Genomic DNA, 115,343 nt, shown 5'->3' with positions numbered 1-115,343 from the left:
CCAGCTGGAAAGGCCAGGCGGTGCCGCGGCCGACAGACACCGAAGTGCCTTCAAACAACGCCAGGGTTGGATACCAGGCGATTGACTGCCGGTTCGGTAAGTTCGGGCTGGGGGGCACCGGTAAATCGTAAGGCAGATCACGCCGGTAGTTGGCGATCGGTAAAACAGTCAGCGTTAAAGCGTTGCTGTTACTGATCCAGGCTTCGCCTTTGATCATCAACGCCAATTCGCCCAGTGTCATGCCGTGCAGCAGTGGAATGGGATGCAAGCCAACAAAAGAGCTGAATTCTGCTTGTAACAGCGGGCCATCCAGCCAGCGGCCATTGGGGTTGGGTCTGTCCAGTAACCACAGTGGTATTTTTGCGCTTGCTGCAGCCTGCATCACATAATGTAAGGTCGACAAATAGGTGTAAAAGCGGGTGCCGACATCCTGTAAATCAAACAGTATCAGATCAACCCGTGCAAGTTGAGTCGGGCTTGGGGCTTTTTGCGCACCATATAACGAATAAATCGGTACACCACTGTGCTGATCACGACTGTCGGCCACCGCAGCACCGGCGTCCGCATCGCCGCGAAAACCATGTTCAGGCGTAAATATCACCGTAACTTGCAGGCCCAGTTCATCCAGCACATCAACCAGATGACAATGACCCAGCCGCGAGCTCTGATTCACCACCAGCCCAAGACGTTTGCCCCGGAGTTCGGCTTGCCTTTGTTTAAGTTGCGATGCACCAACCCGGGCAGAGAGGTCGCTGACCATGGTGGTTGGGTCGGCAAAGCAACTTTGTGTCGTTACCCGGTTTGCTTCGCCAGCTACTGCTGCGCAGGCCAACATACCGGCCAACATCAGAACGAATGGCAAAGTGTTTATGCCGGACATGCTGTCGCCTTAACTCCTGCAATTGCCTGCGCCAGATGGCCCTGGTTTTGCTGCAGTAGCAGCCGGGCGGCCTGCACATCATCAGCCGTCATAGCGCGATGCGTCGGTACACAGTGATACAGCAAAATAGCCAGTTTGACATTTTGATCGGCCTGCTGTAGCAAACAGCTGGCATCCTCCAGACTGCATTCAGTGGCCTGACGGATGATATTCAGTGCTCTTGCTTTTAATTTGGCATTGCTGGCATGCAGGTCGACCATCAGGTCCTGATAGACCTTACCGCTTCGCACCATAGCCGCTGTGGAAATCATGTTCAGCATCAGCTTCTGTGCTGTGCCGGCTTTCAATCGGGTCGAACCGCTTAACACTTCAGGCCCGACTGGCGCACAAATCGCTATGTCTGCGCAGCTTAAAACTTCAGTGGCCGGATTGCAGCTGATACCTGCAGTTAAAGCTCCCAGCTCCCGCGCATAACGCAAACCAGCGATGACATAAGGCGTGCGGCCGCTGGCTGCGATACCTACAAGCACATCTTTGGTACAGAGATTTATCGCTGCGAGATCGGCAACCGCCAACGCGGCATCGTCTTCCGCACCTTCTTTGGCGCGAAACATCGCACTATGGCCGCCAGCGATAAGACCCATTACTTGCTCTGGTCCAATACTAAAAGTTGGCGGACATTCCACGGCGTCCAGCACACCTAAACGCCCGCTGGTGCCTGCACCGAGATAAATCAGCCTGCCGCCTTCTGCAAAAGCAGAGACGATTTTGTCGACCAGTTGTGCCAGCGGGGGAATCGCAAGTGCAACAGCTTGTGGCACGGTTTGGTCGGCCTGATTCAGTGTTTTTAGCAAAGCTTCGGTTGGTAAACCTGCTAAATCAAGCCGGGTTGCATTGCGCGATTCGGTCGGCAATTGACTCAGCTGACGCGCCAGCGCAATGGCCTGGTCGTCTTTACCAGCAAACGCCTGCGTTTTTAACGGTTGGGGAGGTTTTGTCACAGCCCCGGCCAGTTGCCGGGCGATTAAAACGGCGCCCCGTACGCTATCCGCTTTAGCGCTTTGACACCAACTGCGCACCCGCTCGGACAAATAGGGCACAGTCGCAGCGGCCAGGCCGCCGAGTACCACCACAGGTAAATCAGTATCAGCGCGTGTTGCTTTAATCAGCAGCTCCACGTCGGCAGCATGTTTATGCAACACTCCAAGCGCTGCCGGGCAACTACCGGCCAATTCAATCACTGTTGGCGCGAACGCGGCATATTGGTTGGCATTGGCTTGACGCAACCAGGTCAGCATCGTTGTTTTATCCTGGCCTATGATGGAAAAAATATACTGCGCGAGTTTTGAGTAACTTTCGGGATGGCAATCCTGCTCCCACAAGGCGGCGCGTACTGCCGCTTTTCCCATGGCGGCGCCGCCGCCTTCGTCACCAATACTAAATCCCCAGCCACCAACTTGCTGCTCTTGCTGGCTTTGGTCCAGCCGCATCGCTACAGATCCTGTGCCCAGCGCAATAGCGACTACCGGCGCGCCGCCATTGGCGCCATGTAACGAGGTTTTAGCATCGGTGGTGACATAACAGGCAGCAAATTGCTCTGGTTTTAACGCACTGATGAAATGCTGTTTTAAGCGGTCATCTCCGGCACCGGCAATGCCGACGACCAGCACGACCTGGGTTGATGTCAACTGTGTGGTTTGCAGGATGCTACTGACAAGCTTGATGACTGTCTCGCAGGCACCGGCCAAATCGTTGGTCAGATGCGCCGGACCGCTACTGGCTTGCGCCAGCTCTGCGCCTTGCGCATCACACAGCAGGGCCAGCGTTTTGCTGCCACCGCCGTCAATTCCGAGCAGATACATAGACATCAGTCACCTCATCAGAGCGCTGCATAACTAAAGCTGCCGGCGGTTCAGGCCTACTGGCAACCGGCTGTGGCTTACCGCTTAATGCCACCAGCGCCGCCAGCATAAACCCGATACAAAGTTGCCAGGTAAAAGCCAAATCAAACTGCCACGCTGCTGGTAGATACCACTTTTGCAGATAGGGCTGCTGCAATGCTGCGACGACAAAACCAGTGAGCAAAGCGAGGGCGCAGCTGCGGGTATTGCCCCGCTGGCTAAACAGCGCAACCGCAAATACTGCCAGTAAACCACTGTACGAGAACACCATTACCCCAAGGGCAAAGGCCAGTAGCGGTGTATCACTGAACTGTTGCCAGTAAAAACACAACATTGCCATAGCACCCAGCGCCAGCATCAAAACAAGCATAAAGGCGCGCGCCAGTGGCACTTCGTTGGTGGCCGATAAACGTGCACCCAAGCGGGGTTTCAGCATATCTTCCATCAACACTGACGCCATTGAATTGAGGCCAGATGTCAGTGTCGACACTGCGGCCGCTATTACACCGACTGTGACCAACCCGCGTAAACCAGTGGGTAATTCATGCAGTACATAGAACATAAACACCGTAATGGTTTCACCGGCAAAGCGGCTTGTTGGCGCAGCGCCCTGAATACTGCTAAATGCCGGGTCCCGATAAAACAAAAACAGTAATAAACCAATCCCTAACAGCACCATGACCACTGGCACGACTAACAGCACCGAGCCAACCAGTGCCCAGGTACCCTGGCGGGCGTCGCGACAGGATAAAGCACGTTGGGTTAAATCCTGATCCAGACCAAAAGAGGCGATAAACAGCAAAAAGAAGCCGGTAAAAGTAGATAGTAAATTAAAGGCGCCGGCCGGGCTCAGATCTGTGCCAAAATCCAGCAAACGTAATTTACTGGCGCTACCATCGGCCGGTGTTTGCAATGACTGCCAGATCTGACTGCTGTCGCCCGGTAATTGCCAGTATAAATAGCCAAATACCAGCACAGCAGCGCCGACATAGACCGCGCATTGAATGGCATCGCCATAAATCACTGAGCGGATACCGCCCCAGGTCGAATATGCAAAACTGACGATGCACAGCAACATGATAGCGCCGAGGACATGACCGGCGGCGATATCGCTGAACAGGATCATCGACAATGCAATTGCCGCCATGTACAGGCGGGCACCACTGGCAAATAAACGGCCAATCAGGTACATCCAGCCGGCATGGCGTTTGGTTGGCTCACCAAAACGATGTTGCAACAAGGCATAAGCGGTACTGACTTTATATTGGTAAAATTTCGGCAGTAGAAAATGGGCAACAAAAAACGCTGCTGCTAAAGCGCCAAGATTGGTGGTCAGATAGGTCAGGTCGCCGCGGTAGGCATAATCCGGCGCACCTAAAAATGTCGCGGCAGATTGGGCTGTCGCCAGCACCGATACGGCAACAACCCAGGTTGGAATTTTGCCATTCCCGGTAAAAAACTCCCGGCTGCTGCTAATGTTGCCGCGGTTAAACCACCAGCCGGTCAGCGCAAGCAAAAGAAAATAGCCGGCAAAGATACTCCAGTCTGCCGACTGAAAAGCCGAATTCATGAATGCCCCTGTGATTTTACGGCTATAGCTTATTTTCCAAGCATAGGGGGCATCAAATATTATTTCAAACTATTTTTATAAGAATAATATATTCTTGATTTTCACCAGAAGCTCCGGCATAACTAACAGTATCAAGTGATGTTTTTAAGCGAAGTAAAGATGCAAGGCCGCAAATTATCCTCTCTGAGACTGGCCGCCGGGTTCGTACTGTTAGCGCTTTGTGTTGGCGCTGGATGGCTTTGGTATCAAGAGTCACAAGTAAAACAGATCCGCTTCTGGCTTGGCCAGAAGTTGATGTTGGACCTGCGCCATTTTTGCCAGCACACAGCCACCGCAGAAGATCCATGTACGCAAGCTGTGACGCAGTTACCGGCTTTGTGGCAACAAAAGCTCGCTGAACATCATATTGGTGGTGTGGTGTTATTCGCCGTCAATTTGCAGGAGACGCGGCAAATCCTCCAGCTAACAGCCGCGCTGCAACAAACCGCTAGCGATGGCTTACCACTGCTCATCGCCACGGATCAGGAAGGCGGCCGGGTGGCCCGGTTGCCTGAAGCCATTTTACCGGCATTTCCCGGCGCTATGGCCCTCGGTGCGACCTTTCCGGCTCACCAGACGAAATTTGCTGAAGCACAGGGTGATGCACAAGCTCAAACCTTGCGCCAGCTGGGTATCAATATCAATTTTTCGCCGTCACTCGACGTCAACAGCGACCCGGCGAATCCGGTGATAGGTGTGCGAGCTTTTAGCGATGATCCGCAACAAGTTGCAGCGTTAGGGATAACGCTCGCCCGCAGTCTGCAGCGCGGCGGCGTGGCCGCGACTTTGAAACACTTTCCGGGGCATGGCGATACCGCGACTGACAGCCATACCGGACTGCCGCAGGTCGACCATGTCCGCGCTGTGGCAGAAACGATTGATTTAGAGCCCTTTCGTCAGGCAATACAAGCGGGCGCCGCGCGCCTGGTGATGACTGCGCACATTCAATATCCGGCATTGGATGATAGTCGGATCGATACGCAACATGGCGAAGGTATTGCACCTCCGGCCACTTTGTCCAAAGCCATTCTGACCGGCGTGCTGCGTGAACAGCTGGAATTTGAAGGTGTTGTGATCACTGATGCGTTAAATATGCAGGCGATCAGTGCGGCTTTTACGCCGCTGCAGGCGGTCAAGCACAGCTTTAAAGCCGGCGCTGACATCGCACTGATGCCGCTGGAGATCCAAAGTCCGGCCGATTTCATCAGGTTGGAACAGTTGTTAGACCAACTGGTCGCTGCGGTGCAAAGCGGCGAAATAGACGTGCACGCGTTGCAACAATCCGCTGAACGGATCCGGGACCTCAAACAGTGGCTGGCGCAACAACCACAGCCACAGCTGAATGAAACAGAAATAGCAGCTTTATATCAGCGCCAACAACAGCTTGATTTGGCCATTGCCAGCAGTGCATTAACCCGGCTGGATGGCGACCTCGGCGCGGTTAGCCAAGCCCAGTCACTGTATTTGCTGTTACCGGATGCAGATAAGTGCCGGCGTTTCAGACTGGCATTAACAGCCGAATTTCCGGCTGTGCCGCTGCAATGTACAGATCTTCGGAGCAATGATACTTTACCGCCATTATCGCCGGGCGCTGTGGTTATCGGCGCTTATGTCGCACCGGAGCAAAGTGCGGTAGAGGCCGGGGTGCTGGCGGATTTGCCTCAGATTGCTTCATACAGCGCGCCACTGAGCGTCGACGCCCAATTAACCAAACTACAACAGCTGCTTGCGCTGGCTCGCAGTCAACAGGCCACAACAGTTGTGGTCGCGTTGCGCTCGCCTTACCAACTGACACAATTTGCCGGTCAGGTTGATATACGTCTCGCGACTTACGGTTATCCGTTTAGTCTGAAACCCGATCAAGAACCAGGCGCGGTGTTTGTCGCGCTGGCGCGATTATTCAGCGGTAAAACTCCGGCAACCGGCGTATTACCAGTACGATTAGATTAAAGTGTTATTTGCCGGACAAAAGTCAAAAGGAACATCGATGTTACTGAACGCCCATTCAAGCCCGCAAGCAGTCAGAACCGCAGCAAGGCAGGGACTTTGGCAAGGGCCAACTGCAGGCCTGGCTAACGGCTACGTGCAGGCAAATCTGGCGATCCTGCCAAAAACGCTGGCGGATGATTTTCTGAAGTTTTGTCTGGCCAATCCTAAACCTTGTCCGCTGCTGGCTTTTGCCACGTTGCCTGGTCAGACTGACTTCGAGCTCGGCGGAAAAAAACTGGATATCCGCTGTGATGCACCGAGTTATAACGTGTTTCGCGCCGGCGTCTTCACTGAGTCCGTGACCGATTTAACGCCATATTGGCGTGACGATATGGTCAGTTTCCTGATTGGTTGCTCGTTTTCGTTTGAAGAAGCGCTGCAACAAGGCGGTATTGAATTACGCCATCAAACGGAACAGAAGAATGTGCCGATGTACAATACCAACCTCAAATTAAATGCTGTCGGCGCCTTTGCCGGCAATATGGTGGTCAGCATGCGACCCATGCGCGCAGCAGATGCTATCCGTGCTATTCAGATCTGTAGCCGCTTTCCTACTGTACATGGTGCGCCAGTGCATTTAGGCGACCCTAAGCTGATTGGCATCAGTGATTTGCAGACGCCGGACTATGGTGATGCGGTCAGCATTCATGCCGATGAGGTCCCGGTGTTCTGGGCCTGTGGTGTCACACCACAAGTTGCGATAAAACATGCCGGGGCAGATTTGGCTTTTAGCCATAGCCCGGGTTGTATGCTGGTGACGGATTTGACCAACGCCAGTCTGGCGGTGCTGTAAATGCATTTACAACTGCTCAGTGCTGAAATCCCGGTCCGGTTGCGCATTCACAGTGAGCAAGCGCTGCTACTGGATTTAACCGCGCTGGCGCCACAAGGCCCGGGGCCGAAACTGATGCAGGTGATGCACAGCTTACGAACACATTTACCGCTTTTACTCGGTGATGCGCTATTGGAGCTGGTGCCGTCTTACACCTCTGTACTGATTATTTTTGATGTGCTGAAAACCGACCACGGCGAGATTTGGCAGAAAATTATCAGTGCGCAAACACAGCTATTCCGGCCGGCATCACACACAAACGCAAACAAGATTATCGAGTTACCTTGTTATTACAGTATTAAAAGCGGGCCAGACCTGGCAACTGTGGCAGCGCTGCACCAAATGACGATTTCAGAGCTGATTAAGCTGCACAGTCAGCAGTCCTACCAGGTTTATGCCATTGGCTTTGCTCCGGGTTTTGCTTATCTGGGTTTTACTGATCCGCGCATCAATACGCCAAGGCTGGCCAATCCCAGAGCGACGGTGGCCGCCGGCAGTGTGGCGATTGCGGACCGGCAGACTGCAGTGTATCCGGCCGCCTCGCCGGGGGGCTGGCATTTGCTCGGCAATTGTCCAACGCCGCTGTTTGATTTACATGCTGATCCTATGTTGCCATTTGCGGTGGGAGATACAGTGCGTTTTGTGCCGATAGAGCTACCTGAGTATCTAAAGCTTGGTGGTCAGCTATGAGAACGCCATCTCTGGAAACATCGAAGCTGACCGGGCTTTTGGTGCTGCAAGGCCATAGTGGCTTGCAACTACAGGACGCTGGCCGTTTTGGCGCTGCCGCAGCCGGACTGACACAAGGGGGCGCAATAGATTTAACCTCAGCGCGGCTCGCCAATGCGTTGGTTGGAAATCACAACACAGTGACAGGTGCTTGCCCGGCTGTACTAGAAATCACCCTTGGCGCCGTCGCCTTTCGCGCTGAACAACCGGTGTTGCTCGCTTTAACCGGTGCTGCGATGCCACTGCTGCTGAATAGTCAGCCGGTATCGCGCTATCGCACTTTATTGCTACAGCCTGGGGATTTGCTTGAAATCGGGTATAGCAGAGCCGGTGCCCGCGCTTATCTGGCGGTAGCCGGCGGTTTTGCGGCGCCTGCCATTTGTGGCAGTGTTGCCACAGTGCTGCGGGAAAAAGTTGGCGGGCCGGATGGACAAGGGCAAGTGATTAACGCCGGGACTTTATTATCCTGTGGCGCCTGGCTACATGCAGACCCACAAATTTCCTTGCCTTATCACCAGCATTATCGCCACCACAGCATCCGGGCTTTACCGATGATTACCGGTGCGCAAATTGAAGATTTAGATCCGCAAGTTACGCAATTATTAACCCAACGCTTATTCCGCATTACCGCCCGCAGCGACCGGATGGGCATGCAGTTAGGCGGCGAGCCTTTGCCAGTCAAAGCCCAGCAGCTCTATTCAGAGGGTATTTGTCTCGGTGCCATCCAACTACCACCAAATGGGCTGCCAATTGTGATGCTCAACGACCATCAGACCATTGGCGGCTATCCAAAAACCGGCGCTTTAACCCGCGGTGGGTGCGAACTGCTGGGCCAGATGATGTCTGGTAATTTTGTCCGGTTCTATTGGCTGGAGCTGCAAGCTGCGGTGCAGCTGGAGCGGCAGCGCCTGGGCGTCTTACAACAGCAACTGGATCTGGTTGCGCAGCAATGGCTGCAAGCCGGTTTTCGCGGAGAGACAGATGTCTGACAGCTCAATTCAGCAGCATGCAGAGATTTCGCCACCTGTTGCTACCGCGCAGGTTGAAGCATTGTTAGTGGCCCGCAATCCGCGTGGCATGGCACTGGCGCGTCAGGCACTGCAACCTGGGTATACCGCTCGCGCTGCGGCCTTGTTATACCAACCGGGACAAACAGTGCTGATTGGCACTGGCTTTCCGGTTGCCGGTACTTTTGAGACCGATGGGCCGGTTGGCGCTATCGCGATTTATCGCATGCTGCAGGCACTTGGCGTTCATCCGGTGCTGGTATGCGGCGACCCGTTGTTGTCTGTATTGGCCGGGCATTTTCAGGTCGAAGTTTTTCCGCTTGGTATCGATGGGCAGCAGCGCGCAGCCCAATTATTAGCGCAGTATCGGCCAGCAGCGGTGCTTTGCATTGAAAGGCCCGGACAGGCGGCGGACGGACGTTATTACAATATGCGCCATGAAGATATCAGTAGCAAAGTCGCAGACTTGGATGCGCTGATGCGGCTTGCGACTTGTCCTACGGTCGGTATCGGCGATGGTGGCAATGAAATAGGCATGGGTAAGATTATCGACACTGTGCGCGCTTTGGATATCAGACCCGCAGTGACCGGTTGCAGTGAGCTTATTGTCGCCGACGTCTCAAACTGGGCGGCCTATGGCCTGGCTTATCACTGGTCGCTTCTGAGCGGTGTGGATTTGTTTGCCTGCTGTGACGCCTTGCCAAGCCTGCAGTTTCTGTCTGAACATGGCAGTGTCGATGGCGTTACCCGGCAAAACACACTGACCGAAGATGGTCTTGCACCAGACATTGGTGCTTTGTTATGCCAGCAGATTTATCAATTGTATCAACAACACCGGTCAGCAACGGTGTAAGGACTTAACTTGTCTGATGTTTATTTAAACGGCAGTTTTATGCCCGCCAGTGAAGCTCGCATTTCTCCGATGGATCGCGGTTTTTTGTTTGGTGATGGCATTTATGAAGTGATCCCCAGTTATCAGGGCAAACTGGTTGGCTTTACACCGCATATCGACCGGATGCAGCGCGGTCTGGCCGAAATTGGCATTCAGTTTGACTGGAGCCATGCGCAGTGGCTGGAGATGATCCGCCAGCTGCTCGACCTGAACGGCAATGGTGATTTAGGCATTTACTTGCATGTTTCGCGCGGCACTGACAGCAAACGTGGTCATGCCTTTCCGTCCGGTGTTACCCCGACCGTATTTGCCTTTACTTTTGCCATCAATCCGCCGCCGACCGGCTTACCGGGTTCAGCCAAGTCATTTCAGGTAGCTTCGGCTCAGGATTTGCGCTGGAAACGCTGTCATATCAAATCGACCGCGCTGCTGGGTAATGTGCTGCATCATCAGCAAGGCGTCGATGCCGGTTATCAGGAAACCATTTTGTTTAATGACCAGGATGAACTGACCGAGGGCAGTTCCTGTAATGCCTTTATTGTTAAAGACGGTGTGATCAGTACACCACCGCTGGATCATCAAATCTTACCCGGTATTACGCGATTGCTGCTGTTACACATCCTCAGAACACATAGTACATTGACCGTGCAGGAACGGGTGATCAGCAAAGCCGAAGTGTTGGATGCAGATGAAGTCTGGCTGACCAGCTCATCAAAAGAGTTGATGCCGGTTGTTGCAATTGACGGCAAGCCGGTTGGCTCTGGCGAAGTTGGTCCTGTCTGGCATCAGGCTCAGCAATTATTCGCCGCCCATAAATTTGATGATCCACACCAATAGGTGTTAATTAACAGCTAACGCCCCTGCATGCATGAAAGTAGGGGCGTTAAAGTATTTAAATTTCAATTAGTTGCAAATCGATAACTCGGCAATGCTCCGCATTTTGACTGCTGAAAATCCCGCCAAACCGAAGCTTAATAATTGAATATTCTTAACCCATAAATTAATTCGCATAAGCTATTTCTCATAAAATAATTTATTGCTATCTTTGCTATGGGCATGAATAAAATTTCGCCCTCATGGGCCGTCTGGTTTCAGACGGTGGCAGCGGCAGCGCTTTTGTAGTCGGGCTGGTTTGGCAGCAAATCAGCGTGAAAAGCAGGTCAGCGGTACAGACAATAATAATCCGGGACTTAGCAATGAAAATAACAACATCACCGCAGTATCCGACGACGCCGGTCCGGCGTTTTGGCATCAACCTTATTACCAGCGCTCTGCTGGCCAGCGCGTTATGCGCAGCGCCGGCGATGGCCCAGCAAGCCGGCGGCATTAAAGGCAAAATCAGTGCCGATTCTGCCCAAAGCTCAGTCGCCGGTCTCACTATTACCGCAAGCAGTAATGTGATGCCAAAACCCCGTACTGTCGTGACCAAAGCTGACGGCACTTATTCATTGCCACTGCTGCTGCCGGGTAAATATGAGCTGACCATCAGCAATGCAACCGGCGTCGTGCGTAAAATGCAGGTTGAAGTCTTGCTGGAGCAAACCTCGACCGTCGATGTTAATCTCGGAGCCGGTGGCGCTGAGGTTGAAGTGATCCAGGTGCTTGGCAGTTCGATAGCGCGTGAGGGTAACTCGGCTTTAACCAACTCTTTGGGTGCAGAAAATATCGAGTCGTTGCCGGTTGGCCAGGAATACCGAGATTTGTTAAAACTGGTACCGGGCGTGCAGTACTCAGAAAATGGCACTTTAGGCCCAGCGGCTGGTGGTTCTGGGGTAGACAACAAATATGGTTTTGATGGTGTGGATGTGTCTTTGCCGTTGTTCGGTAACCTGGCGTCAGATCCTTCCACCCACGACATCGCCAGTGTGTCAATGGACCGTGGCGGTGCCAAGGCTGTCGGGTTTAACCGCTCCGGCGGTTTTTCTATCAATACCATCTCCAAATCTGGTACCAATGAATTTGAAGGTTATGTTGAGTACAAGCTACAGAGTAAGAGCCTCACAGCGAACAGCAAAGATGCCGCCAAAGCTTTCAAATCAGAAAGCAGCTGGATCACCATGGGGCTGGCCGGCCCGTTAGTTGAAGATATGCTGTATTTCTATGGCTCTTATTACCGGCCGGAAACAGAGCGTGCCAATAAAGAAACTAACTATGGTCCGGTGAAAGATTACAGCAGTGAGCGCGATGAATATTTCGGCAAACTGACCTTCGCGCCGACCGATGATTTGTTGTTTAATCTGAGTCTGCGCGATTCCAGCCGCGAGTCAGACGGCGCTTCTGTCGGTGCTTTTGATTCTGATACAGTGTCAATAGGTGAATTGTCTGAGCAGACTATCCTGACTTTTGATGGTTCTTACCTGCTGAGCAGCAACACCAGTCTGACCTTTAACGCGGGTCGTTTTGAATTAGAAACCGCCAGCACGCCGGATAACCGCTTTACCTTTCAGCCGGTGATTGGCACTAAACTCGATTTAAATAATCTGACCGGCCTTGGCACTCTGGCGGTTCCAACCTTAATTGCCAATGCAACCACACCGGCACAACTGGCATTTAACAATTTTGCCCAGCAGCTGATTAATCAATATGGTTATACCAATGCCGCCGGCGCTAAAGCAGGTGGTGGCCGGGTTGGCGGGGCACCGCAAATCAATAACCAGAATTTTTATCGCGATAGTCTGGAATTTGCCATTGACCATGAATTAAGTCATGGCGATACCACGCATAAACTGCATGCTGGCTTTAAATATTCTGACATCGAAGAAGAATTAAGCCGTTTATCCAACGGTTGGGGCACTATTGCTTATACCGGTGGTTTACAAAAAACTGCAGCGGGTGTGCCGTACTTCTACCAGACCTCGACTGAGCAGATGAGTTTACTCGATGCCACTGGCAATACAGTGCCTCCGATTAAGTCTGCGGCGCGGTCCTATAACTTTGAAATCAACGACACTATCACGCACGGTGATTTTGACTACAACATCGGTGTGCTGATTAGCAAAGACGAGCTGTTTGGCCAGGGCTTGCGGGAAAAAGCCGGCACTGTGTCAGGCTTTGAACTGGCGCCCGGTAACAAGTACAAAATGTACACCATCGACTGGAAAGATATGATCCAGCCGCGTTTGGGGGCGACCTGGCGCTATGATGGCGAAAATACCATTTTTGCCAACTACGCATCCTACAACCCGGAAGCCAGTTCACTGGCACGGGCTGCATCCTGGGACCGCAGCACCCAACGCACTTTGTTAGTGCGTTTTGATGAAAACGGTAATTATCTGGAAACCGCCAACCGCGGCTCATCGAGCGGTAAAGTGTTTGCAGATGACCTGAAACCACGCCGCATTGACGAATTTACCCTGGGCACCACTAAAGCATTAGACGGCGGCTGGTTCCTGCGCAGCCATATCCGTCACCGCGAAGGCTCGCATTTCTGGGAAGACATCTGGAACTACGCGCGTTCGCGTGAAGGCACTTATGGCCCCAATGGCGGGGTACCAGAAGATTTACGCGCGCTTGGCGATTATGTAAAAAATCTGGAAGACATTCGCAAAGAAATCGGTGGTTCGACCTATGTCATTGCTGAAGTCGATGGTGGTTACACCAAGTACTGGGAAGCCAGTTTTGAGGCCGAATGGGTCGGCGACCGCGCTTATCTGAACGCGTCTTATGTCTGGAGCCGGTACACCGGTAACTTCGACCAGGACAACACCACTTATACCAATGACGCCAATACTTTTATCGGTTCGTCTTATTACAACGACGATAAAGGCAAATACGTCTGGGATAACAAAGACGGCAGATTGTCGGCAGACAAACCGCATTTGTTAAAAGTGTACGGTTATTACACCCTGGACTGGGAAGCCAATATTGGCGCGTATTTCCTGTTCCAGTCAGGACAAGCCTGGGAAAAGTGGTCAGGTGCATATTACGGCTTGAACCCACGTGGCGCTTATGAGGCCGTCAGCGCCTATGCGGAAAAAGCGGGCAGCAGACGCAGCAGCAGCCATTGGCAAATGGACCTGAACTATACGCAGGACTACGTGATTAATCCGGAACTGGTGGTGAAATTCCGTGCCGATCTGTTTAACGTCTTTAACCGTCAAACCGGCTATGACATTGAACCTATTGATTTTGATCCGGAATTTGGCACGCCAAGACGCTGGTATAATCCGCGCCGGGTGCAGTTGTCAGTCCGGGTAGATTTCTAAGCCAAAACGCATCGCCGCAAACAGGACTACTGCTTGCGGGCAGTGCAGAAAAGCAAAAAGCCAGTTTGATTGACTGGCTTTTTTATTGGGCTTTGCCCCTAAACGCAAAAGCTTAAAACTGACTGACTTGCTCTACCCACTGATCTAATAACAGCCGGCCTTTGGCGACGCCTTGTTCTGCATTCACCAGCCCAACGAAAATCCAGGGGCGGTTCTGACGGTCAAATACATAGCCCGCAAGGCCGGTACCATTGCGCAAAGTGCCGGTTTTTAAGCGCGCGCTGTCACGTGCTGTTGTTGTACGCATGCGATTTTGTAAAGTGCCATCCATGCCGGCGCGCGGCAGGCTGCTGGCTAAATCCAGCCCCCAGGGTTGCTGCCAGGCATATTGCAGCAAAGCCGCTAATTGACTGGCACTGATCCGGGCCAAACGCGACAGACCTGAGCCATTGTCAAGCACCAGACCTTCTGTCGGCAATTGGCGCTGCGCCAGCCATTGCAGAACAAATTGCTCAGCCGCCTGAACCGTGTCTGGTTGAGTCTGGTCTGCACTTGCCGGTGCCAGACGACCTAATTGCAGAGCCAAAGTCCGCGCCAGACCGTTGTCCGAATTTTTATTCAGTTGCTGCAGTAATTGCGGCAAAGGCCGGCTGAAATGTTGTGCTACGACCACTGCATCCGTCGGCGTTTGTCCTGATGCTATCGGTACCGGGCCAGTCAGACGGCCACCGAGCTGGCGCCATGCCTGGCTCAGAGTTAATTGCCACAACGTATCCCGGCTGAGCCAGGCTGCTTCTTCCTGATGCAGGCAATTGCGTGGAAATTCTCCATTGAGCACCAGTGCAATACCACCGTCTGGGCGTTTACGTTCCTGCAGCACCAGGAAGTCTGCATTAAACTGATCACAACGCGCATCGGTTAATTGCAATTCTGTTTGCAGCGTTAAGTCCGTCAGCACCGGCAGACTACGTAAGTGAACCGAGTTGGCATCGCTGCGAAGCTGCAACTGCAACATCTGCTGATTAAGCCCCAGTGCATCGGGAATATAGTTGTAACGGGCTCGCGGCGACTCGTCAAAAGGTGCAGCTGCCGGATCAGGTAATAACGGACTAAACCAACTGCGGTCCAGCACCATACCAGCACGCAGCTCACGAACCCCTTCATTATGAAGCTCGGACAGCATGGTAAAAACCGCCGCATAATCAAGGTCCGGATCGCCTTTGCCACGCAGATACAAAGGTTTTGTCAAAATGCCGGTTTGCCAGGCCTGGGCCAAATCGGCGGCATCGGCCAGCAATTCAGTTTCGCCGCGCCAGAGCGGTCCCAGCTGGTCCAGTGCCACTGCGCTGGTCAACAGTTTTAACGTACTGGCAGGCTGGAGCAAAAGGTCTGCATTGTGCTGAACCAGTGGCGTGTTATCAGCTGACTGACCAGCCATTGCTACCGGCAAGACCACCAGTGCAACCTGATCCGGCTGCAGACCCGCAGCAAGGATTTGCTGCTCAAGGTCATGACGTAGCTGCAAACCGGGCTGACTCGCACATCCCGTCAACATCAGCGCCAATACAAATACTGCTGGTTTAAACATCAGAAACCTCGCTGTGAATTAGCCGGAAATGGGCAGGGTGGGCAACTGCCATTGCTGTTGCAGCCGGCGATATTCGCTGACAGGCAACAGCAGATACAGTGGTTGCTCTTTCGGCTTTAACCACTGCAACAACGCAATCAGATGCTCAGGTGCTAAAGCAGTACAGCCAGCGGTTTTGCGCCCGTCCGGTGATTTCAGATGCATAAAAATACAGCTGCCGGCGCCGGTCTGGCGGGCTTCGCCATCACTGAAGTTGTGGTCGATAAACAAACCTTGTGCATAAACCCCATCTGGTTTTGTCATCAGATCACGCCGCATGGGCTCTGAACTGCCGGCGGTCCATTCTGGCCGATAGCGTCTGACATCCACAGTCTGGTTATATAAAGGCGAAGTTGGCACATCAATACAAAAATCAAAGCGGCTCATTTGCTGGTAGGGCATCTGCGTCGCTATAGATGGCAAAGCACCAAAAGCGGCGCTTAAGTGAAACAGGCCGGCCGGCGCTTTACCGTCACCTTCCTGTTTCTGCGGGCCAATATTTTGTTGCGGATGCAGTCCGAGCCCCCAGGCTGTGCCATTACGTCCAAGATCTACTGTGCCAATTTGCCCGGATTGTTGCCAGATTTGCCCGGCAGAACGTGAAAACTGATAGATTTGCCCACTGCTGGCATCCCAATTTTCGCTGACCACCACGACCAACTGTGTCGTATTGGCTGGGATCACCGGTTCCTGCGATAACTGCGCAGGACCGGGATGAAAAGACTGGCTACAACCGATAAGCAGCAGAGTACTGGCGAAACAGCCAAGCCGGCGTTTGCTGTGGTTTTGGCTATTCGGCAGCTGTGCGCGAAGAGAGCAGATGATTGATTGAACGCCTGATTTTACCAATGAGTGTGGTCTTCGCATCACGTGTCCTTCGCTTGTAATTTGATCTTGCGCCAGTATACTTGAATAAATAATTCCTGCCATATTGATAGGTTTAGAATGTTTGGAATAACCACTCGGCTTTGGGCACAGCCAGCGGCGCTGCTGCGCTGTAGTCTGTTGCTCGTCATCACAGGAGTTTGCCCGGTGATATCTACAGCAATAGCCAGCTCGCACGATATTCCTTTGCTAAACGCAGCGCAATTGGCGCCGGATTACTGGTTGGCACGGACAGAAACTCCCGATCAAATTCTACGCACGAACGCACAAATCGCCGCCACAAATGCTCAGTTGCTCAACACATTACCGGATATGCTGGACTTGTCCACTGCTCCGGAGCTATACGGCCGCCAGGATTTACTAACGTTGATCGGACTCAGTTCAGCGTTGCCCAAAGCAGCAAGGTTTTATACCGATGGCCGGCAGTTAACACCGGCGGACTTTGCGCGCTATCAACAAAATATGGCACTTGACCCCTTATCCGCCAAAGATGTAACCAAAGTTCAGGCCAGGTACGCTCTGGTCAGCAGTCGCGGCATCATCCGCGCTTTTCCAACTCTGGACCGGGTGTTTAATGAGGGAATGGATACCGATATCGACCGTTTTCAGGAAACCGCAGTATTCCCGGGGCAACCACTGCAGGTGCTGCATTATAGCCAAGATCAGCAGTGGGCATTTGTCCGGCATTATCATTACAGTGGCTGGCTGCAGGTTAAACATTTTGCCCTGACAGATAAAAAAACTGCTTTGGATTTTGCCAATAACACGGATTTTTTGCTGGTCACCGGGGCTAAGGTATTAACCAATTTCACCGCAGAACAACCGGATGTTTCGGAGGTTATGCTGGATATGGGCGTACGGTTGCCTTTGCTAAAAGAATTGCCTAACCTTGTGCATGATCAAAATCCTGCCTTCAGTCACGTGGTGCAACTACCGGTCAGAAGTCAGGACGGCACTTTACAACTGATGCCGGCGCTGATCGCGCGTAGTCAGGATGTCCGCACCGGCTATTTGCCATTAACCTACGCCAATATTATCCGACAGTCGTTTAAGTTTCTTGGCGAACGCTACGGCTGGGGCCATGACTACAACGCCCGCGATTGCTCCGGTTTTATCGGAGAGGTATTTAAAGCCTTTGGCGTGCTGTTGCCGCGTAATACCAGTAGTCTCGGCAAACAGCGCTTTGCTGCGGAAATTCAGCTCGACAGCGCCACAGATACGGAAAAAGCACAGGCGCTCAGCCAGACCAATACAGGTGATTTATTGTTGATCCCTGGCCATGTGATGTTGGTGCTGGGCCGGGCCGACGACGGGCAACTGTTTGTGATCCACTCGGTCAATGGCCTGAGTTATTTCCAGAGCAATGGCGAGTATTATCAAAGTAAACTCAATGGCGTCAGTATCACACCGCTATTGCCGTTACAGCTCAATCAGCAAACCAGTTATCTGCAAGCCCTTTACAACATCAAAAGCCTGACCCGGGAGACCTATGCGCATCCTTACCATTGAGACGTTTTTGCTCGAAGTGCCATTAAAAACGCCTTTTGTCACTGCGCTGCGCCGCGTCGATGCCGTTCAGGATTTAGTCGTACGCATCGAACTTGAAAATGGGATCTGTGGCTATGGTGAAGCTGCGCCGACGCTCGTCATCAGCGGCGATAGTCTGCAATCGATGCAGGCGGTGATCCACACGGTGTTTAAGCCGCTGCTGGTTGGACAATCGATGTTGAATTTTCAGTCGCTGCTGCATCAGGTGCAGCGACGTGTAGTTGCCAACAGCAGCGCAAAAGCCGCGCTGGAAATCGCACTTTATGATGCCCGGTCACAATTATTGCAAATCCCGCTCTGCCAGCTGCTTGGCGCCGAACCCACCACATTGACGACCGACATTACTGTCAGTATGAACCCGGTCGACGAGATGGTGACAGATGCTTTAGCCGCGGTGGCCGCCGGTTATCAGCACCTAAAAATTAAACTGGGCAGTGAGCCGGAACTTGACGTTGAAAGGGTCCTGGCTATCCATCGTGCAATGCCCAGCCATATCAAACTGCGGCTGGATGTGAATCAGGCCTGGACCGCTAAACAAAGTATTCGTGCTTTACGCCAGATTGAAGCCGCCGGCATTTTGCCCGAGCTGATAGAACAACCGGTGCCGGCGGCAGATCTTGCCGGTTTAAAAGCAGTAAAAGATGCAGTGCTGACACCGGTGATGGCCGATGAAAGTGCCTATAGTCCGGCCGACGTGGTAACCCTGTTGGCCCAGGACTGCTGCGATATAATCAACATTAAACTGATGAAAACCGGCGGCATCAGCGCCGCACTGCAGATATTGGCGCTGGCTGATGTCGCTGGTAAACCCTGTATGCTCGGTTCTATGCTGGAGTCGTCGATCAGTGTAGCTGCGGCAGCACATCTGGCGGCGGCTTTCCCGCAGACCATTCGATATCTGGATTTGGATGGTCCAACATTGTCCAGCTTTGACCCGGTCAGCGGTGGCACGCGGTTTGAAGGCCCAAGCATTGTGCTCAATCAAAGCAGCGGCTTAGGGATCCAGGCCATCCGTGGTTTAACGCCCTGGCCGTTAGCGGCATTACCCGTTTAAGGTTTGTGTGATAACGGGCGGTCCGAAACACAGGGATTCGGACCCTTACTTCTTGCATGTGCCAGCGCAAGCTCGCCGAGACGTTTTAAAAAAGGTAAACCCAGGCTTTCATATTCATATTGGTTGTCGTTCAGGACGCCATCCGCATTGACATAAACTGCCGCGGTTAACATAAACTCTGTGCCCGAGCAGTCATCTTTGACATAGGCGCTGTCCAGCAGAAAACCGTAAGCGTCACCCACTTTGTTGAAGATATGCACTGAGGGGTCGATACGCGCTGCTTTGTCTGAACCATAAATAAAAAACTTCACATAGGTCGGCCAATATTCCTTTGGATCATACTTCGGGTCGTTACTTTCACCAGGCAGCATTTGCATAAACTGCTGGATAAATTGCCGGTCCACAGCTGTTAACTTTAGGCCACCTGTGCCGGTAATCGTGTCTGGTAACATGATCAACTGCATCAAACGATGCATATGTACCACGGTCCAGCGGTTTTTCTGGCTAAAATCCAGCGGTTTGTCCTGCAGCTTGCCATCCTTCATATGAGCACTACCAACCGGCGTATAGGGGCGGGCCGCTATCGCAGGCGCTGTTCTGGCCGCCTGGCGATATAACAGCTTGCCGCTGGTGTCATAAAAAGCCACGGCATTGGTCCGGCGATTGTCTTCAGCGCTCAATGGCCGCTCCAGACGATGCAAAATCTGGGCGCCGGTAAAACCTAATTCAGCAAGACGTGCATTGATGTATTGCTGGCCCATCAATTCATACAGACGGTTATAGGCATCGTTGTCACTGACCAGCAGGATCTTTTTGATGTAATGCCGGACTGTCGGTACACCAGCTGCCGCACTGTCATCCCGGTTTACCAGACTGTCATCAGGCAACAGGGGTTCTATGTGCATCACCGAATCGGCAGTTACGCCGTATTGCGACAGCTGCTGCAGATATTCCAGAGCCAGCGCAGCGATGGCGAGTTTCACTGTCGAGGCCGGGTACAGATACTCAGCATCAACCCGATACTGATGCTGCTGCAGTGTTGGTTGACCTTTTGCATCGCGCCGAATTTCGGTCAACAAAATTTGTGTGCGGTATTGCTCAGGATGTTCAGCGATTTGAGGTGCGGCCTGCGATAACCAGCGCTGTAATAGTTCGCTTTGCCCAGGCGTTGCGTCTCTGGCTGAGGGATGTTGACAAGCGCTCAGTAACATCAAGGCGTACGTCAGCAGTGCGGCACGCATACGATTGTTGTGCATCGGGAAGCTCCTCAAAGCTCACGCAAATGAATAGAATATTCCTTAATTAATTTATATAGAGAATAGGTGAAATAAACAACCGCTTATTGTGTGACCGGCAAGAAGCCATTTGAGTCACACAGTTAAAACAGGGTTGGTATTGAGGTAGCCACCATAGCAGCAGGTACTAATAGCATGGCTTTGCACCAGTTGCGCAGCAACAACAAGAAACCTGACAACATCAACAACCAATGCCAGCTGGTCATAGCTGCGTGCGGTAGAATAAATTGCCACCAGGTACTCGCCAACAGTCCCACCACAGCGCAATTTACAGCGGAAACTGCGCCAAACACCCCAGGGTATTGGCCGAGCCGGTGCCACCAGGGCCAGATAGCGCACACTAATAGGGCGCCAGGCAAAAACACTGCAAAAGTAGCGAGGATTGCGCCTGCTATTCCCTGAGTCATAGCGCCAAGATATGCGACAAAACTAAAAATTGGGCCCGGCATCAGCTGTGCAGCGGCATAACCTGCCAGAAAATCAGTCTGTGGCATGTTGGTACCAACGCTTTGTTCCAGCAATGGCAGTACGACATGGCCTCCACCAAAGACGAAAGTACCGGCCTGGAAATACTGTTGGATGAATTGCAATGAAGGCACATCGCTCCACAAGGCAGAACTCACTGGTAACACAAGCAGTAACAGTAATAAGACGATAAGCAACGGTAGGCTGAGCGCTGAGGTACCACGCCATGGCTGGATGACCTCTGTGGCATCTTGACGCAACAACCGGGTGCCACAAAGCGCAAACAAGGCCAGTAGCAGCATTTGCCAGAACATCGTTAATGCAAGCAGAAAAACGCCAAAACCGACGACGGCAAAAGTGCGTCGCCGCCAGTCGGTCAGAAAACTTTGGCTCATTTGCCAGATAGCGTGTGCAACTATTGCTGCTAACGCACAGAGAGCACCTTGTAATGCCGCTGGCCCTAACCATTGCAGTCCATACACACCTGCCAGAGTCATGAAAACAAAGGACGGCAAAGTAAAACCCAGAAACGCCAGCAAAGCTCCGGGATATCCGCCCCGCTGCAATCCGATACCAATACCGACCTGGCTGGAGGCGGGACCGGGTAAAAATTGACACAGAGCAACCAGTTGCCGGTATTGCGCCGTGCTCAACCATGCTTTGTCAGTAACAAACCGGCGTTCAAAATTAACCAGATGCGCGGCCGGGCCACCAAAAGATAACGCACCCAGCCGAAAAAACTGTAAAAATATATCTGCATACAAAGTCATAAAATACAGGCTGATTAACTCGGTCTGCCTGTATTTTTACTGAAGAGCTGCTGGAATACCAGTGTTGCTCAACAGCCGCATTGCACGGGCCCGTCCCAAAGCACACCGGGTTCTGACAAGACAAAACCTTCGTCGACATAACCCTGTATGCCGCCAATCATAATTTTGACCGGATATCCCAGCCGGGCGATTTTCAGCGCCGCCTGGTCTGCACCATTGCAATGTGGCCCGGCGCAGTACACCACTAACAAGCGGTGTGGCGGTAGCGAAGCAAGCGTTGTTTCACTGATTTGCCGGTGGGGCAAACTGACAGCCCCAGGCACGTGGCCTGCTGCGTAATTTGAGCTGGCGCGTACATCCAGCAACACAAAGTCATTCGCACCGGCTTGTAATGCGCTGTGCACATCACTGCAATCGGTCTCCAGCATTAATCTTTGACTGAACCAATGAATGGCGGTGTCGGCAGCTGCGGCCGGATATTGGCAAACCAGCGATGGCTGTGTGTTGCTGTTAAATGTTGGCATGAGGTGTACTCCTGGTTGGGTGAGAAAACTGCGATGAGTCATTTCAGCAAGAAATTCATCGCAGCAACACTGTCAGATTTACCAATAATCGCCTGATTTCAGCCAATGCCTTGCCTGGTAAAATCGACAAGGGCAGAATTAGCGGCCTGCTGAATTTGGAACTAACCGGTGCAACGATGACATCTCAAAAAAACCATCGGGTGGTGATTTGCGCTTATCACGGTCTGTCGATGCTGGAATACGGCGCTGCCGTAGAAATTTTTATCAGTCATGGCAGGACGAATAGCCCTTGGTATCAAGGGGAAGTTGTCAGTTGTGATGGCCCACAGCTGCAACTTGGCGACGGCAGCCGCTTGTTAGTGGCTGACAACCTGAGCGTGCTGCAGCAGGCTGATACTATTATTTTGCCTGGTTGGCGCGATATCAACGAACGGCCGCCTCAGCAGTTGCTGTACGCCTTACAGCAGGCCGCGCAAGCCGGTATCCGGCTGGTCAGTTTTTGTTCCGGCGCGGTGATCCTGGCCTACGCCGGTCTGCTCGATGCGAAACGGGCAACGACGCACTGGAAATATGCCCGGCGATTTCGCCAGCTGTTCCCACAAGTCCGGCTGGATACTGCGCCGTTATTTGTGCAGGCTGGCCAAATCTATACCTCTGCCGGCAGCGCGGCTTGTATGGATTTAGCATTAGCGCTGATTGAAGCTGATTTTGGCAGCAAGCAAGCCAACACTACTGCGCGTCGTCTGGTGGTCGCGTTGGCACGTCAGGGTGGGCAAAGGCAGTTTATCGAATTGCCGGTGTCCACTGCCAGTAAGACGCTGAGTGCGGTGCTGGATCTTGTGCTGGCTGATTTAGCGCAACCCTGGGACATCGATGATTTGGCGCAACAGGCCGGGATGAGTCGGCGCAGTTTTGACCGGCATTTCCAGCAAAGTCTGGGACAAAGCGCCAAACAGTGGCTACAACAGGCGCGGATTGAACAGGCGAAAACTCTGCTGAGCCGCGGCGGGCGTGTCGAGCAGGTTGCCGGTTTATGTGGCTTTACCAGCGCATCGTCCTTTCGTGCGCAATTTGCACAGTGGACCGGCGTTGCCCCCAGCCAGTTCCGGCTGGCGCAGCAGCAACGAGCCGGTTTGCAGGTTGATTCACCGGCCGCAACCGCAGTTTAGCCGGGTCGGCAGCGCTGGCGTCGCAGCCCTTGTATTAGCGCTTGTCTGCTTTTATGATCGCGCCACTTTGCAGCGGGGACTTATCCTGCTGCTCGCTGCCCGGAATTCAACATGTCATCAAGCCCGCAAGACGCCGTTACAACGCTTATCAGCGCCATTTTACAACTGGTATTACAGCAGGACCAGCAACTGGAGCGTGCGATGTCGCAGGTGTTCAGCCTGCACAAACCTACAGTCGCACAACAAGCTCAGACAGTAGCGCATTGTGGTGCTCTACTGCGACGTCTCAATGCCTATCAGGCGCTGACCGGCGCGGACCAAAGCCTGTCAGCGCTCATTGCTGCCTATTTCAGTCAGGTCCAGTCTACAGCAAATGCACAAGCTTGCTGGCAACAACTTTCCGCTCCGGTACAGGATGGTTGCCCGGATTGGCTGGAACAACTCGGTCAGGCTGAGCTTGGGGCTGACTGGCCGGCAGAGCGCGCGGCACTGGCACAAGCGGCCCCGCGATATATTCGGGTTAACAAGCTAAAAGCAAGCAAAGAACAACTACAACAGGCACTGGCACAAGCCGGCATTCAGAGTCAGCCGGTCCATGGTGTCGACACGGCGCTACAAATCACGTCAGACGGCGCACTGTTCCAGTCCACACCTTTTAAACAAGGCTGGTTTGAACAGCAAGACGCCGGCTCGCAGCTGGTGGCTGCTGCTTTGCCAGTCAAACCCGGCAGCCGGGTCATTGATGCCTGTGCCGGCGCTGGTGGCAAAACGCTGGCATTGGCTGCAGCGATGCAGAGCAAGGGCAGGTTACTGGCGATGGATGTAGAGCAATGGAAGCTGGATAATTTGCAGCAACGCGCCAACAGAGCTGGGGCCGCGAATATCGAAACCCGTTTAATCAGCAGCAGTAAAACCATCAAACGACTGGCCGGTAAAGCCGACTATTTATTGCTAGACGTGCCCTGCTCCGGTAGCGGGGTGCTGCGGCGTAATCCGGACGCTAAATGGCGCGCGCCGATCCGGTTGGCGGAATTGCAGCAACTGCAGCAGGATATTTTGCAGCGCTATAGCAAAATGATGGCAGTCAGTGGCGAACTGCTGTACGCCACCTGTTCGATTTTTCCCAGCGAAAACCGCCGGCAGATTGACTTATTTTTAGCCAGCCGGCCGGATTTTGTGCTGCTTTCAGATCAGCAAATCAGCCCTGCTGTAACGGGTTTTGATGGTTTCTACTACGCGCATCTGCGTCGCATCAGCGAGCTGTACTAACTCGTCTAAGGCGGAGCGCTTCAGGGCTGACTGGTTTTAGACTGCCAACCTCAGGTTTTATTGGCTGCCTCTGCCGGCGCTTCAGCAGGTACTTCATAAGCTTTACAGGTGCTGATCAGCGCCTGCAAGTGGCCGCCTAGTTCTTTAGTGGCATACTGTTGGCTTTGTGCCACCAGCGTTTTCAGTGTCGCCAATGCTTGTTCGAGACCTTGTTGGTCAATCAGCGTTTTGGCATAAGCCGCGGCGTCTGCGCCTTGCTCCAGCATCGCCGCCACACTGTCAAAACTAATTTCCTGCGAAAACATTTGTTCGATATCAGCCAGTAATTTGGCTACTTTGGCGGACTCTGCCAGAGCACCTTCGACGGTGATCAGTTTACCCATAGGGTCTGCTGCCAACCGGCTCGCCACACAAGCAGCGACTGTGCCGGCTTCAGCACTTTCTGCAACGGCAACCAGGCCCTGCTCGCGGATTTGTTTCACCGCTTCAGCAATTTGTGGATCTTGTTGCAACCATTGTTGCTCCAAAGCCGTTTTAGGATTTTCACTAAGATAGCCGCAACTGGTCAGTAAAAAAGCCAGGCCAGCTGTTAACAAAGGACGAGTGAAGGACATTGGCAGCTCCATGACATCAACATTGAAAAGCGGAAACATACCGCAGGTTATCTTTGTTTGATGGCGCTGCTTCCCGACAATTCAAGGGCTACGTCGAAAATTTTATGCAGAAAAATCTTATTGCTGCTGTTGCTCCAGAGTTAGCGCCGCCATCAGGCGTTGGCGCAGCGCGATCATTTGTCTGGCGTCAACTTCGCCAACAGCGCCTTCGCTGCTCTGCAGGGCTTGCTGCAACTGAACCTGATACTGGTTATAAAGTTTGTTCAGTAGCGGGCTCTGACTCAACGCAAACAGCTGCTGCCACAAATCTTCGATTTGCTGCAATTGCTGCGCTGAGACACTGTGAATTTGTGGCAGTGCCTGGCTCAGCACGCGCAGTTCAAAATCCAGTTTGCGCAGCACAACGTCGGTGGAACCGACCTGGAGCGCAGTATTTGGTAGCGATTGAGTTGCCGCGCCAGGTACTTGCTGGGGCAACAGCAGCAACGTCAATACAGTGAGTTTGAACAGCAGTAAAATTTTCATCTGCGCTTCCTTAGAAATACCAGCCATAAGACAGGCTGACAAAATCAAGGCCAGGGTTGGGTCTTTTAAAACCGGCGTTAGAGTAATGCAGGTAACGTATAGACAGGCTACGGTCCGGCGCCAGCCACGCCACTAAGCCGAGCCTGTCTTCAAACTGATAATGCGTACTGACATCTTTGCCGGCAAAACGAGTGTCATCCAGCAGTGATACACCGATACCAAACTCCAAATCCCATTTTAAATCAAAAGCCTGACCGAGCGGATAACGCAGAATTGGCGATACAGCAAGTACAGCATTACTGTCTGAGCTATTGGCCGGGCCGTAACGCCAGAAGTTAGCGCTGGCTTCGAATAACATGTTCAGGCGTGGGTTCAGACCATGAAGCCAGTCTACATGATGCTGATAGGCCAGCTTTAAGCCTTGCACATCACCTTCGCCCTGCAGGTAATCGACAGCGACGGCTTGTTGCAGACTTTTCGCCAGGGCCATTTGACTGAAACCGGTTAAAAACAAAGTGAGGACTAAAGCGCGTAAAATAGCCCGGTTAACTCTGACGCTGAAACTCAAACTCATGATGCGTTCCTCTGTGCAGCTACGCCACCTTGGCGTTTGCGCGAATGGCTGCTATTATCCGGAACGATTAGTTACAAAATGTACCTATAGAGTTGCAGAGAGTATCATGATGGACAGATTAACCCCCTTGCTCGCGCATTTCTCACCACAAGCGTCGATTTATTTTCACGGCAGCAGTTGCCAGAAAACCCAATTTTGTCCACAAAGCGGCCGGGCTTATCTGCATTTAATTGAGGCCGGGCAGGGAGAAGTCAGTATCAATGGCCGCAGTCATGCCATCACTGAACCTTGTTTATTGTTTATTCCACGTGGACATGCGCATCAATTCAAAGTCGACCATCAACAGTCACTGTTGTTGTTTTGTGCGACGCTGGACTGCGGTGAAACCGCCGGCAATCCACTGTTGGCCGCATTGCCGGATTTAAGTTTAATTCCGCTGTCCGGCTGCTCGTCACTCAGAAGTACCATTTCGCTGATTTGGCAGGAAAATCAGGCGCAATACTGTGGCCGCGACGCGGCATTGCAACGCCTGACCGAATATCTGCTGATCTTGTTGTTGCGCCACATTATGGCGGTAGAACCGCCACAAGCCGGCCTATTTGCCGGCCTCGCCGATAAGCGACTGGCGCCGGTGATCACCGCTTTGCATCAACAACCCCAGCGAGATTGGACTTTAGACAGCATGGCTTTAGAAGCAGGCATGTCCCGTGCTCGTTTTGCCGAACATTTTCGCAAGATCGTCGGACAGACGCCGGCCGATTACCTGCAAAACTGGCGATTGACGCTGGCACGTAAGCAGCTGTTATCCGGCAATGCACTGAAACAAATCGCCCCCGCTGTAGGTTATCAAAGCGTCGCAGCCTTTCACCGGGTGTTTCGCCAGCGTTTTGGCGTATCACCGAAAGAATGGCTGGAGCAGGCGACAGTTGTGGCGGCTTAAGATGCAGGAAGTACAAGAGGTTTTGCAGAGCGAACCGACGACTGTCGTCGTGTTCTGGTATGTGTCTTTGCTTAAAACACCAAATCGCAGGTACAAAAAAACCAGCTTGATGCTGGTTCTTAAGTTGGTTGCGGGAGCCGCCGGGGTTTTAAAGAGCGAACCGACGACTGTCGTCGTGTTCTGATATGTGTCTTTGCTTAAAACACCAAATCTCAGATACAAAAAAACCAGCTTGATGCTGGTTCTTAAGTTGGTTGCGGGGGCCGCCGGGGTTTTGAAGAGCGAACCGACGACTGTCGTCGTGTTCTGATATGTGTCTTTGCTTAAAACAGCAAATCGCAGGTACAAAAAAACCAGCTTGATGCTGGTTCTTAAGTTGGTTGCGGGGGCCGCCGGGGTTTTGAAGAGCGAACCGACGACTGTCGTCGTGTTCTGATATGTGTCTTTGCTTAAAACAGCAAATCGCAGGTACAAAAAAACCAGCTTGATGCTGGTTCTTAAGTTGGTTGCGGGAGCCGGATTTGAACCGACGACCTTCGGGTTATGAGCCCGACGAGCTACCAGGCTGCTCCATCCCGCGTCCGAAAATTACATTTGAGCAGTGAATGTAATCTATTGTTTTGCAATGATTTAGTTGGTTGCGGGAGCTTCGGGTTATGAGTGTAACAAATATAGTAAACTCAAAACATTATAATTTGCATAAATTAAGCTCATGTTCAATCATTGCTTTTATATTCAATACGTTAAATAGCAAATAGCGTGACACACTAAAAATCCAGCTCGCCTAAAAATTAGCAGCGCATTGTCACGTATTTATTGATTTGTGCACACTCAATGTCACATCCGTTTTTCCACGCCTTTTCTGAAAATGACCTTGAGCTGAGTTTTCGCCCCCTCAACTGTCCTTTATCACCCTAAAAAATCGGTAATTAGATAACTCAATTTTACCAATTTCCGATTTGTGGCGTGAATTTCACTCTGCGGTAGCCTGCTGACGATGTGGCAGAGGTTTGTCACATGGTGTCACGTTAACCATTGTTTTAACTATACATTTTACTTGCCGCGAGGTTTGTGGCGTGAATTTGAAAACGGGTTAACGTGATTTCTGTGTCGCAGCATGGTGGCATAAACAGAGGAAATGACAATGACTCGAACTTACTTAACGACGGAGCAACTCTCAGCGCGCATTCACTATGATGCTCGCTCCATTCGCAATGTACTAGTGGATGCCTATCTGCTTGAAGGCCGCCATTACATTCGTCCTTTTGGCCGGCGCAAATTGCTGTTTATTTGGGAAGCGATTGAGGCGGACTGGTTAAGCTCTACCCACGATAGCATCGGCATGATGACAGAAGATTCGGAGGTCTGTCATGGGTAGAATCTCAGTTCGTCCCGAAACCGGGCGGCTCTATTTTGATTTTAAGTTTCAAGGCCGTCGTTGCCGGGAGCAAACCACTTTGCTCGACAATAAAGGCAACCGGAAGCTGCTGGAGAAACAACTTCTGCAAATTGAAGCGGAAATTCATACCAACACCTTCAACTACGCGAAGCATTTTCCTGAAAGCCCTTTCTTAAAACGTCTGAACGAACTGGAGCAGGAAGTATTAGAGACACAAGCGCAAGTCCAGATCAGTAACACACCGCTATTTAGCATTTTCGTGGAAGAGTGGTTCGAAGAAAATGTCGTCCAGTGGCGGCCGTCGTATCGGACCAGTATTCGCGGCCTACTGGACAAATACTTCCTGCCGGCATTTGAAGGAAAAAATGTCGGCGACATCACCCGTGCAGATTTACTGAAATTTCGGTCAACACTCGCCAAAGTACCAGGCCGAACCAATAAAGAGGCACTGACGAACAACCGGATAAACAAAATCATGTGTCCGTTAAGCCGGATCTTTGATGAAGCCGCCGACCGGTTCAACTTTAACACCCCTTACACCCGGATCAAACCACTCAAAGTGCCCAAATCAGATGTTCAGCCGTTTTCACTAGAAGAGGTAAACCTGATTTTGGACAAGGTCAGGCCGGACTATCGCAACTATTACATTGTTCGTTTTTTCACTGGCATGCGAACGGGGGAAATCGATGGCTTGAAATGGAGTTACGTTGATTTTAATCGCGGGTTGATCATGGTGCGCGAAACCATCGTCGCCGGCGAAGAAGATTACACCAAAAACGACCATTCCCAGCGCGATATCAAGATGATTGGACCCGTTGTCGACGCCCTACGTCGGCAATATCGCGCAACGGGTAGCCTTTCTAATTATGTGTTTTGCAATCGAGACGGTAAGCCGCTTGAGCACAACAATGTCACTAAACGCGTCTGGTATCCAATGCTGACGCGCTTAGGACTTCTGAAACGCCGGCCTTACCAGACTCGCCATACCGCCGCGACTTTATGGTTAGCAGCAGGGGAGTCGCCTGAGTGGATCGCCAAACAAATGGGGCATTCCACGACTGAAATGTTGTTTAAAACCTATTCGCGTTTTGTCCCTAACTTAACACGCCATGACGGCTCTGCCTTTGAAAAGTTACTGACAACCACTCTTGGCCCATCACTGTAAACGGGAGACGAAGATGATCATTGAACATAGCAAAGCATTCCTTTCCTTCATGGCAAACAAGGATTTGGATAGAAAAGCCAGTCAATACGCTGATTCGCTGCTGTTCGTTATGCAGATTAAACCGTATCAAATGGAACTCGTGCAGATTGTCGGCAAGGCAGGGGACAAAAACAATCTCGACGCGATTAGGTCCTGGGTAAAAAGCCAACTGTGCTGCGAAAGCGAGAAGGGAGAAGACAACCTCGAAACCCTGCGGAATAAGTTACAGCGCTGCTTGGAAGATGCAGCCGACTAGTTTTTACGATCGATTTTTTAAGCAACAAACCACAACCTATAAATGAAGGATACTCTAATGACCATCCAAACAATGAGCCTTATCATCGTGTTTTTTGGCATACTCGCCATCGCTTCGATTTTGTTAGCTGCGTACTTTGCCGCTGCCTGGAAGGACGAAAAACGCAAAAACATTAAGCGAAAAAAACGGTAAGGGTGAAGAATCGAAGCGAAGGGATTCGCTTTCCGTGGTTGCAGATTTCCAAAACGGCGCTTGCTAATCTCTTTGTAATCTAAAATTTTCCTATCAATCTATCCCAAAACCCTGGTTCGTCATGATGAGAATTTTTCATCGAATGGTGTAAAATTTACGTCTAAACGTAAACTCCAAGCTCCATCTAGTTAAATCCATGCCATAGCAATTGACCGGCGATCGCTGCGAAATTACTGAACTTTGACTGAAAGCAATTGCTGCGGTGCCGATTTTGGTATTACTGTAATGCGAATAGTCCTAGCGGTCATGATAATCGCAACATATGGTAAGAAGCGACGGCAAACGGGTGGTTAATTAAATGCCATTAGCCAGGGAGATAAGATGAAGAATTCCATAATACTCGCACCTTGGTTTGCTACCTTTTTCTCACTCAGTGTCAGCGCATTTCAGGAAGATAAAGTACAAGAGTTTATTAATTTGCTTGAAACAGAAGCGAAAGCTGGTAATCCGATAGCTAAATTTCATCTAGATAAACCATACATGGATGGCATTGCCGGTGTAAAAAAGGACCTAACTAAAGGTTTCAATTACCTTATAGAGTCAGCAAAACAAGGCTATCCACAGGCGCAGTATAACGTTGCTGCATCATATAAGACGGGAGAAGGAACCCCGCAAAATGCAGAGCTATCTTTGTATTGGTACTTACAGACCGCTAAAAATGGCCATGCACCATCACAACTTCAGGCATCCTTAATTTTAGACGAGAAGGGTGATCACAAAAAAGCTTATGAGCTATTAAAGCTTGCATCCATGAAAGGTGAGGTGGATGCACAGTACATGCTAGCGCATATGTACTATGCAGGCACAGCTGAACCTCAAGATTATCAGTTAGGCTATATTTGGTTTTCCATTTCAGCTGCTAATGGGGATACTGATGCCCCCAAGGCGCGAGACCTCATAACCAAAAAGCTAGACGCACAAAGTCTGGCAAAAGCCCAATCTGAAGCCGCTCAAATCTTTGACATGATCCGCCAAAACACAGCTGAACAACCTTAAAAGTCACCTACCGACTCAAACTACAGGTCTGAGGTACTGAAAATCTACAAATATACTATCTTTTGATGCTGCAATCTCAGGGAATATCAGCGATGCAATTTTGGAAAGTCTTAAGTTTGGGTGCGCTATTTTTCGCGAATTTGGTACTTGCAGAGGTATATGTTAATGACAGTAGCTTGAAACTCACTGGCACGATCAGCAACGACGAATTTTCTAAATTCAAAACAAAATTTGAATCTGTGCTAACCCGAAATGATATGGGAATAAATGAGCTCCACTTGTTCCAGTTGGAAGACGTCAAAGGAGGCTCATTATCTGAAGCTATCAAGATTGCTGACTTTGTTCGCAGTATGCGGCTCAGGGTTAATTTAACCGGTGAGTGTTCAAGTGCCTGTGTATTAATCTATTTCGCCTCAGTCGAAAGAAAACATGACCACGGCGCGACCCTTGGTGTGCATCGAATTCGATTTGCGAACAATGGACTAAAGAGCTTGAGCCTGGACGATGCGACCCAAAGCTATCAGGCCGGCGAGAAACTACTGGTCAGCAAACTCTCTGAATATGGAGCGCCTGACAGCATTATTGAACAGCTCAAAGGGACTTCATCGCGGGATCTGACAATCATCCCAATTGGCGAGGTACCGATTTTCCCTCCAGTTGTTTTTGAATGGCTGCAGGATAGCTGCGACCAATACCCACTCAAGTACCTTAACATTGGTCACCATGCATTTAACGCGCTTGAGCAAGCATTTTCACAAGGTACAGTGTCAAAAGATACGCCCGCAATGACAATCGCCAGAATGGTTGAGCAGTTCGGGCAAGAAGCAGATCCGAGCTTTACATTCGCAGGATATGGTCAGGCAGAAGGTTGTGTATCTGGTAAGTTGTATGAGGAATATTCGGCAAAGAAAAAAGCATATTGCCAAGACAATAGCTTGTCGTGCGGTTCAATTTTCAAAAGAAAGTAGCGATTAAAAAGGCTGTATTCGCTAAGCTTAGTCGGCGCAAATCATGAAACAATAAGTAATCGGAGCTAAATTTTATGGAAGAAAAGACTTTTTTTAATCAACAGGGTATTGAGGTAACCAGCCGCAGGTTGAAGGTGTATAACCAAACCTTCTCAATCGCTCATATTTCAGCAATTCGCTCTGTTTATAAAGAAGGAAAAAAGAATTCTTCAATCACTTTAAGCTTGTTTGCCATAGTATGTATTGGCATCGATTACTGGCTTTTAGGCCTATTCCTATTCGTCATCGCAGTCGTTCTATTGTACAAAAACAAGGAATGCTTCTTTCTGGCAGTTACCACGGGAGGTCGTGAGGTCTTTGTTTTTAAAACAGATGACTCGAAATTCATTTCTTATATTTCAAATGCTGTAAACGAAGCTATGGCATACCAACCTCAATCTGCGTAGGTTTCTTTCGGTAAGGACTGGCTGCCAAAATCACCCACGTCATCCACTCTCGGGTGATTTGGTAGTCACAACACCTATCGTTCTACTAGCCCTAATGTGTAGTGGTCTAATAAATCGAAAGTGGGGCACTTAAAAAACACCATAGGTAAATTTATCCTCGCTCACCCCCGGTTTTGTTGCATAAACAAATTTGATGCCGGCGCTCAAATTTTTTCCAGCAGCGTCCAAACATGAATTGGCGCCTCAAAAACGATGTTGTTTTGGTTTCTTCAACAACCGCATCCGGCTCTCGGGTAGAAATAAATTTAAGGGTAAGTGGTCACGACAGTAAATGTAATGCTTGTCACACATAAATTGATTTATCTCATTGTTTTGCTATGGTTATTTAATAACCGATTGCCAAACAAGCGATTTTTCATGGAAGAAAACACCAAAATTCAGTGCGTCATTGCGTACTGCCATGCGAACGGACTGGATACCAATGCGCATCTGACCTTTATAAAGGCGCTACGCCTTCCTTCCAGCTACTTTCATTTGTATGCCGTCGCTTTGAAACTTGTCGACGAATATGAACGCGCACGAAAGTTTCATTGGTTGATTGTCGAGCCTCGTTATGAGCAGGAATTGTCAATCCTAAACGCTCTGGTCGCAGCGCTTCGCGAGAATCATGGTCAGCTGAGGAGCTTGGGAGACAATGTCACTAAATACCCACTAACGGCACAATTTCTCAGTGAGTCTGCAAGTGGTGATTTGTTTTCGGATATCTTTGCCGTCCTCAAAATTTATACACTGCGGCTTTCACTAACTTTATTGGCGACTGAACAATCCTCAGCAACGACGTTAGGCAATATGGCCGCCGATGCCCGACAAAGCTTTGAAAAAGTGATCCGGCATAATTACGTTGCTGATGAGATTTACCTCGAAAAACAATCATTCGTTGAGCTATTAGCCTCACAGAATAAAAAACTATGGGACTTTCAAAAGCAGTTTATTAGCTGGATAGCCGAAGAGCAGCTACCCGCAAGTCGAGCCAAACCACAAAGATCAGCAGTGCTGCAGGTCCGCTCACACAGCGCCCCTGAAAAAAGCCATGTTCTCTCTGAGCGCAATTTATTTGCCGAACCAAGTAGTGCATTACCAGGCAATCAAATCGCACAAGTTCGTGTAACCACTTCCCAAAGTGACGAGGAAGACGAGCGGATTGATGAAATCTTCGAGTATCAAGCGGATCCGCAGCATCCTGTTAGCTATGAGTCCGCTGAGCAATCGCTCATCTACGGGAGTCGGCTTCGCATTCAGGAGCGCATGTTGCTATCCCTTCGCTCTAATGTGTTTACTCAGGCTGAACTCGACATGTTCATCGCTGGTGTCGTATCAGATCTGCAGTCACGTCAACAGTCCAAGCTCGTCACTGCATGTTGTTTATTGCTGATGTTGTTAACGGCGCGCCAATTTGAACAACTCTTAGCGATTTCGATAAGTGGGCAGTTGCCAGCTGCAAAAGAGGGGATTGATTGGTCACTTGGCATTTGGCGTCGTCAAAGTATCGAGATGCCAAAAGCAGTCAAGCCCGAGTTGCCAAGCAGATATCTTTTTGAACATCAGCAGATGGTTGACTTACCGATGCCGGCCATTCTTATCCGAGTCATCAGCAGCATTGCGAAGACGCCCACAACGCTCAATGATATCTTGAAGCGTTGTAAAGTAACTGAAGAAGACGTGTTAGCGCGGCTCACGGATATCATGGCGGTGGTACCAAGACGCACAAGCTTTGCACAGGTACGTTCCAGCCTTTTTCAGCAAGTTGCACTGAAATCAGATCCTGGATTCTCGGCGCTGCTGTTTTCGACGACCGAGTACATCACACCGACGCCTCTTTATTATAAAAGTATCGATGTCTCGACCTTGCAGTCAACTTATGCAGAGACCATCATCCGCCTCGGTTTATCGCCTGGCTCCATGCGATTAGTATCAGCAACCGGATTTACCGGTAGTCATCTGGCGTTAAATGATGACGCCCTAGCACAATTTTTTAAGACCAAGTACCAAAAACTAAAAAGCCTGTCGGCGGATGTAAACAGTGAAGTCGGCGCTACCACTTTTTTGAACGAACTTGCCTATTACACGACACTCATCTTACTGGCATCCACCGGTCACCGCACCCGCACTGAATTTCAATTTGAACCCGCCGCCATCCAGCCAGATTTAAAGCTCCTGCTGCTGGCCGATAAAATCCAGTATGATGATGGTGCGATCCGCTTTGTGCCACTCACCGACGTTGCTTTTGCTGCACTCGTTGAGTACGGCAAATCAGCACGCCGTCTTGCTGGATGCTTTAAGGACAGGGCACTAAAAGAGCACTTAGGCCCAAAATCAAATTGGCAAACCGCAGCATTAGATGTACCGTTTCTGAGTGTCATCAAAAACGGTAGCGCTCGAGCGATTACCTCTGACGATTTAGTTCGTTATCTCGCTGCGGAACAGCTCATTTTACCGCTTAATTTTTTTCGCCATCGCTTATGTTCGAGGCTCTCTGAGTTTGATGGTGGTGATCGTATCAACTGGCTCATTGGTCACATCGGTGCGGGTGAGCATCCACTGCACTTTACATCGAGTTTGTGTCTGTCGGATATCAGCCGTTGCAATACTCTGCTCAATCAAGCAATCGAACCGTTGGCTATCGAGGTGTTCAAAAGTGATTCGCAACGAGGCTTGCCTGCAAATCTGGTGATGAAAACAAGTGAAGGTTATCTACCACCATCCCTGCAGGTAAAAAGGATGGCGTTTAGAGAACGTCTTGGTTGGGCTCGGGATTTGTTTACCAAATTCAGTAAAACGCTCGACGAAGGTGAAACCATTCTCGATAAAACCGACGCGTTTATTAGCTTTGCCATTGAGCAAGCCCTAAAGCTCGCTCATCGCGAAGATTCCGCGGCGTGCATGCAATTGATTAATCGAAAACTGGAGCGATATCAAAAAGATGGCGACGAGCCGGCAGCGCAAACCTGGCGGATGCCGCTTTATGAACCACAAACCGCTCTAGATGTCCGTTATTTTAGCGAAAGTCGCAGGGTGTTAGAGCTTCGACGCTTTGTTTCAAAACGCATCGTTACGTTGTGTGAAGGACTCAAACTAGAGCATGCGCTTTATGAAGTCGTACTCAGTATGCTGGTACAAAGTGCACAGCATATGGAGGACACTAATTTTGTTGTAGCGCTACAACGCAATCGCTCCACGCTCTTCGGGCTGCACTTTTTTGATTTCGATGACAAAAACTGCAAAAAGCGGATTTATTTAGATGCTTTGACGGTAGGGCTGATATACCGATATCCGGAATTTACTGAGCAAACATTTTCTGAAGCCAAATTCATTCGTTATGTCACAAAAATACTCGCAGGCATCGGCATTCCAGCATCGGCTTTGAGTTCCATCAACACGCTGACAAAATGGCTGGCTTTTTATGATGTCCAAGCCAAAGAACCGGGATTGCTCCGCTCGTTTCGGATCAATGCGCTTCACAGTAAACCGTTAGCACCATCCGCGTTGGCTCGGCTGCTGACGCATCAGGTTATGAGTGATCGACCAGTTGTTCTTGAAAAGCCACAACAGTCTGCGCACCATGCGCAGCGCAAAAAAAGTCGAGCCGCGCAGCCATCTTTGGAGCGTACTTTTTTTAATCGCTTCATGAAAAACGTTCGATCTCAATTGCAACTAAGGAGGGAAGGAATCACCATAAAGACAGTGGTTCCAAAGCTTTGGCAGAGCTTTGTTGGCGCGAAAAGTACGGCGATGTCCGATTTGCTACAGGCGTCTTCTCATCTATCTGATGCGGCCGTCGCCGTGTTGATATTAATGACCGATGTCGGCAAACGGCCTGGCAAAAACCGCGATTCCATTAGCATCCGTACGATGGCAACGTATTTTTCGAAGACTTGCACCCCTTACCTTGATGTTGCGCAGGAGCAAGCGGTCTTTGAGCTCGATGAAGACGAACTTGAAGATTTTTACATCGCCGTTCTGGATAGTCGTGATTTGAAAACACGTGGCCGTCATGCCGACATGTTGCGCGATTTACATCGAACTGTCGAAAAGCACTTTTATCTTGCGCATGTGAGCTGGAAAGACATCGAACCGAATATCAATGGTGACGAGGCACAGCCGTATGCAAATATCATCACGGAATCTGAATACCAGTGTGCGCTTCATTTATTGTTGGCAGATCCATATGCAACCGAGCATGAGCAACTCATTCAGGCCGCCATTTTAGTGCTGTCGTACCGCACAGGCTTGCGCCGTGGGGAAATCAAGTATCGTTTGTTGCAAGACCTGTGTTCCGATGATGGCCTCCTTTATATCAGCAGTAACCATTTCTATCGTCTTAAATCCATCAATGCCAATCGGCGGATCCCAAAGGGCTTGCTACTTGACAACCAAGAGTCTCAGATCCTTCAATCTATCACTGATATAGCCAAGCGTGAATATGATGATGCGCGCGGCAGAGTGTTTCATCTTTCTGATAGTGCATTTGCACAATACTGTGCGCGCGTGACCGAGGCACTTATCCTCACGACGGAAGATCCGACGAGCAGGCTTTACGATTGCAGACATTCGTTCGCAAGCCACCTCTGCTGGTTGGCTGTTTGCAAAGAACATAGTTTGATGTATCCGGAAGTCAGCGCATGGTGTCGGCAAGCGCCAGCCGCTTTTATGGAGAAATGGCTACAAATCACCACCGGTAGTACGCAGACTTATCAAGCTTTCAAGTTTCTCCATACCGTCAGTTTGGTCATCGGCCACAGCACGCCATTTACTACGGTTACGCATTATGTGCACGAAATGTCGCTGTTTCAGCTCGAACAACAAACGATTTATCACGACCAATATAGACATGTCGACCAAAGAACATATGCAACCTGGTTGGAGATAACTCAAGTCGCCGGCAGAAAGGCGGTGTCCCGTTACCCGTATCTGGCAGCGATCACAATGATGCAACGCACGCTTACTAATCGATGGCAACTACCACAACAACTGCGCCTGCAAAACCGCAGCGATGCTGCGCTCAGTGCAAAAAACAGGCGCAGTAACATCTATGAGCAATGGTTGATGCAGCTTAGCGAGTTGCGAAAGCTGGTTTTATCTGCCAATCCTGAAAAATTCATTGACCATGTCATGATTCAGCAGCTTTTTTCCCTATTTCGAAATCGAGAAAGCAGCGCACCGTGCGATCTCATCACACCAGACGGCGAACTTCGAGCGAACCGACATCTGCATCGTCGTGTAAAAAAAGCAGTGACAGCAATCACGCTGCCAAAGCTTTTACAGCATTTATCAAAGCAGAACGAATCGCAGCTTCTGGCAGCTGCAAATTTGGTTATTGAGTCCTACCACGGCAAACTTGGATATTTTTTTACGGCATCAAAACTCGAGTCAGTAGAGGACATCAACAAGCTCGGACTGCGCTATGCCAGCGAAGCGCAGCATGAATTGAAAAAAGGTTTGCTAACTGAAAAAGGTGAGTCGGGGCACTTTTATCGCGAGCACACACAAGTGTCGGACCAGCTCTTTGTCGCCAGTTTGGTTATTAAGTTGTCCGATAGTTCCTACTGAATAGTCATCATTATGCACTGAAATGATTTTTATATAGTGCTGGGCACATCGTTGGCTTGAGGGAACATTGTCATTCCATCCTGAAAATTTTATCGTCAGCAATATCTCTCTGAAGATCCAACCGTCCGCAATTTTACAGAACAAACTTTATAGCTTGGAAGTTAGACCCCTCGAAAAAGTATCGTCCAATATCAGACACCTTCTTTATTGCAGTTAAGATTTTCTTCGAGCAGTCACACAAAGAGGCCGAAATGAAAAATTTAACACTTACATCCACACCTGCAATAACCAGTTTAAACAACATTACATCGCCCATTAATGAAAAAACTTACACAGAGCACTCAAAACTGATAACGCTGCCAAAAAATTGTGGTCTTTTTCGCAGTTATGCTTTGTCAGTATTCCAGCACCTTTGTTGAGGAGAGACAAAATGCAAACGCTCTGCAGTTTTGACATAAAGCAATTTTGGACAGCCGGTGTTATAAATTTGAAGGAATTTAAAAAGCTCGTTGAACAGGTAATCACGACCGAAAATCTGTACCTGAATTTGCTAAATAACAATAATGTAAATGGCATCCAGTTGTTTGTTTTCAGCGATGGCGATGGAACTCTGAAAATCTGTGCGCAAACGAATTACTCCGAGGATTCACAGCTAGACATTCTTTTTAAGGTTGATGAACTTGAGGTCGTCAAAGCGCAGCTTGAAAAAAGCCAACTTAAATTGGAGTCCGATTATAACAACTACGTTCGTCAAATTAACGATGGGCAAAAACCAATCTTCAAACCAGCTTTTAAGCAAGTGATGACATGTATTAAAAATCTGGATAATCCATACAGTCTCCCTCTGGGGAGTGATGCCGTGACACTGTCAGATTACGACCACACGATCGTCGCTAGGTCTCAGCTTTTCTCCGAGCCACCGCTTGTTGGTCAAGGCATTGCAGAGTTGTTCCAGCTCAGTGATCTGTCGTTCATTATTAATCCCGATCCGATTTTCAATTGTCATTTCGACAAAGTTCGAGTCAAAGCCTCAGTTGAAACATCATTTGAGATCATTAGAGGTCGCTGTTACGGTCGCGGTGTCCATGGACGGTATAAACTGGAAAAAATCGGCTCAAACTACCAATTAATTGAGTTTGAATTTACAGAACCAGAGCTATTGTCAGAGCAATAACGTCCGTTTTAAAGCGTGCAACTCTTGCACTTCGATGCAATGAGTTGTACGCCGTAAACTTTGGGAAAGGTCAACACCATAACCAAAAAAGTCGGACTTTCCTCCTGATAAACACCAAATTCCGTTTTGTAGCGTCAATTTTTTTCTGTGTTTTCATCGGTATGTTCATTCAACCAAAAGGGGACACATATGAACTTTCCAACGATGAAAGACGACACATTGTCGTTGTTTAACCTGAGCTATTTTAGTCACGACGAGGAAATGGAGAACTTCAGCAAGCATATTTTTTTGGTGTTCAAAGGCGCGCATACAGGCGTCATTGACGGCAACGACCCGTTCGAAGACAGCGTTATCGGCATCAGCCCAAAAGTGTTTACCCTCCTGATGCTTTCTCGTTTTAACATGTGTTTTCGTCCCGTGGCCAGCAACCCTGCCATTGGGATTATGCTGGAAGTCCCGATGCCATTTGGAGCGCTGGTTGTGTATAGCTCTAAACCCAAGTGTTGGACTGCTCCAACAGCGCCAACACAGCATCTTGGATTTACCATGATGTTCAATCGTCACCACCAATCACTTGCTCATGCCGTGCAAGAATCCCCTGGTTTGTTGGTGATAACCGAAGGTTCAAATGACCGCTTAGTTGTCGGAACCACCTTTCGTTTTAACGAGGATACGCACTTAGAGGACGTGTGCGACACCGTATACAGGTTAGTCAATCAGTTGAGCGAACTAGATGAAAAGCTTACCTCATTCACTTCAACCTCAATGATGTAACACTTAACGACTTCGCGACCCGCTATTTGTTTTTGCGGGTCGCATTTCCCTTTCCAGCGGAACGATCTGTTAAGTAGATAGTTTCTATTACCTCCGCCACCACATTTCTAAATCTCTTGCAAATTGACTACCTATGGCAAAACAAAATTTTGAAAGAGCAACAGGCATCCCGCATTCACTTCCAATTTATGCGCACAGGTTTGTTATGAGTCGCGCTATTCGCTGGGATGCAATTTGTCCACATCTGTAATCTCAGGCTACATGTGCATATAAACAGCATTTCATCTGTGGCTGAAATTGATACAGTGCACGAGGGCTTACTTGAGGATTATTTTGATGGAAATATGGATGATGTCGGCGCTGGTCACTTTGCTAAGTGTCGCTTTGGTTTATTTCTGGGCTGGCCGGCGTGCTGCAACCTTGCAGGCAGAGCTGGCTCTGGTTGTGCAGGATCGGCAGGACAAGGATTTGAAGTTGTCCCGCAACCGCGAGGAGTTGCAGGCATTGAACCAGCAGCTGCAGCAGTTGCAGGTGGTGCACAGTCGTGTTCAGGCGGAGCGCGAAGCGTCGCAGCAACAGCAACAACAGTTACAGCAAGCCAGAGATCAGCAGCAAAGCCAGTTAACGGCCTTGCAGGCTGACGCCGGCAAACTGCGCGAGCAATCGGCCGCGCTAACGGCAGAGCTTGATGCGGTCCGCCCTCAGCTGCTGTACAGCCAGCAAAAATTGCAACAAACCGAACAAACATTACTGGAAACGCAGCAACAAAATGCAGCGCTGCAGGTGCAGGGTTCTGAGCTGAAAACTAGTCTGGACGCGATGCAGGCCGAGCGTGCAGAAGTTGTCAATGCGCGGCAACAGGCGCAGACAGAATTACATGCGCTGCGCCTGCGGTGTGGCCAGTCCGAACGGGATTTAAGCGCCGCAGAAGCGTCGTTAGCAGCCAACGGCGTGGCATTACAGGAACTATCACAGCGCTATCAGCAAACGGTGGAGCAACTTGACAGTGCCACTGCAGAACTGCATGCGGTGAAACAAAACTATGGCGAACTGAACACGCGCCTTGCTGAAAAAGAGCTGCATTTCGCGCAGCAGCTGCAATTACTGGCAGACAGTAAAGCCGAGCTTAAACGTGAATTTGAGACCCTGGCGAATGAAATTCTTGAGCGAAAAGGTGCGCAGTTTAAAGAGCTGAACCGAGAAAGTGTCGCCGGTATTCTCAATCCCATTCATGAAGAACTCAAAGGCTTTAAAAACAAGGTCGAGACCATTCACCAACAGGAAACCGAGCAACGGGTCAAACTGCGCACGGAGTTGGAGAACCTGCAGACGCTGAACAAACAAATTACCGATCAGGCCGACAAGCTGACTAAAGCGCTCAAAGGCGAGAAAAAAGTGCAGGGCAACTGGGGCGAACTGATGCTGGAGAATGTGTTGGACAACTCCGGGTTACGCCTTGGCGTCGACTACGAGCGCGAGATGCATCTGGCCGATGAAGAGGGCCGCTATCGCCCGGATGTTGTCGTGCATTTACCGCAGCAAAAACACCTGATTATTGATGCGAAGACGTCGTTAAATGCCTACACCCGCTTTGTGAATGCAGAAGACGAAGTGGAGCGGCAACTGGCACTCAAAGAACATGCAGCGGCCGTGAAAGCACGGATCAACGAGTTGGCGCAAAAAGACTACGCCCGTTTGCCCGGCATTAATTCGCCCGAAGTGGTGGTGATGTTTATCCCGATTGAATCAGCCTATGTCGAGGCATTGCGGGCCGATGAAACCATTTTCCAACGCGCAATTGAGCAAAAAATCCTGGTCGCGACGCCAACCACGCTGTTGACCAGCCTGAACATCGTGCGCCAGCTGTGGCGCTTTGAAGAGCAAAACAAGCACACGGCAGAGCTGGCGAACCGGGCAGAGCGCTTTTACAACAAGCTCAACAGTTTCCTCGAAAGCATGCAAGGCGTTGGCAAACAACTGGACAAAGCGCGCACTACTTACGACGATGCAGTGAAATTACTCTGCACCGGCAAGGGCAATTTGATTTCTCAGGCGGCACAGTTCCGCGAATTGGGCGTTTCGGTCAGCAAAGAACTGCCGGCCGAACTGGTCAAAATCGCCAAATTGGAACTGGAGCATGGCACTGAGTTGTTAGAGATGGGGCAGGCTTAATTGCCGCCCTACTGTAACTGCTGAACCAGGGTTAACATCTTGATGCTTGGTTGATAAATTAGGTTGCAATACCACTAAGTGCCTAATAAATATAGTCATTTTGCGTCTTCTCCCTCTTTGCTAAAGAGGGCTTTATTTGTTCTGTTAGTGGGTGTCGTTATAGGTTTTCTCATGTGTCACATTTTGATACAAGCCACTTTTAACATATGACCACGGTAAACTTTATAAAAACCGGTGTTAGTACTGGCTAAATATTGTTAACTTTTATGAATCTGCAGCGTTGAATCATAAATTAAATGGCTATCATGCAAATAAGAGGGATGTGTTTTGGATTTCAGAAATAAACAGGAATATATTCGAAGCCACAATATAGCGGCATTTTTAGACTTTTTAGTAAATTGCTGTAAACCCGATGGTTTCAATCATCAATGGCTATCCTACAGCAGAAGGTATACCGGGATCGCTAAAGGGACGTCGTGGACCTGTAATAGTTTGATTGACGCTTTTGAGAAATATTATTGGCCGGCAGAAGATCCTATATCGAATAGTAAAATTTCGTCTTTTGACGAAACCAGTGCGGTTCTTGATGAACTTAGCAAGCGTCTGCTAGATGCGATCAGTTTAGGTGATAAGCTAGCGGCTCAACACATTTGTCGCTTGATCCTGCGGTGGGGGGCTGTAGAAAGTAAACCTCACGTCGCTGCTAAGTTTAAAGATCCCGAGTTTGATATTGTATCGCACTTAAGCAAAATGAAGAGTTTTCTTGGTCATATCATGAGCGGAGGCGACCTCGAAGCTCATGAGCTGCCAACTTTTCAAAGAATGGATTCAGGAGTGACCAAGGTCTATGCATTAATTGCCCCTGGTTTTGCCATTTTTGATTCAAGAGTTGGATGTGCGCTAGGGCTTTTGGTACGAGAATTTTGGCTGAAAAATCACGTAACCTTGGAAGATTTGCCTATGGAACTTCGCTTCCTTTGGGGAGGTAACATAGAAAGCCGTAACCCCAATGTTGCAGGTCAGCGGATATTTCCGGCATTTCGTGCCGTCAGCAACCAGATTCGATTTGACCAGAACATTCAAATTAGCTGGCTTTTACAGGAATTGGGTGAAAGGTTACTCAAGTCAGGTATGGTAAAAGATATGACTTCAACCAAGCTTGTCAGAGCATTAGAAACATCCCTTTTTATGATTGGTTATGGTACTTCTAATACAAGAAAAAGTAGTACCAGAGTAAAAAAAGAAGTGGGCAGACCACGACTTCTAAGTGAGTTCGATGGAAATAAACTTGATTTATTACGTAATGAAATACAGGTTTTTAAACAATTAAACCCTAAATTCTCAGGGACCGCAGTTCTCAGGGTTTTTTATTTTAAATTAGCTGCTTTCCCTAGAGAATCTCGGAATCCGTTGATTATTGAAACCTTAAATCTTACATCTCATGCGACAAATACTATTTGGTATTCTTTGCGGAAAGAATATCAAAAGTCAACGTTAGAAGATGTCGTATAGTAGATACGTATCAGTTATTAATACATCCCCTCGGTAAACTAGCGATGTCGACCCAAACGACATCGTTTTGTTTAAATATCAATATACGAGGTGCATAGTATGGAGAGTCAATATCTGCGGGACGCAGCCGGAGCTGTATACGCAATCATAGATCAAGAGCTTTCAGGAAATCAGTCAATTCGAACCTTTGAACATGGATGGGTTGGGCGATATTACGCCGCTGGCAACTTCACAATAGACCTACGTACCGGTCAAATTGTTGCTGGTTGCAACGCATTGACCAGTCTTGTGCCGCCTCCGCGTTATTAAGGTGTTTTTATGAACGAGATCCCAGTATTTTATCGAGATGAAATAATTGTTGAGATGGATGGTTTTTCGCCGAGTACGAGCAAACCACGAGATGTAGTCGCAAGTTGGCAAAAGCTTAACATCCCTTTAAGTATTCAAAAATTTGAGCCAATAATTGTCGAACATCTGAAGTTAGTTCATGCCTACGACTATGTGGATGGAGTGTTTGCAGGAACTACCAGAAACGGATTTGGTAACAAAAATGTTGCGATTGCTGAAAGTTCCCTCTATACCATTGGTGCTTTGTTTGCTGGTGCAAAAGCCGCCATGCTCAACAAAAAAGTAGCTGTTGCCCCGGTATCTGGTTTTCATCACGCTGGCTATGGAGATGGTTACGGTTACTGTACCTTCAATGGCCTACTTGTCACCTCGTTGTTATTGCTAATGCATAAACTTGCTCAACGGATTGGCATCTTGGATTTGGATGTACATCCTGGAGATGGGACCGCATCTATTTTAAGTCAGGCATGGTATCGCGAAAGCATTGTCCATCATTCTATGGGGTATGAAACCAAAACTGAGCCTGAGTACGCCGACGCTTATCTGGCAAAATTGCCTGACGTTATCGCAAGTATGAAAAACTGTGATGTCATACTATTTCAGGCCGGTGCGGATCCACATATTGACGATCCATTAGGCGGGTTTTTAACTACTGAGCAACTCCGGTTGCGAGACCACATCGTGTTTCGTGAATGTGCGAAGTGGAATATTCCGGTGGTTTGGGATCTAGCAGGGGGATATCAGCGAGATGAAAACAACGGAATTGCGCCTATCTTAGCTCTTCATGATAACACCCTGGTGGAATGTGCAGAGATTTATCTCCGTAGTTAAATTCGACCAAGTATTCGCTAAGATCTATCGATGTAACCATGTGACGTTGCTGATTTGGGGCGTCACTTGTTTCAAACTCCCATTAACCAGTAGTAGCCTTTTTAAGCGGTAGTGTGTATTACTCTCTGTTGATTGTTTGCATATCTGAGCGCTAGTTCTTCGTATTCTTTAGCCAGTTTTTGGCGCAAGTCCAAAGGTTCAATGACTTCTGCATTTGGTCCTAAACCCCGAATAAATTTTTCTAACTCATCTCCCCACAATACAGTAGCTCGTAGTTCACGGACCCCTTCTGCAATCTCTACTACGACCTGGTCGTCACTGATTGGCGTACCATCAATATTGTTAGCGGCGGAGCCGAAAAGCCAGAGTGTTAACTGGATAAATTTATCTTCTGGTCTTTTAAATCGATCTAGCCCTTTCGAGCGGCAGATTTCAGAGAGCAGCATATTAGTTGGTTTTGCATAAAAATGGGGCTCAGCGTCTAATATACTGACATGGCTCATTCGGTGCATCGCATATACAAATGGGGTAGGTTCATTGGAATGAGTTTCTACTCCTATCACATAAGTTTTTTCGCCTTTAAACATCAGTCCCCACGGCATCAATTTTTTCTGCCTAATTTTCCTCTCGTGATTGAGATAGGTAAATACCAATGCTTGTTGTTGTTCTATAGCTGTGTAAATCGTTGTTTTGACCTCGATTGAGCATTTGGGCGCGGTGCATATACTTGCGGGCGCAACATAGATGAATTGTTTCCAGTTAGAGTTGGTTGTTTCTGTAGCCTGATGTTCCAAAGCTCGCTGCTGCTCAACAGGTAAATACTGACCAATCAGATCCTGAAGCACACTCAGTTGCCGGATGGTTTGCTTATTGCTGGCATTGATATCCGCTTTCTTGCGGTAAAGTTGAGGTTTAGCTTCAACATCGATTTCGATAAATTTGGGGTATTTGATCGCGAGCGTATGCAGATGGCGCCGCACCTTTTGTTCTAATTTCCGCCCTTGCTGCTCTGCTGCGAAATCGCGCATTTTATGAATACATAGTTTGCGGCAAATCTCAGTCAAAGTTGCCGTTGTATTCATGTTGCTCGGAAGCGCATCAAATAGTTCTTCATCGCTAAAATTAAAAGGATCTGTCATTGTATTTCTCGTCAGTACAGGGGGCTTATATCTATTATCATTATTAAGTAGTAACTAACGCTATTGTCAGCCTGCTACTGGCAGCGGGCTCACTACCCGCTGCAGGCTGAGCGCCAGTAGTTTTTTTAACAGCAAAGGTTTCATTGCAACTCCCGGGGCGGCTGTTTCATATTGTGTGGATTTTAGAATGCTGCTGCTTGTTCTAACTGCTGAAGCGCCATTTCATCCTCGCGGCAAAGTAGGTCTATAAATTCCAACGCGCTGTTTTTATTGGTTAAATCAAATGGCAGTACCATTAAGTTCAGCGTATCACTGTACTTAAAATAGAGCGGTGCGGTCGTTGCCGGATACTTCTGCCATGCCGGATATATCAAAACTAATGTGCCGCGCCCGTGCTGATATTTGTGTCCGTACGCGAACATCTGATAAAAATCGGCCTGACTGAGCTGGAACTTGTTGTCCCGTGCCTGCATGTCCAAAAGTTTCCATTTGGTATCCATGATCCAGCGTTTATCGTCGATGCAAAGTTCCAAATCAGGTTTGAGTAAAAATACGGGCTGTCCACCAAAGCTACATAAAGACTGTTGGCGCAGCTGTGTATTGAGGGCGCTTTTGTCGCCGAACGCATACGCTGCTTTTCTAAGCTCCACGGCAACATAACTTTCAAACAGCTTTTCCATCGGGAATAACATACTGATCCCACGATATCCGCCGGTAATAGATAAGGGCATATGCTGGTACAACACCAACTCACACCAAGGCCGCGCAGGCTGATAATGTGCAAGTAGTCGGTCATTTCGCCAGCGGTTAAAGTCCGCTTTAATATCTGCACTTTCCGGCACTTCGTGCAGCATATTCATCAATTCATGGGCGAGACGCCAATTGTCTGGATGTTTAACCGCTTTACAGACGACTTTCAGTGCAGACTTCAGCAGGCGGTTTTCCGGTCGGTCCGGCACAAATACGTCGTGTCGAATTTGAAAATGATGTTGCCGTCCGGGTGGTTGACGCATTTGGGCAACCACATTCAATTGACCTCTTAAATAGCGTTGTTCTTCCTCTACGCGCTGGTACTCAAAGCGCATGCCGCGTTTTAACAGATGCTCTAACGCCAGCAGGAATTGCTGCATTACCCATTCAGTCAAAGTCCATTGATAAAGTGACAGACTCGCTTCGCCGGCTTGTCGTGGCGTTAGTTGCAACGCATTACTGATCAACTTCACTAACAGTTGCCTAGACGTGTCGACGCAATCATCCGCTGTAAATAGTTTCGGAAGTACTTCGATAACCTGGCCACATGGGCTTTCAAGGACGCCGACATAATTGTCCAGCTTTAACCAACGTCGGTTGTCGACCTGCAGCAATTGCGCGCCGTTGCTACGAAAGTTTGCGGCGAGGTCACACAACCAATCAAAAGCGGTAGCGCTGATTTGCGCCTGATCTATCGATATTTCAGCTGCGGTGAGCGGCGCGGTGGTAAGCCGCGCATACTCACGAACGACGATCATGTTAGTCATTCAGTGGTACCGGTTGATTCAGCAGCTTCGATCGGCGGCTGGATATTGGTAACAGCACCCTTGATGACCGACTGATACGCCTCGAGCTTACCGAATGCAAACTCATTGAGTCGCCAGACAGGGCGATCCGCCACTTTGATATCCTGACCGAACAGTTTGCCTAAATTGAGTGATTCGTCACGCACGATGAACTGATAGGTTGTGTTCGATTTATTCTGGTCGTTCAGCACCCAACGGATCCGCTCCCAATCTTCAAAAAAGTACTCCTGCAGCAATGGGATGATTTTTTGTTGGAAAATTTCGCTTAACAGTGCCAGTTCAGGTGTCTGTTCGAGCGGCATAAAATAAGCGTGACCGATGCAATGGTCCCGATCCAACAGCACAGTAATTCGTTGATTGATGATCCGTAGTAAGCTGCCAATATTCACGTCACCAACCGAGACTTTATCCAATAATTCCGGTTTAGGCGGCATCTCTTTAAAGCTGAAGCGCCGGCGTAGCGCCAGGTCTAGTCCAGCTAAAGAACGATCTGCAGTATTCATAGTGCCTATCAGATACACATTATCCGGGACTTTAAATGATGTTTTGGAATATGGCAGGGTCACTGCCAGTTGTTCCGAAGCACCGCCGCGCTTGGAGGGCTCAATCAACGTAATTAACTCACCAAAAATGCGCGAGATATTGCCCCGGTTGATTTCATCGATAATCAGCACACGGGCCCCGTTGCTAATTCCGGCCTGCTGCTCGGCGTCTGCCGGGCGCAGCAGCGCGGTGAGTTTATCTTTGTCTAGTTTCGGCGGGCTCAGTTCATACAGCGTTTGTTGAGTGAAATCGCCCTCTAAGAGTTCGTTACTTGGCAACGACGGGGCATACAGTCGTAACCACTTGACCGGTCTTGTCTGTGCATAACCATCATCATTACTTGGATGCGGGCTAAAGAAATAATCGCCGGTGATTTCACCGATGGCCCGGAATTTACTATTTCCCTCCGATACAACAACAATATCACCTGGTTTCATCTTGGTGACAAAAGCGGTCACACTCGTCAGGCTATAGTCTCTTGTGCTACTTAAAACGAAACTTGCAGCTTCAAAGCGATTTTGAATATCGGCTCTGGTCTTGCAGCCGGTAAAATCGATGACGTCACCATAACCAAGCCGGATACAATTCTGCTCAATGCATTCGTCATAAATGCCGGCATCCGAACGCGCTGGGCTGCCCAATGACATTTTCCAGACAGTTCTACCTGCCAGACTGACAGGCGCTTCGTTTATCGCCGTGACCTGGACACTCGCGAGGTCACACAATTGCTTGAAGACACCGTCTACGACTTCATAGCGGATCTGACCTGAAGCGTTGTCTGTTTTCGCCCGTAAACCTTCGACAAAATCTTCATAACTAAAGCTTTGATGGAAAGTGACGAACTTAATGCGGTGGTTATTGCATTCTTCATCAAACCGCGTTTTTAAGTTTTCCCGAGCGTCGTTGCGCTGCTGTAATGACTTGCTCTCCCCGAGTACCCGGTCATATTCGATAACGGCTTCCGGCACTAATATTTCGAGCGCCGCGCGAATAGTTTCATAGGTTTTACCGGTGCCTGGCGGGCCAAACAGGATTTGATTGAGTGGTAATTTGCTCATGGCGTACTCTGTAGTCTCTTTAGACATATGCGGTGTCGGAGTTTGTTGCGGCTGTGTCCGGAATCGCAGCCATTGAGTGATGCCACCGCGAAGATTGGTAGTATTCGAGCCGCCGATGTTTTTCAACTCTCCGTCTCTGGACGCGTAGTCGCGATGGATCTGTTCAATTTCTTTCAGATCATCAATTTGATAGATGTCTTTGCCATAGTGTTTGGAGACAATATTTAATCCGGACACGTAGCCAGCAATGGTGTTCTCGGCATAACCCAGATTGCGCAAAAACAGGCGGAATTGCTGTTGTAAAGTTAAAGTGGTCAATCAAAATCATCCTTATGTTGATTTGCAACGTATGCTGCCCGCACGCTTGGGGCAATTGATGTTTGCATAGCCCTTGGAGACCCAGCTCTTTTTGGCTTAGGTACGGCTGTTGTTCTTGTTATGCGACAAGTGATTGCGACTCGTCTGTTATCTTGAAATCTGGTCTAGTTTAAGAGTTCTCTTTGCAGTGACTAGAGCTGTGTTTTTAACCATGTCGCAGCACCATACAGATAGTATTACTGGTGCTTGATGAATTTGCTGGTGCACAAAGTGGATTCGCCACTGAAGCGATAAGCGACTAAGGTGCCGTTTCTGGCCACGCTGTAATCCAGACATGCGACAGTGGTGCTGAGAGGTTCTGGTTCTCCGGTTAACCAGTAATGGCCAACAAAAGTTGGTTTTTCAGTGCTGCTAAAGCCTTCCATTAAGGTGTGAGTATCAATTGTGAGGTCAAGTTTGTTGATGTGTTCAATCACACTCGGTGGTACTGCAAGTAACTCTGCATAGTTGCGACTAGCCGACCACCACTTCAAGCGCGCTTCAGTCCGAACTGTCTGATATTTGTCGGTAAAGCTGACGCCAGCTGGCAGCTCAACTTCCGGACCTTTCATCAACTGTTCTATCGCCGAAAATGCGGTTGTTTCTTTTGAAAAACAGGCGGTAAGCTGGTCGGGGTTCAAGCGATTGTTCGCAGTTAGGTAGGGGCGTAGTTGATGCTGTGCTTTGATATCCCAACAGGCGTGTACAACTTGAAGCTCTGGCAAGTCCAACCAAACCGGCAGAGTTAGAAACCATTGGACCCAGTCGTGGTGTGCGGCACTGCCGTCTCCAACCGCGTCTAAAAATGCTTGATGCTGCCCCTGATTTTTTACTGTGTGTGGGCGCAAAAATTCACCTTGCTGATCCTTGAGTGCCCATCCAATCGCATTAAACTCATGATTCCCCATAATAGCCAATGCTCGGTCGTGTTCGACCATTGCTCTTGCGGTTGATAACACTTCGAGTTGTGCCGGGCCGCCGTCAATAAAATCTCCGAGGAAGATAACCTTACGGTTTGGATGGTAGAAGCTGTTGCCATCGTGCTCGTAGCCTAGACGTTGCAACAGCATCAAAAGTGGCTCGGCGTGGCCGTGAATATCTCCAATCAAGTCGTAATTCATACTGCTTCTCTTTATTTAAAGTACATGGCCTAAAATGCGTGCTTCTTTACTTCTTCTAAGTTATCCACCACGATTTGCTGCGCCTCGGGTTTGATTTCCAATTTGCTGAGGTCGAGGTTTAATTGCTGGATCACATAAGGCACTAAGGCTGAGCGGGTGCGCACGGTATGCGCACCGTCGACCATGCCGTAGTCGTGTTCGACGATGGCGCGTTGGTAGTCGGTCAGACGATGGTCAGGCTTCAATACAATGCTGACTTCGGTATTCCAGCGGCTATCCTGGTCTTTGAGGTTAGTGCTTTGGCCTTCTGTGCCATTGATGGAGCGAAAGCGGCTTAATACAAAATCGCGGTACGCGCGGTTTTTCTCGCAGTAGGCGCGCACGTGCCAGCGCAGCGGGGTGCACACCAGCGTATGCGGCGTGATGATGCGGCTCTCTTCATTGGGCGATGTCATCGACACATAGCCCATATCGATTTTTTCACCATCCCGCGCAGCTTGTACCAGGGCCCGCAATATTTGTGGGTCGACATGGCGCATCGGCGAGTGCAGCATTTCGGTCTGATGAAAGCCTAGATCGAGCGTACTGAAGTTGTGTGAGATGTCTCGATTGCTGGCCAGTGCCAGCAGATACTCTTCGGCGATACCGCGCGTGAAGACAGGTTTAAACGTTTCTGAAGGACGATAGCCTTTCAGTTTAGGGTCATGCACTAGATTGCCGGGTGCGATGTCCTTGTTGTATTTATTGATATCTTTAGAGGCTTGTTGGCGTTTGATTTGAAAGCTTTGGCACAGGTGGTTTGTCGTCAGTCGGCCTTCCCATAACGCGATGATTTCAATCAGGCGGTAGCGCATCAGTACTTCAAAGCTATAGGGCAACGTGCCCGCCACAGGCTCAGACATCTCACAGTTCCTTCTGTAATACATTGATAGTCCAGTCGAATTTAAGCTGTTCCCGCTTTACGGTCAATGAAAATCGCCGATGTAGATTTGTCATCCCCGGCAAGTGCTGTAGCTAAACAATACATGACTAAAAACACAGCTCTGGCGGCGAAAATTTACGCTGTTAGCATGATTGTCGAGGGAAATGCTCTGAGGGACTTGAGCGACAACAGGCAGTGAAGGACACATTGCCGGCACAGGGAACGAGGATGTGTCAGTAAGGTCCGGCAGCAGGAAAACTGCCGATGTTGGTTCAACAGGACGTTGCAGGACGGATACCGGGCAAGGATGCCCAACTCTCACTTTTTATTCCAACTTTATCATGCAGCCGGGGTGCCAGATGTCAGTGCATAATTTCGAATTTGTCCGTTCGCAACACCCTGCGTTGGCGCAGCTGTTGTTCGACGCTGAGCGTTTTTTGGGCGACGACAGTTGCTGCTTTTTATTAAAGGTGCGCCTGGCATTAGAGCTCTGGTGTCACGACTTTGCTGACTTACACGGCATTCAACTGTCACTGGAAACTAAATTGGCTGAAAAGTTGGAGCTGCTGAGTAGCCAAAAAGTGTTTCCGCAAGATTTACTGGAACAGCTAATGCAGCTTCGCCAGCACGCTAATCAAGCGGTGCATATTCAGCAGGATGTACGTGGCCGTCATATCACGATGCAGCCGCTCGAACGGGTACAGCAAGTGGCTGTTTTACAATGCTTGTTCGAACTGGTGTGCTACACCAAACGTTATCAGCAACCGGAATTTGAATTACCGCTATGGCAGCCCTATTCCAGGCAGAATTTGCGGTTATTGTTGGAAACTGCGCTCGGTTTTTCGGTCCAAGCAGGTGATGGTAGCGTCACCGCTTGTGTACAAATGAGCCGGCTGTTGCTGCAACAATTTGATACTGCAAAAAAAGCAAAAAATCTGGCCGGCCAGCCAGCTCTGTTGATGGCCGATGTTCAGTACTGGCTGAACCGCGGTCTACAGCTGGGGCTGCAGCAAGTCAATCTTGAGACCATCCATTTTTTAGCCGAGCTAGCCTTTGCAAAAACGCATGCTGAATTTGACCTGGCATTACTAGCAAGCTGGCTGAAACAGTACCAACGCAGCCAGTCTTGTGCTGCGCTTGATCACCTTTGTGCGCAAGTGCTGGAGCGGCAAAATCAGCTAGGAAAAGCGCTGAAAAGCTACGATAAAGCCGCAAAAGCCGGGCATCTGCTGGCCATCAAGCGGTTATTGGAATACTGGGGCAACCGCGACCCACAGCAGCTGCAGCACTACCTGCAGTTGGGGCTGCGGTTGAACGAGCCGACCGCGCTACTCATCAGCATGGCGTTGATGCTGGTGGATGCCAGTAAGGCAACAGAGCCGCACTCACAAGCCTGGCTGAAAAACCTCAAAGGTCAGTTGGTGAAGGCTCGGGGCATGGGGCTGATGGGATTAGGTTACATCGACGGCATGTGCCATCACTTAGGCGTGTTGGATTATCCGCAGGACGACGTCCTTGCCGGTAAGCTGCTGCTGGAGAATTTCCATAAGGTCCCAGCTTACTGCAAAGCAGCAATAAATACCTTTTACGTACTGTTTGGGGCCGAGCAGTTTAAAAGTGCGCTCCAAGTCGCGCCCAAAGCACTGGCACAACTTGATGAAACGACGCAGCGCGACACGCTGGCTGAACTGGAATTTGATATCGCGCTGAGTTTGCTGAAGCTGCATGAGCAAAAAACACCGGCTGAGTTTTTTAAAACGCCACGGGAGTTACTACATAGCGCGGCAAAACGCGGTTATGCAAAAGCTAATCTCTTTATCAACAGTAGCGCGCAGCAAAGCTTTTTGAACGGCCATCGCGCTGGCCAGCGCAGCCATTCAGGCCACGGGCAAAGTATCGGCATGCCAGTCTGGGCTACTCAACTGGCCAAACGGGGAGCTCAGGTGAATACGGCCAGAAACTGATAGGTTAAGAACTAAAGTGAAGGAAAGTAGATGTCGAACAAGAAGTTAAAAGCGTTTGAAGCAAAAGCAGAGCAGGCTGCCCGTGACAGTGTTCTGGTTCCCTGTGAAATCAGTTACCTCCTGTATCAGGCTGATGTACTGAATACCGGTTGCCAGCAAAATGATGGAATGGAAAACGAATATCACCAGTTGGCGCAGTGGATTTATGAAGATCTGGTTGCCGGTGAGTCGCTGCAAAACGCGGTAATGAAAAATTTGGCGGATTTATTTGATGAGGAAGTGGCCAGTGCAAAAGGGCACCAGCTACTTGCTGTGCTGAAAAGCGATGCTGCAACGGAGCTAAAATCATCGCGGCAACAGCGCATCGACGCGCTACACCTCAAGCTGTTCCCTGAGTGTTACGACCATCTATACGACAGCATCGAAGATGCAAGGACACGCCGTCGCGGACAAGATCCGATGTCGCTTGAATATCAGGCAGCCTGGCAACAAAAGCGCCGCGAGCGTGGCATTAGTGAAGCAATGATGAGCCCGGAGACAGAGGCGTATGCGGCAAAAATCTATGCATGCAGCAACTGGATGCAAGTGATTAAATAATAAACGTTTATATGCATAAATAGCAATAACACTGGCAGTAGAAGTTGACTTTCTGTAGCCTAATTTTGGATAGAATTTCGAACCAAAGAAACGGTCATTTCAGTAATCAATAGCGCTAAATACGCCAAAGTGGTTGCACGTAGTTGGCAGTTTAAAAAGGCACAGCCATTAGGCCCGAGCAATAGAAGGAACGACATGCAACTAATACGCTTTGGAATGAATCTGGACGGAAATCGTGGCTGGATTCTCAATAATCAGGTTGGCGCGGCTACTCTGGGTCAGCAAGGTCTATTAAATGTACTTGAAGTCCATTTGGGCTTAGTGCGTGCCCCTATATCGCATGCGAAACGCGTCGTCGACATGCGCCAATGTCTGGTCGAATGCAGCACAGGAGAGCGCTTTTATGAAGCGAGTTTCAAAGTCGATGAGTTGGGTGTGGCAGAACAATTATTGAATTGGCGTGACCAATGGTACGAAGCTGGTTGGAATGGCGATTTTGCCGGAACAACGTTACCTCGATTACAAGATATGGTCGCACTTGAAAAAGTGGCAAAGCATCGAGTTGCAGCGGGAATTGGCCAACGTTTGCAGGCAGTGTCTCAACAATTGGCTTATCGGCGGCCACAAATTGATTCTATTGAATTGACCGAAGCAATGGAAACGCTCCCTTCGTGCTGGCAACAAGTTTTGAAGCAACTTCCTATAGTTGAGCCCAAACCATTGCCTGTATTGGCATCTGTGGGGACTGATTTATTTGCACTGCAAACAACGTTGCTCGCTGATCAATTAGTCGCAAGTTCGACAATCGAAAAATTTAAGGGTGATGGTAGTGTACAAGTAGTGCGTGCAGAATCTGCATTGACATCATCTCAATGGCTGGCTGAATTTTTGAAGCAAGCGAACGAAGATACTGCGGTACTCATTCCGCAACAAGGCACCTTATTAGATGCCGCGTTACATGCAAATGATCATGCTTGTCTAGGTCAGTCCGAATCAAGTGTTTTTCGCCCTGCATTGCAACTTCTTCCATTGGCTTTAAAGCTGCTTCAAGCACCGATTGATTTGGCGATTTTGATGCAGTTTTTGGCTCATCCGGTCAATCCTCTCCGCAGTCGCCATCGCCGTAGAATGGCGGAATATTTATCCAATTGCCCTGGGATCGGTGGCGCGAAATGGCATGCTTTATTGCAAAAGTTAGTTGATGAAGATAAAGATGAAAACCCAAGCACAGAGACGTTAGCCAATTTGCAATACTGGACCGAGTCGACTCGTTACAGCAAAAAATTAGGATTACCGCTTGAGATTTTGATTGAGCGCACACAAAAAATCACAAAGTTCTTCCAAACACGTTTGGTCACGGACAGTGTGGCTAATAAATTAGCTTTTCTTGCAGCGCATGACCAAGCAAAAGCTTTTTCAGACGCTTTGTTAGCCTTGTCTATGCAAGGAACGACACACATTTCATTTGCAATATTAGATAAATTGCTCGCGCAATCGATGGGTAGTGGAGTAGGCAATCCTTTGCAAAATGCAGAAGTGGGCGCTGCCGCTGCGATCAATAATCCAGCAGCATTGATCGATTCATTTGACAACATTGTCTGGTGGGCAATGAGTTCGCCGGCACAGGTTCAATCTCATCCATGGTCTAGTGCCGAGCAAAAAAGTTTGCGCGATGCAGGAGTAAGTTTGCCAGATTTGAAATCGCAGGCAGAGCAGCAGGCGCTGAGTTGGTTGCGCCCAGTGCTGCTAGCGCAGAGGAAACTGGTGTTAGTTTTGCCGCCAGAGGGCGATGAACTGCATCCATTTTGGTGGTTGCTCAACGCAAGCCTGGGCTCGATCAAAATAACTAAAATTGAGGATTGCCTTAACGGCCCTCAAACCATGGCAAAAACGACGACTACGAAAGCAATTACTTATAGGGCTTTACCTGCCAAACGTCGTTGGTGGTCATTTAAAGCTGAAAATCAATTTGACTGGGATAAGCCTTATTCATTCAGTAGTTTGGAGCCTTTGCTGTTTAATCCTTATCAGTGGGCACTCAATTACCCTGCCAATTTACGCAAAGCATCCGTACTCAGCATTCCGGCCGACTTTACTTTGATGGGTACCTTGGCGCACCGCATGGTTGAAAAACTCTATTGTACTGCGGACAGCTTAGTTTGGACGCTAGCACAGTTAGAAAACTGGTTTGATTCGCAAATTGATACATTAATCGATGAAGAAGGTGCAGTGCTATTAATGGCTGGGAAGCAGGTTGAATGTTTATCCTTTAAAGCACGCCTTCGCCAGTCGGTAATCAGTTTGCATCAATTACTGCAAACCGCAGGAATTACGTCAGTAAAACCGGAACAGCTGCTGGAAGGGACATCTAATCAAGGGGATTTAAAAGGTTTTGCCGATTTACTACTGACGCTATCAGATGGCTCGACCTTGATTGTTGATATGAAATGGGCTGGGCAAAAAAAATACCGAGAAAAGCTCCAAAATGACACCCATTTACAATTGATCCTTTATGCCAAGCTGGTACAAGACGCGACGGGCAGCTGGCCTGAAGTTGCATATTTCATCCTGCACGATGCGAAATTACTCACCACTGCGCCATATCAATTTAAGGGCGTGACGGCGGTTACATCAAAATCTGAGATAACAAAACCAGCGGTTTGGCAACAAGTGCTTAAAACATGGGCTTGGCGCAAAGCGCAATTTAAAGCAGGTATGATTGAAGTCATTGTCGAAGGTACTGAACCCAACGAGCTCTCTACGCCCCCAGAAGACGGCGTTGCGCCGCAAGAAATGGATCCACGATACAACGCCTATCTTCACCTAGCTGGTTGGGAGCAATAAAATATGAACATCGAATTTATTAGCGCAGGCGCTGGTAGCGGGAAAACCTACACATTGATGGACAAACTGTACCAAGAGCTGATGGCTGGTACAGCGCCTAGTGGCATTCTGGCTACGACATTTACCAATAAAGCTGCCGCTGAATTGCGCGAACGAGTGCGTCAACATTTGATTAAAAAGCAAAATCACGCATTAGCGAACCAAATGTCTCTAGCACAAATTGGTACAGTCAATAGCGTATGTGGCCAGTTGTTAAAGCGTTTTGCTTTTGAAGCAGGGATGCCAATCGAACAAAAAGTGCTCGATGAAAAAGTAGCCGATCAATTGATGCGAGAAGCGATTGACGCCGTTAATGAAAGCGGCGATATGGCAGATTTTTTGCAAATTGCAGGTCGATTGGGCTTGGCTGATGCTCCGTTTGGTAGCGATAACATCCCTTGGCGAGATGCACTGAAAAACCTAATAAATCAAGCGCGATCTAATTCCATTGACGCTGCCACTTTGCGGCAAGATGGGGCACGCAATGCCCTCGATTTGCTAAGGTATTTTCCAAGCGTCACCATATCTGATCTCAGTGCGCAGCTGCAGTGCTGCATTGAAAAAGTCTTGCCGAACATACGTACTGCTGTGGCGCAAGTTAAGCCGATTAAATTAACAGTAAGCTATCTTCAGCAACTCGAGACGGTGCTTAGTGGTATAAAAATGGGGCAACTCAGCTGGAGCGCATGGCCCAAACTTGCAATGGCAGCGCCAGAGGCTTCGCTTAAAGACTGTATTCAAGATGTAGCCGATGTTGCTGGTCGCTTTATGAAGCATGCGCAACTCCATCAAGATATTGAACAGTATTTAACGCGCATTTTTAACATGGCTGCCGATGCGATGGATGTTTATCGGCAATTAAAAGAAGAAATGGGCGGGGTGGACTTTACCGATCAGGAGTGCCGTCTCCTTGAAATTCTTGATCATCCAGTCGTTGCCGACGCCTTACGTGATGAATTGGCTCTATTGATGGTGGATGAGTTTCAGGATACTAGTCCGATTCAGTTGGCCTTGTTTTTAAAACTAGCTAGTTACGCTAAAAAGGTTATTTGGGTAGGTGATATTAAACAAGCCATTTATGGCTTTCGTGGCAGTGATCCAACGCTCATGATGGCCGTCATTGACGCCTTGCCAGCCTTGGGCGGCTCGAAGTCTATCCTGCCAAATTCTTATCGGTCACGTCCAGCCTTGGTGCATTGCGTTAATGATTTATTTGGGAATGCATTTAGTGGCTTAGGGCTAAGCACGGCGGATGTGGAATTAGTACCAACGCGTGCTGAGTCGGAAGGACCTGCGCTGATTGATTGGGTGCTGGAAGGGTCAAATAAAGAAACGATACAAAGTGCGCTCGCAACGGCCGTCTCAAAGTTTATTGCGGAAGGGCGCAATATTGTGGATCGGGAAACAAACACATTACGGCCTGTTCGTTACTCAGATATTGCCATTTTGACACGCTCAAACGCATCGGTTCCAGCTGTTGCAGCGGCACTGTCTGTAAAAGGTATTCGAAGTGCAACCGAGCAATCGGAGTTATTGCTGCAGCCCGAGTGCGTATTAGCAACCGCTTGCTTGCGTCGCGTGCTAGATCCTGCTGATACCATTGCCACCGCAGAAATTGTTTCGTTAGCGTACTGCCAAGAGCCAGAGCAATGGCTGAGCAATCGTTTGAACTGGCTGGCACAAGAAGGTAATTCGCCTAGCCAGTGGATCGAAAATTCAGTCGATGCGGCCGCCGACTTGCCAATTTTTAATGTGTTAAAAACGATCCGAAGTGAAACCTTACTTCTATCTCCGCGCGAAGCATTACAAAACATCATCTTGCGCTGTCAGCTCAGCCAGGCCGTTTTGCAATGGCAGCAAGACGTCGAAAAGGCGCAGCAACGATTAGCCAATTTGAATCAACTATTAGTAATGGCTACGAAATATGAAGACGATTGCCTGTCCGCTAATCAGGCCGCCACGCTGACTGGTTTGTTGATGGCGTTGCATGCTGCAGCAGATGAAAAAATCGATCTTCAAGCGCAAACCGCGCTGAATGCGGTCAATGTGCTTACTCACCATCGTGCCAAAGGATTGGAATGGCCTGTGGTGATTTTAATGGATTTGGCGAGTGATGTTCGTGATCGATTGTGGGGCGTACAAACCGAATCAGCTGCCCAATTTGACGCCACAAGCCCCTTGACCTCAAGGAAAATACGTTATTGGCCATGGCCGTTTGGGGCGCAGAAAAAAGTCACTTTGGCTGATGAAATAGCACAAACGCCACTAGGCAAGGCTTGCCGCCAAATGGCGCTTAATGAAGAACAGCGATTATTGTATGTAAGTATGACCCGTGCACGAGACGTACTGATTCTGGCACGTGCTTATAAAGCGCTGGATGGAGAATGGATGCAAACCATCGCGCTGGCCGATATTCTTCCAGCCGACGACAAAGCGAAAGACATCGTGCTAAAAAACCAGCACATCGTGCCGTTTGAGCGCGCGGTGATTACCAGCAGTGCTCCTGTGTTGCTACCAAACATAACCGAGAAATTGTATTGGTTTGCGCCTGTTCAAACACAAACAGAACGCCAGCGCATGAGTCAATCGCCATCTACCAGTTCAGCGACAAATGCCGTGGTTTTAGAAAGTGAACAATTTGGTGTTCGGCTAGCAACAGGAAATGATGCAGAGCGCGGCCGATTTGGCGATGTTATTCACGCATGTTTTGCTGCACATTTGGCTGACCGTGCCAAGCCACTTTGTCTTGATGAACTAGCAGCAATTTTAATGCGCACCCATCAATCACACATGATCTCTGCACAAGATTTATATCCGCAAATGGAATCAGCGCGTCAATGGATACTGCGTCGCTGGCCTGATGGGCAAGCGCGTATTGAACTACCGATGGCGCATGCAGCGGAAAATGGCACGATGGTCGCTGGACGTGCTGATTTGGTAATTGAAACGACAGCAGGCTTCATCCTAATTGATTATAAATCGACCTCGGTCGCCGCTATGCAGCACGCAAAGTTGGCGCAAGAGCATGGCGGGCAGTTAGCCACCTACGCCAACATTCTCAGTAAAGTGACCGGTAAGCCGGTGATTGAAAGCTGGTTAATGTTGCCGATGACAGGGGTAGCACTGCGTGTGGGACTAATCTAAAACGAGTTGAAAGCACTGAAATTTAACGATTACATTGGGCGACAATTAAGATGACCGACTAACGATAATACTCGTGAACAGTTGGTTGTTAAACTTGGTATCTTGTTTTCTATTCGAAGCGCAAGGTGCCAGTACACAGATGCGAACCGCAGATATTCTCTGCGGTTCGCAATTTTAAAAGTTATATTTGTGATATGGATTTGATTTTTTCGCGAACTGCTCTTGGTGTTGGCAATCCGACCAGCAGTTTCCACAACCTTCCCGCTAGCCCAATCATAACTAAGTTCCACTAGCTTTAATCCATGTAATATTGTCTATTCAGATAAGACGCCTTGCATTGACCTTTCCTCCAGACTTAACCTTTATCGCTTGTTAAATATCAAAGACTAATACCCCTAAAAAAATCATGAGGGTATTTAGCCATCAATATCTAAATCGTCTTCACCACAACAAACGTCGGCCAGCTTGCGCTGTTAACGACTTTCATATCGCTGGTTTTACCCAGCAAGTCCGATAACTGACCTTCTGCATCCAAATAGAAATCATGCTCTTTTTGAACACTGGAATAGGTATTGGCTTTCCAGTATCCGACACCTTGATCGAGGAGCAGTTGGGTTTGGGAGTTATCTTCCCATTCAATCGTTAGAACTCGAGAGTGCGGTATCTCCCAAACCGACGACACCGTATTGACCAGCACTTTGGCGTTAGTCGCCGCGATTTCCATTAATTTGGTCAGAACATACTGTTGTTCAGATTCAAACTGCCAGTCGTGAGATATCAGTCGTCCTTGCTGATTACTATTGCTCGCGACTGTATTGATGATGACCGGGATGGTGTGCTTTCCGGCAAACGTACTTAACAATTGACTGCAAAGCAGCGCCGCCCAGGGAGATTTTAAATACCTGTCTGTGTAAGTCAGCCGCTTAATGACTGACTTTTCCAATTTGTTCGTCAATTCCGGGACTTTGGTTTTCAGTAAGTCGCCTAACAGACTACCGAAACGCTCAACTTTTCCGTTTAGATGATCGGTTATCTCAATAATCGCGATGTTATCCTTTTCAACCTGAGACTTATCGAGCTGTAGCGGCGATAATTCAAGCGGCGCTGTTGATTTAGTCGAAACCCAAATTGTATCTTCGCTTGTTGTGAGCCAGCTTTCTCCGGGTGTAGCGCTATTCATCGAGTTTGTTATCAAAGTCACACATTGTTCGTTAAACAGTGCTTGAACCCCGATGTATGTGTGGTCGGCTTTAGAAACGCTCGCGTCACTGATTGTAAACGCAGAAATGCCCAAACTTTCGAAAGCTCCCAATTGTCGAATCATCTCTGCATCAGGAATTGTCTTCTGCGGGAATACGAGCTCTACGTTTAACTTATCAATCAGTTTCCAGGTTAGCAGCTTGTCTTTAAATGAGGGGAGGCCAAGGTCCCATTGTTCAGGCGTACCGTGTAAAAAACAACGTAAAGTAAACGGCTCTTGATGTGAAGAACGCATGTTCTGGCATGCTTGGATAAACCGAGCTGGCCCAACAGCGCATAACTCAGCACCCGAGATGCTTTGGAACTGCTCAGGCAGATGCAAATACTCTTCAATTTTATTTTTCTCCAACCAGGAGAGGGCAAGCTTGCGGTCGAGTTGTTGCAGTTCGACCCGACTGTCAGAGCTCGCCAGACATTTTGAGCAGACATTCGCACAATTTGCCGGACACTGCAGTAATTGAAAGGATTTGAGCATCAGTTGCTGAATGTTATTCAAACCACTGAGTACAAAACCCGCACCACCGCTGACGTTATCGAATACCTGAATGATTGAGCGATTGCTTTTAGTGACTAAGTCTTTGTCTAGGCGAATAGCGAATCCCATCTCAGAGCTGGCAATACCGATATGCTCAGCAATAGTATCTCTCAGCGCCACAGCAAGCGTTCTGGCAACGATTTGATGATCTGGTTTATCAGTTAACCATTCGCCCGATACCGGATTTTTTAAAGCTAGTTCGAGCACGTCCGTATGAGTATGAAAACCCAGATATAAATTGGTCTTGACGTTTTTGCCAGAACAATTCGCCAGCTTATTGGTTCCTGTTGCACCGCCTATCGGCCGGTGTTCCTTGTCATGCGCTAATGTTTTGGGTGGTGTTTTATCATCAAGCATTGATTCCGCTTTGCCGCACGCCAGACATACCGCAAAGCCAGCGTCGTTTTCTCCCGATGTATGATGAAAAACCGTGCCACCATGACCAAAACGCACAAAACCACAGCGCGGATCCGGCAATGGCAAAACTTCCCCGTGAACCTGCACGCGCGGTAAGGCCATTTTTATGAATTTTTGGCTGGTAATATCATTTGATGTCGGTTCATAGAAATCGGTGGTAAATCCGACAGGCCTGAGGGTTGTTTTGATTTCTGTAACTACAGCCTGACAATGCGTACATCGCAGATTGTTGTGCTGACTATATGCGTTCTCTTTCACGCCTGTCGCTCCACAGTTATGACAGCGCCAAGCCAAATCAAACTTTAATGGAGAGCCCGAACCTGATTCATAGTTTTGCAGCATGACGCCGGCAGAGCGGTAAACGCGACCGTCGATAACTAAGCTTGCGCCAGGCGCGTATTCCCGTAGTGCAACATCAAGGCTTCGACTCGGTTTTTCTTTTAACGTGAAAATATTGTCTTCCCGGTCTTTATCTTTCTTGTGTTTAGATGTTTCTGACCAGTCCTCAACATTGTAGTTATTTAAGTTAACAACATCGGTTGGAAAACCATAACCAGGTAAGAATGCACGGCTAGCCAGATCTCTTAACAGATAATCTTGGTCATGCCGCTTTAGCTCCAGTTCCAGAGCCATTTTATAGGCAGGATCAGCCGCTTTTTCGACAAAACTGACAATTTGTAAGCGTTGTTTACTCCAGTACTCGCGAAGCGCAGTAATTGCGCTCACGGTGTCTGCAACAATCGCATTGACAGAGCGACCTGAAAGGGCGGTTCCAGAGACAAGCACCATCACCATATTTATAAAATGCTGCTGTTCGCTTTGCAGCCAACTACAGAAATTGATACAAGGTTGACTTTCACCTGCGTAAAACCAAACAACAGTCAGCCTAGTACGATCGGTTTCCTGTACAGGTACGCACGTTTTCAAGAATAGTGAAAGCAAGGCCGAATTGACATGACGCTGAACAATTCTGGCTGATGTTAAAGTAACCTTGGGGGCGGCAATTGCTGTGACAAAAGGCCATTTGGGATTTAAAAAAGCGCGTTGGTTATGCGGATCGGCTTTGCATAATGTGTAGGCAATTGCTCGAGCTTCACTACGACGTCCTGCACGCCCGGCGCGTTGTAAATAGTTAGCAGGGTGTGGCGGTACATTGTTCATCACGACCGCCGAAATACCGCCGATATCAACACCCATTTCCATTGTTGTAGAACAATTGAGGACGTTAATATCGCCCTTTTTAAACAGTTCTTCATACAAACCAAGAGTGTTCGCCGATTGTTGAGCTGAGTGTTCTGCTGTGCGGTAATAAAAACCGCCCTCTAATGCTCGGTCACTTAAATCCGTCCATAAGTTTTCCGTTCGGAGTGACTGAACGATTTGGTTATTGTTGAGTTGCGCACGTAGCTCGGGTAAATCAGACGGGCCTGAGCACTGAATGAAGCTGGTAAAGTCAGGTAAATCGACTTTTCTGCAACGATAGTCTCTGCCATCGAGCTTTCTTGGCAGGTAAGGGGTTAACCCCCTAAAAGTGGTATCAATCAGGCGTCGGGTAAATGGGCAAACCCAGGCTGTTTGTGGCAACGAAAAAGTCAGGGTCTCCAATTTTAATTGAAAACCGCCGTCCAAATTTTCTAGGACCTTTAGATCGGTAAGTTGTTTCCACGCCGCGATAAGCCAATTGTTCATCAGGTCTTTACCGACAGCTTCAGTTCTTGACAAGCCTGTCGCGAGTTCGAGGATTTTTATTAATCTTGATGGATTGCCTTGCTTAATTTGCGGCCACTTTTTGATGACACTACTTTCCTGAATATCAGTGGTCGGAGTGTACAGACTTTTTGGCGTGAATTTACTGCCCATCCATAGCTGCAGATCTCTGGTCATGGTTACGAAGGTATTTTCACGGACATAAAAATCCAATGCGACTTTCAGAAAGTCTTTCCAGTCATTCAGTGTTAAAGCAGTTTTCTGAGCATGTTGTTCGCCAGTCGGGTCTATTGCGGTTGTGGTTGCCCAGCGGTCGGGAGTTACCGTCACCCTATCTAAATCTTGATAACCGATCCGGACAAGGCCAAGCGTTTCGGCACTATTCTGGTTTTTTGGTCTACGGCTGAACTCTCTCGCTAATAACAAGCGAGACATGACTTTGGGGCCGATGGTATCGTCAAATAGTGCAGGGTTGGTATAACGGTTGTATCTCAGTATGGCTTGAGAAATATCTTTACTTGCTGCAAGTTCCTCGGTCAATGCGTTAAAACCTATGGAAATTGCAGGGGGCGCTGACAGCAGCTGTTCTGCATCTAAACGTATTTTTTTTGCTTGGTCGTAAAGTTTCAACGACTCTAGCTGTTCGGCAAGTTTTAACTGTACTTGGTAATCAACGTTTGATGATGAAGTTTTTGCATCAAAATTTGCTTTAGCCTGCTTATTACGCAATACGCTTAAAACCAATCCCCGCAATTTAGAGCGCTCTGCTTCCTGCTGCATCCGAACAGCCATTCGTGCTGTACCTTGGCGACTATCGGTAAAGGTGATTAGTTTTCTGCCCCGGCCTGGCAACTCTTCCGGCGAGCGACCAGCCGAGTCTTTTTTACTGGGATCAGGACAAAACTCCAGCACAGTTGGCACTGCGTTAGCGACATAAAACGGCGCACCTAAGTAAGCTTTACGTAAAAAATCGACAGAGTTTTTGCTTTCAAGACCACACCCTGTGCAAGCAGCATCATTCGTATCAGCTAACCAAACACTTATAGAATCTGAGGTTGGTAAATTGTCTATTGTACGAGTTGATCTATTGATCGTATGTTTTTGATATTTTTCATCGCTTGCTTTAACCGCGATTATCTTGTTAGAACTCGGACTTTTTACTTCTTTCCGGTTTGTGTCGTCTAAAGACAAGTCTTCCTCATTCTCTGGCTCTCCATGTAAAGCAAACTCATCACCACTATAAGAAGATGGTTGTTGCAATATGCCCTGACTGTCCTCCTGAGCCACTAGATGCGGCTCTCGACAGTCATTACAGAATGCTAGTTCGTAGACAGGCGCACAGCATTCACAGGTTGAACGTTGTGACACAAAGACTTTGCCAAAAGGGAAGTTTTTCAGGCTTTCGCCTTTTACTGAGCAATTGGGGTCAACACAAGCCCACAGACCATGGAGCATCCGTTGGAAAAGGTGAGCTCTTAACTTTAAAAATGGATGTCCATCTTTGTGCGCAAAAGTCCCGGTCATCACATCAAGCCAAGCTAGCAAGTTTTGCAGCTTGCCAGTTTTATCAGCACCATCCAGCAGGTCTGCTACTTTTTCATACAAGTCCTTTAAATCGAGCGGTTTTAATGACTCAAGAACTGCGTGTCTGATGCGTCTACATAAGTGGTGATCTTCAAGCGCTGCATAGCGGTTCGCGGATACTTCAGCGGTCGCGTCAATTGCCATGATGTCTGCAAGCGATAGATTGCGAATTGCCCGACTCGTATCGATTTGTGGGCGGATCCGTTCGCCGGTGATGACCAAAATCTGAGAAACAGGTACTCCGGCTAAATCTGCGAGGTAACGCTCAAGCTTTGATTTTGCGTCATTATCAGCAATGGTGGCCGATGTTGCGACAAAACGGATTTCACTCGCCTGTTTACCAAACGCTTGTACGACACGTCGTAACAATAATGATAGTTCAGCAGCCTGCGATCCCACATAGGTGTGGGCCTCATCAAGCACTATCCAACGTAACGATTGTTTTGCTTTTGAAATCTGAATAATCGGGTCGTCAATTTGCCGCACCAGCATGTATTCAAGCATGGTGGCATTGGTCATCAGGATTGGTGCAGGTTCTTTTCTTAGGAGTTGACGCGAGAGAATTTGATTAGGCTTTAATTTTTGTTCTTTACGAACCGTAGATTCAGATTCCTCGGTGTTTCCATTGTATAAACAGAATCGAAGCTTGCCATCGAACTGCTTTGTCCATGCATCAAGTCGTTCTTGTTGCGAGTTAATCAGTGCATTCAATGGATAAAGAAATAGTGCAGATACACCAACTAAAGCACCATTTTGTTGTTTCGATAACCGAATCAAATCATCAAGGATGGGGACCATAAAACACTCAGTTTTACCAGAGCCGGTACCTGTGGTCACGATGGCAGATTTCGGCTCTTCCGAGAGCAGATGCTGCCACGCCGTGATCTGGTGTTTATATGGTACGGCTGTTTTCGGGAAATTGTAGTTTTGCGCGCTGGCTAATGTATCAACCAACGTTTCAGACAATAAGTTCCCGGCTAACTCTGCAAAGGTCGTATCACTCTCTTGCCAACCAAAAGTATGCTCGAACATCGGCGGCGCTAGAAAACAGCCATCGGCCCCCAGTTCATCACTCATTTGTTGGCTTAAATGCTCACGTAGCCCTTGGTTATTGACGCCAATCATACTCAATGTGGCTTCACGGGTTCTATTCAGTGACTGCTTTACTAACTCGCTGAAATAACGCATAACCAATTAATTCCTTTTGTATTTTTCTAAATGAGCAACCATGAGCGCGTGTAAATCTAAAAACCAGCGCCGATCAAAGTCAGCATGCTGTTTAATAAAGAATTTGATGAGCGTGTGATTATCGCCAAGCTGAGCAATGGATGCTTTTCCAACTGAAACATACGCCATAAAAATGGGTAAGAAGGTCACCGAGTCGGTGTAATTACGGCCAGTGAGTTGCTTCACGCATTGCGGAAGGTCAGCTTCAGCAAGCCAGGAACGTAACGGTTGTTTCAAAGTCTCCGGCCATTGATCATCAACATGATCTTGCCTTAATCCTTGATACCAAATTCTCAAAACAGCGTCTAATGGCGGTAGTATGAGAACATTGACATCGCCGGTATCCAGATAATCTGTCATGTGATCAAAACCGGAAACTACCAGACGCATAACACCGTCACGGTTTTTAATGGTGCTCTCGACAAAAATTTCTGGCAAACCAGCAGCGCTCAGCACCGATTTAAAGATTTGGCGCGTCTTAATCCACACCAAAAGCGGGATAGTTTCAAAGATCACAGCCAATTCATCGCGAAGTCTTAAGCAAAAGCTTTCGTCCAATTCAAGTCGGAAAATAGCCAGCGCTAATGCAGCAGGGCTTTGTGCCAGCGCTTTCCAGGTTTCAAATGTTGAGAGGGGCAGATGACTATAGTTTTGCTTAAGCGCTGCTAAATACTGCCAGCCAGTGTGATGATAATCCTCCGCCATTTGCGTAATAACATGCTGAATCACATCCGGATTGGCAACGGGATGGTAGGCCTTCGCAGCGCTGTGCAGAGTCTTAATTTCTCGGTCAACTTCAATAGCGGATTGTTCTTGAGTCACATATAAGCAAGGCCTGAAACTAAATTCGCTCTCTGCAGGCGCGTAAACTAACCAAAGATCAGGCTGTCTTCTCAATATGTCAGTGTGATACAACCCAGTAGCAACACCTTCAGTGCAGTGCTTCTCCAATGCAACCGGAGTTTGTAATGGGTCTGTCAAACTCATGGCAAAAAGATCTTGTGGTTTCTCACTGCTTTTTGCCAGTTGTCTATTGTGAACGACCGTCAAATAGCTATCACCCTCGCGGACTAAGCGGGCGTTATAGCGCCTGATCGAAAACGTCAGCCATGTTCTGTTTGTTTTAACTTCAATATTGATGAAAGCATCTTGGTCGTCGGTGACCGAAAGCAATTGAACAAAATCCTGATAGAAGCCATACAAACTCAAAGTTTCGGTACTGCCTAAGATTTTGACTTTTTTCGACGTACTCACCAGCACGCCGTTCCGGCTATGTACCGCAAAAACTAGCGTAAAGCTTTCTGCGACAGAGTTAGGAGCACACAGTAAAAGTCTGTAACCGGCTAATTGATTGAGCAAGAGCTCGTTTGTTGCACAAAGACTTTCATCCGGAGTTAACAATCTCGCACCGGACACTGGGTACCTTTGACGAAGCAACAGGTACTTATCATTGCTAGGGCTAGCTATCTTAAATAGTGGGTTTGGTATCACATTGGCCGACCTAGCTGTCACCGCGAATGAGTTGCGCTTGCCAGGGACTAGCGTCGCCTCATACACATCTGACGCTTCAGTCACAATGTCTATGGGGGCATTTGATGCTAGTGTCATCAGCGCAGTCTCACCGATAGGCGCTGCGCGGGTATTGAGCTCAAAGTCTGCTGGTAATAACCCGAAGTGCCGGCGATAGAGCGTATGACCGGCGGCATCTTTCACCTGATAGCTCACGGCCCCAGCATTAATGGAACATTTTTGGCGGGGATCCCGTTAAAAAATTCGAAGTATTGAGGCAAAACCGTCTCGTCAGCCTGATTGACGCTTAACCTAGGGAAACCCAGATAAACGGTTTGTGGCGAGGTTTCACCATAAAACTGGCGGCCAGAGAGTTTGAACGGGCTTATTTGCAGCGCTGCACAATTCAGGGAAACCAAAAATTTGTCTTGTGGCGTAACCACGCTGTGATTGACCGATAACGGGAACCAGCTTCCCATCGGCAACACGACAAGTGGTTCTGGCAGCAATTGCAGCTCATCAATGACAAGCTTAGCTGTCGCAGGAACAAAAGTTCTGACGTTGGTTGCTTTAAGCGAGCAACTGGCTGTCGCAGCAATGACCCAACGATCGTCTTCCTCAACCGCGACGATCGGCGCGTTCACTGTGTCAATCGTGGAATTGTCGATTTCGGCCGTAAAAATGGCGCGGCCATTCTCTAATAATTTAAAAAATAGCGGTACGTCGGTCTTGTCTCTTAACAATCTCAGCTGTGTGACGGAAAGTCTGACACTAAGTTTGTTGTCTTGAATTTGACCATACACGGCGATCGATTTTTGCGCTAATCGTTGACCTTCGTAAAGTGCAGTTTCAAAACGCATGGTACTGACCACTGTATGGTCGATATCCAAAGTTATGTTTCGTGGCAAAAATACTTCGCTTTCAAAGAAAGTCTCAGGGGAGAAACAAGTAACATAATGTTGTGCAGAAAAAGCCTTTAACTTTTCCTTTGTCAGCTTCTGTTCGCCTTCTATGAAAACCGCATCCGCTAACCATTCGTTGACCAGCTGCCTGCCGTTACCGATATCCAATGGGATAGGAAACGCGTTGTTCCAATCAGGAACTGTTTGGTCAAGATAACGCGCAGGCTCACGTTTGTACTCCTGCGGGATTTTCTGTGCGTAGCTCATCAATTGGTGAACAATTGCCGCGAGTAACTGAATGGTCTCAAAGTTTTGAAAACTTTGCGGTAACTCTTTTTGATAATCCTGCATCAAATCGGTCAGACTGCGTTTTAAGTCATCCGAACGATAGAAATTTTTGATACCTCGTTTGATGGCTCTGCCGAATCCGTGTTGCTCTCCGCTGACTAACGGCCATGGCAATCCGCCTTCAGCAAAAAGACTGCCGAGATAGTTGTATCCATTGTTGTTGGTTTTAACTTCACGCTGCCAATATTCCAAGCCGCGTTTGACCAAAATAGACCTGTCGGTCTGTGACAGCTGAACTCCTAAGATATCCTCAGCCCCACGCCAGTCCCAGTTGCCGTTGTAGTATCGCCGATAGTACTCAGCAACAAATAAGCAGAAGCATGCCGCTGTCGGATGAGGTTTTGTAAAGGCAGGATGCGTATCAAAACAGGCATCTTGAAGCAGAGATATCAGCTGTGAATATTCTTCTTCAGTCACCTGATACGCATAAAGTGGTTTACTTACTGGGCCTTTAAACAAAGCGCGCGTAAACAGGAACTCAGTAATCCATTGTTGAGTATTCAAATTTATCTCCTTTTCAGGTACGTATATCTTTTTTGTGGAAACAAATCAACTCTTTAGTGGGACCGTTTAAGCTGATGGTGTCGGTAGCCGAAATGAAACGCTTTCGAATGCCGAGCTAATCAAAGCATAATGTGAGCCGGTGAAGTGGCCGTAATATAATTGTTTAAATTCAATTAGATAAACGAATTGAATTCCTGGTTCGAATATGTGGTGTAGTCAGGAGGTAAGATATTTTGCAATTAATGTAAAAAATATTTGGTTGGAGTCGGTTTGGAGGTTTACTCTGATCGCCTGTTCGTGGCAATCACTAAAACGAATTCACTATATGAAAGTACTCATCTCATGGTTAGGTAAGACCGACATCGATAACATGCAGGCAGACAAACTGGCTTCCATTGCTACGTTGGCGACCAAGCATACTGTCGTATTCGATCAGATCATTATTCTCGCAAATACTTGGGATGAGCATTGGCTGCGTTATGAAGAGTGGTTGAATAAGCGACTAGCGATATTAGGGCGTCCGGCAAGGGCTGAAATTGTTCGCCAATCTCTCATTTCACCAACTGATTACTCAGCGGTCGCAGCGATCATGCAGCGCAATTTGTCGACTTTATCGCAAAGCCAATCGCAGCTTTATATCAATCTTACTTCCGGCACGCCGACCATGGCTGCGGTATCAGTATTGCTTGGCAAAGGCATTTACCAATGCCAATTATTACAAACAGGGCCGGATAACACGATTGAAGAGGTGCGGATCCCATTTGATTTTGATGCCACTTACGCCAAAGTGGCGCGGACGAACATCAAAGCCAAAGTCGTTGCAGGGCCAAGTTTTGGTGGTGCTTTTAAAGATTTGGTCGCGAACTCAGCACCAATGCAGCAGGTTATCTTCAAAGCGCAAAAATTAGCTGCCACCGATCTCCCCGCATTATTGCTTGGTGAAACCGGCACCGGTAAAGAAGTGCTCGCAAATGCCATTCATGCAGCGAGTGCACGTAGTGACAAGCCAATGAAGGTTGTTAACTGTGGTGCTATTCCAGAGAACTTAGTGGATTCCATTTTATTTGGTCATGTCAAAGGGGCGTTCACCGGAGCGGATAGACAGTACGCTGGTTTATTCGAACAAGCCGATGGCGGCACCTTGTTTTTAGATGAAGTCGGGGAATTGCCTCCCTCAGTACAAGTAAAGCTACTTCGAGCCTTACAACACGGCGAAATCACGCGCGTCGGCGACAGCAAAACTCGCACTGTTGATGTGAGGATTTTAGCTGCCACGCATCGGCCAATCACGCAAATGGTCGCCGATGGTTCTTTCCGTGAAGACTTATATTTTCGTTTGGCGGTCGGTGTAATTGAACTACCGGCGCTTCGTGAACGCCGAGCAGACATTCCAGAGTTAGTTCAGCAAATTCTTGCGGAAATAAATACCACCTTTGCTCGTCAACCTGGATTTGAAGGTAAAACTATTTCCACTCATGCAATAAAGTTTGCAGAAAGCTACGACTGGGCAGGTAATATCCGCGCACTGTGGAACACGCTGAATCGGTCGGTACTCTGGGCCGAAAACCAAGAAATTACAGCTGAACAGCTACAACAAGCGTGCTTGCCCGTTGCATTTTCAACCAGTCCGGAGTCCAAAGTACCTGATTTAGTTGCAGGCTTCGATGTGCATCAATATATTGATGGTATTAAAGAAAAGTTGGTTTATGCAGCGTTAGAAAAGGCAAATGGCAACTTGTCAAAAGCAGCGAAAATGCTCGGGTTGGCCAATCATCAGACGCTCAGTAATTGGATGGAAAAGCTTAAGATCAAACCTGATAGTTAGTCAGAGTTAAAAAGCTTGGCACCATAGTTGCGGTACAGGGATATAAGGGACACTTACGGAATGAAGCACGCAATGAGTTTTAGACATCTTGAAGCCTTACCAGAGCTTTATCAATTAGCCGCTTTTGCGCATGATTATGCCTGCACCGATCCGCAAAGTGCGCTGGTAAAAATGCGCTGCCTGATGGAAAAAATCGTTGGGGTGATTTACGCCAAATTGCAGCTGCCTGTTTATGCGAACTCCAACATTATCGACAAAATTAACGCTGAAGATTTCAAATCTGCCGTCCCCAATACCATTATCGAAAAACTGCATGCTATCCGTAAAAGTGGCAATCGTGCTGCTCACGAAGGCAAAGTGAATCAACAGGAAGCTGTTTGGATCCTGCAGGAATCTTATTTTGTCAGTGGTTATTTTTATGTCGCCTTTTGTGGTGGCAACGCCAATAACTTACCTCAGTTTGTGGCGCCCGATTGTTCTAAACAAGCAGACCAAACAGATGTAGCGTTTGCCCGTCAAAATAAGCAGTTGCAAGAAAAACTAGCCGAGCATGAAGCTCGCTTAAAACAAGCCTTGGAAGAGCTTAAAGCTGCCGAAGCTGCGCAGTTAAAAGCCCAGCAAGTCGCCGCAAAATTACAAAAAGCCATCGACACCGGCGCCGTACAACAAGCCAAAGTAAATTTCACCACCATGTCTGGCTTTAACTTCAACGAAGCGCAAACCCGTGCCCGTATTATTGATATGGATTTACGCGCGGCGGGTTGGGATGTATCGCTTGATGAAAGTTCCACCGACCAAGTACGTAAAGAATTTGAAGTCGATGGCCAACCAACAGCAACCGGCAAAGGCCGCGTCGATTATGTACTTTTTGATGATGACGAAACTCCGCTGGCGGTCATTGAAGCCAAACGTACCCGTGAATCGGTGGAAAAAGGCCGTCAACAAGCCATCCTGTATGCGGATGCACTGGAAAAACGCTACGGTCGCCGCCCCGTCATTTTCTACACCAATGGTTACGACATTCGCCTGCTGGATGACGCGCAGGGCTACAACAGTCGTAAGGTGTACGGTTATTACAGCAAAGACAGTCTGCAATATCTGGTAAAACAACGCAGTCTGAAACAAGATTTAAATAAAACTCCAATCGATACCAAGGTCGCGGGCCGTATTTACCAAATTGAAAGTATCACCAGGGTATGCGAGCGCTTTGCCGATAAACATCGCAAGTCGTTAGTGGTACAAGCCACCGGTACCGGTAAAACCCGCGTGTCTATCGCTCTTGCCAAACGACTATTAGATGCCGGTTGGGCGAAGCGGGTGTTGTTTTTATGTGATCGCAAAGAGCTTCGCAAGCAAGCTGGCAATGCCTTTAACGAACATACCAAAGAGCCACTGTATATTGTTGGTAAAAGTAAAAAAGACACCGCCGATAGCGCGCGGGTGTTTATTGCCACCTACCCAGGCATGATGAGCATTTTCCAAAAGTACGATGTTGGTTATTTTGACCTGATTGTTGCTGACGAATCCCACCGTTCTATTTACAACATCTATGGCGATATCTTTAAGTATTTTGATGCCTTAGAAGTAGGCTTAACGGCCACACCGGTGGAAATGGTGTCGCGCTCAACCTGTGAACTTTTTGGGTGTGATTATAAGTTGCCAACCGCCAATTACCCGCTTGAGCAGGCCATCGAAGAGCGCAACCTGGTTCCCTATAAAATTGTCAGCTTCACCACCAAATTCCTGCGTGATGGCATTCGAAAAGACAATTTTACTGATGAACAAATTGCCCAATTAGAAGAGCAGGGCATTGATCCAAACTCACTGGATTTTGACGCGTCGCAAATTGACGAAGCGGTGAAAAATAAAGATACAAACCGGGTAATACTGCGCAATTTAATGGAAAAAGGCCTGCGTGATGCCGACGGTCAGCTACCGGGTAAATCCATTGTGTTTGCCCGCAATATTAAACACGCTGAACTATTAGCTACACTGTTTGGCGAAATGTACCCGCAGCTAGGCGCTAACTTCTGTCGCGTCATCCACTCCAAATATGAGCGGGCTGAAGAGTTGATTGATGACTTTAAAGCCAACGACGAAAACAGCGCTCGCATCGCAATCTCAGTGGATATGCTGGACACCGGCATTGATGTGCCTGAAGTGGTCAACTTAGTGTTCGCCAAGCCAATTAAATCCAAAGTGAAGTTCTGGCAAATGATTGGCCGTGGTACCCGATTATGCAAAAACCTGTACGGACCAGGCAAAGACAAAACCCATTTCTTGATTTTCGATCACTGGGAAAACTTCGAATATTTCGACTTAGATCCAGAGCCGGAAGACGTGAAGCAAAGCAAATCACTCACCCAAAAACTGTTTGAAACGCGCTTACAACTGGCGGAAATTGCGCTTAAAAAAGCCGACTTAGACACCTTCAACGAGGTGATAAACCTGCTGCATGCCGATATTTGCACACTAGATATGAATACCATTGCGGTGCGTGATAACTGGCAGGCCGTTGAAAATGCCAAAGATCACAAACGGTTAAACCAATTTGCACCAGACACAAAAAAATTGTTGTGGGACAGCATCGCGCCGTTGATGCAGTGGCGCAATATTATGGGGCAAGGCGAAGCCTTTAAGTTCGATACCGAAATGGCGGTGTTGCAAACCTTACTGCTTACCGATCCAAGCCAAATCGACGCAGCCCGTCAAACAGTCATCAGTAAAATTGAAGCTCTGCAAATGCACCTGAATGAAGTACGTGCCAAGGCTAGCTTTATTGCCGACATTCAAAAGGACCAATACTGGCAACAGCTAAGTTTTGACGCCTTAGAACAGAGTCGCAAAGCGCTGCGTAGTATTATTCATCTGCGTGACAAGCCCATGGTGACGCCGACCGCTGATTTGGTGTTAGATATCAAAGAAGAGACTGCTGACTACCAAGTGACCGAACGTGCCGCCAAAATCGCCTCCATTGACTACCAAATTTTCCGTCAGGAAGTGGAAAAAACTTTGGCGCCGCTGTTTGAAACCGATGGAGTATTGAAAAAAATTCGCGCCGGTGAAAGTGTCACGGAAGACGATTTAGCCAGACTTAATTCCTTGGTGCACACCCAAAACCCGAATGTCGATTTAAACACGCTCAAAGAGTTTTTCCCGGAGTCCTCGGCGACGCTCGACAAAATTTTGCGCACTATTGTCGGCATGGACAAAGATGCCATCGAACAAACCTTTACCGACTTTGTGCAGCAAACCCATACCCACATGAACGCCAAACAACAGCGCTTTATTGGCCTCTTAAAAAATCATGTGGTGCGCTACGGTGCCATTAGCATTGAACAGTTGTACGATGCGCCTTTTACCACGGTGCATGATATGGGGTTGGATGGTGTGTTTAGTCAGGCACAAGCCGATGTGATCCAACGGTTTATCCGCCAGTTTGATGTCAAGCTGGGGGCCAAACTATCCCGAATTGATCAAGCAGCTCGTGTTGAACAATTAAAGCCTTAACCGCGTGAGCCAACCAGACAAATAGATTAAACACTCAGCATTAACACTCAGTATGAATGAAAGGCGGCGCGAAGCGCCCGCCGACTCAAATGAATTGCGCTAAGGCGCTATAAGTTCTCTTTTAGGAAATACCATGATCACAGGCCAGCTCAAAAGCAAAATCGACAAACTCTGGGAAGAATTCTGGACCGGTGGCATCACCAACCCGTTAACCGTGGTCGAGCAGATCACCTTTTTAATGTATGCCCGCCTGCTCGATATGAACGAGCAGAAAGATGAAAAGCTATCTTCCCGCACCGGCAAAGCCTTTAGCCGCCGCTTTAGCGATGAGCAGCAACACTTGCGCTGGCAGAATTTCCGTCATTTAGGAGCCGATAAGCTCTACAAATTGGTCAAAGATGAGCTGTTTCCATTTTTCTCATTAAGCTCAGCCAATACCGTAAAAGAGGGCAACGAAGGTTCAGTCTTTGCTGAGTTTATGAAAGACGCCCAGCTGATGATCCAAAAGCAAACACTGCTGGTCAAAGCGGTGGAAATGGTTAACGACCTGCCACTGGAAAACAGCGACACCAAAGGCGACCTCTACGAATACCTGTTAAGTAAACTCACCACTGCCGGCATTAACGGCCAGTTCCGCACCCCGCGCCATATTATTCGCGCTATGGTCGAAATTCTCGACCCGGCCATTGATAGCCGAATTTGCGATCCATCGACTGGCACCGGCGGCTTTTTGGTCAATAGCTACGAGTACTTAATGGAAAAGTACACGTCCATTCATGGGGTTGAGCGCGAAGCCTTATTTGACGAGCAAGGTAAACCACTACTCGACGCCAATGGCAAACAACTGGAAAACGTATTGTATTCCGGCGATTTAATTAGCCCAGAACAGCGCAAACATATCGACACCGATATGTTCCACGGTTTTGACTTTGACGCCACCATGCTGCGTGTTGCCGCGATGAACCTGGTGATGCACGGCATTAAACAGCCGGATATCCATTATCAGGACACCTTAAGCCAAAACTTTAAAGAGCGTTTTCCCAAAGCTGCTAAAAACGGTTTTGACATTATCCTCGCCAACCCGCCATTTAAAGGCAGCCTGGATGAAGAAGACGTCTGCCCGGAAATTTTACGTAAAGTAAAAACCAAAAAAACCGAACTGCTGTTTGTCGGCCTGATTGAAAACATGCTGAAAATTGGCGGCCAAAGCGCGACTATTGTGCCCGACGGTGTGTTATTTGGCTCATCCAACGCCCACCAACAATTACGCCAATTACTGGTCGAGAAAAACCAGTTAGAAGCAGTGGTTTCGCTACCCAGCGGTGTATTTAAACCTTATGCCGGTGTATCGACCGCGATTTTAATTTTCACCAAAGGCGGTAGCACCGACCACGTCTGGTTCTACGACGTGCAAGCTGACGGTTTTAGCCTGGACGATAAACGCAGCCCGATTAAAGACAACGACTTGCCTAACTTGGTTAAAAGCTACCATCAACGCAATAAAACCATCGCCAGTACCGATGCTAACGATCGCAGCCAAAAAGCTTTTTGGGTCAGTAAAGAGGAAATCGCAGGTAATAAATACGATTTGTCGATTAACCGCTATAAACAAGTGGTTTACGCCGAACAGCAATACGACGACCCGAAAGTGATCCTCAGTAAATTAGTCGCTCTGGAAAACGACATTCTGGCGGATTTAAAAGCACTGGAGGGGATGCTGTGAGCTGGCCGATGGTGAAGTTGGTTGATGTAGTTACTCTAAATCCGCGAGCACCAAAAGAACTAGACTCCGCTCAAATAGTCTCTTTTGTAGGGATGGCATCAGTTTCAGAAGATGGCCAACTGCTATCCGAAGAGCCGAGAGTGCTGGAGGAAACAAAAAAAGGATTTACTTACTTTGCTAAGTCGGATGTGTTGCTTGCCAAGATAACTCCATGTTTCGAAAATGGTAAATGTCTTAGAGCAAACCAGATCTCCAATCCGGTTGGGTTTGGCTCGACTGAATTCCATGTACTTCGACCTGACCAATCTAAATTAGATGCGACTTATCTTTTTTACATGATTTGGAGTAACCAATTCAGAACTTTAGGCGCTGCTAGCATGTTTGGCGCAGCAGGGCAAAAGCGAGTTGGATCTGATTTCTTAAAGAACTTTGAAATCCCACTACCACCACTAGCCGAGCAAAAACGGATTGCTGCGATATTAGACAAAGCCGACGCCATCCGCCGCAAACGCCAACAAGCCATCCAACTCGCCGACGACTTCCTCCGCGCCGTCTTCCTAGAAATGTTCGGCGACCCAGTCACCAACCCAAAAGGCTGGGAAGTTAAAAAGTGGAATGAAGCACTAACTATTGTGAACGGAAGAAATCAAAAAGCTGTTGAAGATCCTATCGGTCAGTACCCTATATGCGGTAGTGGAGGATATATGGCCAAAGCCAATGACTGGTTGACTGAAGCAAACTCAGTGATTATTGGTAGAAAAGGCAATATCAATAGCCCAATTCTTATGAAAGAGCGATTTTGGAATGTAGACACAGCGTTTGGTTTGGTCCCGAACAGAAACATGCTGAGCCATAACTATTTGTTCTTTTTTTGCGAGTTTTTCGACTTTGAACGTTTAAACAAAGCTGTAACAATTCCGAGTCTAACAAAAGCTGATTTACTTCAGATTGAAATACCTTTACCACCAATTGCGACCCAACGCATCCTTGACCAGATAATAGATAAAACTGATTCAATGAAAGAGAAACATGCTGGTAACTTGGAAGTTGATTTGTTTTCGTCATTAAGCCAAAAAGCATTTTCCGGGCAGCTATAACGCAGGCGACAAGGAAGTAAATGATACTTAAAGTACAAATATCAATTACTGAATTAAAGGTAATAGATTTTAACGTAACAAGGAGTGAAGGTGTCTGTATCCAGCGTTGTCGAAGTATGGCTATCGGTCAAACGTTATCGTTTGATAATCAAGCATCGAATTTTGGCTGAGCTCGGCGAGATCTCTCATTTCATTCTGAATATACTTCATAAATATGACTTATCCTTACAAGCGATTTATGATATTACCGGTCTAGATGAGCATCAGCTTAAACCTGTGATTGAAAGATTGCAGGGTTTGAATTTTATGAACGAAGATTTCCAGCTCACAGAATCCGGCCAAATTGCTGCTTATTCGCTTAATCATTTACATGGTAAAGCGATAGAAGTTTATATGGATCAGAATTATGTGGATTACTCCAGTTCGTGGTTTATAGCGTTGAGTGACAGTGACGCTATAAAATCACTTCCATCTTCCGCTATTCAAGTAGCCACCCCTGGTAAGAAAAAATCTAACTACACTGAAGATTGCTTCCAACAAACCCAGAGATTTAAGAAAAGTATTCCTGAGATTTTGCCATTGCTTCTTTCCGAGTTTCAGCATTTTGCAGATTTAAAAAATGCCAAATGGGGGATGGAGTGGGATATTACGTTACATAATGTCGAGGAAAATTTCCAGCACGGTATTCGCATAGCAGTGCCGCTAAAGCGACATAATAATGAAGTAAAACCTTCTGACAGCCTTAAGAATTCGCTCCGTTTATATACCAGACTTTTAGTTTTAACGACTATTTGTAAACAGCCAAGTGGTTTCGATTGGAAGAATAAACAAAGCTTTGCTCCTCTGGTTAATATGTATTCGGAACACGACGACCAAGTGTATAACGATATTCCTATATTTTATGACTGTACTGACGGTAAAGAATTGGTAGATGATACGTTAATAGATATTTCAACTTGTGATGACAAGGCTAATACATTACTGCTCCATGCGAATGAAAGCGAAATGATCAGCCCTTTACTTTCGGTAGAGCACCATTTTTCACAGGCTTGGCAACTGCATGAATTTAGCTACTCTGAAGTAATCGAAAATATAGATATTTCAAATCTATTTAGGGTTGATTAGTCATGAAGACAGTAAATAAATATCAGTCGTTTGCCGAGCATTTGTTTGAAGACAAACATGTAAGAAAACATGGAATGATGCTGGTAAAGTATGGTTTTAAAGGCGCAGCCAAAAGAGTAAACCCTGTTGCGATCTATGTCGATGCAGCATTATCAGTGATTACTGCCTTTAATGCCTACTTTGATTATGCCCGCGCTCGAGAGGTAACAAATCAGTTACTAGCGCAAAATAAACAAATTGAAGCGGAGCTCAGATCTCAATTAGAAATAATGCAAATTAAGTTTGAGACAGCATTGGCTCAAGGGGATGAAAGAATTAAGGAACTTTCTGACAAAGTTAAATTATCAGAGCTGCAGATGAAAAATTTTGTTGAGCAAATAGGAAAGCAAATAATCATAGCTAAAGCTATTCAGACATCTATTCGGCAGGAGCGTGAAAGTGGCTGTAACTTCAAGCAGCTTCAAGATTTACAGCGTAATTTAGATCATTATTTACGTTCTTGTTTAGTGATATTAATGGAAAATGTTGAGTAAAGGAGAGCTAGCATGAAGAAACCACAGTCAATACAAGGTGAGTATATTCCTCGAAACAAAACAACAGAAACAACAAAAAAACCTTTTGATCCGCAGCCCAATACTGACTCTATATCTACAATAAATGGCATGCTTGGAAAACTAAATGCAGATCAAATTACTTCTTTGGTGAGTGGTTTGACGGATCTGGGTGCTAATGTTCTTAGTTATGGCAAAGAGCGAGAAAACACAAAAAGGGTACTTGCGCAAACTGAAGCCGAAATTAAAAAATATGAAAGCGAAGTTGCTCGAACTAGAGAAGAAGAAAAAACGAAGCGGAAAGAGATAGAAGCTAACGTTAACAATAACCAAAATATACACCAACAAAATATGGTGTCAGAGACTAACTCGCATATCCAGGTGATGGAGATTCTGAGACAAGTACAATGTGGTGTAATATCTGCTGAGCAGCTAATTAGTCTTATACATCTAGTTAAAACTAAGGGGGCTTAATGTTTCACTTAGTGATTGGCGGTGGCATTATTTTAGCGGCTGCAGCCGTTTCCTGGTACTACAATCAAAAGACTGATGATGAAGAAACACGCCAAAGACAAGCGTTCCGAGACCGTGATGATATCCGGAGTAAATATAAAAATGCTTCGGACCAAGCTAGCGAAAACTTTATCGCACAGCGTAGAGAACAAGCTTTGTCTTATAAAAACTTGCTATTGAAGGAAATTGATATTCTTTCACAGAAAGTTAAACCTATAGTCAGCGCCTACAATGAATTATTTGAAGTTATAAATTCCGAAATTAATGCTGATAGCACCAGCCCATATCGAAAATCTGCATTAAGAAAAGAATATTCAAAATTAGAAGACGCTAAATTACGTATCATGGAATACGATAAATACCTTAATCATGAGCGTAGTAAAATAAACGAGCTTTGGGCGAAAGAGCATTATGACTGGCTTATGGAGCGAAAAGTACCTGATGCGCTTTTACCATTAGAATGGCTGTATTTGGGTAAATTACTGGTAGCTGATTTTTCAGATATTGATAAACCTTTGGAAGGAAGTCGGCATATTCTTAGCTTCGCAGGTTTCAACGGTGAGGCAGAAAAACAAAATGCGTTAGCTTTGAGCTACGGCAATGAGTTCCCAATTTTAGTAGTGAAAGGCCAGGGGAAACGCTTTTTTGGTTGTGTTGCTAGAGGTATTGCTTTCCATGACTACATTCGATTAAACCGTCCTCTAGATATTGTTGTTGAGCGCTATATCAGTGCTAAAAATCAGTACATATGCAGTTATTTCGACGGCCTCGGCTATGCAAATCTTCCTACCCAGAATTTGATTCATACCAGTTTACGTTGCATCCCTGGGCAACAGTTGGCTGTGTATTTTGAAAGTTATGACGCAACTTTGCAGCATGACCCTTTTGGAAAGAAAATTGATAACAAGAAACTTCCATCTCCAACGCTCACTGAAAAAGCAGCATCATTTATAGGATATGACGAACTAGAGTTATATATCGAGATAGATGATGATAAATTGCTGCTAATTCCTACAGAGTCTACTTTTTTTAACAATTATACATATTGGTCGTTCTTGTCTTTTGAATTAAATGATAACAGCATTTGTCTTGCGAAAGGGCAGGTAGAACTGCAATGTGAAATTACTGAAGATTTTGATGGTTTAAGAGTTAGAGATATTTTTATTCATGAACAACCGCAAGTAGGCACAGACTTGCCTTTCGATTTTATCTTAATTACGTCTGAACTCAATGGTAGTGATTTATTCGGTTGGAAATATGGCATTGAACAATTACTTAATTTTGTAAGCCAGTTGGCAATTAATTCAACCTCAGCATTAGAGCGGGCAAAACAGATAGAATTTTTTAAACGCTGGCAACATGTTGTTGATTACCAACGTCGGCAAGAGGGTGAGCGAAGTGTTGATTTCGAATTTACTCCATTAATAAATCAGGATAGAAGCAACTCTTATCAACTGCAAATTGAGAGGGATCTAATACAGGCAGCAAAAGTCAACGTAGACTCAGTATATTCCTTTATGAAAGAAATTGAGAAGTCTGATAGTTTGCAATTTGTTCATTGTTGTCGTTTGCTTGTTTGGGACGAGTTTCACGCAAAATACATCCCAGCAGTAGAGCGAAAAAAATTTAATAGAGTTAGCTTTTTACTTGATAACGGTAATATTTCTATCGAAGCGCCACTGTACAGTTATCAAAAATTTGATTTTACAAAAGCAAACAAATTTCGATTAACCGTTACAAAGCCAAACGCTGCATTACAAAGACAACAGCAGGGATTGGACGCATTTTTTGAAGACCGATTAATTGAACCAAGACTAAAAGACATATTTTTAGCTCCTAGTTCATACATAACAGATAAAAGTTTCAAGTGGCAAAAAAGTAATATCAATTGGAGTGGCCAGTTAACAGATAGCCAAAAAGATGCTGTTGAAACAGCTTTATCTGCCAACCATATCGCTATGATACAAGGGCCGCCTGGTACTGGTAAAACGACGGTTATTGTTGAGATGCTCTATCAAATTTTAAATGATAACCCTAAACAAAAGGTATTAGTGGTTTCTCAACAAAACACTGCTGTGGATAATGCGATAGAAAAATTTAAAGAAAAGTACCCGCAATTAGTATCTAAAGGCGTAAAAATCCTAAGGGTAGGTAATTTAGATAAAATTGCTGATGGGATGGTCGAAGACCACTTTGACACTATATTTGAACAGTTCATAGAGGGCTGTTTAACTAGCTCTTTAAATAAAGCTAATTCGATTGAAGCTGAGAAATTAGAGGCGTTGTATGAATGGCGCGCTTTATTAACTCAGATTAAAAAGTCAACAGAGCATAAGGTTTCGGATGAGTTCTTCACTACGATGCTGATGGACAAAAATATTATAGGTGCTACTTGTGTAGGTCTGGCTGCCAGAAAGGCAGGGATTGATCATTTGAGCTTTGACGTTGCTATCGTTGATGAGGCTGGTCGAGCTACAGTACCTGAACTTCTGATCCCTTTGCTACGTTCGAAAAAAGCAATATTGATAGGAGATCATCACCAACTTCCTCCAAGTATTGCGCCCGTCCTGCGCGAGGATACTGCAAAGGAACAAATGTCATTTCTTGAAGAAACTTTTTTGGAGCACAGCTTTTTTGAAATGTTATTTGAACAGTTACCAAGAACTTGTACAGCAATGTTAACGGAACAGTTTCGAATGGCAGCACCAATAGGCGATTTAGTAGCGAAATTGTTTTACTCCAAAGATGGGGAAAGACAATTAGCAAATGGGTCAAAAGAGCCTTTGAATACCAGTCGTTATGCAGAAAATGACTGTTTAATTTGGGTTGATGTATTGGGCAGACAAAGAAAACCCAATGGCACGACTAGCTTCGAGAATGAGGATGAAGCAAATGCCATACAAAGATACTTGATTGATTTGTCAAATCGATTCTATCGAGAAATAGATGTTGCGGTCATAACACCTTACGGTGCTCAAAAGAAATTAATTCGTAAGCTTTTACAACCTTACGGCACAGAGCAAATCATTAAGGTGGGCTCGCTTTCTATAAAAATTGACACGGTTGATAGTTTTCAGGGAAGTGAAGCAGAACTAGTCTGTTACTCCACAGTAAGAACCCATGGTTCACTACAGTTTATTCTTGATAAGAAGAGACTCAATGTTGCTTGTTCAAGATCCAAGGAGAATCTTATCTTTTTTGGACACAAAAAACATCTTCAGAGTCAGAAATTAGGTGGGAAAAACCTATATCCCGATATTATCAGTTCTGCTGAGCAGTATGCTTGGATAGATTCTAAGTTGATTAAAACTGTTACAGAATCAAATAATTAAACATTCCTATAGTGACTCGAAGATAAAGGACATATATGCCAATTCAATCACCTGCTTTTAAGCTTATTTGCCGGTCTTGTGGTTGGACAAAGCTTTTCCCACCGATGGGAGATGTCCGTTTTCCCTGTCAGGTGCCACAACATTGCCCGACTTGTGGCAGCGAAAATTTAAAACAAGTTCAACCTAATTTCGCTGAGAAAATGATCGCGAACGTTCTCAAGAAACGCTGATTATCTGGATGTAGTGATGGCTTTATTTGAAACAGACTGGACGAAAGAACTTGATCAAGTTCACGCGGTGGCAAAAAAGATTATCGATGATGATGTGTCGCCGATGATTGACAAGAAAATTGGCTTACTCAACAAGCATGCCGACGAATTAATGCGAAAGTCAGCATTTCAGGCGGATAATCTAGCCAAAGAAATGGTGAAAGAAATTGAATTACAACGCGAAAAGCTGGTTGCTGACGTGACCAAAATTGCGCTTATTTTAATGCTTGGGTTTACTGCATCTGGCGCAGCACTTATTTGGCTATTTTTTCTTTTGAGAAATGGGTTCGGTGGTTAAGTCGACCTTAACATTTGTTTTCTGAGTTAGTTCAATATGCGCAGAGTTTGCCATTTGAGATCAAATTTTTATTGGGTATCTTAAAGGAGTAAAGGATTGCTGTCCCTCGATGTAGCACAATTAAAAACACATAATCTAAGTAACCTGATCCAGATGAATTGGTATGCTCAGGAGTTAGCCAGATGGCAGGCAGAAGCTGCTCAGTTTGACATCGTTTCTTATAAAGAGATGAATCGATTTACTTCCCCTATAGCTGCGAAGAAAGTTAATGAATTGGTTGAGAGACAATGTTATCTCGAAGCGGCAATTTGTTTGCAAATTGGCTCCGAAGGCGAAAGAACGCCGTTGATATCGGCCATTCAGTTTGATGACGTAAACCTTGTGATGGCATGCCTGGCACTGGGAAATAAGGTTGAACAAAGAGTATGGGGTGAAACAAGTTTCCCGCTTACCGAAGCAATGATTTTAAATAACGTTGATATTTTCAACCTGCTACTGCTGGTTCCAAATATCGACGTGAACGTTGAGGCTGAAGTAGAAGGGGAGTTTGATGATATTTCTCAGTTTTTGGGTATGGGAGAACAATATGATTACTACCGGCCGGTTGAGACTCTGCTGAGCGCTGCCTATGCGCCAATCCTTACATCATTAAATATTGACACTGAAAAGCGTTATGGGCCTCAGAAGCTTCCATTAATGGTTCATGCATACCGAAATAACAACATTAGGTTAATGAATTGGTTAGTTTTTTGCGGCGCTGACATCAATCCGTACTTAGATGATTATTACGGAGGTGGCCCCAATCTCATTAACCTCGCTTTATACGATTATCTTACCTACAAGGATGAGCGCCATAAGCAATTGCTGAAGTGGTTCTCGCGCTTTGCGAAGTTGTTGAACGCTCGATCTGAGTTGAGCTCCAGTTTGGTGCAGGATTTAATTGAAAGCGCCGAGTCAGATGCGCCAGAGCTTATTGATTGGTTTGATTTAGAGCCGGTTGCCGAATTCAAACAGGAAATGGAAGAGGAGTTAGATGCACTCACCCTGAAGTATGACGAATTGAAGGCTGAATTTAGCGATGAAAAGCAAAAAATTGCTGCGTTGGCTCGAGCAACTAATCAACACCAGGCCAACAACCGCGAGGAGGTGCTGAGAGTTTCGTTGCTGGAAGAATTAAAACGGGTTCATCGTGTAGAAGTAAGCGAGCTGCTCGAAGACATCTTCGTCGAAATACATCATACCGTCATTGCTTTTGGTTTGTCGTATGACTCCGATCTTATTTATCTGGAAGTGCAAAACCCTGATGAGCAACACATCGAAGAGCTGGTGAGTGCTCAGGAACTGTTAACCTATTCAAAGTTCCAGTTGATGGTGTATTTCTTAAGTCTGCCAGATAGGTTTTGGTTTAAATTGAGTCTTTTGGCTGAACTGCAGGGGGGTTACCCCTTTAAGTCTATTGATGGTAATTATCTGGTAACTGAAGTCTTTGCTGAGTCATTTTTAGAACGCGTAGGCACAGGTGATATCAATGGTTTAGACCGTAATGAGTGGGAGGTGCTCTACAAATACCTGAATACTCTGGCGACTGAAGTAGACATCATTACCGGTAATTCTAAACTTGCCAAAGTTGTTGAAGACCTATGTCGCGAAAAGGTTTGGACTGCGTTTAGGGCTCAGCATTATTTTGCCGATTTTGAGATTAAATCCGTGAAGGATGCTGAAAGCAAAGTGTTTGAAAATTTGAGGCCAATGTTTGATCGGCTATCTCTGACCGCCAACAGTAGCCGCAGAGCGATCTTTAGCTGAATTGGAAAACCAAACGTAATAACTCGGAAGTTAGTATGTCGAAATCAAAAATCACTCAGTTGGATAACCTGGCGCGAATTCGTTTATCCAAGCATTTTTTCTTACGCGATTTTTTGTATTCCGAAACCGCTGCTTTGCATGGTATCAACAATATTCCTGATGATTTGGAGTTAGCTGTAGACGCAGGCCGTCAACTCTGTAAGCAGGTGCTTGAACCAATTCAGGAGGCTTGGGGACGTATTCATATTCGTTCTGCTTTACGTAGTTGCGAGGTGAACCAGCTTGGTAATGAGTTAGGTGCAAATTGCGCAACTAATGAGCATAGCTACGCCAGCCATATTTGGGACCGACGAGACGAGCATGGTTTGATGGGCGCAACGGCTTGTATTGTTGTTCCTGCCTATCTGGATTACTTCGAAAAAACCGGTGATTGGACATCATTAGCCTGGTGGATACATGCTCACATTCCGGGCTATAGCAGTTTACGCTTCTTCCCCAACTTATGTGCTTTTAACATTTCATGGTATGAAAATAAGCAGAGCCCCAAATATATAAAAACATATGTAGAAGACCCCAACACTGGCCACAAAAAACACATTCTGACTGCGGACGTTGAAAGCGACTATTACCGGAATATCCCACTGAAGCAGCGTTATGCCGCTTGTGAAATATTGCTCGCACCAAAACCTGGGTCATAGCTGAAAGCTGTTTGATTCAAAGCACTTCGTTGTACTAATAATTATATATTGGTAATTATTTTTACTTTATTGGTTGTGTGGAGTTTAGTGTGGCTTCGTATATTATTGATTTATAAGGATTATGCATGCTGGCATAACTCGTGAATTATCTCCTGTGACCAACTTACCACAGGAGATACAAAATGGGTTACGAAGTAGATTTTTTAGGTGTAGGCCGCGAGTCGAAAAGTGGTGATGCTATTGCCATTCGGTTTGGCAATTTGCATGGCCGCCGTGACGAACAAACAGTCGTGGTGATTGATGGCGGTTTTAGCGATACCGGCACCGAATTGGTGGAGCATATCCGCACACACTATGGTACTGATACCGTTGATTTGGTTATTAGTTCCCATCCGGATCAGGACCACATTAATGGCTTGGAAGTGCTCCTCAACGAGCTTGATGTAAAAGAGCTTTGGTTGCATCAGCCATGGCTGCACAACCAGAACTTAGCCGATGAATTTGCTGATGGTCGCTTAACCGATTCAAGCCTGGGCGAGCGCCTAAAGCAAAACTTATGGCGGGCATGGTCGCTTTCCAAACTCGCGAACCGCAAAGGGATTGTGCTGAAAGAGCCATTTGCCGGGCTGATTGATAAATCAGGTTCAGTCAAGGTTTTAGGCCCTAGCCAGTCTTATTACGAGTCCTTGATCCCAGATTTTGATGGTATGCCTGCTCGAGCAGACAAGGGTTCAGTTTCCAATGAAAGTTGGCTGACATCAGCTTTACGACAAGTCACGGAATTTTTTGCAAACTGGGGCGAAGACCATATTTCAGATGATGGCCAAACTTCTGCAAAAAATAATTCGAGTGTGATTACCCAGCTGATCGTCGATGGTCGTCGACTGGTATTTACTGCTGATGCTGGTATTCAGGCTTTAGAGCAAGCCGCTGACCAAATCGATGGGTGTAACTCAGGTGCAGAGTTGAAGCTCATTCAAATTCCACATCATGGTAGCAAGCGTAATATTGGGCCAACTGTCCTAAATCGTTTGATTGGCCCCCCTGTTGAGCACGGTGTTCAACGTGGCGTCACAGCTGTAGCGTCTACTGCGAAAGCTGGCGAACCAAAGCATCCAAGAAAGGCGGTGTTGAATGCTTTTAATCATCGCGGAGCCAGAGTTTTAGTAACACGCGGCGGCTGCATTCTTCATCGCCACAATTCACCGGGGCGGGCAGGTTGGTCGTCATTAGACCCTGAGCCATACCACTTCTCTTATGAAGAGGAGGTATAACCATGGCTTGGATATCACTAAAAACACAGAATTTGCCAGCATTAGCATTGGTCATTATTGCCCAGGTATCGGTTGCATACGCGTTGTCGAACCCTGAATTTAACTGGTCCTCAGTTGAAGTTTTTTCACCGGATACTGTGGTCGTGACCTTGATCATGTTGGCAGCTGCATTGTTCAGTAGCCTGTTGCCTGCGTCGGTAAAGCATCAACTGGTTTATTTGCGACTAAAAAACGCATTGCCTGGGCACCGATTTTTGCAACTTGCTGAACACGACCAGCGCATTGATTTGCTCAGATTGAAGCAAAAAGTAATGCCGCTGATGCAGCTAAATGTGACTGAAGAGCAGCAAAACCGAGTGTGGTACCAACATATCTACCACCCTTATCAAAATGCTCCTTTGGTAAAGGACGCGCATAAAGCGTTTTTACTATGGCGCGACAGTGTGGTGGTATCGCTATTTACTGGGTTGTTGTTGGCGGTTGGCGTGAATACCGTGCCGGCTGTAGCAGAAGTCTTCAGTCAGATGTCGTTTTTAGTTTCGGTGTTCTTTGTATTGGCAACGGGTTGCGCTGCCTACCATAACGGCAAAAGGATGGTTACCAATGCTGTCGTCATGTGGCTTCTTAAACCAGGGGTTTGTCCGCAATAATCGCGATGCACCATGAAACGCCGCATAAAGAGCAGTTTATTCAGATGTTTCTGTACGCTGGTATGGTGGCCGAGGAAAGCAAAGACAAAGCCATTTTGAAAAAGTGTATTAAGCGTCGTGGCGTAAATCAGCGCTGCTCTAGCTCATGCCGCAAAAAATGGCGGCAAATTATTCGCGGCGGAAAAAGTGGTAGTAATTGCAACTCGAGTGTAAGGCGCGAGGCTTTTACAGTTAAGAGATTGCTTTTGAAGGTAAGTGCATAATACGATTCGTTTCTGCTGGTATGAATTAAACCATTGGGCGTTTAGCCAGTTAAAAGCAGATAAGATTTGTCATTAGGCATCAACCGTTGTGTCAGGCAACAGAAAATCTGATTACAATCCTCGAAAATATGCAGCATCTAGCTCCACTCGTGTAGAGTTTACATTGAATGCTTTTAAAGTACTCAATCGAAACCAGCGATATTCTGTTGAATAGAAGTTTCGGTGCCGCGCTTTTCTTTCATCACAATTCAAAAGTAGTCGTTCATTGTTAAAGCTAACTATTTCCCCTTATTGGTTACTCCGTTTGTTCGGCGTTAAACCGGTCTTTATCGAACAAACTGCAAGTGGCCTGGTGCTAAAAGATAGTGTTGGCGAGAGCTGGCAGTTGTTGCCTGACACGCTGTCGGATGATGCCGCTTTTCAGCAAGGTCACTTTTTTGCCAGCCTACGTTTTAAAACAGATCGAGGCGATTTTAAGTTGGCTTGGTTAACTGTGAAAAAATGCTGGCCACAGTTTCTGCTGTTAAAAACATGCTGGTTGAAACAGTTAGAACCTGATGTGCTTAAAGCAATAGCCACCATCGATCAGCAGATGAAGACAGGCTATCCGCGTCAATCTAAGTTGATGCTGGTGCAAAAGCTCGCACGTGTGCAACAGCAGCGCTTTGGTAAAGTCCCGTTGCCAGAGCTGTGCTCAAATATTGATGTGAAAAATTTCGAGCTGATAAGCCAAGTTGCGGCCTGGTCTGAAGCTGATTATCAGTTACTACGGAAAAAGTATGTTAGTTACCAGCTTGGGCGTTTTCAGAGTTATTTTGATCAGGTCGAAAGCAAGCCACTGACATCAAAGCAGCGGGAAGCTTGTGTTATTGATGAGGATAACAACTTAGTATTGGCAGGAGCAGGGACAGGTAAAACCAGCACTATGGTGGGGCGTGCCGGCTTTTTGCTACAAAGCAGCCAGGCACGGCCTGACCAAATTCTGATGCTGGCTTTTGCCAATAAAGCCGCCGCGGAGATGCAGGAGCGTATCGAAAAACGGCTGGGTGATTGTGGCATTACCGCCAGTACTTTTCACAAAGTAGGCAAAGACATTATTGTGGCAGTGGAGGGAAAGCAGCCATCACTTTCGCCACTCGTTGAAGATCAAAAGGGGCTGGCGGCTCAGGTCAATCGGTGGTTTGAAGCGCATCTGACAACACCCGTTTATCAGCAATTGGTGTTGCAATATTTTCGAGACTATTTATACCCGGTCGCCAACCCGTTCGAATTTAACAGTGAAGGCGCCTATTTTGACTTTTTAACAGCCAATGACATCCGCACTTTAAAAGGTGAATTGGTAAAAAGTTACGGTGAATGTCTCGTTGCCAATCATCTGTTCAGATTGGGCATTGAGTATATTTACGAAGCTGATTACGAACTACCTACTGCAACTGTGTTTCACCGGCAATATCGACCCGATTTTTATCTGCCGGAACATGGCGTGTATATCGAATACTTTGGCACGGATCGGCTTGGCAATACGGCACCCTATATAGACGCACAGAAGTATCAAGAAGGGATGGCGTGGAAGCGGCAGTTGCATAAAACCAATGGTACAAGGTTGATTGAGCTGTTTCACTATGACCAAACTGAAGGTCGTTTATACCAAAAGATTGAACAGCAACTAAAAAAATTTGGTATTGCTGCCGAGCCGCTACCCGCAGAAGCTTTGCTCGAAAGTTTACGCGAATTTGGTGCTATCAGTGCGTTTGCGGCGCTACTTAGTGAATTGTTGCAGCGATATCGGGCGAATTGCTATGCCCCGGGACAGTTGGATCATGCAATAACGGGGCGCGAAAACGAAGCTCAATTACGGGCTGCCATGACATTACTGCTGCCAGTGGTTGATGATTATGTGGCCCATTTAAACAAGCATCAGCATATCGACTTTGACGATATGATTGGCAAGGCTATCCATTACGTTCAAACAAAACAGTTCAAAAGCCAATGGTGTTTTATCTTGGTCGATGAGTTTCAGGATATTTCAGATGCCCGTGCACGTTTGATCAAAGCACTTCGCGATAGTGTGCAAGGTGCATCTTTGTTCTGCGTTGGTGATGATTGGCAGGCAATTTATCGGTTTACCGGTAGCGACTTAAGTTTTACCACGGCATTTCGTGATCATTTTGGTGCGACACAAACGACGGCACTTGATTTAACCTTTCGTTTTAACAGCAGCATCAGCGAAGTAGCTTCACGCTTTGTATTGCAAAATCCTCAACAAGTAACCAAACAACTCAACACCTTGCGCCAGGCGATAAAGCCTGAAATTTCATTGTTGCGTGCTGATAACAGGCAAGATAAACCGAATTGCCAAACGACTAAGGAAGCAAGTCGTCTCGAACAAGTGCTTGTGAAGATTGCAGGGCTTGCAGCCTCAGGAAGCAGCGTATATTTGCTGGCTCGCTATGGTTTTGTTTTGCCAGATAAGAGCGAGTTAAAGCGACTAAATCTGTGTTTTCCAACCATCCAGATCGATGCTCTCACCATTCATGCTTCAAAAGGTAAAGAAGCAGACTATGTAGTGCTCCTCGGTTTGGAAAAAGGAAAACATGGCTTTCCTTCAGAAAAACAGATGCATCCACTGTTAGATGCATTATTGCCGGCGGCTGAGGCACATCCGTATGCCGAAGAACGTCGCTTACTTTACGTTGCAATTACTCGCGCGCGTCATCGCGTATACCTGATAGCCGATATGGCTGTCGCATCTGAGTTCGTGATTGAACTGATCGACCAACAGTATCCTGTTGAATTGAATGAGTTTCCGACTTCGTTATCCCAGCAGTTGTTTCAGCTTATTCACTGCAGCAAATGTAAAACCGGCACTTTAATTGGCCGAAATAGCGCGCATGGCGCATTTTATGGCTGTTCTAAATTTCCGCTTTGCAATCATAAAGAACGTGGTTGCCAAGGATGCGGATCGCCAATGAAGCGCGAGGGCCGGTTCAAAATTTGTATAAACCCAGCCTGTGAACGTTGGACACCGACTTGCCCGAAATGTGGTGCGGAAATGGTGTTGCGTGATGGTCGTTTTGGTCCATTCTGGGGCTGCCGTAATTATCGCAAGGAAGTCCTTGGATGTGGGCATACTGAAAATCAGATAGTGTTTAATTAGCTTCCAAAAATGTTAATAGCTTTCTATAAGCGCTAGTAAACATGCTTTTTGAGAAAGTTTGAGGATCCAGTGTATGCTCATCTATATATAAAGATAATTACTGAACTATAAATAAAATTACCATTATTTATAGTTCCTTTTGCTGGTACAGTCTCTAATTGCATGATATTAATAGGTATTACTTTATGGCATAACTCTTGATATGTCATCTGGATGTTTTTAAATAAGGAAATTAGTTGTATGAGTATTAATGATTTCGTCGCCAAAGCCGCTCGGCCTTTACCGGTTATCATTCTGGCAGATGTCAGTGGCAGCATGGGTGTAGATGGTAAAATCGAGGCGCTAAATCAAGCTCTAAAAGATATGATTGAGAGCTTTGCGCAAGAAGGCCGTATGAATGCGGAAATTCACCTTGGTTTGATAACCTTCGGTGATAGGGTTACTCAGCACTTGCCTTTATCGCCTGCTCATCAAATTAAGGCATTTAGCCGTCTTAATGCATCCGGTCCTACCCCAATGGGCGCAGCTTTTGATATGGTTAGTCAGCTGCTTGAAGACAAAGAGCTGATCCCATCACGTGCTTATCGTCCTGTTGTGATTATAGTTTCCGACGGTCTTCCGACTGACGATATTACACAGCCGCTTTCACGGCTTAGATCTGGCGAACGTTCCCAAAAAGCAACACGATTGGCATTAGCCATCGGTTCAGATGCTGATCTTAGTTACCTAAAAACATTTAGTAACGACCCAGAAGCACCATTGTTTCAAGCAAACGATGCGCGTGACATTCGTAATTTCTTCCGTGCAGTGACCATGAGTGTTAGCGCGCGTTCCCGAAGTGCCAAGCCTAATGAATCGGTAAAAATTGAGTATTTACCTGAGGACGATGACGATCTGCTTGAACTAGGTTTCTAGAGTGTGAAGCCGCGTTTCTATCAGTGTTCCGTTATTGGGCCAGCCCACATTCGTGACCTCTTACCAAACCAAGATTACTTGTTGGCCAAGTGTTGGGAGCGGCGATGGGTTGCTGTTGTTTGTGATGGCATGGGCTCTCGTTCACATTCAGATATTGGGTCGCGAGAAGCTGCGAAAGCTGCGATATATAGCGTCCAAAATAACGATTTTAATTCTGATGATAAAACCATAGTCCAGGCGCTTTATTTGAATTGGCTAGCACGGTTAAAAACGTTAAACGTTGAACCTAAAGACGCAGTTACAACTTGTATCTTAGTTTGGGGAACTGCTGACGGACGCTTTCGTTATGCCCATTTAGGTGATGGCATGATTGCTTCACCCAAATCGTTACTCTCAAATGCCAACACAACAGGTTTTAGTAATGAAACGACAGGATTAGGTCTGTCTCGCCATTTATCTGATTGGCGTTTGGGGTCTGGATACATTCAAGATCATGGAAATCGTTTGTTATTAATGACTGATGGCATCAGTGAAGATTTGTTGGATCCCACCGCCTTTAGTCAGTATGTGACGGATGTATTACTTAAAAAAAGTCGGCGGCAAGGTAAGTGTTGGCTAAAACGTCAACTCAATAACTGGCCGACACCCGGACATAGTGATGACAAAACACTGATAGCGGTATGTTTACCGCAAGGATTTATCAATGAGTGAACAATCCGTATCCACAAAGAATAAACCAAAAGCCTTACCAAAGAAGCGAATTGTTCAGGACCAATATGGTGCTGAGTACGATTGTTTAGAACTATTGGGGGAAGGTGGGCAGGGAAAGGTTTGGAAGACTAACCATAAAAACACTTTAGTTAAAACCTTTTATAAGAAAGATATAAATAAGCAAGAACAATGGTTTAACCATATTCAGTGGGTTCTACGTCAGGATCTGGATGGTCTGGCAATTGCGGCGCCCAAGGCATTAATTAATAAACCTGTGCCAGGTTATGTGATGGAGTTAATGGACGGACTCCATTCATTAACTAGTGAAATGGAGCGAAGTTTTGTTGCCTTAGTTGAAGGTAAAGGTCTCCAAGGATTCTTACAAACCGGTGGATTAAAAAGACGTTTACAAATGTTGGCTCAACTTGCTGATACTCTCTCTCAACTTCATGCGCGGGGAATGGCGTATGGTGATCTATCCCCGAGTAACATCTTCGTCTCTGAAAACGTCAATGATGCGCGGGTATGGCTTATTGATTGCGACAATATTTGTATCAGTGAACGTACAAGTTCTATGCATCTCTACTCACCAGGTTTTGGCGCGCCAGAGGTCGTTCGGGGCGAATCAGGTGTCAATAGTCTTACTGATGCTTGGTCCTTTGCAGTGATTGCATATCAATTGCTGACTATGCAACATCCGTTGATAGGGATGTTGGTAGAGGATGGAGAGCCAGAGTTACAGGAACAAGCTTATCGTGGTGAATTGCCGTGGGTTGGTGATAGTTCTGATGATTGTAATGTGGCCACCGGCGGGATCCCGTTAGAGATGGTTGCATCGAAAAAATTACAGTCGTTATTCCAACGATGTTTCGAGCAAGGTAAAAACTGTTCATGGGAACGACCAACTATAACCGAATGGCGCAGCACTGTTGATGAAACCATATCGCAGTTATTAGATTGCCATAATCCCAAATGTCGCAGTACGTTTAATCGAAATAGTGCTTGTCCATTTTGTAAAACCGAAGCGAATCCGCAAGATTCAGTGTTGTTAACCGCACTTGTATACACTACAGATCCGAATATTGAAAAAAAATATCTGAAGACTGGTTTTGGTCAAGTAGTTAATTTAAATGAGGTAATGCCTCTTAAGCGAGTACCCGCAGGTACACAACTCTACCGAGAATCGAGCGAGGTGGGACAAATCCGTTTTGACGAAAATGGTTTTGCCTTAAAAGTTATTCCGGGTCACAAAATAATCTTGCTCACTGATGGTAAAGAACAAGAAATTACGAGGGGAGTATTACTGAGCCCTGACATCAAACGAGGAAAAACCTACTTTGTACATTTGACACCCCCCATCCCTTCAGATGATGTGACGACTCACCCGGTTTGGGCTTTTCGTTGGTAAGGGAATGATATGAAGTTAAAGGATTTTCGTTATTTCGACAAAGAACTGCATTGCGTCAACTTCATTGATGCTAATTCTGCAGCGTTAAAGTGGGAAGTCGGGCATGCAATTCAAGTTGTAAGCGAGAGTGGAAACTTAGTTGTTGCTCAGCGTGGTCAGATTGCTCTGGTAAATCCAAAAGATTTGAAAACTGCAGATTTGGCTTCTGCTCAACCTGGGTTGTGGCGTCTGGCGCAAAAAGGCGCTGATCATCTGCATCTTGAATATGTTGGCTTTACGACCAAACTGCCGCTAGATCTAAAAATTGCTGTGGATTCATATATAGCGACGCAACTCTATCAGGACCAATTAATAGCCAGTAATAGCATCACTCAGGCTGCTGCCTGGTTGAAGCAAGCATTTGTTCTTGAACTGGAAGAGCCATTGTTAATCGCTCAATATTATAGGCAACAATCTCAATTAGACTTTAAAGTCATTGGTAAAGATCATGCGTTGTCTGTGGTAAATGAACAGGGTGTTTGGAAAGCGAAGAGGCTGACTAAATTACGTCGAGAAACTGATGATTTTATAGCAATCGTCGGCAACGTCGATTTTGTTGATGGTTCCTCGGCTGCATTATTAAAAGCGAGTGCAATAGACTTATTAGAACAGCATATTAACGATACGGGTAGCTACCTAAGTCTTTGGGAGTCATACAGCCAGCTTCAGTGGCAGCAAGCGACTAGAACTGCCAAAGCATTGGGATATGTTAGTTACTCCGAACCTAAGCATACTGGTGGTGAAACGCCTCGGTTTAGGTTGCACTTGAGTCATGGCCAATCAGATGCTTTTGCAGAAAGAATAAATAATCTGCAAAAGAACGATGATCTCAGTATTCAAGATCTGACCTTTGAAATTTCTGAGGAAGTTCCTGAGTGGCTCTCAGATATATCAGGCTCATTTAAAAAAGTACCAGATGGGCGTCGGCCACTGTTAGCAAGAAATCTTAAGTTTTTTCCGACCTATGTTGACGTTGATTTAAGTCAGCATGTTCCACCGCGTAAAGGCGTTATGTTTCTTTCCATTCAAGGGGATAAAACAGCAAACGATCGTCGGGAACGAGCTTATACGGCGATAAAGACGCATCACAATCCAATGCCGCAACTACGGATGATTTTCGAGGGCTTAGAGCCGCCTGTTGAACGAAAATCAAAATTAAGAGCAATTTCGCCAAAAGCTAAGCAGCGCTTTAAAGGTGAACCGACGATTCGTCAGAAAAAGGCATTGGAGATTGCGCTCAACACGCCAGATGTTGCTTTGATTATTGGTCCACCTGGTACCGGTAAAACGCAAGTGATTGCGGCCTTACAACAACGTATCGCTGAAGAGTTTTCTGCCGGCGAATCATTAAGTCATCAAGTCCTACTGACAAGTTTTCAGCATGATGCCGTTGATAATGTTATTGAACGTTCTGGGGTATTTGGGCTGCCTGCGATTAAGGTTGGCAGTAGACGGTTTGGTAATGATAGTTCTGAATTAATGGTGACAAAGTGGCGCTTGAATAAATTACTTGAGTTAAAGCCAGCACTTGAATTGGAAATGCGCACCTGGCCAGTGTTTGTCCTGTTTGAAAAAATCAAAAAAGCGATGCTGCAGTTAAGAATTGCAAGGGAACCAAGTGCAAGAAAAGTGATTTCAAATGAAATACAAGAACAGCTGAACGAGTTTTCTCAGTTACATGGTATGCCTCTGTCTCACGAGTTGAACGACGCTTGGCTGAGCACATATGACAATCTGAATAAAAATGCGTCGTTCAATTTATCAAATAGTATTCGCCGACAATTGCTTCAAAAAGTTCGTGGAATTCGTTCTGAGCAAGTGGCTTTTAATGACGACGGCTTTGAACGACTTAAAGATTTTTTAAGCTTTTGCGAAAATGTAGCTGACTTGAACGCGGATCCTTTAGTCAGTCAATTCAAGCAACTGTTTATTGCATTGAATGATCTAAAAGGGCCATCAGAAAGTCAGCTTCAGAAACTAGGCGAGCTAAAACACCAAATGATAGATTTGGTGCGCCCTGACTATAGACCATTCTTACTCCGTTCCTACATATCAGAAGCCGATTGCAACACATTAGACATACTGGAGCGAGAGTTATACGAATCAATTGCAAACTCGCGAACACTAGGGCCACTGCTCGCTCGGCATGATTATGTTAAAGCGTTGGAGGAGAGAGCTTTGGATGTTGAAGATAGTATTAAAGATTACGTAACGGTAATTGGCGCTACATGCCAGCAGTCTGATAGTGATCAAATGGCAAACATCAAGGAAAACTCCGAGCGCCTTGGTATTTCATTTAATACGGTGATTGTCGATGAGGCCGCTAGAGCCGCGCCACTCGATTTAATGATCCCAATGTCTATGGCAAAGACTCGTATTGTTTTGGTCGGTGATCATCTCCAGCTTCCTCACATGCTCGAACCTCGAGTGGAAAAAGAACTTCAAGAACAGCAAGAACTTGATTTAGTTCGGAGCGAGCTGTTACGTATCAGTTTGTTCGAGTATCTGCATCGACAATTTAAGAAGATGCATGAAAAAGGTGGACCTGAGCGTGTGGTGATGCTCGACACTCAATTTCGGATGCATCCAGAGCTTGGTAGCTTTGTCAGTCGAGAGTTTTATGAGCGGCAAGGCTTCGAACCAATCAACGCAGGGTTAGAGGCGGATGATTTCGTGCACCAGATAGATGGCTATAAAGGATGTCACTCAGCTTGGATTGATATCTCAAAAGAGCAAGGGATTGAGAAAAAAAGTAATGGCAGTCGAGTGCGCTTAGCAGAAGCGAAACGGTGTGCATTGGAAGCTTTTAAAATCCTTCATGATCAGGCTGATTTGAGTGTGGGTGTAATCACATTTTATAGCGCCCAACGCGATGCAATTTATCAGGAACTAGAGACCTTAGGTTGTGCAATACACTCAGACGATAGCTGGCAAATAGCTGAGAATTTCCGTTTAACAAAAACCGGGGAAGAACGTCTTCGAGTTGGTTCTGTCGATGCTTTTCAAGGCAAGGAGTTTGACGTTGTCATTCTTTCCGTCGTAAGAACCTGGGATTCTGAGATTGAAATGACCGAAGAAATGGTAAATAAGAAACTTGGTTTTTTAAGGCTTGCAAACAGGATCAACGTTGCAATGAGCCGCCAAAAAAGATTGCTTATTGTGGTGGGGGACAAAGAGCTGGGTAACATAAACATCGGGAATTTTGAGGATGGTATGCCTTTACTTCCAGGGTTTCCTGCATTTTACAAACTCTGTGAGGGACCACATGGCAAAGTTTTCTGATGATGTTATCTGCTTTGTTAAACAAGCGCCTGTTAATGAGCTGCGGGCAGTTAGGGCAGTACTTTTACCCATTTATGTGTGGCAGGTCTATGGGCCAGATTTAAAAGTAAAGCGAGCTAATGTTTTTGAGAGAGCTTTGCTTTCACAACTATCTATGAATAGAGGAAAGGGCATTGATTCCCAGCGGGTCGAGGAACTTGCAAAGTGGCACGGTTTAGAGCCTGAGCTTGTCAGTTTTATCATTAATCAACAGTTGATACCCAAAGGCTGGATTGATCGAAAGACGGGGACTCTCACTAAAGACGGCATTGATATGCTTAACAATGATGTTTCCGGAGCTAGCAGTTTAAGAACAGGTTACGTTTTTCAGGATGCTATTAAAGGAGACTTTTTACCAAGGTACAGTAATTCGCTTGATATGATTGAGCCTGTTTCAGAGTCAAATACTCAGCCTGAGTTTTCTATGTCTAAATCTTCAACTAGATTATGGCAGCCGATGATTCTGCCAGATCGTGTCAGGCCATTTGAACCAAATCATGAAACGCTTAAAAATATCATGTCCTCCACCCATGCTGCGCAGCGTAATGCGCGTTCAATGGGTTCAAAAGAAAACTTTGATTCAATCTCTCAGATGGATGTTTTGAGGCTGTCAGATAAAGAACCATTCCCAGCATTGTTATGGGCGTGGGTGTATTCCGATGTCGGATTGGAAGAGCTATGGGGAGCATCGGATCCATTTGGTCTTCACCATGATGTGGTATGGATGCGGGAAAAGATCCGTGATCTATGTTCATCTGTGCCAAAACTATCTAAGGAAGTCGCGAGTCTGATTGGTGGTAAAACTGAAGGAGAGTTTACTTCGTTAGAGGATGCCGTTGCCGCTCGTGAGGAACAGGTCAAATTAGAGGTATTAGCTGAGTTTAATAAAGCAGATTTAGTTGATGGTTTAGTTGGTTTACTCAACGGTTGGACAAGCCGAAAACTAGATGTTGAAACTTCAGAGTCCGAAAACAGATACCACGACTATCGTGATTTGATTACTCAAAGTTCAGGAGTTATCGAGCACTGTCTTCGTTATTGTTTGCAAAAATTCCCACTAAAAAACATTCATATCTTTCCAAGAACGATCGAAAAATCAGATATTGAAAAAATCTTGCGGGCAACCTCGCCATTTTTGACAAAAACACAGGTGCATGAGGTCATTCAAGTCAAACCGACAGGCCTTTTCAGTACCGCACGCAATAAACAAGGTTCATTCCGTTTATGTATGGCGGTATGTTTAATGTCTATGCCAGATTATCCTAATCATCCGCTTAGACAATTCGTTACCAACGAATCAAATTTTCTTGCTGCCTACCTGCTATCACATTGGCGCGACAGTGCAGCCCACGCAGATAGCCGAGCTGATAATTCCAAAAATACAGCATTACAGGCTGCAACGATAACTACTTATTTTTTAAATACATTTTTCGAAGGATTGGACCGTGGTTAAACGACACAAACAAGCTGGTATTCCGGCACCATACATGACACCGAAGTCATCAAAAACTGCTATGGGCGAAAAGATTGAAGCCGTGACCGGAATTAAGCCGGACAATTCTGTTTTGAGTGCGTTAGAAAAAGACCAAACTGAAAATTTGCATCAACTAGTCGATCAACTCACCGAATCTAAAAAACATTATGAAGCCGAACTTCAAGCGATTACTGAAGCCCGAGCTCAGGCTGATATCTTAAAAGCTTCGCTCGATGCTGAAAAATTAAAATTAGAGGCTTTAATTTCTGAACACAATCAAAGTAGTAAAGAGACCCAAGAGATTCGGGCAGCTTTGTTGAAAAAGGAAAAAGATCTTCTTAGAAAAGCGGAAGAACTTTTAGCCCGAGAAGCTGAAGCCGAAGCTGGTTTTATTACTCAACATAGTCAATCCCTTGCAATCTTGACAGCAGAATTGTCAAAAGTTCGTGCAGATCACATGCAGTCGTTGGCAAAAAGTCAGAGCGAGTTTTTGCAAGCCGCAAATATGGAAGAAGAGCAACTCAGATCTCTGTCTGCGGATTTTTTGGCAGCATCCCAGACAATTCAACAGACCAAATTTGAACTAGAGAAAGCCAAAGCAGAGCTGATATCGCACGAAGCAGAACTATCGGCGAAAGAGTCGCTTCTTGAAACAACAGTTCAAACAAGGAAAGCTCAGCTTGAGCAGCAATTTAGTCAGCAGATCGCAGAATTAGAATCTGAAATTGGTCGATTAAAAAGTTACCGAAAACGTGACGAAGTTAATGTGCTCGATTTGAAGACGCGACTAATGGATTTCTCTGAGTTGGAAAGAGCACTCAAGCAAAAAGGTATGGAGTCAGCTGAGGAGCTTTTACTTCATGTAGAAAAAATTGAATCAGCAATGAGAGAGTACCGGCAAAAACTTTCTGGACGTCCTGTTGAAGATTTAGAGGATGAAGTCGAACATCTAAGAGATTTAAATCGTTCATTCGAAGAGCAACTTCGAGACGCAAAGCAAGAGCTAAATGAGGCAAATGCAGAGCGTCATAAAAGAGCCATTGGCATTATGGAACGCGAAAATTTGATGATGAAAAATCGCGTCCTCCAGCAGCATAACGATGCAATTTCAATTGCGACCGCGCAATTAAAGCAAGAAATTGATGAGTTAAAAGATCGACAACAAGGGCAGGCTGTCTTCCCCGCGTTAACTCGGATGGACACGATATATAACGAAAGCCCTTCAACACAACCTGTAGGCTCACTTACTGAATTTGTCGACGAACTTCAGTTAAGAATTTTCCGAAGCGACCGCAATAACCCTCTGTACTTTGACAAAGAAACGCTACAGTTATTTTTGGGTGGCTTGGCGATGAGCCAGCTACATATCTTTCAAGGGATCTCCGGTACAGGAAAAACGACTTTAGCTAAAGCGTTCGCGAGTGCGGTTGGTGGACATTGCACAGTGGTTCCAGTCCAGGCTGGGTGGCGAGATCGAGATGACCTTGTCGGGCACTACAATGCCTTTGAAAAGCGATATTACGAAAAAGAGTGTTTACAGGCTCTCTATCGTGCCCAAACGCCAACATATCAAGACCGTTTAAATATTATTCTCCTTGACGAAATGAACCTCTCACGGCCAGAACAATATTTTGCTGAGTTTCTTTCGGCGATGGAATTGTCTGGTGAGGATAGACAGGTTGTTTTGATGGAGGATTCGCCGGCAAAAACACCTCGGTATTTAAGAGAGGGGCGCAAGATACCCGTGGCAGATAACGTATGGTTCATCGGTACCGCAAACCATGATGAAACTACGTTCGAGTTTGCGGATAAAACACAAGACCGAAGCTTTGTATTAGAGTTAGGACGAAACTGCATGCAGCAATTACCGTCAACACTTAAAAGACAAGTTATTTATAGCGTTTCATCACTTCGAGTCAGTTTCCAAAGTGCAATCACCTCTCATCGTGCCGAAGTAGATAACGTTTTCAAGACTCTTTATGAGCATGAGCTGACTACTGTTTTGGAAAAAAGATTTGGTATCGGCTGGGGAAACCGCTTGGAGCGCCAAGCTAGGCAATTTTTACCCGTCGTTGTTGCTGCGGGAGGCTCAATGAGCCAAGCGTTGGATCATCTTTTGTCTGTTCGGCTATTCCGAGACGGTAAAATAACTGGACGATACGACACAAAACCTGAGCATTTATCAGAACTCCAGGGGAATCTAAATAGTGTTTGGGAGCGGTTATTTAAAGCAGATATGGCTTTCAAATGTGAAGATCGAATTGAAAGGGAATTAGAGCGAAAGGAAATCGCGTGATGCTGCGACTTCGTGATTGTGTGACTGGTGTTATTGTTGAACACAATTCTATTATCCCGGTTTCTTCAGGGCGTTTTGCGCTGGTTGATGAAACATCTTTGGCGCTGCATGGTAAATGGCCTGCAGGAACAATCCTACTTGATGATGGCCGAGGCTTCTTAGATACAGCAACTACCACTGTTAAATTCGTTTCAACCAAGCTTGATAGCAGACAATTGGCAAAAAGAGAGTTAGCTCTAATCGCACTCGAGAATATAAGAGCACATGGTGATATTTATAGAGCTGAAAATTTGGTTTCGCCCGTTATCCCTGCTGAAATTGCAAAAAGTTTAGAGCCATCTGAATTACAGATGGCTTTAACCCGTGTCCTTAGCTTGGGTCATCTGCAGATTGTCGCTAAGTCGCCACGTATAACTATGCGATATGACGAAGAGCTTTTACCTGTGTCTAGAGTGAAGCGAACAGCAAGTAATTATCAACGCCATCTGGCTGCACATTCGGAGTGTTGGCAGCAGCGGACTTTCACTGGAATAGTACCCAATAAACTTAAGGCGAAGATCAGCGAGGATGAAGTCCACATTTACGAAAATCGCGTTTTCGCGAGACTTGTCGACCACTTAGAACGATACATTAGAAACCTCATCGCACGGTTTTCTGAACTTGATGAAGCTCTTCGCCAAGGATTGGAACTAGATGGAAGTGCTTCCCTTCATCGGAGTTTGAGAAATTCAGTTTGTGAAACATGGGGCGAATCTTTTAAGCAGGGCGAAGCCGAAAAAATAAAACAGCTGTCTGAAACCCAATTAAACAGCTTGGAAGAACAACTAACAAAAATCCTCCAGCTAAAACAAACGGAAACATATCGCTGTATTCCGAGAGATGCCGCAGTTCCTCTGGTATTGAAAAATACAAACATTTTGCATAATGATCAGCACTACACAGAAGTGCGCCAACTCTGGGAGTTATGGGTAAAGGAAATAGCTTCTAGATCTAAAGATTACGTACAGATTTTTCAACAACGTCAATTCCAAGTCGAATGTTATCAACATTTTATCGGTTTGCTTCTGCTGCGCGCACATACAAAAATGGGCTGGAAGATATCGTTTCGGTCAGATAATAACTGGGTTTTAACTCATCCTTCCGGAATTGAAGGGGAATTAAGTTTATGTGGTGGAGATTGGCACCTATCTAGTCAAAATTCTGGTTTTGTCGGAGAAATTGTATTCGTACCGTTGATTGAATCCCCAGTGGAACTGAGATCTGTGCCTGGGCGAATTTTGTGTTGTCTGAATTGGAAAGGTGATTCAGAAGGAATTATTAATTGTTCTCCAGACAACCTGTTTTCTGAAGAATCGGTAATCGTGCTCGTTCAAAGATGGTGGATGACGCTTTTTGCATCAGTGTATGGTGAGGCGCCTTCAAACTTACCAAATGCCATACTTGCAAAGTGGCCGCAGTTGCATACGCGCGGAGTATTTTATGCTTTGGATAACGAAGGCTTCAACATTAATCGTTGGATTGATAGTTTTCATTTAGCGCCTAAGAATAAAGCAGCTGTTTTGAAGAGCTATTTTTCTGCTGAAGTTATGAAGTTTTGTCCATGCTGTGGATGTAAAGCGACTAAATCCAACTTAATTGTTCGAAATGAAAAAGGTTTGAAAGCAAACTGCGAGTTGTGCTCAGCCGCCTGGCAAATCCGTTACAACGGATCTGAATGGATTTACGAAATTGGCAGTGAGATAAAAGGAGGCCAACCAGGCCGTTGGCGTCAAACAATACACCTACTTTCGCAAAGTTTTGTTTAAAGGGAAAAAATCTAACTCAGAAATTCGTAGGTGAATTAGCCTCTACTCGATCTGATACAAAGTTTTTAAAAGATTGGAGTTACCAGTTTTGATTGTGGGTGTCGAATCCCTAATCAAAACCAAAAAGGTAACTCCCATGCTCCTTAATAAGGAACATCAAACACAAGACTTATCGACGCTAGCATTGGCATCGCACGAACAAAATGTTGAATTAGATCCAAACATGACTTTTTCCGCAGTCCGCCTTTACATTAACGACATCTAATGTTGTCACAGAAATCGAATTCGGCAATTCGAAAATTCAAAGCAACCCCAGCTGGTAACTTATTCATTTCATTATTGAAAAAGCGCTTAAACCTGGCTCAATTTAATGGCATATAAGGTCATTTAACATCGATGCTGGTCACAGAATTTTGTGACACGGCTTTTTGCTGGGGATAAAAACCCGAAGGTCAAAAATATGACTTTTTAGGAACGGAAAATCTGGAAAAATTGCAGGTCGAAATAAATTTTTGTCACAGATTGGTCACAGCGTAGCTATTTTGGAAAAAGAAAAATCCCCAATAAAGGGAACTCTATATTTATCAATGGATTATAAAAACGTGAAATTGGTTGCGGGAGCCGGATTTGAACCGACGACCTTCGGGTTATGAGCCCGACGAGCTACCAGGCTGCTCCATCCCGCGACCGTGCGTTATCCCTGAGCAGGTGAGATAACTAGTTGATATGCAAGACGTTAATTGATGACCTTCGGAAAAACAAGTCACAATTGGTTGCGGGAGCCGGATTTGAACCGACGACCTTCGGGTTATGAGCCCGACGAGCTACCAGGCTGCTCCATCCCGCGTCCGTCATTGCGGGGCGCATCTTATTGCTTTTAGAATTCGATAGCAAGCAACAATTTGCAGAATTACAACCGCGACGCACTGACTGCTGGTTTTATCAGCATCTTGTGTTTTAAATCATCGAATTACCTGTAATCAGATAAAGTACTGCCAGCAGAAACCAAATTCGGCAGCGGGCCGACAGCAACTTCTGATATACTTCGCGCAATTTTTTTGTGTGGAATTTTTTATGTTGCAATTCTGGGCGTTAACCTCCAAAGGCGTTGAAGAAGTCCTGGCCAGCGAATTGACCAGCCTCGGCGCCACCGTCAGTAAAGTCAGCCTTGGCGCTGTGCGGTTTGAGGCAACGTTAGAGCAGGGCTACCAAATCTGTTTATGGTCGCGCCTCGCCACCCGGATCATGCGCCAGCTCGATCAGCTCTCTATTAATGAACAATCTGATGTCTATACAGTCGCAAACGAGCTGGACTGGACATCGCAGATGGGCCTGCGCCAGAGCCTGGCTGTCGAATGTGTCGGCAAACATGCCACTATCGACAACAGTCAATTCGGCGCCATGCGGGTCAAAGATGCCATCGTCGACCAGTTCAGAGCAAAATTTGGCGAGCGGCCGGACGTTAGCCGGTTGGAACCGGACGTGCGTTTTCAGCTGCGCATGGAACGCCAGCATTTTTATTTCTTAAAAGATTTCTCCGGCCCGTCACTGCATCAGCGCGGTTACCGCAAAGAGCAGGGTGAAGCCCCGTTAAAAGAACAGTTAGCAGCGGCTATGCTCATCCGTTCCGGCTGGCAGTTTGAGCAGCCATTAGTCGACCCATTTTGTGGTAGCGGGACTTTATTAATTGAAGCTGTGTTGATGGCGCGGCAATTAGCGCCGGGCCTCAAGCGTTTAAAGTTTGCCTTCGAAAACGACAGCGATTTTGACGCCGCTTTATATCAGGAACTACGGGCCAAAGCGCTGGGGCAACGACGGGCTTTAGCAGCAACGGCTAAGTTCATCGGTTTTGATACAGACCCGCGCCAACTCGACAAAGCCCGCCAAAACGCCTCCCGCGCCGGTGTCGCTGAATTTATTGAATTTAAAGCCGGTGATGCCACCACTTTAGAAGCTGCCGGCACTGAAATCCCGGGTGTGGTGATTTGTAACCCACCTTATGGTGAGCGCCTTGGCGACATTCCGTCCTTGCTCCCGGTCTACAGTGAATTCTCAGTGCGCCTGAAGCAACATTATGCCAACTGGCGGCTGGCGATTATTACCAGCAATACGGATTTACTACGCTCGCTGAAGCTGTCAAAACTCAAATCCTATAAATTTGCCAACGGCCCGCTGGACTGTGAATTCAGCCTGTTTGACTTGACGGAAAAACAAGTTCAAATCACCAGCAAAACGCCGTCGATGTTTTTCACCGAAAGCGAATCTTTTGCCAACCGGCTGAAAAAGAACGTCAAACAGCTGGAAAAGTGGGCCAAACGTGAACAAGTCAGCTGCTACCGACTCTACGACGCGGACATTCCGGAATATAACGTCGCGGTCGACTGGTACGACGGCGAAGTGGTGATCCACGAATATGCCGCGCCTTCGAATGTTGACGAGCAAATTGCACAAAAACGCCTGTTTGATATTGTGAATCTTGTGCCGCAAGTATTGCAGGTGCCGACCGACGCCATAGTTCTAAAAGTGCGCGAAAAGCAAAAAGGTAAAGAGCAGTATCAGGCACTCGCCAAGGCCGGCCAATATAAAACGGTCAGCGAATACGGCGCCAAATTTTTGGTGAATTTGCGCGATTACCTCGATACCGGGCTGTTTTTAGACCACCGCCTGACCCGGCGCAGCATCCAGCAACAAGCCAGAGACAAAGCGGTACTGAATCTGTTTGCCTACACCGGTTCGGCTTCTGTGCACGCTGCTCTGGGCGGTGCGCGCAGCGTGACGACTGTCGATATGTCCAACACTTATCTGGACTGGGCGAAACGAAATTTTGCCGTGAATGATCTCGCTGGTAAGCAATACCAGTTTATCCAGGCCAACGTGCTGGAATGGCTGGCCGACTGCAAAAACCAGTTTGATTTGATTTTTGTCGACCCACCGACTTTTTCCAACTCAAAACGGATGGAAGATACCTGGGATGTGCAGCGTGACCACGTGAAGTTACTAACGATGATTAGTAAACTGGTGGCGCCCAACGGTAAAGTGATTTTCTCCAATAACAAACGCAAGTTTAAAATCGACCGCGCTGCACTTGAAGCGGCCGGCTGGTTGATTAAAGACATCAGTGCTGCGTCATTACCGGAAGATTTTAAGCGCAACCCACAAATTCACGTGTGTTTTGAGCTGACGCGGGGCGCCTGATGCTGACGCTTTACAGCACCTGGGGTTGCCATTTATGTGAGGAAGCAGAAGCCTTGCTGCATGCCGCCGGTCTTGAGTTCATCCTGGTCGACATTGTCGACGACACGGCGGCTTTTGCCTTGTACCGCACGGAGATCCCGGTGCTGCTGAAACAGCAGGGCGAAGTCACAACAGAATTAAAATGGCCCTTTGATGCGGCCGGTTTACAGAGATTTATTACACAGCCAGCGCTGTGAACAGGAAAGATTAAGCGTGGAATTACTCAGATTTCAACAAGCCTGTCTGGCTTTTGGCACTCATCCGGTGCTCGATCATGTCGACTTCAGTTTATTTGCCGGCGAAAGGGTTTGTTTAGTCGGCCGCAACGGCGCCGGGAAGTCGTCGCTGCTCAAAGTTTTAACCGGTCAGCAGGTGCTGGACGACGGTCAGGTTGTTAAAGAAAACAATGTGGTGCTGGCGCGGCTGGAACAAGATCCGCCGGCTCGGATTGACGTAACTATTGCTGATTTTATCCGCGAGGGTGCTGACGATCTCGCCGCTAAACTGCAGCGTTTTTATCAAATTTCCAACGAATATGACGCCGATAATGACGCGCAGCAACGTGAATTTGCCGCCTTACAAAGCGAACTGGACGCCCGCGATGGATGGCAGTTAGAAGCACGTGTTCTGCAGCTTTGCGAGCAGTTTGTGATGGCGCCTGATGCGACTTTGGCCAGCTTATCCGGCGGCTGGTTACGTAAAGCGGCGTTAGCCCGTGCACTGATTGCCAAACCAAACATATTGCTGCTGGACGAACCGACTAACCACTTAGATGTGGCAGCTATTCAATGGCTTGAGCAGTTTTTACTGCAATTTGCCGGCGCGATTATTTTTGTTTCGCACGACCGTGCTTTTATTCGCAATGTTGCAACCCGCATCATTGATTTAGATCGTGGCCAGTTAACTTCTCACCCGGGCAACTATGCCGAGTATCTGGAACGCAAAGCCAAGATGCTCGAGGTTGAACAGCAGCACAATGCGCTGTTTGATAAAAAACTGGCGGAAGAAGAAGTCTGGATCCGTCAGGGCATCAAAGCCCGTCGCACCCGTAATGAAGGCCGGGTACGTGCGTTAAAAGAGCTGCGCAAAGAGCGTGCAGCGCGGGTTGAACAACTCGGTAAAGTCGATTTTGCTATTGAACAGGCAGCAAAATCCGGCAAACTGGTGTTTGAAGGCAAAAAACTCAATTTGAGTTTTGACGGCAAAACACTGCTGCATGATTTTAACTTCCTGTTGATGCGCGGCGATCGCGTGGCGTTAGTCGGGCCAAATGGTGTCGGTAAAACCAGTTTAATCAAAGTGTTACTGGATGAATATCCGGTTGAAAGCGGCGAAATTAAACGTGGCACTAACCTGGAAGTAGCATATTTCGACCAGCACCGGATGGCTCTGGACTTAGACGCGACAGTGCAGGACAACGTCGCAGAAGGGCGGCAGGAAATTGTGCAAAATGGCCAAAGCCGCCATGTTCTCAGCTACTTGCAGGATTTCCTGTTTGCGCCGGCGCGGTCACGTACGCCAGTGCGGGCATTATCCGGCGGTGAAAAAAACCGGCTGCTTTTAGCCAAGTTATTCGCTAAACCCAGTAACCTGCTTATTCTCGACGAACCAACCAACGACCTTGACGTCGAAACGCTGGAACTGTTAGAAGACATCCTGCAGCAGTATCAGGGTACTGTTATTCTGGTCAGTCACGACCGTGAATTCGTCAATAACACAGTGACCAGTGCGTTGTGGTTCACCGGTACAGGCCGGATCGTTGAAATTGCCGGCGGTTATGACGATGTACTGGCCTACCAGCAGTTGCAGCAAACTAAGACGGAACTGAAAAAACCGTCTAATGAACAAATAATTACAAAACCAGCTGAGCAATCCGCCGCACAGGCTTCAGCTTCAGCACCGAAGAAGTTATCATACAAAGAGAAACGCGAACTGGAACTGTTGCCCGCCGAGATCGAAAGTCTTGATGAACAGCTCAGCGCCTTACAGACGCAGGTCAATGATCCGGAGTTTTTCCGCCAAAGTGCCGATGTCACCACAGCTCTATTGAACCAAATTCAGCAAGTCGAGTCGAAGCTGGCGCACGCATACGAGCGTTGGGAACAATTAGAAGCATTAAACCAGCAGTAGCAGGGGAATTGAATGAAATTTTCGCCGTTGTTTGTCGCCATGTTACCGGCCGTTGTGGCCTTTACGGGGCAGGCAGCCACTTATCAGGTCGTGGAACTTGGACCTATTGATGGTTACAAATCAAGTTTCGTCTCGGGTCTGAATAACAATAACCAGGTCGTCGGCAATTTAAGTAACAGATTTAATTATCCAATCGATCTGAACTCAGTAGATTTTACCAATAGCTTCATCGTTGCAAATTTAACAGCTGCTGAAATTGAAGAAGTTAAAAAGGGCAATATCAACGCCAAAGCGCTGACAGTCCTGATCAGTTATCTGCAATCAGCGAGCGCTGTTTATACCACACAACGTTTTGCTGCTACCTATCCGGTCCGCTTAGACACCAAACAACTGGTGCGGGTGCGGGAGACGGCCGCGGTTCAAACCAACAACGAATATTTGCTGGGTATTAACGATCTGAACCAGATGATTGGTTATGCAACGACACCCTTTACCCGTCAATCGTTCACACCTGCCGCAAATGCCACTACACCCAATCCGGTCACACAGCAATTATGGGTGCCGGCACCTATGCATATGGCCGGAGTGATTTTCACTGACAAAGGTAAATATACCTTACCGCCGGCTTACACTGATTACGGTGGCGGTTATAGCGTTGGCAGAGGTTTAAATAACACCGGCAAAGTCATCGGCTATGGCAGCAGCAACATGGCGGCAGACACCCAGACCGCTATCGCCAAAGCTTGTGATGGCACCCTGGAGCCAAAAGATCTGTGTTATTTCCGTAATGCAGTCGGCAACGCGTATGAGACCCGTGGTATGGTTTGGCAGCTTGATGCCGATGGCAAACCGGGGACACCGCAGTTGTTGGGTTTCCTCGGTGACAAAAATTCTGGTAAAGCCCATACCCGTACCGATTATCCTGCGGTTACCTACACCAGCACGCCGAATGACATCAATGACAGTGGCCTTGTTGTGGGCGCTTCAATGTATTCTGACAGCGATGATATTCGCTATTATCTGATCGATCAGTTCACCGGCCGAGACGAAGTTTATCACGCCTTCCACGCCACTATTTTTGATGGCACTGAGCTGAAGTCTTTTATTGATACAAAGGAATGGAGCAGCAGCTACGCGACTGGTATCAATAACAAAAATATTATTACCGGTTATGCCGTCAAAAATATCAACAGTGCAGATCGCAATCGTTTCTTTATCTACGACTACAACACGCAAAAGCTGACCTTTCCGGCCGACTTGTTTGCATCAGCTTCGACAGCACCTGAAGCCATCAATGATAACAATCTTGTTGTTGGTACCACAGAAGCAGCAACTGCCGGAAGTTCAATCCGGCGGAATGTCGGTTTCCTGTATGACTTAAGTGCCAACACCTTTAAAGATATCAACACGTTACTGAGCTGCAACTCTGCTTACACTATTGTGACAGCGACCGACATCAACGAGAAAAACGTCATTGTCGCAACCGCAATCAAAGAAGTGGAAAAGCGTGATGTCAAAGGCGAGCTGATGAAAGACAGCGCCGGTAATGTGTTAAAAGAAGAAGTTGCTGTTGCGGTGCAACTGAATCCAATTGCAAATGGCAGTATCGACAATTGTGATAGTAGCGCAGAGCAAACTTACGAACGCCAGGGCGCAAGTTTTGGTCTGTTCGGTTTACTCGCATTGCTGCCACTGGCGTTGCGTCGCCGCCGCCGTTAATTTCAATTCGTTGCTGAAAAACCCGCTTTGCGGGTTTTTTTGTTTCCGAATCTGCTATATCAGCTGCCAAGCGCTGTCAGTATTGTTGAGTTGCAGGGTATGCAAAAAAAATTTCAATTTTTTTGTCGTCAAATTGTAATGAAGTTCAGTTCCTTAGCGAAAGTCAATTAGTATCTCTGCTATTTTCGGTTGAACCTTTTGCCCCACAGGTCTATCTATTAACTGTGCGCCGGTGTTGCACCCCAGCAGCCGGTGCTTTCTGTGAAGAACACATAGAGTTGAGGAAGACTGCCGTATGAAAAGACAAAAACGTGATCGTTTAGAACGTGCTCATGCTCAAGGTTATCGTGCAGGTGTTACAGGCCGTTCAAAGGAGCTTTGTCCGTATCAGAGTATCGATGCGCGCTCGCAGTGGTTAGGGGGTTATCGCGAGGCGATGGAAGACCGCGGTGGTGGTCTGTTTAGTAAAGGGCAATAATGCCAGTCTGCTGAGACTGATGAATTAAGGAACAAACCCCGCAATCGCGGGGTTTGTCGTTACAGAGCCGGCACTAAATCAGCTTAGAAACTGGAAGTGTCCTGGAACAGGCCAACTTTTAATTCTTCCGCAGCATAGATATCACGGCCATCCACGCTGACCACACCATCGGCGATGCCCATAAATAATTTGCGTTTGATCACCCGTTTCATATCAATGGTATAAGTGACTTTTTTCGCGGTCGGCAGGATTTGACCAGTGAACTTTACTTCACCAACGCCCAGTGCCCGTCCTTTACCAGGACCACCACACCAGCCCAGGAAGAAGCCAACCAGCTGCCACATCGCATCGAGGCCGAGACACCCGGGCATCACCGGATCACCCTGGAAATGACAGGCGAAGAACCACAAATCCGGATGAATATCGAATTCAGCGATAATCTGGCCTTTGCCGTACTTACCACCTTCCTCAGAAATATGCAGCACACGGTCAATCATCAGCATATTATCAATCGGCAGCTGACTGTTGCCCGGACCAAATAATTCACCTTTACCACACGCGATTAATTCTTCTTTTGTAAAGCTATTCTGAGTCATGTATGTTAAATCCGTAAAAAATGCCGGCTCACTTTAGCGAACAGTTGTACGCTAAACAAGTCCGATTAGTCGATTTCCGCCAGTGGCTGAACATAATCCGGACTGACGACAGCCAGATGACAACAGCACCAACCGACGCTTCGACCGAGATTATCCAGCAATGCCCAAATCAGCCCAGCCAGCTCTGACCAACGCCGAAAAGCAACAAAGATACCGGGAAAAACAACGTCAATCCGGCAAAAAGGAACTGCGCGGCTATCTGACGCCGGAAGCCCTGAGCTGTTATCAGGAAATTGTCGGCAAAACAGATTGGAATGACAGCCAAATCCTCAGTAATGCCATCCGGTTGATGTACGCGGCGCATAAGCTTGGGCAAGTTGGCCTGCTGAACAGCTGGCTGAACGAACATCAGCGTTGATATCGATTCGGTTGTGACTGTCAGGGCGCGATGCCGTATAATGTCAGCCCGTTTTCTGCGTTGAGAAGCACCATGATTCTGTTTGTCCGTGATTTAACTGTGATCGATTTTTCTTACCTCTGCCCGCAGCGCGGTTTGTTGGGCGAGAGTTTTATCGTCGATGTCGAGTTACATGGCGGCCTTGATGCGACCTCAATGGTGCTGGATTTTGCTCACGTTAAAAAGCTCATTAAAAAAGCTATTGATAGTCTTGTTGATCATAAACTGGCATATCCGGCGTTACATTCAGCAATCAGCAGCCACAAGGCCGGCGAAACCGAAGTGTTATCACTGCAAAGTCAGCGTGGCCAGGTGCAGATCGCATCGCCTGCAGATGCTCATGTGGCCATTCCTGCAGACAAGGTTGATGAAACCAGCCTGACATTATTTTTGCAGCAGCAAATTAAACCACTGTTGCCGGACAATGTGCAGCAACTGCTGTTTGTATTGCGGCCGGAAAAAGCCAATGGCTTTTATTATCACTACAGCCACGGCCTGAAAAAACATGATGGTAACTGCCAGCGCATCGCACATGGCCACCGTTCAACTATCGAAATTTATCAGCACAATATGCTGAGCCCACGCCTGAACAAATATTGGACTGAACGCTGGACTGATATTTATCTCGGCACCGCAGAAGATCAGGTTCAGGCAGCAGAATGCCAATGGCTACAACCGCAGGACAACAGCCATTTTTTCCGCTATCAGGCACCGCAAGGCTGGTTTGAAATCGCTTTGCCGGTCAGTCACTGCGAAATCGTGCCGTGCGACACTACGGTCGAGTGTCTGGCTGAATATATTGCTAACACTTTGCAGGCACTGGAACCTGCGGCCTACAAAGTAGTTGCGTATGAGGGAGTAGGCAAAGGCGCTATCGCTTTTGCCTGAAGACCTCAAGCTCCTAAATAGCATCAGCCCGCGGTTATCGCGGGCTGATTGTTTCTGACCGGCGAGTTTCTCAACGTTATTCCGCGTTATTTAATGACCAGCTGACACCCGGCCAACTTGTGCGCTGCGACACTGCATTCAACACTGCCACCGTCGCCGGTACAACTTCCAGTTGCAGGTTGAGCTCTACTAAGCGTTGCTGGCGAAAGAGGTGGCAACTGATCACATCACCCGGTACAGCCCGCAACAACAGCTGCTTCAGGGTTGCTTCTGTTGCTTTTAACTGCGCGACAGCAATCAACAAATCGCCACTGCTAAAACCGGCCCGGTGCGCGGGCGTGTTATTACGCACCGCAGTGAGCAACAACCCATCGGTTTTCACTTCATAGTGAAAACCTGGTTCGAGCGACGCTAACGGCAGTTCTTTGTTACCACTGTGGTCCTGATGATGCTCTGGCTGACGCCAGCTCAACTCAAGTCCCAGTGCTAGTGCCGCCTCTGCCAGCGGCAATGCTGCTGGATACTGCACCCAATGTCGAACTTTTTCCACTAGCACTTCGGAGTGCGAATATTGCTGCAATAAATGGAAAAAAGTGTCGTCCTCACTACCGGTCTCGCCCTGACCATACTGCTGCCAACAAAGCTGCATCAGCCCGTCTAAGTTGAGGTTTAGTTGCTGCAGTTCGGCGTCCAGGCAAAACGCTAACAAGGCACCTTTTGCGTAATAGCTGACCACCGCATTAACGGCGTTTTCATCCTGGCGGTAAAAGCGGGTCCAGGCATTGAAGCTACTATCGGCCAGACTTTGCCGTTGATTTGCCGGCGCGCGTTGTAACCGACTGATGGTTTTGGCAAGGCCGGTCAAATACTGCTCCAGCGTCAGAATGCCGGTACGCAATAAACTCAAATCGTCGTAATAAGAGGTAAAGCCCTCATATAGCCATAGCTGCGTACTGTACTGTTCGGCTTGCAGCTGGTAGTCAAGATAAGGCGTGGGCCTGGCGCGTTTTACCCACCAGGTATGGAAATACTCGTGACTGCACAATGCGAGGAAATTCTGATAGTCCTCTGAATATTCAGCAGGCAGACGCGGATTGGGTAAATCAAAGCAGTTACACAGCAGTAAGGTTGAATTGCGATGTTCCAGACCGCCGTAGCCCTGATCAACCACCCAGGTTAAAAACCAATACTCGTCTAAATCAGCGGGCAGGGCACCAAACACCTGTTTTTGCACCTGACACAGCCGCTGTAAATCGGTGGCT

80 protein-coding genes and 3 tRNA genes (2 of these 83 running past the window's edge) are annotated in these 115,343 nt (G+C 47.2%); 59 read left to right on the top strand and 24 right to left on the bottom strand.

Features of this window, described 5'->3' with window-relative positions:
- The 3 genes in view from Q399_RS0101340 to Q399_RS0101330 are tightly spaced (each overlapping or abutting the next) and all read right to left on the bottom strand, a layout consistent with a single transcriptional unit that may run on beyond the window.
- Positions 1-880, bottom strand: partial view of an exo-beta-N-acetylmuramidase NamZ family protein gene (locus tag Q399_RS0101340; protein WP_031564662.1) — the 5' portion only. The gene continues 356 nt to the left of window position 1, outside the view; the window shows 880 of its 1,236 coding nt (coding positions 1-880); it begins with the start codon at positions 878-880; its stop codon lies off the left edge, out of view.
- Entirely contained in the window at positions 868-2,748 is a 1,881-nt protein-coding gene (gene murQ / locus Q399_RS21825) for an N-acetylmuramic acid 6-phosphate etherase (protein WP_084164037.1), read from the bottom strand. Before murQ ends, Q399_RS0101340 begins: the two co-directional genes overlap by 13 nt.
- Positions 2,723-4,351: a sodium:solute symporter gene (locus Q399_RS0101330; protein ID WP_084164036.1), complete on the bottom strand. Its 1,629-nt coding sequence runs from the start codon at positions 4,349-4,351 to the stop codon at positions 2,723-2,725. The genes murQ and Q399_RS0101330 overlap by 26 nt, the downstream gene beginning before the upstream one ends.
- Positions 4,352-4,510: 159 nt before the next feature.
- Between Q399_RS0101330 and Q399_RS0101325 the strand changes: the two genes are divergently transcribed.
- From Q399_RS0101325 to Q399_RS0101295, 7 genes are all read left to right on the top strand, one after another.
- Positions 4,511-6,340, top strand: coding sequence for a glycoside hydrolase family 3 N-terminal domain-containing protein (locus tag Q399_RS0101325; protein WP_157836205.1), 1,830 nt, complete (start codon positions 4,511-4,513; stop codon positions 6,338-6,340).
- A gap of 37 nt (positions 6,341-6,377) precedes the next feature.
- Complete coding sequence (locus Q399_RS0101320; RefSeq protein WP_031564655.1) at positions 6,378-7,172, top strand: putative hydro-lyase; 795 nt, start codon at positions 6,378-6,380, stop codon at positions 7,170-7,172.
- The gene (pxpB, locus tag Q399_RS0101315; RefSeq protein WP_051685658.1) at positions 7,173-7,901 is read left to right on the top strand and encodes a 5-oxoprolinase subunit PxpB; all 729 of its coding nucleotides are present in this window, start codon (positions 7,173-7,175) and stop codon (positions 7,899-7,901) included.
- Positions 7,898-8,929 carry a 5-oxoprolinase subunit C family protein gene (locus tag Q399_RS0101310; protein ID WP_084164035.1) on the top strand — a complete coding sequence of 344 codons (1,032 nt, stop codon included), beginning with the start codon at positions 7,898-7,900 and terminating at the stop codon, positions 8,927-8,929. The genes pxpB and Q399_RS0101310 overlap by 4 nt, the downstream gene beginning before the upstream one ends.
- Positions 8,922-9,800, top strand: a complete 879-nt coding sequence (locus Q399_RS0101305) for a glutamate cyclase domain-containing protein (RefSeq protein WP_051685656.1) — start codon at positions 8,922-8,924, stop codon at positions 9,798-9,800. Before Q399_RS0101310 ends, Q399_RS0101305 begins: the two co-directional genes overlap by 8 nt.
- Before the next feature lie 9 nt (positions 9,801-9,809).
- The gene (locus Q399_RS0101300; RefSeq protein ID WP_031564644.1) at positions 9,810-10,676 is read left to right on the top strand and encodes a D-amino acid aminotransferase; all 867 of its coding nucleotides are present in this window, start codon (positions 9,810-9,812) and stop codon (positions 10,674-10,676) included.
- Between the two features lie 359 nt (positions 10,677-11,035).
- Complete coding sequence (locus Q399_RS0101295) at positions 11,036-14,044, top strand: carboxypeptidase regulatory-like domain-containing protein (protein ID WP_084164134.1); 3,009 nt, start codon at positions 11,036-11,038, stop codon at positions 14,042-14,044.
- 112 nt (positions 14,045-14,156) lie between these two features.
- Here Q399_RS0101295 and dacB read toward each other — a convergent pair whose 3' ends face one another.
- Both dacB and Q399_RS0101285 read right to left on the bottom strand, forming a co-directional pair.
- Positions 14,157-15,632 carry a D-alanyl-D-alanine carboxypeptidase/D-alanyl-D-alanine endopeptidase gene (dacB, locus tag Q399_RS0101290; RefSeq protein ID WP_031564639.1) on the bottom strand — a complete coding sequence of 492 codons (1,476 nt, stop codon included), beginning with the start codon at positions 15,630-15,632 and terminating at the stop codon, positions 14,157-14,159.
- An 18-nt stretch (positions 15,633-15,650) separates the two neighbouring features.
- Complete coding sequence (locus Q399_RS0101285) at positions 15,651-16,538, bottom strand: L,D-transpeptidase family protein (protein ID WP_157836204.1); 888 nt, start codon at positions 16,536-16,538, stop codon at positions 15,651-15,653.
- Positions 16,539-16,703: 165 nt separating this feature from the next.
- Between Q399_RS0101285 and Q399_RS0101280 the strand changes: the two genes are divergently transcribed.
- Both Q399_RS0101280 and Q399_RS0101275 read left to right on the top strand, forming a co-directional pair.
- The gene (locus tag Q399_RS0101280; RefSeq protein ID WP_169739298.1) at positions 16,704-18,065 is read left to right on the top strand and encodes a C40 family peptidase; all 1,362 of its coding nucleotides are present in this window, start codon (positions 16,704-16,706) and stop codon (positions 18,063-18,065) included.
- On the top strand, positions 18,046-19,158 hold the full coding sequence (locus Q399_RS0101275; protein WP_031564632.1) for a dipeptide epimerase: 1,113 nt from the start codon (positions 18,046-18,048) through the stop codon (positions 19,156-19,158). Before Q399_RS0101280 ends, Q399_RS0101275 begins: the two co-directional genes overlap by 20 nt.
- Here Q399_RS0101275 and Q399_RS0101270 read toward each other — a convergent pair.
- The 3 genes from Q399_RS0101270 to Q399_RS0101260 all read right to left on the bottom strand — a co-directional run bounded on the left by Q399_RS0101270 (position 19,155) and on the right by Q399_RS0101260 (position 22,212).
- On the bottom strand, positions 19,155-20,414 hold the full coding sequence (locus Q399_RS0101270) for a serine hydrolase (protein ID WP_051685653.1): 1,260 nt from the start codon (positions 20,412-20,414) through the stop codon (positions 19,155-19,157). The genes Q399_RS0101275 and Q399_RS0101270 overlap by 4 nt on opposite strands.
- A 122-nt stretch (positions 20,415-20,536) precedes the next feature.
- On the bottom strand, positions 20,537-21,688 hold the full coding sequence (chrA, locus tag Q399_RS0101265; RefSeq protein ID WP_037045455.1) for a chromate efflux transporter: 1,152 nt from the start codon (positions 21,686-21,688) through the stop codon (positions 20,537-20,539).
- Positions 21,689-21,756: 68 nt separating this feature from the next.
- Positions 21,757-22,212 (bottom strand): rhodanese-like domain-containing protein, encoded by a 456-nt coding sequence (locus tag Q399_RS0101260; RefSeq protein ID WP_031564626.1) that lies wholly within the window; start codon positions 22,210-22,212, stop codon positions 21,757-21,759.
- A gap of 176 nt (positions 22,213-22,388) precedes the next feature.
- On the opposite strand from Q399_RS0101260, the gene Q399_RS0101255 reads away from it, so the two are divergent.
- Together Q399_RS0101255 and Q399_RS0101250 are read left to right on the top strand one after the other, a co-directional pair.
- On the top strand, positions 22,389-23,381 hold the full coding sequence (locus Q399_RS0101255) for a GlxA family transcriptional regulator (RefSeq protein WP_031564624.1): 993 nt from the start codon (positions 22,389-22,391) through the stop codon (positions 23,379-23,381).
- A gap of 111 nt (positions 23,382-23,492) precedes the next feature.
- Entirely contained in the window at positions 23,493-24,650 is a 1,158-nt protein-coding gene (locus Q399_RS0101250) for an RsmB/NOP family class I SAM-dependent RNA methyltransferase (protein ID WP_031564622.1), read from the top strand.
- 50 nt (positions 24,651-24,700) lie between these two features.
- Here Q399_RS0101250 and Q399_RS0101245 read toward each other — a convergent pair whose 3' ends face one another.
- From Q399_RS0101245 to Q399_RS0101235, 3 genes are all read right to left on the bottom strand, one after another.
- Positions 24,701-25,264 (bottom strand): hypothetical protein, encoded by a 564-nt coding sequence (locus Q399_RS0101245; RefSeq protein WP_051685786.1) that lies wholly within the window; start codon positions 25,262-25,264, stop codon positions 24,701-24,703.
- 117 nt (positions 25,265-25,381) lie between these two features.
- Positions 25,382-25,789, bottom strand: a complete 408-nt coding sequence (locus tag Q399_RS0101240; protein ID WP_031564618.1) for a hypothetical protein — start codon at positions 25,787-25,789, stop codon at positions 25,382-25,384.
- A gap of 10 nt (positions 25,790-25,799) precedes the next feature.
- On the bottom strand, positions 25,800-26,363 hold the full coding sequence (locus tag Q399_RS0101235) for an acyloxyacyl hydrolase (RefSeq protein ID WP_051685651.1): 564 nt from the start codon (positions 26,361-26,363) through the stop codon (positions 25,800-25,802).
- Between the two features lie 106 nt (positions 26,364-26,469).
- Here Q399_RS0101235 and Q399_RS0101230 point away from each other — a divergent pair, with 106 nt between their 5' ends.
- Together Q399_RS0101230 and Q399_RS0101225 are read left to right on the top strand one after the other, a co-directional pair.
- Complete coding sequence (locus Q399_RS0101230) at positions 26,470-27,303, top strand: AraC family transcriptional regulator (RefSeq protein ID WP_031564613.1); 834 nt, start codon at positions 26,470-26,472, stop codon at positions 27,301-27,303.
- A 1-nt stretch (position 27,304) separates the two neighbouring features.
- A complete protein-coding gene (locus tag Q399_RS0101225) occupies positions 27,305-27,487 on the top strand; it encodes a hypothetical protein (RefSeq protein WP_031564610.1) in 183 nt (60 codons plus the stop codon).
- A gap of 319 nt (positions 27,488-27,806) precedes the next feature.
- On the opposite strand, the gene Q399_RS0101220 is transcribed toward Q399_RS0101225, so the two are convergent.
- Positions 27,807-27,883: transfer RNA gene (locus tag Q399_RS0101220), tRNA-Met, on the bottom strand.
- 564 nt (positions 27,884-28,447) lie between these two features.
- Here Q399_RS0101220 and Q399_RS0101215 point away from each other — a divergent pair.
- The 13 genes from Q399_RS0101215 (at position 28,448) to Q399_RS0101155 (ending at position 45,242) form a co-directional block, all read left to right on the top strand.
- Positions 28,448-28,681: a hypothetical protein gene (locus Q399_RS0101215; RefSeq protein ID WP_037045453.1), complete on the top strand. Its 234-nt coding sequence runs from the start codon at positions 28,448-28,450 to the stop codon at positions 28,679-28,681.
- Positions 28,674-29,867, top strand: a complete 1,194-nt coding sequence (locus tag Q399_RS0101210) for an Arm DNA-binding domain-containing protein (RefSeq protein ID WP_031564606.1) — start codon at positions 28,674-28,676, stop codon at positions 29,865-29,867. The genes Q399_RS0101215 and Q399_RS0101210 overlap by 8 nt, the downstream gene beginning before the upstream one ends.
- Positions 29,868-29,880: 13 nt before the next feature.
- Positions 29,881-30,162, top strand: a complete 282-nt coding sequence (locus Q399_RS0101205; protein WP_031564604.1) for a hypothetical protein — start codon at positions 29,881-29,883, stop codon at positions 30,160-30,162.
- Positions 30,163-30,219: 57 nt separating this feature from the next.
- Positions 30,220-30,354 carry a hypothetical protein gene (locus tag Q399_RS22420; protein ID WP_281172180.1) on the top strand — a complete coding sequence of 45 codons (135 nt, stop codon included), beginning with the start codon at positions 30,220-30,222 and terminating at the stop codon, positions 30,352-30,354.
- A gap of 381 nt (positions 30,355-30,735) precedes the next feature.
- Positions 30,736-31,410, top strand: coding sequence for a tetratricopeptide repeat protein (locus tag Q399_RS0101195; RefSeq protein ID WP_031564603.1), 675 nt, complete (start codon positions 30,736-30,738; stop codon positions 31,408-31,410).
- 92 nt (positions 31,411-31,502) lie between these two features.
- Positions 31,503-32,378 (top strand): hypothetical protein, encoded by an 876-nt coding sequence (locus Q399_RS0101190; protein WP_031564601.1) that lies wholly within the window; start codon positions 31,503-31,505, stop codon positions 32,376-32,378.
- Between the two features lie 74 nt (positions 32,379-32,452).
- Positions 32,453-32,824 carry a DUF6232 family protein gene (locus Q399_RS0101185; protein ID WP_031564599.1) on the top strand — a complete coding sequence of 124 codons (372 nt, stop codon included), beginning with the start codon at positions 32,453-32,455 and terminating at the stop codon, positions 32,822-32,824.
- Between the two features lie 417 nt (positions 32,825-33,241).
- Positions 33,242-38,431, top strand: coding sequence for a hypothetical protein (locus Q399_RS0101180; RefSeq protein WP_031564597.1), 5,190 nt, complete (start codon positions 33,242-33,244; stop codon positions 38,429-38,431).
- A 430-nt stretch (positions 38,432-38,861) separates the two neighbouring features.
- Complete coding sequence (locus Q399_RS0101175) at positions 38,862-39,605, top strand: hypothetical protein (RefSeq protein ID WP_031564595.1); 744 nt, start codon at positions 38,862-38,864, stop codon at positions 39,603-39,605.
- Positions 39,606-39,794: 189 nt separating this feature from the next.
- Positions 39,795-40,379 carry a hypothetical protein gene (locus tag Q399_RS0101170; RefSeq protein ID WP_031564593.1) on the top strand — a complete coding sequence of 195 codons (585 nt, stop codon included), beginning with the start codon at positions 39,795-39,797 and terminating at the stop codon, positions 40,377-40,379.
- A gap of 336 nt (positions 40,380-40,715) precedes the next feature.
- Entirely contained in the window at positions 40,716-42,551 is a 1,836-nt protein-coding gene (locus Q399_RS0101165; RefSeq protein ID WP_245612798.1) for a DNA recombination protein RmuC, read from the top strand.
- A gap of 327 nt (positions 42,552-42,878) precedes the next feature.
- Entirely contained in the window at positions 42,879-44,063 is a 1,185-nt protein-coding gene (locus Q399_RS0101160) for a hypothetical protein (RefSeq protein WP_157836203.1), read from the top strand.
- A gap of 318 nt (positions 44,064-44,381) precedes the next feature.
- Positions 44,382-45,242 (top strand): arginase family protein, encoded by an 861-nt coding sequence (locus tag Q399_RS0101155; RefSeq protein WP_031564587.1) that lies wholly within the window; start codon positions 44,382-44,384, stop codon positions 45,240-45,242.
- Between the two features lie 101 nt (positions 45,243-45,343).
- On the opposite strand, the gene Q399_RS0101150 is transcribed toward Q399_RS0101155, so the two are convergent.
- The 5 genes from Q399_RS0101150 to Q399_RS0101130 form a co-directional block, all read right to left on the bottom strand.
- Complete coding sequence (locus Q399_RS0101150) at positions 45,344-46,381, bottom strand: WYL domain-containing protein (protein WP_031564586.1); 1,038 nt, start codon at positions 46,379-46,381, stop codon at positions 45,344-45,346.
- A gap of 182 nt (positions 46,382-46,563) precedes the next feature.
- Positions 46,564-47,745 carry an McrC family protein gene (locus tag Q399_RS0101145; protein WP_211253142.1) on the bottom strand — a complete coding sequence of 394 codons (1,182 nt, stop codon included), beginning with the start codon at positions 47,743-47,745 and terminating at the stop codon, positions 46,564-46,566.
- Between the two features lie 149 nt (positions 47,746-47,894).
- On the bottom strand, positions 47,895-49,817 hold the full coding sequence (locus Q399_RS22300) for an AAA family ATPase (RefSeq protein ID WP_084164129.1): 1,923 nt from the start codon (positions 49,815-49,817) through the stop codon (positions 47,895-47,897).
- A 275-nt stretch (positions 49,818-50,092) separates the two neighbouring features.
- Positions 50,093-51,016: a metallophosphoesterase gene (locus Q399_RS0101135; protein WP_031564579.1), complete on the bottom strand. Its 924-nt coding sequence runs from the start codon at positions 51,014-51,016 to the stop codon at positions 50,093-50,095.
- Positions 51,017-51,045: 29 nt separating this feature from the next.
- Entirely contained in the window at positions 51,046-51,918 is an 873-nt protein-coding gene (locus tag Q399_RS0101130; protein WP_211253140.1) for a BrxR family helix-turn-helix transcriptional regulator, read from the bottom strand.
- Between the two features lie 379 nt (positions 51,919-52,297).
- Here Q399_RS0101130 and Q399_RS0101120 point away from each other — a divergent pair, with 379 nt between their 5' ends.
- The 4 genes from Q399_RS0101120 (at position 52,298) to Q399_RS0101105 (ending at position 60,526) form a co-directional block, all read left to right on the top strand.
- The gene (locus Q399_RS0101120) at positions 52,298-53,902 is read left to right on the top strand and encodes a hypothetical protein (protein ID WP_031564576.1); all 1,605 of its coding nucleotides are present in this window, start codon (positions 52,298-52,300) and stop codon (positions 53,900-53,902) included.
- A 30-nt stretch (positions 53,903-53,932) separates the two neighbouring features.
- Positions 53,933-54,499 (top strand): hypothetical protein, encoded by a 567-nt coding sequence (locus tag Q399_RS0101115; protein ID WP_031564573.1) that lies wholly within the window; start codon positions 53,933-53,935, stop codon positions 54,497-54,499.
- A gap of 195 nt (positions 54,500-54,694) precedes the next feature.
- Positions 54,695-57,343 carry a PD-(D/E)XK nuclease family protein gene (locus Q399_RS0101110; protein WP_084164031.1) on the top strand — a complete coding sequence of 883 codons (2,649 nt, stop codon included), beginning with the start codon at positions 54,695-54,697 and terminating at the stop codon, positions 57,341-57,343.
- 3 nt (positions 57,344-57,346) lie between these two features.
- Positions 57,347-60,526 (top strand): UvrD-helicase domain-containing protein, encoded by a 3,180-nt coding sequence (locus Q399_RS0101105; RefSeq protein WP_031564569.1) that lies wholly within the window; start codon positions 57,347-57,349, stop codon positions 60,524-60,526.
- A 430-nt stretch (positions 60,527-60,956) separates the two neighbouring features.
- Here Q399_RS0101105 and Q399_RS0101100 read toward each other — a convergent pair whose 3' ends face one another.
- From Q399_RS0101100 to Q399_RS22410, 3 genes are read right to left on the bottom strand one after another with little or no spacing between them, the layout of a single operon-like run.
- Complete coding sequence (locus Q399_RS0101100; RefSeq protein ID WP_031564567.1) at positions 60,957-67,217, bottom strand: DEAD/DEAH box helicase; 6,261 nt, start codon at positions 67,215-67,217, stop codon at positions 60,957-60,959.
- Positions 67,218-67,223: 6 nt separating this feature from the next.
- Positions 67,224-68,969: an STY4851/ECs_5259 family protein gene (locus Q399_RS22415; protein ID WP_157836202.1), complete on the bottom strand. Its 1,746-nt coding sequence runs from the start codon at positions 68,967-68,969 to the stop codon at positions 67,224-67,226.
- Between the two features lie 8 nt (positions 68,970-68,977).
- Positions 68,978-70,519, bottom strand: coding sequence for an STY4851/ECs_5259 family protein (locus Q399_RS22410; RefSeq protein WP_031564563.1), 1,542 nt, complete (start codon positions 70,517-70,519; stop codon positions 68,978-68,980).
- Between the two features lie 325 nt (positions 70,520-70,844).
- Between Q399_RS22410 and Q399_RS0101085 the strand changes: the two genes are divergently transcribed.
- The 22 genes from Q399_RS0101085 to Q399_RS0100980 all read left to right on the top strand — a co-directional run bounded on the left by Q399_RS0101085 (position 70,845) and on the right by Q399_RS0100980 (position 104,579).
- Positions 70,845-72,344, top strand: a complete 1,500-nt coding sequence (locus tag Q399_RS0101085) for a sigma-54 interaction domain-containing protein (protein WP_031564562.1) — start codon at positions 70,845-70,847, stop codon at positions 72,342-72,344.
- A 72-nt stretch (positions 72,345-72,416) separates the two neighbouring features.
- A complete protein-coding gene (locus tag Q399_RS0101080) occupies positions 72,417-75,854 on the top strand; it encodes a DEAD/DEAH box helicase family protein (RefSeq protein ID WP_211253138.1) in 3,438 nt (1,145 codons plus the stop codon).
- Positions 75,855-75,987: 133 nt separating this feature from the next.
- The gene (locus Q399_RS0101075) at positions 75,988-77,577 is read left to right on the top strand and encodes a class I SAM-dependent DNA methyltransferase (RefSeq protein ID WP_031564557.1); all 1,590 of its coding nucleotides are present in this window, start codon (positions 75,988-75,990) and stop codon (positions 77,575-77,577) included.
- Positions 77,574-78,674, top strand: a complete 1,101-nt coding sequence (locus tag Q399_RS0101070) for a restriction endonuclease subunit S (RefSeq protein WP_157836201.1) — start codon at positions 77,574-77,576, stop codon at positions 78,672-78,674. The genes Q399_RS0101075 and Q399_RS0101070 overlap by 4 nt, the downstream gene beginning before the upstream one ends.
- Before the next feature lie 90 nt (positions 78,675-78,764).
- Positions 78,765-79,799, top strand: coding sequence for a hypothetical protein (locus tag Q399_RS0101065; RefSeq protein ID WP_031564553.1), 1,035 nt, complete (start codon positions 78,765-78,767; stop codon positions 79,797-79,799).
- A 2-nt stretch (positions 79,800-79,801) separates the two neighbouring features.
- On the top strand, positions 79,802-80,332 hold the full coding sequence (locus Q399_RS0101060; protein WP_031564550.1) for a hypothetical protein: 531 nt from the start codon (positions 79,802-79,804) through the stop codon (positions 80,330-80,332).
- Between the two features lie 12 nt (positions 80,333-80,344).
- Complete coding sequence (locus tag Q399_RS0101055; protein WP_031564549.1) at positions 80,345-80,824, top strand: hypothetical protein; 480 nt, start codon at positions 80,345-80,347, stop codon at positions 80,822-80,824.
- Positions 80,824-84,195 carry an AAA domain-containing protein gene (locus tag Q399_RS21315; protein ID WP_051685647.1) on the top strand — a complete coding sequence of 1,124 codons (3,372 nt, stop codon included), beginning with the start codon at positions 80,824-80,826 and terminating at the stop codon, positions 84,193-84,195. Before Q399_RS0101055 ends, Q399_RS21315 begins: the two co-directional genes overlap by 1 nt.
- A 246-nt stretch (positions 84,196-84,441) precedes the next feature.
- On the top strand, positions 84,442-84,762 hold the full coding sequence (locus Q399_RS0101045) for a hypothetical protein (protein WP_031564545.1): 321 nt from the start codon (positions 84,442-84,444) through the stop codon (positions 84,760-84,762).
- A 96-nt stretch (positions 84,763-84,858) separates the two neighbouring features.
- The gene (locus Q399_RS0101040) at positions 84,859-86,568 is read left to right on the top strand and encodes a hypothetical protein (RefSeq protein WP_031564543.1); all 1,710 of its coding nucleotides are present in this window, start codon (positions 84,859-84,861) and stop codon (positions 86,566-86,568) included.
- Positions 86,569-86,603: 35 nt separating this feature from the next.
- Positions 86,604-87,266, top strand: a complete 663-nt coding sequence (locus Q399_RS0101035; protein WP_051685646.1) for a hypothetical protein — start codon at positions 86,604-86,606, stop codon at positions 87,264-87,266.
- 182 nt (positions 87,267-87,448) lie between these two features.
- Entirely contained in the window at positions 87,449-88,540 is a 1,092-nt protein-coding gene (locus Q399_RS0101030; protein ID WP_031564540.1) for a ComEC/Rec2 family competence protein, read from the top strand.
- Positions 88,541-88,542: 2 nt separating this feature from the next.
- Complete coding sequence (locus Q399_RS0101025; protein ID WP_031564538.1) at positions 88,543-89,190, top strand: hypothetical protein; 648 nt, start codon at positions 88,543-88,545, stop codon at positions 89,188-89,190.
- A gap of 5 nt (positions 89,191-89,195) precedes the next feature.
- Positions 89,196-89,453 (top strand): DUF7004 family protein, encoded by a 258-nt coding sequence (locus tag Q399_RS0101020; RefSeq protein WP_031564536.1) that lies wholly within the window; start codon positions 89,196-89,198, stop codon positions 89,451-89,453.
- A 265-nt stretch (positions 89,454-89,718) separates the two neighbouring features.
- Positions 89,719-92,610 (top strand): UvrD-helicase domain-containing protein, encoded by a 2,892-nt coding sequence (locus tag Q399_RS0101015; RefSeq protein ID WP_157836200.1) that lies wholly within the window; start codon positions 89,719-89,721, stop codon positions 92,608-92,610.
- Between the two features lie 240 nt (positions 92,611-92,850).
- Entirely contained in the window at positions 92,851-93,525 is a 675-nt protein-coding gene (locus Q399_RS0101010; RefSeq protein ID WP_031564533.1) for a vWA domain-containing protein, read from the top strand.
- A gap of 3 nt (positions 93,526-93,528) precedes the next feature.
- Positions 93,529-94,236, top strand: coding sequence for a PP2C family serine/threonine-protein phosphatase (locus tag Q399_RS21815; RefSeq protein ID WP_084164030.1), 708 nt, complete (start codon positions 93,529-93,531; stop codon positions 94,234-94,236).
- Positions 94,229-95,644 (top strand): serine/threonine protein kinase, encoded by a 1,416-nt coding sequence (locus Q399_RS21305; RefSeq protein WP_051685643.1) that lies wholly within the window; start codon positions 94,229-94,231, stop codon positions 95,642-95,644. Before Q399_RS21815 ends, Q399_RS21305 begins: the two co-directional genes overlap by 8 nt.
- Before the next feature lie 9 nt (positions 95,645-95,653).
- Positions 95,654-98,965 carry a DEAD/DEAH box helicase gene (locus Q399_RS0100995; protein WP_031564527.1) on the top strand — a complete coding sequence of 1,104 codons (3,312 nt, stop codon included), beginning with the start codon at positions 95,654-95,656 and terminating at the stop codon, positions 98,963-98,965.
- Complete coding sequence (locus tag Q399_RS0100990; RefSeq protein WP_031564524.1) at positions 98,949-100,457, top strand: hypothetical protein; 1,509 nt, start codon at positions 98,949-98,951, stop codon at positions 100,455-100,457. Before Q399_RS0100995 ends, Q399_RS0100990 begins: the two co-directional genes overlap by 17 nt.
- Complete coding sequence (locus Q399_RS0100985) at positions 100,450-102,774, top strand: AAA family ATPase (RefSeq protein ID WP_157836199.1); 2,325 nt, start codon at positions 100,450-100,452, stop codon at positions 102,772-102,774. Before Q399_RS0100990 ends, Q399_RS0100985 begins: the two co-directional genes overlap by 8 nt.
- Complete coding sequence (locus Q399_RS0100980; protein ID WP_031564519.1) at positions 102,774-104,579, top strand: hypothetical protein; 1,806 nt, start codon at positions 102,774-102,776, stop codon at positions 104,577-104,579. Before Q399_RS0100985 ends, Q399_RS0100980 begins: the two co-directional genes overlap by 1 nt.
- Before the next feature lie 609 nt (positions 104,580-105,188).
- Here the strand turns inward: Q399_RS0100980 and Q399_RS0100975 are convergent.
- Positions 105,189-105,265: transfer RNA gene (locus Q399_RS0100975), tRNA-Met, on the bottom strand.
- Positions 105,266-105,349: 84 nt separating this feature from the next.
- A tRNA-Met gene (locus Q399_RS0100970) sits at positions 105,350-105,426 on the bottom strand.
- Between the two features lie 227 nt (positions 105,427-105,653).
- Here Q399_RS0100970 and rlmKL point away from each other — a divergent pair.
- From rlmKL to rmf, 5 genes are all read left to right on the top strand, one after another.
- Positions 105,654-107,774, top strand: a complete 2,121-nt coding sequence (rlmKL, locus tag Q399_RS0100965; protein WP_031564517.1) for a bifunctional 23S rRNA (guanine(2069)-N(7))-methyltransferase RlmK/23S rRNA (guanine(2445)-N(2))-methyltransferase RlmL — start codon at positions 105,654-105,656, stop codon at positions 107,772-107,774.
- Positions 107,774-108,010, top strand: coding sequence for a glutaredoxin family protein (locus Q399_RS0100960; protein ID WP_031564515.1), 237 nt, complete (start codon positions 107,774-107,776; stop codon positions 108,008-108,010). Before rlmKL ends, Q399_RS0100960 begins: the two co-directional genes overlap by 1 nt.
- 16 nt (positions 108,011-108,026) lie before the next feature.
- Complete coding sequence (gene uup / locus Q399_RS0100955; RefSeq protein WP_031564513.1) at positions 108,027-109,943, top strand: ATP-binding cassette ATPase Uup; 1,917 nt, start codon at positions 108,027-108,029, stop codon at positions 109,941-109,943.
- Positions 109,944-109,955: 12 nt separating this feature from the next.
- On the top strand, positions 109,956-111,662 hold the full coding sequence (locus Q399_RS0100950; protein ID WP_031564512.1) for a DUF3466 family protein: 1,707 nt from the start codon (positions 109,956-109,958) through the stop codon (positions 111,660-111,662).
- A 295-nt stretch (positions 111,663-111,957) separates the two neighbouring features.
- Positions 111,958-112,140: a ribosome modulation factor gene (gene rmf, locus Q399_RS0100940; RefSeq protein WP_031564511.1), complete on the top strand. Its 183-nt coding sequence runs from the start codon at positions 111,958-111,960 to the stop codon at positions 112,138-112,140.
- Positions 112,141-112,223: 83 nt separating this feature from the next.
- Here the strand turns inward: rmf and fabA are convergent, their stop codons facing one another.
- Positions 112,224-112,736 carry a 3-hydroxyacyl-[acyl-carrier-protein] dehydratase FabA gene (gene fabA / locus Q399_RS0100935; protein ID WP_031564508.1) on the bottom strand — a complete coding sequence of 171 codons (513 nt, stop codon included), beginning with the start codon at positions 112,734-112,736 and terminating at the stop codon, positions 112,224-112,226.
- A gap of 160 nt (positions 112,737-112,896) precedes the next feature.
- Here fabA and Q399_RS0100930 point away from each other — a divergent pair, with 160 nt between their 5' ends.
- Together Q399_RS0100930 and Q399_RS0100925 are read left to right on the top strand one after the other, a co-directional pair.
- Entirely contained in the window at positions 112,897-113,154 is a 258-nt protein-coding gene (locus Q399_RS0100930) for a hypothetical protein (protein WP_031564506.1), read from the top strand.
- Positions 113,155-113,226: 72 nt separating this feature from the next.
- Positions 113,227-114,081, top strand: coding sequence for a 6-carboxytetrahydropterin synthase (locus tag Q399_RS0100925; RefSeq protein WP_031564504.1), 855 nt, complete (start codon positions 113,227-113,229; stop codon positions 114,079-114,081).
- Between the two features lie 76 nt (positions 114,082-114,157).
- On the opposite strand, the gene Q399_RS0100920 is transcribed toward Q399_RS0100925, so the two are convergent.
- On the bottom strand, positions 114,158-115,343 hold the 3' portion of the coding sequence (locus Q399_RS0100920) for a M61 family metallopeptidase (protein WP_051685641.1). Its footprint extends 611 nt past the window's final position; 1,186 of the gene's 1,797 nt are visible here — the last part of the coding sequence; its start codon lies beyond the right edge, outside the window; it ends in the stop codon at positions 114,158-114,160.

Origin of the sequence: Rheinheimera texasensis DSM 17496 (assembly GCF_000711985.1) — a bacterium.
In the GTDB taxonomy this organism is placed as follows: Bacteria; Pseudomonadota; Gammaproteobacteria; order Enterobacterales; family Alteromonadaceae; genus Pararheinheimera; species Pararheinheimera texasensis.
Note: the sequence above shows the minus strand (reverse complement) of the source record. Positions and strands in the feature narration are given on the sequence as shown.

What these genes read in the sequence shown, in the direction of transcription:
- Q399_RS0101085 (WP_031564562.1), top strand. Translation starts at nt 70,845, where the DNA reads ATGAAAGTACTCATCTCATGGTTAGGTAAGACCGACATCGATAACATG.
- dacB (WP_031564639.1), bottom strand. Translation starts at nt 15,632, where the DNA reads ATGTTTAAACCAGCAGTATTTGTATTGGCGCTGATGTTGACGGGATGT.
- Q399_RS0101270 (WP_051685653.1), bottom strand. Translation starts at nt 20,414, where the DNA reads ATGCACAACAATCGTATGCGTGCCGCACTGCTGACGTACGCCTTGATG.
- Q399_RS0101225 (WP_031564610.1), top strand. Translation starts at nt 27,305, where the DNA reads ATGCAGGAAGTACAAGAGGTTTTGCAGAGCGAACCGACGACTGTCGTC.
- Q399_RS0101210 (WP_031564606.1), top strand. Translation starts at nt 28,674, where the DNA reads ATGGGTAGAATCTCAGTTCGTCCCGAAACCGGGCGGCTCTATTTTGAT.
- Q399_RS0101020 (WP_031564536.1), top strand. Translation starts at nt 89,196, where the DNA reads ATGCACCATGAAACGCCGCATAAAGAGCAGTTTATTCAGATGTTTCTG.
- Q399_RS0101110 (WP_084164031.1), top strand. Translation starts at nt 54,695, where the DNA reads ATGCAACTAATACGCTTTGGAATGAATCTGGACGGAAATCGTGGCTGG.
- Q399_RS0101155 (WP_031564587.1), top strand. Translation starts at nt 44,382, where the DNA reads ATGAACGAGATCCCAGTATTTTATCGAGATGAAATAATTGTTGAGATG.
- Q399_RS0101010 (WP_031564533.1), top strand. Translation starts at nt 92,851, where the DNA reads ATGAGTATTAATGATTTCGTCGCCAAAGCCGCTCGGCCTTTACCGGTT.
- Q399_RS0101195 (WP_031564603.1), top strand. Translation starts at nt 30,736, where the DNA reads ATGAAGAATTCCATAATACTCGCACCTTGGTTTGCTACCTTTTTCTCA.
- Q399_RS0100930 (WP_031564506.1), top strand. Translation starts at nt 112,897, where the DNA reads ATGCCCAAATCAGCCCAGCCAGCTCTGACCAACGCCGAAAAGCAACAA.
- fabA (WP_031564508.1), bottom strand. Translation starts at nt 112,736, where the DNA reads ATGACTCAGAATAGCTTTACAAAAGAAGAATTAATCGCGTGTGGTAAA.
- Q399_RS0101185 (WP_031564599.1), top strand. Translation starts at nt 32,453, where the DNA reads ATGGAAGAAAAGACTTTTTTTAATCAACAGGGTATTGAGGTAACCAGC.
- Q399_RS0101245 (WP_051685786.1), bottom strand. Translation starts at nt 25,264, where the DNA reads ATGTCCTTCACTCGTCCTTTGTTAACAGCTGGCCTGGCTTTTTTACTG.
- murQ (WP_084164037.1), bottom strand. Translation starts at nt 2,748, where the DNA reads ATGTCTATGTATCTGCTCGGAATTGACGGCGGTGGCAGCAAAACGCTG.
- Q399_RS0101030 (WP_031564540.1), top strand. Translation starts at nt 87,449, where the DNA reads ATGGGTTACGAAGTAGATTTTTTAGGTGTAGGCCGCGAGTCGAAAAGT.
- Q399_RS0101045 (WP_031564545.1), top strand. Translation starts at nt 84,442, where the DNA reads ATGGCTTTATTTGAAACAGACTGGACGAAAGAACTTGATCAAGTTCAC.
- Q399_RS0101325 (WP_157836205.1), top strand. Translation starts at nt 4,511, where the DNA reads ATGCAAGGCCGCAAATTATCCTCTCTGAGACTGGCCGCCGGGTTCGTA.
- Q399_RS0101025 (WP_031564538.1), top strand. Translation starts at nt 88,543, where the DNA reads ATGGCTTGGATATCACTAAAAACACAGAATTTGCCAGCATTAGCATTG.
- Q399_RS0101055 (WP_031564549.1), top strand. Translation starts at nt 80,345, where the DNA reads ATGAAGAAACCACAGTCAATACAAGGTGAGTATATTCCTCGAAACAAA.
- Q399_RS0101215 (WP_037045453.1), top strand. Translation starts at nt 28,448, where the DNA reads ATGACTCGAACTTACTTAACGACGGAGCAACTCTCAGCGCGCATTCAC.
- Q399_RS0101100 (WP_031564567.1), bottom strand. Translation starts at nt 67,217, where the DNA reads ATGCGTTATTTCAGCGAGTTAGTAAAGCAGTCACTGAATAGAACCCGT.
- Q399_RS0101275 (WP_031564632.1), top strand. Translation starts at nt 18,046, where the DNA reads ATGCGCATCCTTACCATTGAGACGTTTTTGCTCGAAGTGCCATTAAAA.
- Q399_RS0101255 (WP_031564624.1), top strand. Translation starts at nt 22,389, where the DNA reads ATGACATCTCAAAAAAACCATCGGGTGGTGATTTGCGCTTATCACGGT.
- Q399_RS0101230 (WP_031564613.1), top strand. Translation starts at nt 26,470, where the DNA reads ATGATGGACAGATTAACCCCCTTGCTCGCGCATTTCTCACCACAAGCG.
- Q399_RS0101150 (WP_031564586.1), bottom strand. Translation starts at nt 46,381, where the DNA reads ATGACAGATCCTTTTAATTTTAGCGATGAAGAACTATTTGATGCGCTT.
- Q399_RS0101285 (WP_157836204.1), bottom strand. Translation starts at nt 16,538, where the DNA reads ATGCGAAGACCACACTCATTGGTAAAATCAGGCGTTCAATCAATCATC.
- Q399_RS0101175 (WP_031564595.1), top strand. Translation starts at nt 38,862, where the DNA reads ATGCAAACGCTCTGCAGTTTTGACATAAAGCAATTTTGGACAGCCGGT.
- Q399_RS0101240 (WP_031564618.1), bottom strand. Translation starts at nt 25,789, where the DNA reads ATGAAAATTTTACTGCTGTTCAAACTCACTGTATTGACGTTGCTGCTG.
- Q399_RS0101180 (WP_031564597.1), top strand. Translation starts at nt 33,242, where the DNA reads ATGGAAGAAAACACCAAAATTCAGTGCGTCATTGCGTACTGCCATGCG.
- Q399_RS21315 (WP_051685647.1), top strand. Translation starts at nt 80,824, where the DNA reads ATGTTTCACTTAGTGATTGGCGGTGGCATTATTTTAGCGGCTGCAGCC.
- Q399_RS0101295 (WP_084164134.1), top strand. Translation starts at nt 11,036, where the DNA reads ATGAAAATAACAACATCACCGCAGTATCCGACGACGCCGGTCCGGCGT.
- Q399_RS0101060 (WP_031564550.1), top strand. Translation starts at nt 79,802, where the DNA reads ATGAAGACAGTAAATAAATATCAGTCGTTTGCCGAGCATTTGTTTGAA.
- Q399_RS0101320 (WP_031564655.1), top strand. Translation starts at nt 6,378, where the DNA reads ATGTTACTGAACGCCCATTCAAGCCCGCAAGCAGTCAGAACCGCAGCA.
- Q399_RS0101205 (WP_031564604.1), top strand. Translation starts at nt 29,881, where the DNA reads ATGATCATTGAACATAGCAAAGCATTCCTTTCCTTCATGGCAAACAAG.
- Q399_RS0100925 (WP_031564504.1), top strand. Translation starts at nt 113,227, where the DNA reads ATGATTCTGTTTGTCCGTGATTTAACTGTGATCGATTTTTCTTACCTC.
- Q399_RS0101115 (WP_031564573.1), top strand. Translation starts at nt 53,933, where the DNA reads ATGTCGAACAAGAAGTTAAAAGCGTTTGAAGCAAAAGCAGAGCAGGCT.
- Q399_RS0101250 (WP_031564622.1), top strand. Translation starts at nt 23,493, where the DNA reads ATGTCATCAAGCCCGCAAGACGCCGTTACAACGCTTATCAGCGCCATT.
- Q399_RS0101105 (WP_031564569.1), top strand. Translation starts at nt 57,347, where the DNA reads ATGAACATCGAATTTATTAGCGCAGGCGCTGGTAGCGGGAAAACCTAC.
- pxpB (WP_051685658.1), top strand. Translation starts at nt 7,173, where the DNA reads ATGCATTTACAACTGCTCAGTGCTGAAATCCCGGTCCGGTTGCGCATT.
- Q399_RS0100995 (WP_031564527.1), top strand. Translation starts at nt 95,654, where the DNA reads ATGAAGTTAAAGGATTTTCGTTATTTCGACAAAGAACTGCATTGCGTC.
- Q399_RS0101035 (WP_051685646.1), top strand. Translation starts at nt 86,604, where the DNA reads ATGTCGAAATCAAAAATCACTCAGTTGGATAACCTGGCGCGAATTCGT.
- Q399_RS0101310 (WP_084164035.1), top strand. Translation starts at nt 7,898, where the DNA reads ATGAGAACGCCATCTCTGGAAACATCGAAGCTGACCGGGCTTTTGGTG.
- Q399_RS0100960 (WP_031564515.1), top strand. Translation starts at nt 107,774, where the DNA reads ATGCTGACGCTTTACAGCACCTGGGGTTGCCATTTATGTGAGGAAGCA.
- Q399_RS0100950 (WP_031564512.1), top strand. Translation starts at nt 109,956, where the DNA reads ATGAAATTTTCGCCGTTGTTTGTCGCCATGTTACCGGCCGTTGTGGCC.
- Q399_RS0101260 (WP_031564626.1), bottom strand. Translation starts at nt 22,212, where the DNA reads ATGCCAACATTTAACAGCAACACACAGCCATCGCTGGTTTGCCAATAT.
- Q399_RS0100990 (WP_031564524.1), top strand. Translation starts at nt 98,949, where the DNA reads ATGGCAAAGTTTTCTGATGATGTTATCTGCTTTGTTAAACAAGCGCCT.
- Q399_RS0101135 (WP_031564579.1), bottom strand. Translation starts at nt 51,016, where the DNA reads ATGAATTACGACTTGATTGGAGATATTCACGGCCACGCCGAGCCACTT.
- rmf (WP_031564511.1), top strand. Translation starts at nt 111,958, where the DNA reads ATGAAAAGACAAAAACGTGATCGTTTAGAACGTGCTCATGCTCAAGGT.
- Q399_RS0101165 (WP_245612798.1), top strand. Translation starts at nt 40,716, where the DNA reads ATGGAAATATGGATGATGTCGGCGCTGGTCACTTTGCTAAGTGTCGCT.
- Q399_RS0101305 (WP_051685656.1), top strand. Translation starts at nt 8,922, where the DNA reads ATGTCTGACAGCTCAATTCAGCAGCATGCAGAGATTTCGCCACCTGTT.
- Q399_RS0101190 (WP_031564601.1), top strand. Translation starts at nt 31,503, where the DNA reads ATGCAATTTTGGAAAGTCTTAAGTTTGGGTGCGCTATTTTTCGCGAAT.
- Q399_RS0101130 (WP_211253140.1), bottom strand. Translation starts at nt 51,918, where the DNA reads ATGTCTGAGCCTGTGGCGGGCACGTTGCCCTATAGCTTTGAAGTACTG.
- Q399_RS22420 (WP_281172180.1), top strand. Translation starts at nt 30,220, where the DNA reads ATGACCATCCAAACAATGAGCCTTATCATCGTGTTTTTTGGCATACTC.
- Q399_RS0101120 (WP_031564576.1), top strand. Translation starts at nt 52,298, where the DNA reads ATGTCAGTGCATAATTTCGAATTTGTCCGTTCGCAACACCCTGCGTTG.
- Q399_RS0101235 (WP_051685651.1), bottom strand. Translation starts at nt 26,363, where the DNA reads ATGAGTTTGAGTTTCAGCGTCAGAGTTAACCGGGCTATTTTACGCGCT.
- chrA (WP_037045455.1), bottom strand. Translation starts at nt 21,688, where the DNA reads ATGACTTTGTATGCAGATATATTTTTACAGTTTTTTCGGCTGGGTGCG.
- Q399_RS0101075 (WP_031564557.1), top strand. Translation starts at nt 75,988, where the DNA reads ATGATCACAGGCCAGCTCAAAAGCAAAATCGACAAACTCTGGGAAGAA.
- rlmKL (WP_031564517.1), top strand. Translation starts at nt 105,654, where the DNA reads ATGTTGCAATTCTGGGCGTTAACCTCCAAAGGCGTTGAAGAAGTCCTG.
- Q399_RS0101330 (WP_084164036.1), bottom strand. Translation starts at nt 4,351, where the DNA reads ATGAATTCGGCTTTTCAGTCGGCAGACTGGAGTATCTTTGCCGGCTAT.
- Q399_RS21305 (WP_051685643.1), top strand. Translation starts at nt 94,229, where the DNA reads ATGAGTGAACAATCCGTATCCACAAAGAATAAACCAAAAGCCTTACCA.
- Q399_RS0101080 (WP_211253138.1), top strand. Translation starts at nt 72,417, where the DNA reads ATGAGTTTTAGACATCTTGAAGCCTTACCAGAGCTTTATCAATTAGCC.
- Q399_RS0100980 (WP_031564519.1), top strand. Translation starts at nt 102,774, where the DNA reads ATGCTGCGACTTCGTGATTGTGTGACTGGTGTTATTGTTGAACACAAT.
- Q399_RS0101170 (WP_031564593.1), top strand. Translation starts at nt 39,795, where the DNA reads ATGAACTTTCCAACGATGAAAGACGACACATTGTCGTTGTTTAACCTG.